Annotated in this window: 104 protein-coding genes and 1 riboswitch (2 of these 105 cut by a window edge); of the genes, 64 read left to right on the top strand and 40 right to left on the bottom strand. The window is 63.6% G+C overall.

Annotation, left to right across the window (positions count from 1 at the left end):
* Positions 1–255, bottom strand: partial view of a TRAP transporter substrate-binding protein gene (locus tag ACWGTO_RS17020; RefSeq protein ID WP_454575977.1) — the beginning only. The gene continues 855 nt to the left of window position 1, outside the view; only the first 255 of its 1110 coding nucleotides appear in the window; the start codon lies at positions 253–255; its stop codon lies beyond the left edge, outside the window.
* 292 nt (positions 256–547) lie between these two features.
* Between ACWGTO_RS17020 and ACWGTO_RS17015 the strand changes: the two genes are divergently transcribed.
* The gene (locus ACWGTO_RS17015; RefSeq protein WP_454575976.1) at positions 548–1321 is read left to right on the top strand and encodes a gamma-glutamyl-gamma-aminobutyrate hydrolase family protein; all 774 of its coding nucleotides are present in this window, start codon (positions 548–550) and stop codon (positions 1319–1321) included.
* A gap of 10 nt (positions 1322–1331) precedes the next feature.
* On the opposite strand, the gene ACWGTO_RS17010 is transcribed toward ACWGTO_RS17015, so the two are convergent.
* From ACWGTO_RS17010 to ACWGTO_RS16990, 5 genes are all read right to left on the bottom strand, one after another.
* A complete protein-coding gene (locus ACWGTO_RS17010; RefSeq protein WP_454575975.1) occupies positions 1332–1742 on the bottom strand; it encodes a hypothetical protein in 411 nt (136 codons plus the stop codon).
* Positions 1743–1832: 90 nt separating this feature from the next.
* A complete protein-coding gene (locus ACWGTO_RS17005) occupies positions 1833–2816 on the bottom strand; it encodes a 2-hydroxyacid dehydrogenase (protein ID WP_454575974.1) in 984 nt (327 codons plus the stop codon).
* Complete coding sequence (locus ACWGTO_RS17000; protein ID WP_454576025.1) at positions 2813–3835, bottom strand: LacI family DNA-binding transcriptional regulator; 1023 nt, start codon at positions 3833–3835, stop codon at positions 2813–2815. Before ACWGTO_RS17000 ends, ACWGTO_RS17005 begins: the two co-directional genes overlap by 4 nt.
* Positions 3836–3900: 65 nt before the next feature.
* On the bottom strand, positions 3901–4785 hold the full coding sequence (locus tag ACWGTO_RS16995) for a DMT family transporter (RefSeq protein WP_454575973.1): 885 nt from the start codon (positions 4783–4785) through the stop codon (positions 3901–3903).
* A gap of 330 nt (positions 4786–5115) precedes the next feature.
* A complete protein-coding gene (locus ACWGTO_RS16990) occupies positions 5116–5523 on the bottom strand; it encodes a DUF2000 family protein (RefSeq protein WP_454575972.1) in 408 nt (135 codons plus the stop codon).
* Between the two features lie 47 nt (positions 5524–5570).
* Here ACWGTO_RS16990 and ACWGTO_RS16985 point away from each other — a divergent pair, with 47 nt between their 5' ends.
* Complete coding sequence (locus ACWGTO_RS16985; RefSeq protein ID WP_454575971.1) at positions 5571–6431, top strand: AraC family transcriptional regulator; 861 nt, start codon at positions 5571–5573, stop codon at positions 6429–6431.
* A gap of 10 nt (positions 6432–6441) precedes the next feature.
* On the opposite strand, the gene ACWGTO_RS16980 is transcribed toward ACWGTO_RS16985, so the two are convergent.
* Positions 6442–6912 carry a MarR family winged helix-turn-helix transcriptional regulator gene (locus tag ACWGTO_RS16980; RefSeq protein ID WP_454575970.1) on the bottom strand — a complete coding sequence of 157 codons (471 nt, stop codon included), beginning with the start codon at positions 6910–6912 and terminating at the stop codon, positions 6442–6444.
* Positions 6913–7333: 421 nt separating this feature from the next.
* Here ACWGTO_RS16980 and ACWGTO_RS16975 point away from each other — a divergent pair, with 421 nt between their 5' ends.
* Positions 7334–8398, top strand: a complete 1065-nt coding sequence (locus ACWGTO_RS16975) for a CobW family GTP-binding protein (RefSeq protein ID WP_454575969.1) — start codon at positions 7334–7336, stop codon at positions 8396–8398.
* Between the two features lie 251 nt (positions 8399–8649).
* Positions 8650–9624 carry a WD40 repeat domain-containing protein gene (locus tag ACWGTO_RS16970; protein WP_454575968.1) on the top strand — a complete coding sequence of 325 codons (975 nt, stop codon included), beginning with the start codon at positions 8650–8652 and terminating at the stop codon, positions 9622–9624.
* A 3-nt stretch (positions 9625–9627) separates the two neighbouring features.
* On the opposite strand, the gene ACWGTO_RS16965 is transcribed toward ACWGTO_RS16970, so the two are convergent.
* Entirely contained in the window at positions 9628–10080 is a 453-nt protein-coding gene (locus ACWGTO_RS16965; protein ID WP_454575967.1) for a hypothetical protein, read from the bottom strand.
* Positions 10081–10236: 156 nt separating this feature from the next.
* On the opposite strand from ACWGTO_RS16965, the gene ACWGTO_RS16960 reads away from it, so the two are divergent.
* From ACWGTO_RS16960 to ACWGTO_RS16945, 4 genes are all read left to right on the top strand, one after another.
* Positions 10237–11619 carry an aspartate aminotransferase family protein gene (locus ACWGTO_RS16960; RefSeq protein ID WP_454575966.1) on the top strand — a complete coding sequence of 461 codons (1383 nt, stop codon included), beginning with the start codon at positions 10237–10239 and terminating at the stop codon, positions 11617–11619.
* 77 nt (positions 11620–11696) lie between these two features.
* Complete coding sequence (locus ACWGTO_RS16955; protein WP_454575965.1) at positions 11697–13082, top strand: glutamine synthetase family protein; 1386 nt, start codon at positions 11697–11699, stop codon at positions 13080–13082.
* A gap of 165 nt (positions 13083–13247) precedes the next feature.
* Positions 13248–13940 (top strand): molybdate ABC transporter substrate-binding protein, encoded by a 693-nt coding sequence (locus tag ACWGTO_RS16950; RefSeq protein WP_454575964.1) that lies wholly within the window; start codon positions 13248–13250, stop codon positions 13938–13940.
* 110 nt (positions 13941–14050) lie between these two features.
* Positions 14051–14722, top strand: a complete 672-nt coding sequence (locus ACWGTO_RS16945; RefSeq protein WP_454575963.1) for a UdgX family uracil-DNA binding protein — start codon at positions 14051–14053, stop codon at positions 14720–14722.
* Between the two features lie 9 nt (positions 14723–14731).
* On the opposite strand, the gene ACWGTO_RS16940 is transcribed toward ACWGTO_RS16945, so the two are convergent.
* From ACWGTO_RS16940 to ACWGTO_RS16925, 4 genes are read right to left on the bottom strand one after another with little or no spacing between them, the layout of a single operon-like run.
* Positions 14732–16006 carry a glycerate kinase type-2 family protein gene (locus ACWGTO_RS16940; RefSeq protein WP_454575962.1) on the bottom strand — a complete coding sequence of 425 codons (1275 nt, stop codon included), beginning with the start codon at positions 16004–16006 and terminating at the stop codon, positions 14732–14734.
* Positions 16003–16506 (bottom strand): heme-degrading domain-containing protein, encoded by a 504-nt coding sequence (locus ACWGTO_RS16935; RefSeq protein ID WP_454575961.1) that lies wholly within the window; start codon positions 16504–16506, stop codon positions 16003–16005. The genes ACWGTO_RS16940 and ACWGTO_RS16935 overlap by 4 nt, the downstream gene beginning before the upstream one ends.
* Positions 16507–16558: 52 nt before the next feature.
* Positions 16559–17878 carry a guanine deaminase gene (gene guaD / locus ACWGTO_RS16930; protein WP_454575960.1) on the bottom strand — a complete coding sequence of 440 codons (1320 nt, stop codon included), beginning with the start codon at positions 17876–17878 and terminating at the stop codon, positions 16559–16561.
* Positions 17879–17880: 2 nt separating this feature from the next.
* Positions 17881–19098 carry a urate hydroxylase PuuD gene (locus tag ACWGTO_RS16925; RefSeq protein ID WP_454575959.1) on the bottom strand — a complete coding sequence of 406 codons (1218 nt, stop codon included), beginning with the start codon at positions 19096–19098 and terminating at the stop codon, positions 17881–17883.
* Between the two features lie 139 nt (positions 19099–19237).
* Between ACWGTO_RS16925 and ACWGTO_RS16920 the strand changes: the two genes are divergently transcribed.
* The 3 genes from ACWGTO_RS16920 to ACWGTO_RS16910 all read left to right on the top strand — a co-directional run bounded on the left by ACWGTO_RS16920 (position 19238) and on the right by ACWGTO_RS16910 (position 22461).
* Positions 19238–20158 (top strand): LysR substrate-binding domain-containing protein, encoded by a 921-nt coding sequence (locus ACWGTO_RS16920; protein ID WP_454575958.1) that lies wholly within the window; start codon positions 19238–19240, stop codon positions 20156–20158.
* Between the two features lie 117 nt (positions 20159–20275).
* Positions 20276–21214 (top strand): LLM class flavin-dependent oxidoreductase, encoded by a 939-nt coding sequence (locus ACWGTO_RS16915; RefSeq protein WP_454575957.1) that lies wholly within the window; start codon positions 20276–20278, stop codon positions 21212–21214.
* The gene (locus ACWGTO_RS16910) at positions 21211–22461 is read left to right on the top strand and encodes an LLM class flavin-dependent oxidoreductase (RefSeq protein ID WP_454575956.1); all 1251 of its coding nucleotides are present in this window, start codon (positions 21211–21213) and stop codon (positions 22459–22461) included. The genes ACWGTO_RS16915 and ACWGTO_RS16910 overlap by 4 nt, the downstream gene beginning before the upstream one ends.
* A 13-nt stretch (positions 22462–22474) precedes the next feature.
* Here ACWGTO_RS16910 and xdhC read toward each other — a convergent pair whose 3' ends face one another.
* The 4 genes from xdhC to uraH form a co-directional block, all read right to left on the bottom strand.
* Complete coding sequence (gene xdhC, locus ACWGTO_RS16905) at positions 22475–23485, bottom strand: xanthine dehydrogenase accessory protein XdhC (protein WP_454575955.1); 1011 nt, start codon at positions 23483–23485, stop codon at positions 22475–22477.
* 62 nt (positions 23486–23547) lie between these two features.
* Positions 23548–25893 carry a xanthine dehydrogenase molybdopterin binding subunit gene (gene xdhB, locus ACWGTO_RS16900; protein WP_454575954.1) on the bottom strand — a complete coding sequence of 782 codons (2346 nt, stop codon included), beginning with the start codon at positions 25891–25893 and terminating at the stop codon, positions 23548–23550.
* The gene (gene xdhA / locus ACWGTO_RS16895) at positions 25893–27374 is read right to left on the bottom strand and encodes a xanthine dehydrogenase small subunit (protein WP_454575953.1); all 1482 of its coding nucleotides are present in this window, start codon (positions 27372–27374) and stop codon (positions 25893–25895) included. Before xdhA ends, xdhB begins: the two co-directional genes overlap by 1 nt.
* 3 nt (positions 27375–27377) lie before the next feature.
* A complete protein-coding gene (gene uraH, locus ACWGTO_RS16890) occupies positions 27378–27752 on the bottom strand; it encodes a hydroxyisourate hydrolase (protein ID WP_454575952.1) in 375 nt (124 codons plus the stop codon).
* Positions 27753–27935: 183 nt separating this feature from the next.
* Here uraH and puuE point away from each other — a divergent pair, with 183 nt between their 5' ends.
* From puuE to ACWGTO_RS16810, 16 genes are all read left to right on the top strand, one after another.
* Positions 27936–29354, top strand: coding sequence for an allantoinase PuuE (puuE, locus tag ACWGTO_RS16885; protein WP_454575951.1), 1419 nt, complete (start codon positions 27936–27938; stop codon positions 29352–29354).
* Between the two features lie 11 nt (positions 29355–29365).
* Entirely contained in the window at positions 29366–30229 is an 864-nt protein-coding gene (locus ACWGTO_RS16880) for a bifunctional allantoicase/(S)-ureidoglycine aminohydrolase (RefSeq protein ID WP_454575950.1), read from the top strand.
* On the top strand, positions 30226–30726 hold the full coding sequence (locus ACWGTO_RS16875) for an ureidoglycolate lyase (protein ID WP_454575949.1): 501 nt from the start codon (positions 30226–30228) through the stop codon (positions 30724–30726). The genes ACWGTO_RS16880 and ACWGTO_RS16875 overlap by 4 nt, the downstream gene beginning before the upstream one ends.
* A 4-nt stretch (positions 30727–30730) precedes the next feature.
* Positions 30731–31324, top strand: coding sequence for a nucleoside deaminase (locus ACWGTO_RS16870; protein ID WP_454575948.1), 594 nt, complete (start codon positions 30731–30733; stop codon positions 31322–31324).
* Positions 31325–31382: 58 nt separating this feature from the next.
* Positions 31383–31688 (top strand): type II toxin-antitoxin system MqsR family toxin, encoded by a 306-nt coding sequence (locus tag ACWGTO_RS16865; RefSeq protein WP_454575947.1) that lies wholly within the window; start codon positions 31383–31385, stop codon positions 31686–31688.
* A 1-nt stretch (position 31689) separates the two neighbouring features.
* Complete coding sequence (locus ACWGTO_RS16860; RefSeq protein WP_454575946.1) at positions 31690–32103, top strand: type II toxin-antitoxin system MqsA family antitoxin; 414 nt, start codon at positions 31690–31692, stop codon at positions 32101–32103.
* A gap of 79 nt (positions 32104–32182) precedes the next feature.
* Positions 32183–34168 (top strand): CocE/NonD family hydrolase, encoded by a 1986-nt coding sequence (locus tag ACWGTO_RS16855; RefSeq protein ID WP_454575945.1) that lies wholly within the window; start codon positions 32183–32185, stop codon positions 34166–34168.
* A 155-nt stretch (positions 34169–34323) separates the two neighbouring features.
* Positions 34324–35910 (top strand): ABC transporter substrate-binding protein, encoded by a 1587-nt coding sequence (locus ACWGTO_RS16850; RefSeq protein ID WP_454575944.1) that lies wholly within the window; start codon positions 34324–34326, stop codon positions 35908–35910.
* Between the two features lie 16 nt (positions 35911–35926).
* The gene (locus ACWGTO_RS16845; RefSeq protein WP_454575943.1) at positions 35927–36886 is read left to right on the top strand and encodes an ABC transporter permease; all 960 of its coding nucleotides are present in this window, start codon (positions 35927–35929) and stop codon (positions 36884–36886) included.
* 10 nt (positions 36887–36896) lie between these two features.
* Positions 36897–37724, top strand: coding sequence for an ABC transporter permease (locus tag ACWGTO_RS16840; protein ID WP_454575942.1), 828 nt, complete (start codon positions 36897–36899; stop codon positions 37722–37724).
* On the top strand, positions 37724–39379 hold the full coding sequence (locus ACWGTO_RS16835; RefSeq protein ID WP_454575941.1) for an ABC transporter ATP-binding protein: 1656 nt from the start codon (positions 37724–37726) through the stop codon (positions 39377–39379). Before ACWGTO_RS16840 ends, ACWGTO_RS16835 begins: the two co-directional genes overlap by 1 nt.
* 117 nt (positions 39380–39496) lie before the next feature.
* The gene (locus tag ACWGTO_RS16830; protein WP_454575940.1) at positions 39497–40336 is read left to right on the top strand and encodes an alkaline phosphatase family protein; all 840 of its coding nucleotides are present in this window, start codon (positions 39497–39499) and stop codon (positions 40334–40336) included.
* A 146-nt stretch (positions 40337–40482) separates the two neighbouring features.
* Positions 40483–41049, top strand: a complete 567-nt coding sequence (locus tag ACWGTO_RS16825) for a sigma-70 family RNA polymerase sigma factor (RefSeq protein ID WP_352555779.1) — start codon at positions 40483–40485, stop codon at positions 41047–41049.
* A gap of 14 nt (positions 41050–41063) precedes the next feature.
* The gene (locus tag ACWGTO_RS16820; RefSeq protein WP_454576024.1) at positions 41064–41732 is read left to right on the top strand and encodes an anti-sigma factor; all 669 of its coding nucleotides are present in this window, start codon (positions 41064–41066) and stop codon (positions 41730–41732) included.
* A gap of 139 nt (positions 41733–41871) precedes the next feature.
* On the top strand, positions 41872–43254 hold the full coding sequence (locus ACWGTO_RS16815) for a S8 family serine peptidase (RefSeq protein WP_454575939.1): 1383 nt from the start codon (positions 41872–41874) through the stop codon (positions 43252–43254).
* 150 nt (positions 43255–43404) lie between these two features.
* Positions 43405–43668, top strand: a complete 264-nt coding sequence (locus ACWGTO_RS16810; RefSeq protein ID WP_454575938.1) for a VOC family protein — start codon at positions 43405–43407, stop codon at positions 43666–43668.
* A gap of 45 nt (positions 43669–43713) precedes the next feature.
* On the opposite strand, the gene ACWGTO_RS16805 is transcribed toward ACWGTO_RS16810, so the two are convergent.
* Positions 43714–45060 (bottom strand): NAD(P)/FAD-dependent oxidoreductase, encoded by a 1347-nt coding sequence (locus ACWGTO_RS16805; protein WP_454575937.1) that lies wholly within the window; start codon positions 45058–45060, stop codon positions 43714–43716.
* A 624-nt stretch (positions 45061–45684) separates the two neighbouring features.
* On the opposite strand from ACWGTO_RS16805, the gene ACWGTO_RS16800 reads away from it, so the two are divergent.
* On the top strand, positions 45685–46542 hold the full coding sequence (locus ACWGTO_RS16800; RefSeq protein WP_454575936.1) for a hypothetical protein: 858 nt from the start codon (positions 45685–45687) through the stop codon (positions 46540–46542).
* Positions 46543–47427: 885 nt separating this feature from the next.
* Here the strand turns inward: ACWGTO_RS16800 and ACWGTO_RS16795 are convergent.
* Positions 47428–48450, bottom strand: a complete 1023-nt coding sequence (locus ACWGTO_RS16795; protein ID WP_454575935.1) for a substrate-binding domain-containing protein — start codon at positions 48448–48450, stop codon at positions 47428–47430.
* Between the two features lie 364 nt (positions 48451–48814).
* On the opposite strand from ACWGTO_RS16795, the gene ACWGTO_RS16790 reads away from it, so the two are divergent.
* The 5 genes from ACWGTO_RS16790 (at position 48815) to ACWGTO_RS16770 (ending at position 55392) form a co-directional block, all read left to right on the top strand.
* Positions 48815–50170: an ABC transporter substrate-binding protein gene (locus tag ACWGTO_RS16790; protein ID WP_454575934.1), complete on the top strand. Its 1356-nt coding sequence runs from the start codon at positions 48815–48817 to the stop codon at positions 50168–50170.
* A gap of 204 nt (positions 50171–50374) precedes the next feature.
* Positions 50375–51388, top strand: coding sequence for a carbohydrate ABC transporter permease (locus ACWGTO_RS16785; protein ID WP_454575933.1), 1014 nt, complete (start codon positions 50375–50377; stop codon positions 51386–51388).
* A gap of 1 nt (position 51389) precedes the next feature.
* Positions 51390–52544: a carbohydrate ABC transporter permease gene (locus ACWGTO_RS16780; protein ID WP_352555766.1), complete on the top strand. Its 1155-nt coding sequence runs from the start codon at positions 51390–51392 to the stop codon at positions 52542–52544.
* A gap of 5 nt (positions 52545–52549) precedes the next feature.
* Positions 52550–54214, top strand: a complete 1665-nt coding sequence (bglA, locus tag ACWGTO_RS16775) for a beta-galactosidase BglA (protein ID WP_454575932.1) — start codon at positions 52550–52552, stop codon at positions 54212–54214.
* A 65-nt stretch (positions 54215–54279) separates the two neighbouring features.
* A complete protein-coding gene (locus tag ACWGTO_RS16770) occupies positions 54280–55392 on the top strand; it encodes an ABC transporter ATP-binding protein (protein ID WP_454575931.1) in 1113 nt (370 codons plus the stop codon).
* A gap of 75 nt (positions 55393–55467) precedes the next feature.
* On the opposite strand, the gene ACWGTO_RS16765 is transcribed toward ACWGTO_RS16770, so the two are convergent.
* The 3 genes from ACWGTO_RS16765 to ACWGTO_RS16755 all read right to left on the bottom strand — a co-directional run bounded on the left by ACWGTO_RS16765 (position 55468) and on the right by ACWGTO_RS16755 (position 56313).
* Entirely contained in the window at positions 55468–55707 is a 240-nt protein-coding gene (locus tag ACWGTO_RS16765; protein WP_112565555.1) for a DUF680 domain-containing protein, read from the bottom strand.
* Between the two features lie 117 nt (positions 55708–55824).
* On the bottom strand, positions 55825–56028 hold the full coding sequence (locus ACWGTO_RS16760; RefSeq protein WP_454575930.1) for a DUF680 domain-containing protein: 204 nt from the start codon (positions 56026–56028) through the stop codon (positions 55825–55827).
* Positions 56029–56109: 81 nt separating this feature from the next.
* Positions 56110–56313: a DUF680 domain-containing protein gene (locus ACWGTO_RS16755; RefSeq protein WP_454575929.1), complete on the bottom strand. Its 204-nt coding sequence runs from the start codon at positions 56311–56313 to the stop codon at positions 56110–56112.
* 500 nt (positions 56314–56813) lie between these two features.
* Positions 56814–57016: riboswitch (cobalamin riboswitch) on the top strand.
* Between the two features lie 117 nt (positions 57017–57133).
* Here ACWGTO_RS16755 and ACWGTO_RS16750 point away from each other — a divergent pair.
* From ACWGTO_RS16750 to ACWGTO_RS16720, 7 genes are all read left to right on the top strand, one after another.
* A complete protein-coding gene (locus tag ACWGTO_RS16750; protein WP_454575928.1) occupies positions 57134–58381 on the top strand; it encodes an aromatic ring-hydroxylating oxygenase subunit alpha in 1248 nt (415 codons plus the stop codon).
* Positions 58382–58440: 59 nt separating this feature from the next.
* Positions 58441–59505, top strand: a complete 1065-nt coding sequence (locus tag ACWGTO_RS16745; RefSeq protein ID WP_454575927.1) for a 2Fe-2S iron-sulfur cluster-binding protein — start codon at positions 58441–58443, stop codon at positions 59503–59505.
* A gap of 141 nt (positions 59506–59646) precedes the next feature.
* Positions 59647–60072, top strand: a complete 426-nt coding sequence (locus ACWGTO_RS16740) for a PqqD family protein (RefSeq protein ID WP_454575926.1) — start codon at positions 59647–59649, stop codon at positions 60070–60072.
* Between the two features lie 50 nt (positions 60073–60122).
* Positions 60123–61169: a serine kinase gene (locus ACWGTO_RS16735; protein ID WP_454575925.1), complete on the top strand. Its 1047-nt coding sequence runs from the start codon at positions 60123–60125 to the stop codon at positions 61167–61169.
* Positions 61166–61918, top strand: coding sequence for a glycosyltransferase family 2 protein (locus ACWGTO_RS16730; RefSeq protein ID WP_454575924.1), 753 nt, complete (start codon positions 61166–61168; stop codon positions 61916–61918). The genes ACWGTO_RS16735 and ACWGTO_RS16730 overlap by 4 nt, the downstream gene beginning before the upstream one ends.
* Positions 61918–62592 carry a glycosyltransferase family 2 protein gene (locus tag ACWGTO_RS16725; RefSeq protein WP_454575923.1) on the top strand — a complete coding sequence of 225 codons (675 nt, stop codon included), beginning with the start codon at positions 61918–61920 and terminating at the stop codon, positions 62590–62592. The genes ACWGTO_RS16730 and ACWGTO_RS16725 overlap by 1 nt, the downstream gene beginning before the upstream one ends.
* A complete protein-coding gene (locus ACWGTO_RS16720) occupies positions 62589–64100 on the top strand; it encodes a nucleotidyltransferase family protein (RefSeq protein ID WP_454575922.1) in 1512 nt (503 codons plus the stop codon). The genes ACWGTO_RS16725 and ACWGTO_RS16720 overlap by 4 nt, the downstream gene beginning before the upstream one ends.
* Here the strand turns inward: ACWGTO_RS16720 and ACWGTO_RS16715 are convergent.
* The 6 genes from ACWGTO_RS16715 to ACWGTO_RS16690 form a co-directional block, all read right to left on the bottom strand.
* Positions 64072–64812, bottom strand: a complete 741-nt coding sequence (locus ACWGTO_RS16715; protein WP_454575921.1) for an FAD-binding oxidoreductase — start codon at positions 64810–64812, stop codon at positions 64072–64074. The genes ACWGTO_RS16720 and ACWGTO_RS16715 overlap by 29 nt on opposite strands.
* Positions 64809–65420, bottom strand: a complete 612-nt coding sequence (locus ACWGTO_RS16710; protein ID WP_454575920.1) for a molybdopterin-dependent oxidoreductase — start codon at positions 65418–65420, stop codon at positions 64809–64811. The genes ACWGTO_RS16715 and ACWGTO_RS16710 overlap by 4 nt, the downstream gene beginning before the upstream one ends.
* 137 nt (positions 65421–65557) lie before the next feature.
* The gene (locus tag ACWGTO_RS16705) at positions 65558–67081 is read right to left on the bottom strand and encodes a DegQ family serine endoprotease (protein WP_454575919.1); all 1524 of its coding nucleotides are present in this window, start codon (positions 67079–67081) and stop codon (positions 65558–65560) included.
* Positions 67082–67310: 229 nt separating this feature from the next.
* Positions 67311–68045 (bottom strand): MBL fold metallo-hydrolase, encoded by a 735-nt coding sequence (locus ACWGTO_RS16700; protein ID WP_454575918.1) that lies wholly within the window; start codon positions 68043–68045, stop codon positions 67311–67313.
* 29 nt (positions 68046–68074) lie between these two features.
* Positions 68075–69241, bottom strand: a complete 1167-nt coding sequence (locus ACWGTO_RS16695; RefSeq protein WP_454575917.1) for a diphosphate--fructose-6-phosphate 1-phosphotransferase — start codon at positions 69239–69241, stop codon at positions 68075–68077.
* A gap of 100 nt (positions 69242–69341) precedes the next feature.
* Complete coding sequence (locus ACWGTO_RS16690; RefSeq protein ID WP_454575916.1) at positions 69342–70106, bottom strand: L,D-transpeptidase; 765 nt, start codon at positions 70104–70106, stop codon at positions 69342–69344.
* Between the two features lie 227 nt (positions 70107–70333).
* Here ACWGTO_RS16690 and ACWGTO_RS16685 point away from each other — a divergent pair, with 227 nt between their 5' ends.
* The 3 genes from ACWGTO_RS16685 (at position 70334) to xylB (ending at position 73821) form a co-directional block, all read left to right on the top strand.
* A complete protein-coding gene (locus ACWGTO_RS16685; protein ID WP_454575915.1) occupies positions 70334–70957 on the top strand; it encodes a LysE family translocator in 624 nt (207 codons plus the stop codon).
* A gap of 4 nt (positions 70958–70961) precedes the next feature.
* Complete coding sequence (locus tag ACWGTO_RS16680) at positions 70962–72284, top strand: tetratricopeptide repeat protein (RefSeq protein WP_454575914.1); 1323 nt, start codon at positions 70962–70964, stop codon at positions 72282–72284.
* An 82-nt stretch (positions 72285–72366) separates the two neighbouring features.
* Positions 72367–73821, top strand: a complete 1455-nt coding sequence (xylB, locus tag ACWGTO_RS16675; RefSeq protein ID WP_454575913.1) for a xylulokinase — start codon at positions 72367–72369, stop codon at positions 73819–73821.
* Positions 73822–73853: 32 nt separating this feature from the next.
* On the opposite strand, the gene ACWGTO_RS16670 is transcribed toward xylB, so the two are convergent.
* Positions 73854–74216, bottom strand: coding sequence for a nuclear transport factor 2 family protein (locus ACWGTO_RS16670; RefSeq protein WP_454575912.1), 363 nt, complete (start codon positions 74214–74216; stop codon positions 73854–73856).
* Positions 74217–74329: 113 nt separating this feature from the next.
* On the opposite strand from ACWGTO_RS16670, the gene xylA reads away from it, so the two are divergent.
* Positions 74330–75655 (top strand): xylose isomerase, encoded by a 1326-nt coding sequence (gene xylA / locus ACWGTO_RS16665; protein WP_454575911.1) that lies wholly within the window; start codon positions 74330–74332, stop codon positions 75653–75655.
* A 207-nt stretch (positions 75656–75862) separates the two neighbouring features.
* A complete protein-coding gene (locus ACWGTO_RS16660; protein ID WP_454575910.1) occupies positions 75863–76066 on the top strand; it encodes a hypothetical protein in 204 nt (67 codons plus the stop codon).
* Positions 76067–76127: 61 nt separating this feature from the next.
* On the opposite strand, the gene ACWGTO_RS16655 is transcribed toward ACWGTO_RS16660, so the two are convergent.
* Positions 76128–77108: a GlxA family transcriptional regulator gene (locus tag ACWGTO_RS16655; protein ID WP_454575909.1), complete on the bottom strand. Its 981-nt coding sequence runs from the start codon at positions 77106–77108 to the stop codon at positions 76128–76130.
* Positions 77109–77187: 79 nt separating this feature from the next.
* On the opposite strand from ACWGTO_RS16655, the gene ACWGTO_RS16650 reads away from it, so the two are divergent.
* The 9 genes from ACWGTO_RS16650 (at position 77188) to ACWGTO_RS16610 (ending at position 91377) form a co-directional block, all read left to right on the top strand.
* Complete coding sequence (locus ACWGTO_RS16650) at positions 77188–78105, top strand: 3-keto-5-aminohexanoate cleavage protein (RefSeq protein ID WP_454575908.1); 918 nt, start codon at positions 77188–77190, stop codon at positions 78103–78105.
* A 16-nt stretch (positions 78106–78121) separates the two neighbouring features.
* A complete protein-coding gene (locus ACWGTO_RS16645; RefSeq protein ID WP_454575907.1) occupies positions 78122–78745 on the top strand; it encodes an HD domain-containing protein in 624 nt (207 codons plus the stop codon).
* 3 nt (positions 78746–78748) lie between these two features.
* Positions 78749–79843: a carnitine 3-dehydrogenase gene (locus ACWGTO_RS16640; protein ID WP_454575906.1), complete on the top strand. Its 1095-nt coding sequence runs from the start codon at positions 78749–78751 to the stop codon at positions 79841–79843.
* A 5-nt stretch (positions 79844–79848) separates the two neighbouring features.
* Positions 79849–81012, top strand: a complete 1164-nt coding sequence (locus ACWGTO_RS16635; RefSeq protein WP_454575905.1) for an acyl-CoA dehydrogenase family protein — start codon at positions 79849–79851, stop codon at positions 81010–81012.
* 65 nt (positions 81013–81077) lie between these two features.
* Entirely contained in the window at positions 81078–83156 is a 2079-nt protein-coding gene (locus ACWGTO_RS16630) for an acetate--CoA ligase family protein (RefSeq protein WP_454575904.1), read from the top strand.
* Complete coding sequence (locus ACWGTO_RS16625) at positions 83149–83931, top strand: carnitinyl-CoA dehydratase (protein ID WP_454575903.1); 783 nt, start codon at positions 83149–83151, stop codon at positions 83929–83931. The genes ACWGTO_RS16630 and ACWGTO_RS16625 overlap by 8 nt, the downstream gene beginning before the upstream one ends.
* A gap of 217 nt (positions 83932–84148) precedes the next feature.
* Positions 84149–85084, top strand: a complete 936-nt coding sequence (locus ACWGTO_RS16620; RefSeq protein ID WP_454575902.1) for an alpha/beta hydrolase — start codon at positions 84149–84151, stop codon at positions 85082–85084.
* A gap of 187 nt (positions 85085–85271) precedes the next feature.
* Complete coding sequence (locus tag ACWGTO_RS16615) at positions 85272–87506, top strand: hypothetical protein (RefSeq protein WP_454575901.1); 2235 nt, start codon at positions 85272–85274, stop codon at positions 87504–87506.
* A 10-nt stretch (positions 87507–87516) separates the two neighbouring features.
* Positions 87517–91377: a DUF7929 domain-containing protein gene (locus ACWGTO_RS16610; protein ID WP_454575900.1), complete on the top strand. Its 3861-nt coding sequence runs from the start codon at positions 87517–87519 to the stop codon at positions 91375–91377.
* Positions 91378–91479: 102 nt separating this feature from the next.
* On the opposite strand, the gene ACWGTO_RS16605 is transcribed toward ACWGTO_RS16610, so the two are convergent.
* Complete coding sequence (locus tag ACWGTO_RS16605) at positions 91480–92034, bottom strand: dihydrofolate reductase family protein (RefSeq protein ID WP_454575899.1); 555 nt, start codon at positions 92032–92034, stop codon at positions 91480–91482.
* Positions 92035–92230: 196 nt separating this feature from the next.
* On the opposite strand from ACWGTO_RS16605, the gene ACWGTO_RS16600 reads away from it, so the two are divergent.
* The 4 genes from ACWGTO_RS16600 to ACWGTO_RS16585 all read left to right on the top strand — a co-directional run bounded on the left by ACWGTO_RS16600 (position 92231) and on the right by ACWGTO_RS16585 (position 97829).
* Positions 92231–94189 (top strand): hypothetical protein, encoded by a 1959-nt coding sequence (locus ACWGTO_RS16600; RefSeq protein WP_454575898.1) that lies wholly within the window; start codon positions 92231–92233, stop codon positions 94187–94189.
* Positions 94190–94330: 141 nt separating this feature from the next.
* Positions 94331–95008, top strand: a complete 678-nt coding sequence (rpe, locus tag ACWGTO_RS16595) for a ribulose-phosphate 3-epimerase (RefSeq protein ID WP_454575897.1) — start codon at positions 94331–94333, stop codon at positions 95006–95008.
* Between the two features lie 487 nt (positions 95009–95495).
* Positions 95496–96227 carry a GntR family transcriptional regulator gene (locus tag ACWGTO_RS16590; RefSeq protein WP_454575896.1) on the top strand — a complete coding sequence of 244 codons (732 nt, stop codon included), beginning with the start codon at positions 95496–95498 and terminating at the stop codon, positions 96225–96227.
* A 90-nt stretch (positions 96228–96317) separates the two neighbouring features.
* Positions 96318–97829 carry a malonate--CoA ligase gene (locus ACWGTO_RS16585; RefSeq protein WP_454575895.1) on the top strand — a complete coding sequence of 504 codons (1512 nt, stop codon included), beginning with the start codon at positions 96318–96320 and terminating at the stop codon, positions 97827–97829.
* A 50-nt stretch (positions 97830–97879) separates the two neighbouring features.
* On the opposite strand, the gene ACWGTO_RS16580 is transcribed toward ACWGTO_RS16585, so the two are convergent.
* Genes ACWGTO_RS16580 through ACWGTO_RS16555 form a run of 6 tightly spaced genes read right to left on the bottom strand, consistent with a single transcriptional unit; the run spans position 97880 to position 104977 of the window.
* On the bottom strand, positions 97880–99937 hold the full coding sequence (locus ACWGTO_RS16580; RefSeq protein WP_454575894.1) for an ATP-binding cassette domain-containing protein: 2058 nt from the start codon (positions 99935–99937) through the stop codon (positions 97880–97882).
* A 60-nt stretch (positions 99938–99997) separates the two neighbouring features.
* Complete coding sequence (locus ACWGTO_RS16575; RefSeq protein ID WP_454575893.1) at positions 99998–101110, bottom strand: NAD(P)/FAD-dependent oxidoreductase; 1113 nt, start codon at positions 101108–101110, stop codon at positions 99998–100000.
* Between the two features lie 9 nt (positions 101111–101119).
* Positions 101120–102295 carry an N-acetylglucosamine-6-phosphate deacetylase gene (gene nagA / locus ACWGTO_RS16570; RefSeq protein ID WP_454575892.1) on the bottom strand — a complete coding sequence of 392 codons (1176 nt, stop codon included), beginning with the start codon at positions 102293–102295 and terminating at the stop codon, positions 101120–101122.
* Entirely contained in the window at positions 102292–103323 is a 1032-nt protein-coding gene (locus tag ACWGTO_RS16565) for an SIS domain-containing protein (RefSeq protein WP_454575891.1), read from the bottom strand. The genes nagA and ACWGTO_RS16565 overlap by 4 nt, the downstream gene beginning before the upstream one ends.
* Complete coding sequence (locus tag ACWGTO_RS16560; protein WP_454575890.1) at positions 103320–104102, bottom strand: GntR family transcriptional regulator; 783 nt, start codon at positions 104100–104102, stop codon at positions 103320–103322. Before ACWGTO_RS16560 ends, ACWGTO_RS16565 begins: the two co-directional genes overlap by 4 nt.
* A complete protein-coding gene (locus tag ACWGTO_RS16555; RefSeq protein WP_454575889.1) occupies positions 104099–104977 on the bottom strand; it encodes a BadF/BadG/BcrA/BcrD ATPase family protein in 879 nt (292 codons plus the stop codon). Before ACWGTO_RS16555 ends, ACWGTO_RS16560 begins: the two co-directional genes overlap by 4 nt.
* Positions 104978–105175: 198 nt before the next feature.
* Between ACWGTO_RS16555 and ACWGTO_RS16550 the strand changes: the two genes are divergently transcribed.
* From ACWGTO_RS16550 to ACWGTO_RS16525, 6 genes are all read left to right on the top strand, one after another.
* A complete protein-coding gene (locus tag ACWGTO_RS16550) occupies positions 105176–106132 on the top strand; it encodes an N-acetylmuramic acid 6-phosphate etherase (protein ID WP_454575888.1) in 957 nt (318 codons plus the stop codon).
* A 1-nt stretch (position 106133) separates the two neighbouring features.
* Positions 106134–107393: an ABC transporter substrate-binding protein gene (locus tag ACWGTO_RS16545; RefSeq protein ID WP_454575887.1), complete on the top strand. Its 1260-nt coding sequence runs from the start codon at positions 106134–106136 to the stop codon at positions 107391–107393.
* A 229-nt stretch (positions 107394–107622) separates the two neighbouring features.
* Positions 107623–108552, top strand: a complete 930-nt coding sequence (locus tag ACWGTO_RS16540; protein WP_454575886.1) for a carbohydrate ABC transporter permease — start codon at positions 107623–107625, stop codon at positions 108550–108552.
* A gap of 10 nt (positions 108553–108562) precedes the next feature.
* A complete protein-coding gene (locus ACWGTO_RS16535) occupies positions 108563–109402 on the top strand; it encodes a carbohydrate ABC transporter permease (protein ID WP_454575885.1) in 840 nt (279 codons plus the stop codon).
* Complete coding sequence (locus tag ACWGTO_RS16530) at positions 109399–110460, top strand: Gfo/Idh/MocA family protein (protein WP_454575884.1); 1062 nt, start codon at positions 109399–109401, stop codon at positions 110458–110460. Before ACWGTO_RS16535 ends, ACWGTO_RS16530 begins: the two co-directional genes overlap by 4 nt.
* A 15-nt stretch (positions 110461–110475) precedes the next feature.
* Positions 110476–111474, top strand: coding sequence for an ABC transporter ATP-binding protein (locus tag ACWGTO_RS16525; RefSeq protein WP_454575883.1), 999 nt, complete (start codon positions 110476–110478; stop codon positions 111472–111474).
* A 23-nt stretch (positions 111475–111497) separates the two neighbouring features.
* Here ACWGTO_RS16525 and ACWGTO_RS16520 read toward each other — a convergent pair whose 3' ends face one another.
* The 4 genes in view from ACWGTO_RS16520 to ACWGTO_RS16505 are tightly spaced (each overlapping or abutting the next) and all read right to left on the bottom strand, a layout consistent with a single transcriptional unit that may run on beyond the window.
* Positions 111498–112391: an ROK family protein gene (locus tag ACWGTO_RS16520; protein WP_454575882.1), complete on the bottom strand. Its 894-nt coding sequence runs from the start codon at positions 112389–112391 to the stop codon at positions 111498–111500.
* On the bottom strand, positions 112388–113188 hold the full coding sequence (locus ACWGTO_RS16515; protein ID WP_454575881.1) for an alpha/beta fold hydrolase: 801 nt from the start codon (positions 113186–113188) through the stop codon (positions 112388–112390). Before ACWGTO_RS16515 ends, ACWGTO_RS16520 begins: the two co-directional genes overlap by 4 nt.
* A complete protein-coding gene (locus ACWGTO_RS16510) occupies positions 113185–114021 on the bottom strand; it encodes a sugar phosphate isomerase/epimerase family protein (protein WP_454575880.1) in 837 nt (278 codons plus the stop codon). The genes ACWGTO_RS16515 and ACWGTO_RS16510 overlap by 4 nt, the downstream gene beginning before the upstream one ends.
* Positions 114021–114477: the end of a Gfo/Idh/MocA family protein gene (locus ACWGTO_RS16505; protein WP_454575879.1), read on the bottom strand. 623 nt of this gene lie beyond the right edge of the window; the window shows 457 of its 1080 coding nt (coding positions 624–1080); the start codon falls outside the window, past its right edge — the gene reads right to left on this strand; the stop codon is at positions 114021–114023. Before ACWGTO_RS16505 ends, ACWGTO_RS16510 begins: the two co-directional genes overlap by 1 nt.

Genomic DNA, 114477 nt, shown 5'->3' with positions numbered 1-114477 from the left:
CTGCAGGCCGGGCACGAGCTCACCGGAGGCGAAGACCTGGACCTGGAAATTGCCGTCGGTCGCTTCCGACAGCATCTTGGAGAAGACTTCCGCGCCGCCATAGATCGTATCGAGCGACTTGGGGAAGGATGACGCCAACCGCCATGTCACCTTCGGATTGGACTGGGCGATTGCCGGCGCGGCAAGCGTGGCGGCAGCTGCCACGGCGCCCACGCCGGTGACCCCGGCCTTGCGGATGAATGAACGACGATCCATGCAGTTCCTCCCTATTGGACCAACAAACCGATATCGGGGACATCTGTCACCCGGTATCGGTTTGCCCGAAACAATACACGGGCAAGGGGTCGAGTCCAGCATGGCGGGGAGATTTGAAGGCGGCACTGGCGACAAATCCGTGAGGCGGGCGCCCGGCCTGCAACTATAGTCTAACGTTTATTGCGTGGCCCATGCGAGACAACGAAACTTGCCATGGAAAAGCGCCTTCGGATCGCCTATTTTGCAGGCACAACAGCTATTCGCTTCGCCTCAAAGGGAATCCGGACCCAAAATGCACCAGCCGCTCGTCGCCATATCGACCGACGTCCGTCAGTTCGACAACTACACCTGGCATGCCGCCCCGCAGCAATATATCGAGGCGGCACTTTCCGGCGCCGGCGTGTTCCCGCTCTTGGTGCCGTCCTTCGGCGACCGGCTCGATTTCGACGAATTGCTGTCGTCGGTCGACGGCGTCATGGTCACCGGCTCGAAGTCCAACGTGCATCCCTCGCTCTACGGCGGCGACGCCAGCGAGGCCAACGGCCCCTACGATCCAGCCCGCGATTCCACCACGCTGCCGCTGATCCGCAAGGCGATCGAGCGCGGCGTGCCGCTGCTTGCCATCTGCCGCGGCATCCAGGAATTGAATGTGGCGCTGGGCGGTACGCTTGGCACCGAGATCCAGGAGCGCGAGGGCTCGCTCGACCACCGCGCGCCGGTGAGCGACAACCAGGACGAGCGTTTTGCCATTCACCAGACGATTTCGATCAAGGCCGGCAGTTGCCTGGCCGGTGTGTTCGGCGCCGGCGAGATGAAGGTCAACTCACTGCACCGCCAGGCGATCGACCGGCTCGGCTCAAAGCTGCAGATCGAAGCCGTCGCCGATGACGGCACGGTCGAGGCGGTTTCGGTGAAGGACGCCCGCGCCTTCGCCGTCGGTGTGCAGTGGCACCCCGAATACTGGGTCAAGTCGGACAGCAACTCGGCCAGGATTTTCCGCGCTTTCGGCGATGCGGTGCGCCTGCATGCTGCGGCGAAAGCCGGCGCGCGGGCAGCGGCCGAGTAAATCCCGACGATCAATTGCCGGCGGATTGATCCCGGTCATCGGTTGTCGCCAGCGAAAGCAGCGGCGTGGCAGGCGCGTAGGATTCGTAGCCATCGCCATCGGCAACCGAGAAAGTGACGATCGGGTCGATGCCGTCGGCGCTGAAGGCGACCGTGCCGTCCTGCTCCTCGCGCCAGAATTTCGCCCGCTCGATGCCGGGCAGCAGCCGGCGGCAATTCGGCGCCACCGCCAACAGCGACAGGCCATCATTGATCGCGGCGCCGCGGGTAACCGCGCAGTCACCTTCGTCGCCATTGGCGACCAGCCTGAAACTGGTGGATGGCGTGATCTCGTCGGCAGCGCTTTGGCCACCGCTACCGTGAAACAGCTGAACGCCGCCGAACAAAACAGCGGCAGCAATCAATGCGGAAAGTCTCTTCATTCTGGTATTCATCCACGCATACGCACTGGATGAATAATCATTTCGAAGGGTTAAGCCGACGTTAACAAATGTGGCCGGCGCGCCCCGGCGTTAACCGGTCGCCTTCACATTCACCGTCTCGGGCACCGGGGTCAGCGGCCGGCGTTCGCTGAACCAGGACACCAGATTGTCGACGCACAGATCCGCCATGGCGCGGCGCGTGTGGTGCGAGGCCGAACCGACATGCGGCAGCAGCGAGGTGTTGGGCGCTTCGAGCAAGGCCTTGGGCACATTCGGTTCGTCGGCAAAGACATCGAGCCCGGCGGCGGCGATCGTGCCGTTGGCAAGGGCTGCAGCGAGTGCCGGCTCATCGACCGTGCTGCCGCGGCCGATGTTGACGAAGACGCCATTGGCGCCGAGCGCTGCCAGGATTTCGGCATTGACCGCCTTTTCGGTCGAAGCGCCGCCCGGCACCACCGAAATCAGCGTATCGACCGCTTCGGCAAGGCCCTTCAGCGTCGGGTGGTATTGGTAGGCGAGATCTTCAATCTTGCGCCGGTTGTGGTAGGCGACCGGCAGCCCGAAGGCTTCCAGCCGGCGTGCAATGGCCAAGCCGATGCGGCCCATGCCGAAAATGCCGACATGGCGGCCGCGCAAGGTCAGCCGGCTCAGCGGATAGTTGCCCTTCTTCACCCAGCTGCCGTCGCGCAGCCATTTCTCGGCCGTGTACAACTCACGCACGGTGTTGAGCAAAAGGCCTATCGTGGTGTCGGCGACCTCTTCCGTCAAAACATCCGGGGTGTTGGTGACCATGATGTTTTTCTTGGCCGCATGGACGGCATCGACGGAATCATAGCCGACGCCGAAGGAGGCGATGAGTTCGAGATTGGGCAATGCATCCATCATCGCCGCATCGACGCCGGCGAAGGAAGCAATGGCGCGCACCGTCCGGCGCATTTCGTCGGTGACCAGCGCCGCATCGGCGCGTTCGATCCTGACGCGATTGAAGGTCCGGTCGATACGATCGACCGCATGGTCGTTGAAACGCCCCGGCACCAGAACGGCGACCGAGTGCAGCTGCTCAGGCCTGGTCATGCACGCTCCACCGGCTTGCCGGTCGACTGGCGCACATGCAGTTCCGGCTTGATCAGTTCCTGTGACGGCCGTACCGCCTGTCCGTTCAACTTGTCGAGCAACGCGCTGGCGGCGCGGCGGCCCACCTCGCGCTGGCCATTCCAGACTGTGGTGAGCGCCGGTGTCGCGATGGCCGCCTCCTCGAGATCGTCATAGCCGGTGACCGAGATGTCGGCGCCCGGCACCAGGCCGGCGCGGGCAATGCCGTTCATCAGCCCGATGGCAACCAGATCATTCCAGCAGCAGGCGGCGGTTGGCTTGTCTTTCAGCGCCAAAAACTGTCCAGCCGCCTCGAATCCGCCCTGCTTTGTGCGCGGACCGGGAATGCGCCAGGACGGCCTGACTTCCAGTCCGGCGGCTTCCATGGCGTTGAGATAGCCCTGGTAGCGGTCGCGCCCGGTCGAAGTCTGGTCGGTGCCGCCGATCATGGCGATGCGCTTGTGGCCGAGCGAGATCAAATGATTGGTGGCAAGTCCTGTGCCATAGGCATCGTCGCCGCGGAACACCGGCACGTCGGCGCCTTCGACGGTGCGCGCGATCAGCACCGCCGGCAGGCCGTTCTCCTCGGCCATGACGATGTCGGAAGCCGGTGTGCCGATGGCGGGCGACATGATGACGCCGTCGGCGCCGAGCTGCAGCAGCGTGTCGATGAAGGTGCGTTGCTTTTCCAGCTGGTCGTAATGGTTGGACAGGATGAAGGTCTGCCGGCTGCGGTCGAGCTCGCTCTCGATCGAGCGCAATATCTCGGCAAAGAACGGGTTCATGATGTCGTGGACGACGACCCCGACAATGCCCGAGCGCGAGGTGCGCAGCGAGGCGGCACGGCGATTGTAGATATAGCCGATGGCGCGGGCGTGTTCCTTGATGCGGTCGCGCGTGCTGCCTGCGACCAGCGGGCTGTCGCGCAAGGCGAGGGAGACCGTGGCCGTGGACACGCCAAGCGCATCCGCGATCGTCGAAAGCTTGATCTTCTGTGCCAGCCCTTCGCTCCCCGAGTTTTTTAAATTTTTTAAATGCGGCGTTATGCCATCGGATTCGGAGCAAATCAAAGTTTTTTCGCCAGCGCCTCCGCCTCAACGTCGACAGTAGTCCTGTTATGCAGCCGCAGACGATGCTCGCGATGGATGATGTAGAGGCCGCTGGCGACGATGATGGCAGCCCCCACCAGCGTCCAGCGGTCGGGGAATTGGTGGAAGATGATCCAGCCGGACAGTATCATCCAGACCATCTGCGAATAGGGGTATGGCGCCAGCGCCGTGGTGGTCGCCAGGCGGTAGGCCTGCACCAGAAGCCAGTGGCCGCCGGCGCCGAACACGCCCAGCATCATCAGGATGAACCAGTGCCAGCCATCCTGCGGCAGCTGATGTGAGAACGGCAGCATGGGCAGAAGCAGCACGGCCGGCGCGAGTGCTGAAAACAGGATCAGGCTCTCCGAGCTTTCGCTGGCCGACATGCGCCGCGTCATGATGACGTAAAAGGAGTTCGACAGCATCGAGCCGAGCGCAAAGAGATGGCCGACGCCGAAAACGCCGACGCCCGGCCTTGTGATGACCAGCACGCCGACAAAGCCCGACAGGATCGCCAGCCAGCGCCGCCAGCCGGCCCATTCGCCAAGCAGCGGGCCGGCAAGGGCGGTTATCACCATCGGGCCGAAGAAGTAGATCGAGGTGGTCTCGGCCAGCTGCAGGGTTTTGAGCGCCATGACGTTGCACATGGTCGAGCCGAACAGCAGACCGCCGCGCAGGATATGGGCGGGCAGGTTGTTGGCGCGGAAACGCGACGGCTCGCGCCAGCCGCGCAGAAAGATGCCGACGAGCAGGACATGGACGGTGAAGCGGGCCCAGGCGACGATCAGCGCCGAGATGCCGGCCAGCACCAGATATTTGCTCGAGGTGTCGAGAAAGGTGAAAAACACATAGGTCGAAAGCATGAACAGCATCGCCGCAGGCGGCGTTGCGCTTTCGTCTGATTTTGCGGAAACGTTCAATGTCAGGCCGGGCAGGGAGGATGGCCGCCTACCTTTGCGGCAATCGCCTGTGCCCGGCAAGTCAAAAGCGACTGGCACAACAGGCGCAGGGTACAGGCTCAGAACATCAGACCCAATTTGCCCACGCATCAGGGTGTGTTGAGATTCAGGTCAGGCTGAGCCGAAAATAGTGGGTTTCGAGAACCGGAACGGAGCGTACTTTTCGTACGCGAGTACTGGAAGCGCAGATATCAGCCATTTGCAGGCCAGCCTCACCTGAACATCGACACACCCCTAGGCATGCATGCGGGCGCCCTTGGTGATCTTGTCGACCAGCTTTTTGTCGGCGCGCAGCGCAATACCGACGATCCTGGCGTCTTCAGGCGAAAACTCGGCGAAGACGGCGCGGTTGGCCGCATCGAAGCCGGTGGCAAACATCTCCTCGACATAGGCTGACGTCGCCACGCTGCGCTCCAGCGCCCGCCGGTGGATGGCATTGAGCGTTGGCCCATCGGCCGAAAGCACGATGACAGGCTGGATCGACAGCGGATTATAGAGATTGCCGGCGCGGTCGCGGTAGGGCTCGCCGATGATGTCGGGGAATTGCGCGACGATGCCGCTGGTCAGGAATGCGGTGACGTTGAGCTTCTGCCAGACGGCGAGATCGTCGCGCAGCACGATTGCAAATTTTGTATCGAACACCAAAATCAAGACTCCGGGAGCAAGCCCATGAAGGGCAGGGACAGGCGATGGCGCAGGGTATAGACGGTGAGGCGGCACAGGGTCTTGAACGTTCGTGCGCGGACGATCGCATCGTCTCGGCGCCCGGCAGCACCGGCATTGAGCGCATAGAAGCGCATTTCCACGGCAACGCCTTCGACCTCCATCGCCATGATACGCTTGCCGTTGGCGTGACGCTTTCCGGTGTGCAGCGCTTCCACTATCGGGGCGCCGTCAACCACAGCCTGCCCGGACAGGTAATCGTGCTGCATCCTGACGAAGTGCACGATGGCGGCGCCGGCACCGAGGACGGCTTGCGCTACCGGATCCTCTATCTGGAGCCGTCGCTGCTGCTCGACTGCCTCGACGGCGCGCCGCTGCCTTTTGTCAGGGATGCGGTGGTGAGCGACCCTGCCTTGCGTGGCACGCTGCTTTCGGCGCTGTCGCCCCTCGACGAGGGACTGGACGAGTTGTTCGTTACGGATTTCGTTGCCGAACTGGCGCAGCATCTGGGGCGCCATGGCGGACAGAAGGCAAAGACGATGGGAAAGACGGCTTGGCGCGCCGCGGCGCTGGCACGCGGCTATCTCGAGGAGAATGCCGAGCGGCCCGTCCGTTCCGATGAGCTGGAAGCCATCACCGGGCTCGACCGTTATGCGCTGTCACGGCATTTCCGCGCGACCTATTCCACCAGCCCGCATCGTTTCCTGTTGATGCGCCGGCTCCAAAAGGCAAGGCGGATGATCGAGATCGGCGAGCCGCTGGCCGAGATCGCGGTTGGCGCCGGCTTCAGCGACCAGAGCCATTTCAACAGACATTTCAAGAAAGCATTCGGCCTGACGCCCGGGCGCTGGTCGGCGCTGGTGCGCGGACCTTCGGTGGCGGCCTAGGTCAGGATGATCAATCGTCGATGTCGGTCTCGTCGTCGACGAGCACCAGTTCTTCGTTCGACAGATTGGCCTCGATGCGGGCGAGCAGCTTGAACAGCGCCTTCTGCTCTTTCTTGTCGAGGCCCTTCAAGGCCTGCTTTTCCGTCTTCTTCACCGATTTCTCGATGGCGTGGATGATTTCGCGGCCGGTATCGGTGAGGAAAATATGCGCCTGGCGGGCATCCGCCGAGGAGGCGCGCTTTTCCAGGAAACCCTGCGCCTGAAGCCGGTTGATGGTCTTGGTGATGGTCGGCGGGCGCACGCCGAGGCGGCCGGCGAGATTGCCGGGCGTCTGGCCGTCCTCGCGGTCGAGCGTCAACATGATCTGGTCCTGGCCGGCATAGAAGCCGTGCGCCAGAAGCCGCGCCGCCAGCGCGGTCCTTGCCAGCCTTGCCGCCGAATGCAGCCGGCTCATCGTTGCAGTCTTGTCCGCCTTGGCCATGGTGATCCCTCTTCGGCCGTACCGGTGCGTGCAGCATAGACGCAGCCGGCCGGTTGGCAATCGACGATCAAAAAGATTCCGGCTTTCGAAACAGCTTTGCCGGCAAGCATTTGTGGTGCCCACCGTGGTGATGCCAGATGTTTATTTCAGTTAGATGACAAACAAGTTTCCGCCAAGGCGATTGCAACGGTTTGGCGCGGCGCGGCTCCGAACAGGTCGACGACGAGGTGTTTCAGGCGACGCCTTGGACGGTCCGCATCCCTCGCACGGGTGATATTTCGGTCCACCCATTCGCTTGTCACCCCTGGGTCAAACGCCCAGGCGGTTTGCCCCGTGCAAAAGGCCGGCGCACATCCTATATCAGGCCGACAATCCCTTCTTGCGGCCGGAATTTCACGGCCCAGCCATTTCGAGGCAAGACATGAGCGATGCACAGACGACGCAAATCCCCGTGACCGTTCTCACCGGTTACCTCGGCGCAGGCAAGACGACGCTGCTCAACCGCATCCTGTCGGAGAACCACGGCAAGCGTTATGCCGTCATCGTCAATGAATTCGGCGAGATCGGCATCGACAACGAGCTGATCGTGGAATCCGACGAGGAAATCTACGAAATGAACAATGGTTGCGTCTGCTGCACGGTGCGCGGCGACCTGATCCGCGTCGTCGAAGGCCTGATGCGCCGCCCCGGCCGTTTCGACGCCATCGTCGTCGAGACCACGGGTCTGGCCGACCCCGTGCCGGTGGCGCAGACCTTCTTCATGGACGACGACGTGCGCTCCAAGACCAAGCTCGACGCGGTGGTTGCGCTGGTCGACGCCAAGCATCTGCCGCTTCGGCTCAAGGATTCCAGGGAGGCCGAGGACCAGATCGCCTTCGCCGATGTCGTCGTGCTCAACAAGAGCGATCTGGTGACGCCGGAAGAACTTGCCAAGGTCGAAGCGACCATCCGCGCCATCAACCCGGCGGCCAGGATCCACCGCACCACGCGCGCTGGTGTGGCGCTGTCCGAAGTGCTCGACCGCGGCGCCTTCGATCTGACCCGCGCGCTGGAGAACGACCCGCATTTCCTCGAAGCGCACGATCATGACCACGACCACCATGATCACGACCACGATCACCACCACCACGATCATGACGGCCACGATCATCACCACCATGATCACGCGCACCCCTCCGACATCCATGACGTGACGGTCCAGTCGGTGTCGCTGCGGGGCGGCGAGATGGACCCGAAGAAATTCTTCCCGTGGATCGAGAAGATCACCCAGATGGAAGGCCCCAACATCCTGCGGCTGAAAGGCATCATCGCACTCAAGGGCGACGACGAGCGTTATGTCATCCAGGGCGTGCACATGATCATTGAAGGCGACCATCAGCGCGCCTGGAAGGACGGCGAGAAGCATGAGAGCCGGCTGGTCTTCATCGGCCGAGAGCTCGATGCCGAGCGGCTGAAGAAGAGTTTTGACGCCTGCCAGGCGGCTTGATTTCCAAGCCTTATAGAGCTAGCGCTGCCGCTTCTTTCCTTCTCCCCTTGTGGGAGAAGGTGGCCTCGCGAAGCGAAGTCGGATGAGGGGTGCTCCAGCTTGGCACCGACGGCGATCCTTCGCCCACCCCTCAACCGTCTCGGCGCTGCGCGCCGATCCACCTTCTCCCACAAGGGGAGAAGGTTGGCGCCACACCTGGCCGCGCTGGCCGCCTTCAGGGGGTGGCGACAAACTTCATTGGAACGGTTCTGATGCCCACTGTTGCCCCTCTCGACCTCGATGGCCATTGCGTTGCCGCCGTCTTTCTCGACAACGTGCCGCATTTTGCGCTGGCCGATGGCGCCATTCATCGGCTCGACAATGGCCACAAGACTGTGCAGGCCAATGATGGATTGCTGGCAGCCTTCCACGATGTGGCAAACGATCGGCTGATCACCGGCGGCGAGGACGGCAAGATTTTTACCGTTACCGCAGGTGGCAATGTCAGCGAACTGGCGAGCGCCGGCAAGAAATGGATCACCAGCGTCGCCGCCGGTCCGCAAGGCGCCATCGCCTATGCCACGGGCAAGACCGCCTTCGTGCGCTTCGCCGACGGCAGGACCAAAGAGTTTGTCCATCCGCGTTCGGTCGAGGGGCTGGCCTTTTCGCCCAAGGGCATGCGCTTTGGCGTCGCCCGCTACAATGGCGCGACGCTGCATTTTCCGGCCGCCGAGGGCAAGCCGGTAGAGCTCGAATGGGCCGGCGCCCACACCGGCATCACCTTTTCGCCGGATGGCGCCTTCCTCGTCACCACCATGCAGGAAAACGCGCTGCATGGCTGGAAGCTGGCCGACGGCAAGCACATGCGCATGACCGGCTACCCCGGCAAGGTCAAAAGTCTGTCATGGAGCGTCAAAGGCAAATGGCTGGCGAGTTCCGGCGCGCCGGCGGCGATCGTCTGGCCGTTTTCCGGCAAGGACGGGCCGATGGGCAAGGCACCCCTGGAACTCGGCACCCGCGGCAATGCGATGGTCACCTGCGTTGCCTGTCACCCGAGCCAGGATGTGGCGGCGATAGGCTATGACGACGGCATGGTGATGGCGGTGCGCTTTGCCGATGCCAGGGAAGTGCTGCTGCGCCGGCAAGGCAAGGGCGCCATCACATCGATGATGTGGGACAAGGAAGAGCGCCGCATCGCCTTCGGCAGCGCCGCGGGCGATTGCGGCGTCATCGACATCTCTGCTTAAGCCTTATTCGGCCCCGCACGACACCTTGCCGGTCAAGGTCTTGGGCTTGCCGTCCTTTTCTGTATCGGCCGCGGCATCATATATGGCGAGCGTGTAGCGGCCGAAATATTCGCCTTCGTCGCGAGCCTTGGTGAGGATCGTCAGTTCCACCGAGTTGATGGCGTCTTTCACCTCCGTCTCGTGGTAGATGTTCAGCCGCAATTCCTTGTCGTCGAGCCAGTACTGCGTCAGGTTGGAATCCTCGAACGATGTCTTGTGAAGGCTGTCGCCTTCCGGCCTGCCGACAATTTCGAGATCGCCGCGAAAATTGAAGGTCGGTCCACCCATGCCGGTGGTGACGCCGGCGCCGACCTCGAATTTTACCGCCTTGCCGTCAACGGAACACCATACGCCACCCGATGCGAAGGCCGTACCAGCCGATAGCAGAAGCATTGCCGTTGAAACGATTGCCCGCATTTTCTCCCTCCAGAACCACAAGCCAACCGCATTGGCACCGGGCTTTGCGTCAAGGTCAAGGCCGGCCTGGTGCCGCTGACCCAATGCAGGGCGACCCGGCGGCCAATTGCGGTTTGAGACGCCGATTGGCTAGAGTGCCCGGCGAGAGGGATCTTCATGCAGTCAACCGACCATTCCAGCCCATCGACCGGCGGCATCAGCGCTGCCCGCATCGCCGCATTGCGGACGAGCGAGGCGGAAGCCTTCCGCAAGGCGCGGCCGAAATCCGCGGCCAAGGTTGGCAATGGCCTGCCGGGCTTCTTCGGCGGCGTGCCGATGCACTGGATGAACGACTGGCCGACGCCGTTCCCGATCCTGGTCGACAAAGCCAAGGGCGCCACCATCACCGACATTGACGGTATTAGGCTCGACGATTTCTGCCTCGGCGACACGGGCTCGATGTTCGGCCATTCGCCGCCGCCGGTGGCGCGTGCCATCCGCCGCCAGGCAGGGCGCGGGCTGACATATATGCTGCCTTCGGAAGATGCGCTGGCCATCGGGCCGCTGCTCATGCAGCGCTTCGGCCTGCCGTTCTGGCAGATCGCCACCACCGCCACCGACGCCAACCGCTTCGCGCTGCGGGTTGCCCGCGCCGTCACCGGCCGAGAAAAGATACTGGTGTTCAATGGCTGCTATCACGGCTCGGTCGACGAGACGATGGTGCGGCTGGTCGACGGCAGGCCGGTCAACCGGCCGGGACTGGCGGGCGAATTTCGCGACCTGACCAGGACGGCGAAGGTCATCGAATTCAACGATGTCGCAGCGCTGGAAGCGGCGCTCAAGGACAAGGATGTCGCCTGCGTCATCGCCGAGCCGGTGCTGACCAATTCCTGCATGGTGCTGCCGGATCGCGGTTTTCACGATGCGTTGCGCAAGCTGACACGGGCGGCCGGCACGCTGCTTTTGATCGACGAGACCCACACCATCTCCACTGGCCCCGGCGGGTACACCGGAAAGTTCGGGCTGGAGCCCGACCTGTTCGTGCTAGGCAAGCCGATCGCCGGCGGCGTGCCGGCGAGCGTGTGGGGGATGAGCGATGAGGTCGCGAGCCGCTACGCCGACTACAACAGAAGCAAGGAACGGGGTTATTCCGGCATGGGCACGACACTGTCGGCCAATCCGCTGCAGTTCGCGGCCATGCGCGCCACGCTGGAACACGTGATGACCAGTGAGAACTATGACCGGATGGACCGTTTGGCGCTGCGCCTCGACGCCGGGCTGACCGGGGTCATCGACCGCTACAATCTGCCCTGGCACGTCGCCCGTGTAGGCGCTCGAGTCGAGTTCATCTGCTCGCCCGGCCCGCTGCGCAATGGGGCCGAAGCCGAAACTGCGCACGCGCCGGAACTCGAAGCGGCGGTCCATGTCGCGCTGGTCAACCAGGGCGTGCTGATCGCGCCTTTCCACAACATGATGCTTATCTCGCCGGCCACCACCGGCGCCCAAGTCAACCGGCTGATCACCGCCTTTGCCACAGTTGCGGCAAGGCTGACGGCATGAGACAAGCGACTGAATGGACGGCGACTGAACGGGCGGCTACCGAACGGACCGCCAAGGAAACCTTGAGTACAGTAATCATGACTTCACCTTCGGGCTCGACGCCCGCCGAGGCGCAAACCTTTCTTGACGCCCATCCTGAAATCGAAGCTTTCGACATCGTGCTGACCGACGCCAATGGCGTCGGCCGCGGCAAGATCGTGCGCCGGCATGAGCTGAAAAGCATTTTCGAGGGCGGCCGCCATATGCCGATCTCGATCCTCGGCCTCGACATCACCGGCGAGGATGTGCACGAGACCGGGCTGATCTGGACCACCGGCGACGGCGACCTCAGGGCATGGCCAATCCCCGGTACGCTGGTGCCGCTCTACGGCACCAGCCCACCGCGCGGCCAGCTGCTGATGGCGATGTACCATCTCGACGGACAACCAATGTCTTCGGACCCGCGGCTGGCGCTGGCCAGGCAGGTCGACATATTGGCAGCCAAGGGCCTCTATCCCGCCGGCGCCTTCGAGCTCGAATTCTTCCTGCTCGCCAATGAGCGTGATGCCGACGGCAAGGTAAAGCCGGCGGACGCCGTGCTCGACGGCCGCCGCTCGGCCAAGACCGAGGTCTATTCGGTCGACCATCTTCACGGCATGGAGCCGCTGTTTTCCGACATCTATGCCGCGGCCAAGGCGCAAGGCATTCCGGCCGAGACGGTGATTTCCGAATATGCGCCCGGCCAGTACGAATTGACGCTGAACTACCGCAAGGACGTGATGCGGGCGGCCGACGATCTGGTGATGCTGAAGCGGCTGGTGCGGGCGCAGGCGCGCCGCCACGGTGTAACCGCCTGCTTCATGGCCAAGCCAATCGAAAAATACGCCGGCTCCGGCATGCATTTCCATGTCTCGCTGCAGGACAAGAACGGCCGAAACGTCTTTGCCGAGGCCGGCGGGGAAAGCTGGTCGCTGCCGCTGCTGCAAGGGCTCGGCGGTCTGATCCAGACCATGGCCGAATCGATGCTGGTGTTTGCGCCGCATGCCAATTCCTGGCGGCGCTTCGTCTCGCAATCCTATGCGCCGGTGGCGCCGACATGGGGCGTCAACAACCGTTCGGTGGCGCTGCGCGTGCCGGCGGGTGACGCGAAGAACCGGCGCATCGAACATCGGCCGTCGGGCGTCGATGCTAACCCGTATCTGATCGCGGCGACGGTGCTGGCCGGCATCGTCAAGGGACTTAATGAAGGTCTCGACCCCGGTCCGGAGACGACTGGTAATGGCTATGAAGCAGCCGTCACGCGCACGACCATGCCGGTCGACTGGCGCGCCGCGATCGAGGCGGCCCGGGCGTCGAGCTTCCTGAAAGAGGCGCTGGGCGAGGATCTGCACCGCACCTTCGTGGCGATCAAGCAGTCTGAATATCTGCGCGTCGCCCGCACTGTCAGCGAGCTCGACTACCACCTCTATCTGCACGAAGTGTGAGAGCGTGCATTCCCGACGAGGACTCTGGCGTGATGCATCGGGTGTCGACTTTGTTCGGAAGCCGGCACGATGGGACGCTGGCCATGGAATGAACAGCCAGCCGTGGAAGCAGGCTTAGATACGCATTATAGGGGGAGGTCGTTCCGACCGATTTCAGGTTAGGCCATGAATCAGGAAATTCGGCTTTTCGGGGCCATTGCGGTCCGACCCGCAGTCCTTGCCCTCATATCCCAGTTCGAAACGGCTGCAGGATTCACAGTTGCGACCGAATGGGACCTCAATCCGATAGTAAAAAAGCGGATTGAGGCCGGGGAGCGTTTTGACCTCGTTATCATCAATCCGAACCTGGTTCTGGATCTCATCGCCTTGGGAAAGGTCAAGGCGGGGAGTCAGGTAGCATTTGGCCGGATCGCAATGGGGGTAGCGGCCAGGGCAGACAGTCGACCGCTCAACATTCGGTCCGTGGAAGCATTCGAACACGCACTGAAGAGCGCCAGATCAATCGCCTACGCCAGTGAAGGAACCAGCGGTGGTTATTTCTCCGGTTTGCTGGAACGCTTGGGAATAGCGGATGAGGTTAAGCCCAAGCTGGTGGCCATAGCAGGAGGGCAGACGGCGCTGGCCGTGGGCCGTGGGGAAGCCGAGTTGGGCGTCGTTCCGGTGACTTCGATTCTCGCCGCCGCACCCGAGGTCACGCTCGTCGGTCAGTTTCCGGCAGAACTCCAAAGTTACATTGACTTCGCCATTGGCATCAGCGCCGATCCAATTGACACAGAAGCCGCCAGGCAGCTGTCGGAATTTCTGATATCGACAGCCGTTGATGACGTCTTGGCGGCAAAGGGCGTCGAGCGTCGCTAAAAGTGTGCTTGATAAGCGGTGATCGGCTCACGGAATCGCTTCTCGAACACGCTCTGAAAGGAACCATAGTCCGCCCGCTCCATTTCATAATCGAATGGACGAGGCAAAGGATGGTCACCTTCAACCTTCAACATCGGGCAAAGCCGCCGGTTGGGCGCGGTTTCGATGACATCGGACCGATGTCGCACCAGGACACTTCGATCGCGGAGTTGCGCGAGGCGGCAATAGGCTGCCGCCGCTGCCCGCTCTGGCGCGACGCGACACAGACCGTGTTCGGCGAGGGGCCTGACAATGCCAGGGTGGTCTTCGTCGGCGAACAGCCGGGCGACCAGGAGGACCTCGCCGGCAAACCTTTCGTCGGGCCGGCGGGCAAGGTGTTCGATGCGATTCTGGACGACGCCGGTGTCGACCGGCATAAAGTCTACGTCACAAATGCCGTAAAGCATTTCAAATTCGAACCGCGCGGCAAGCGCCGCATCCACTCCAAGCCGAATGCCGGTGAGGTGCAGGCCTGCCGCTGGTGGATGGACAGGGAGTTGGACCTGATCAAGCCGGACCTTGCGGTGGCACTTGGCGCAACGGCGGCGCTGTCGCTGCTGGGCAAGGCGATCCCGGTGACGAAAATGCGCGGTGAGGTGATCGAACGCGAGGATGGTTTGCGCGTGTTCATCACCATCCATCCATCCTTCATACTGCGCATCCACGAGCCGGCAGACAAGGAAGCCGAGCGCGAACGGTTCTTGCAGGATATGAAGCAGGTGAAGCGGCTGATGGCGGCTTGAGCGGTTCGCCTATCTGATCAGGATTGCTCTGAGATCATTCACATTCGTGCCCGTAGGTCCGGGCACAAATAGATCTCCGACGGCATTGAACGCCGTCCAGGCATTGTTTCCCGCAAGCATCGCCTTGGCGTCGACGGCGGCTGAAAGCATGCGCGACACCGTCGAACCATCGGCGAAGGCGCCGGCATTGTCTTCCGAGCCGTCAATGCCGTCGGTGTCGGCGGCCAGGGCATGGATATTGTCCGCACCGCTGATGCCAATGGCGAAAGCCAGCAGGAATTCCGAGTTGCGGCCGCCCTTGCCCCTTTTCCCGTCAATGGGGGCGCGCAAAGTGACCGTTGTCTCGCCGCCCGACAGGATCAGCACTGGCTTCTGGAATGGCCGGTTGCGCGTCGCCACCTCGCGCGCAATGGCGGCATGCACGCCACCCACCTCGCGTGCTTCGCCCTCGATGGAATCGGAGAGGATGACGGCTTCGATGCCTTGGCGTTTTGCCTCCGCCGCTGCTGCTTCCAGCGACACGCCGGCAGAAGCGATCAGATGCACTTCATTGCGTGAAAAGCGCTCATCCCCAGGACTTGGCGCATCGGCGGTCGGCGAATTGATATGCGCCATGACGGCTTCGGGCAGTTTCATGCCGTAGGCCGCAATCGAGGCCAGCGCATCTGCGCGACTGCCGGTGTCCGGCACAGTCGGACCGGAGGCGACCAAAGCTGGATTATCGCCGGGAATGTCGGAGACCACCAGCGACACCACTTTGGCCGGCCAGGCGGCCGCGGCCAGCCGGCCGCCCTTGATGGTCGAGACATGCTTGCGAATGGTGTTCATCGCGGCAATCGGCGCGCCGGAAGCAAGCAGCGCCTCGTTGACGGCGATCTCGTCCGCCAGCGTCAGGCCGGCTGCAGGCGATGGCAACAGAGCCGAGCCGCCACCCGATATCAGCGCCACGACCAGATCGTCAGCCGTCAGCCCCTGCACCTTCTCAAGCAGTCGCCGCGAGGCCTCAAGCCCGGCCGCGTCCGGCACCGGATGCGCCGCTTCGACGATCTCGATGCGCTCGCATTTGGCGCCATAGCCATAGCGGGTGACGACCAGCCCTTCGATCGGCCCATCCCACACCTTTTCAAAGGCTGCCGCCATCTGTGCCGAGCCTTTGCCGGCGCCGATAACGATCGTGCGGCCCTTGGGCTTCGCCGGCAGATGATCCTGGATCGTCCGCTCCGGGTCGGCGGCGGCGACGGCGGCATTGAAGATCGAGATGAGGAAAGGCTTGGGATCGGTCATTTTGTTTCCGGCGGCAAAGCCAGTTTACGCGGGTCGACGCCCAGATGGGCGCAGATCGCCTCGACGACGACACCATGGTCCTCGCGTTCGGGCAGACCGGAGACCGTAATCGCACCGATGACGCCGGCCCCCTTCACACTTATCGGAAAGCCCCCGCCGGCCAGCACATAGTCGGCGATGTCCAGACCTTCGCCGATCTTGAAGGTGCGGTCCGGCCGCTGCTGTTCCAACACCAGACGGTAGGTGCTTTTGAGGTAACGCTTGACCACGTTGATCTTGCGCCGCGCCCAGTCGGGGTTGGAGGCGTTCGAACCCGGCATCGCGGCATAAAACAGAGGGCGATCCCACAGCCTGATGTCGACGATGATGGGCATGACCTCAGCCAGCGCCCGCTCACGGATCGCCGCGCCTATCTTAAAGGCGACGGCCTCGTCGAAGGTCGCGAAGACCAGCGTCTCTTCCTGTTTCTGGATCAGCGCGATGTCGTCCGCAGCGGCCATGGTGTTCCCTGTCAAATGTCGCCGCACGGTTTGACCGATGGCTGCCGTCGGGTCAAGCCTGACTGGTCATGTCGCTCTTGGCCGGCCGCCCCGCGACATAGACTTCGCGCACAGCGCGGTCATCGCCCAGCGTCTGCAGCAGGAACAATTCCTCGGCCAGCGTCTGCACAGTCTCCATCCGAAGCCGCATCGCCGGCGTCGCCCGGGCATCGAGCACGGTGATGTCGGCATCGGTGCCTTGATCCAGCGTGCCGACCTTGTCCGCCACCGACAGCGCCTCGGCATTGCCGCGCGTTATCTGCCAGAAGGACTGGAACGGGTTCAGCTTCTCGCCATTCAGCGCGATCACCTTGTAGCCTTCGTCCATGGTGCGCAGCATCGAGTAATTGGTGCCGCCGCCGACATCGGTGGCCGCCGCGATGCGCAGCGCCTTGTCGCGGCGGCGGAAGCGCTGGTAGTCGAACAGGCCGGAGCCGAGGAACAGGTTCGAGGTCGGGCAGAACACCGCCACCGAGCCTGAGTCCGACAGTGCATCCGCTTCGCGCTCCGACAGATGGATGCAGTGGCCGAACAGGCTCTTTGGTCCCAACAACCCGTACTGCTCGTAGACGTCGGTATAATCGCGCGCCTGCGGATAGAGCTTTTGCGTGAAAGCGATCTCGGCGTGGTTTTCCGACAGATGCGTCTGCATGTGCAAATCGGGATGTTCACGACACAGCGCACCGGACATCTCGAGCTGTTCGGGCGAGGAGGTGATGGCGAAGCGCGGCGTGATCGCATAATGCTGCCGGCCTTTGCCATGCCATTCCGCGATCAGCGCCTTGGTGTCGTCGTAACCCGATTGCGGCGTGTCGAGCACGCCTGCCGGCGCGTTGCGGTCCATCATCACCTTGCCGGCGATGTTGAGCATGTTGCGGTCGTGCGATTCGGCAAAGAAAGCCTCGGCGGAGGCCTTGTGCACCGAACAATAGGCGGCGACCGTCGTCGTGCCATGGCGCACCATCTCGTCCAGGAACAGCCGCGCTATGCGGCGGCCATGCTGGGCGTTGGCGAACTTTGTCTCTTCTGGAAACGTATAGGTGTTCAGCCAGTCGAGCAGCTCGGCGCCATAAGAGGCGATGACCTGCATCTGCGGGAAATGCACATGCGCGTCGATGAAGCCCGGCAACAGCAGATGCGGCCGGTGGTCGATCTTCCTTACGCCCTCGCCGGCCTCCCTTTCGACATCGGCGTAGGCGCCGGCGGCAACGATTCGGCCATCGCGGATCAGCAGGCCGCCATCCTCCTCATAGCGCCAGGCGGCATGGTCGTCTGTGGTTTCGGGCCAGCGCAAAAAGCTCAGCGTGCGGCCGCGCAGAAGTGTGGAAGTCATGCTTATTTCCCTGCGCCTTCGAACCAGACGACCAGCAGCGCCCGCTCCTTGTCGCTGATCTGGGTGACGTTGGCCGGCGGCATGGCATGGCTGCGCCCAGCCTGCAGGTAGATCTCGCGGGCATGCTCGGCAATGCCGGCGTCGGTGTCGAGAATCACGCCCTTCGGCGCTTGGTAGATGCCTTCATAAACCGGCTCGGACGCATGACACATCGAGCAGCGGCCAAGCACGGTGTCGCGCACGGCCGGGAAATGCGAAGAGGCGATGTAGACCTCGGCCGCAGCGGACGCCTTGGGTTCGCCGGTCAGTATTTTCGGCGCTGTCGATAGCCAGATGATGATCATGAACAGCACGGCGGCCGCCATCCAGGTCCAGTGCGGGTTGCCGGCACGCTTATGCACGGTGTTGAAATAGTGCCGGATCAAGACGCCGATGATGAACACCAGCGAGGCGATGACCCAGTTGAACTCCGTCGCAAACGCCAGCGGATAGTGGTTCGACAGCATCAGGAACAGCACCGGCAGCGTCAGGTAATTGTTGTGCAACGAGCGCTGCTTGGCGATCTTGCCGTATTTCGGATCGGGCTTGCGGCCGGCAATAAGGTCGGCAACGACGATCTTCTGGTTGGGGATAATCACCATGAAGACGTTAGCCGACATGATCGTGGCGGTGATGGCGCCGAGATGCAGGAAGGCGGCGCGGCCGGTGAACAGGTGCGTCAGCCCCCAGGCGATGAACACCAGCACGCCATAGAGCACCAGCATCAGGCCGGTGTCGCTTTTGCCGAGCGGCGAACGGCAGAGCAGATCGTAGACCACCCAGCCAACGCCGATCGTGGCCATCGACAGCAGGATGCCGACCGGCACCGACATCGGCAGCACGTTGGGATCGATCAGGAACAGGTCGGCGCCGGCATAGTAGACCACGCACAGCATGGCGAAGCCGGACAGCCAGGTGGCGTAGGATTCCCATTTGAACCAGGTCAGATGCTCGGGCATTTCGGCCGGCGCCACCAGATATTTCTGGATGTGGTAGAAGCCGCCGCCATGCACCTGCCATTCCTCACCGAAGGCGCCCACCGGCATGCCGGGGCGCTGGCGCAGGCCGAGATCGAGGGCGACGAAATAGAAGGACGAGCCGATCCAGGCGATGCCGGTGACGACGTGCAGCCAGCGCACGGCAAAGCTCAGCCAGTCCCAGAAAATCGCGAAATCCATCATGTGAAATCGTCCCTGCCGATTGGCTGACTTTACGGTGTGGTACGCAAACGAAAAGAGGCGAGGTGTACGATGACTTTCAAAAAAAAATGGAAAATAGTAGGTTGATCCCACGCAGCCGTTTGAGAGCCACGAAAATCTTATGGCCTATCTCGACAACATCGCCGTCTTCGTTCGCGTCGTCGAGCTTGGCAATCTGTCGGCGGCGGGCCGCGACATGCGCATTTCGCCGGCGGTCGCGTCGAACCGCATCAAGGAACTGGAAAAACACCTTGGTGTGCGGCTGTTCAACCGCACGACCAGGCAGTTGATGCCGACCGAGCACGGCAACGTATTTTATTCCGGCGCCAAGCAGGTGCTGGAAGCGATCACCGAGGCGGAAGCCGCAGTCTCGGCGCTCTCCGGCCAGCCGCGCGGAACCATCCGGGTGACGGCGCCGCTCGGCCTCGGCCGGCGGCTGGTGGCGTCAGGCATTCCGGATTTTCACGACAAATACCCCGATATCGAGGTGCGGCTGAGGCTCTCGGATCATAACATCGATATCATGAAGGAAGGCATCGACGTCGCCTTCAAGCTCGGCATCATCGAGGATTCCAGCCTGAGGATGCGCGGCATCATGGAATGCGAGCGTGTGCTGGTCGCGGCGCCGAAATATCTGGAAGCGCGCGGCGAACCGGTGGAGCCACAGGAACTGATCGGCAAGAAGCACGACTGCCTGATGCTGCGCTACTCCGGGGCGCGCGAATATGTCTGGACGCTGCAAACGCCGTCCGGCCCGCAGAAATACGAGGTGCATGGCCCCTACGACACCGACGACGGCGACGTGCTGACCGGCTGGGCGCTGTCCGGGCGCGGCATCATCAACAAGCCGCGCTTCGAGGTCGAACCGTTCATCCGCGACCGGCGGCTGCAGGTCATCCTGGCCAGCACGCCGCCGACCCCGGTGCAGTTCGCCGCCGTCTATCCGCACAAGAAGCTGCAGGATCCCAAGGTGCGGCTGCTGCTCGACTTCATGGCCGAGCGCTGCCAGCGGCTGATCAGGGATATTCTGGCCGGCAAATAGGCTGGCCGGCACGTGATGGACTGTTGGCCCAGTCGCAAGGGTTGCCTTGCACGGCGGCGACTTTAGGTTTGCATACTCCGCCTAGATGGCTCCGCGCCGACTGACGAGCAAACCACAATGCACCTCGCCATTTCGCTCAACATTGCTTCCGGGCCACCGCTCACCTTCAGCGACCTGGCCGGCTTTGCCCGGCAGGCGGAAGCGGCCGGGCTGGACATGATTGTCCTCGATGATTCCGTGCTGGACAGCGCCGGGTCGAGCCCCTTCGAGGCCACGACCTTGCTGGCGGCGCTGGCGACGGTGACGAGCAGGATCGGTCTTGTCGCCACCGCCTCGACCGTGGCCCACCAGCCCTACAATCTGGCGCGCCGTTTTGCCTCGCTCGACATTATCAGCCACGGCCGCGCCGGCTGGCGCGCGACCATGGCGCAGGCGCCACGCGAGGCCGCCAATTTCAGCCGGCCGGAAGGATTCTCGCAGGACGATTTCCGCCGTCGTACCGAAGAATATATCGGCATCGTCCAAGGCTTGTGGCAGGGCTGGGATGCGGATGCGCTGCTGTTCGACAAGGCCGGCGGCCGTTTTCATGATCCCGAAAAGATGCACCTGCTCGACCACGAGGGTGAATTTTTCTCCGTGCGCGGCCCGCTCAACGTCGCGCGCTCGCCGCAGGACACGCCGGTGCTGGTGATGTCCGGCCTGTCGGTCTCAGACCTGGACATCGCCGCGCGCACCGCCGATGTCGTGCTGCTAGACGAGGTTCAGGACGCCAAGCCGCCCCATGACGATCTGAAGCGGCGCGTTGCAGCGTGCGGACGCGATCCGGATGCAGTCAAGCTGCTGCTGACTGTCGATGTCGATGTCGCTGCCGACACTCTCGAGGCATCGTTCCGCTCGCAAAGCTGGGACGGATTCAACATCGCGATGTTGCCCTCGGCCCTTGATGGCTTCTTCGGCCGCGTGCTGCCGGAGTTGCAGCGGCGCGGACTTGCCCGGCCGGGTTATCCCGGAACGACATTGCGCTCGCATCTCGGACTTGCCGGAGGGGCCCGATGACCCCCCAGATGAAGCTCGGCGTCTTCCTGTGGGCGGCGGGCCACCACATCGCCGCCTGGCGCCACCCGAAGGCGCATGTCACCGCCGGCATCGACATCGACCACTACATCCATCTGGCGCGCACGGCGGAGGCGGCGAAGTTCGACATGGTGTTCTGCGAGGACGCCGCCGGCCTGCGCGAAGCCAATGTCGGCATTGCCAGCCAGACCTCACGCTCGATCGGCTTCGAGCCGATCAGCCTGCTGTCGGCGCTCGCCGTCCAGACCAGCCGCATCGGCCTCGTCTCGACGGCCTCGACCAGCTACAACGAGCCTTACGGCCTGGCGCGCACCTTTCTGTCGCTTGATCACTTAAGCTGCGGCCGCGCCGGCTGGAACCTTGTGACGTCAGCCAGCCCCATCGAAGCCGCCAATTTCGGCGCCACGGGCCTCAAGCCCCATGCCGATCGCTATGAGCGGGCGCGCGAATTCGCCGAGGTGGTGTCAGGACTTTGGCAAGGCGGCAACTTTCGCGGCCATGACGGCCAGAGCTTTTCGGTGCGAGATCCGCTCGACCTGCCGCGATCGCCGCAGGGCGCACCTGTAATGGTCCAGGCCGGCGCCTCGGATGTCGGGCGCGACCTTGCCGCCCGCACCGCCGATGTGGTGTTCACGGCGGCGCAGACCTTCGAGGAAGCGAAAGCCTTCTATGACGATCTCAAGGGGCGCATGGCCGCCTATGGGCGCGAGCCCGACGACATCAAGATCATGCCCGGCGTGTCGCCCGTAGTGGCCGAAACCGAGGCCGAAGCCCGCGAGAGACATGAAGAACTGCAGGCGCTGATCCCCGACGATGTCGGCGTGGCGCTGCTGTCCAGCTATCTCAGCATTTCCGACCTCTGGCGCTATCCGATCGACGGGCCGATGCCGGAACTGCCGGAGACCGAGGGGATGAAGAGCCGCCAGGCGCTGGTTGTCGAACAATCGCGCCGCGACGGGCTTTCCATCCGCCAGCTTGCCCGCCACTTCGCCGGCGCGCGCGGCCATTGGCGCATCGTCGGCACGCCGGCGCAGGTCGCCGACGAATTGCAGGCGCGGTTCGAAGGCGGCGCGGCCGACGGCTTCAATGTCATGCCGTCTTACTTTCCCGGCGAGCTCGATGCCTTTTGCGAACTGGTGGTGCCGGAACTGCAGCGCCGTGGGCTATTCCGCAAGGAATACGAAGGAAGCACCTTGCGCGAGCATCTGGGGTTGAAGCGGCCCGCCTAATTGCGGCGAAAACTTAGCCGGCTGTTTCTTTGTCTGGTCTAACCTGATGGTCGACATTTGGCGCCGCGTTGTGAACGACCAGCGCCGTCATGATCTCGGCGGCCGTCAATGCAGCGATCACCGGTGGGCGCTTGTCCTTGACGGCGTCTCCGCCGATCGGCGAGACGAGACGGGCGAATTCCGCTTCGGTGCCCTCCGCCGATTTCAGGAACCAGTGCTTGAATGTCGCTTTCTTGGTCTTTGAGCCGATCATGCCGACATAGGCTGCGTCGCCGCGCTTCAGCGCCTCGGCGACGATCAGGAAATCGAGCGCATGGTCGTGGGTGAGGATGGCGAAAGCCGTGCCGGCGGGCGCTTTGCGTATCTCGGCCTCGGGCATCGGCGTCAGTCGCGTCTCGACCGTCTCAGGCATGCCCTCCAGCGCCTCGGCGCGCGTCTCGATGACGACGGCATGGACGGGAAGGAGTGCGATGGTCGAGGCCAGCGCCTGGCCGACATGGCCGCCGCCGAAGATATAGACATGCGGCAGCTGCGCCTCTTCGGCTTCAGCCGTTGCGATCAGGTCTCCGGCAATCGCGGCATCGACCAGCCGGATCAGCACTTCGACGCGCCCGCCGCAGCACTGGCCGATCTCGGGGCCAAGCGGTATGTCGAGCGTGGCGCAGACTTCGTCGACTTCGATGCGGGTTCCCCTCCCCCTCGAGGGGAGGGTGGCGGCGAAGCCGCCGGGTGGGGTCGTTGCGGCCGTGCGCGACGCCCTAGCAGTGCCTTCTGAGAGGACCCCCTCTGGCCGCTTCGCGGCCATCTCCCCCTCGAGGGGGGAGAAAAGCATCTGCCGGGCCTTGTCGATCGCCATGTATTCGAGCTGGCCGCCGCCGATCGTGCCGAAAATCGCTGCCTGCGAGACGAGCATGAACGCGCCCTTCTCGCGCGGCGTCGAGCCCTTGGTGCCGGCCACGTCGACCAAGGCAAGCCGCCCGGCGCTGCCGAGAAACGCTTTCAGGCTTTGCACTTTCGAGTTCATTGTCTGCATTCCCACCTTGGAAACATAGCGTTTCCGGGCTGAATTTGCACGTTTTGGCTCGATCAGGCCGGCTTTGCGCCTCTCAGCCCCTCGATCGCCATCAGCACACGCTCCGGCGTTGCGGGCGCATCGAGTCGCGGACAGACCGTGTGGTCGGCAACGCTTGCCACCGCGTCCGACAGCGCATGCAGCACCGACATGCCGAGCGGGAAGGGCGGTTCGCCGACCGCCTTGGAGCGGTGCACCGTCGGCTCGTTGGCTTCCGGCCAGTCGGCCAGCGTGACGTTGAAGATCTTCGGCCGGTCGGACGCCAGCGGGATCTTGTAGGTCGACGGCGCGTGGGTGCGCAGCCGGCCCTTGTCGTCCCACCACAATTCTTCCGTGGTCAGCCAGCCCATGCCCTGGATGAAGCCGCCCTCGATCTGGCCGAGGTCGATGGCACGGTTCAGCGAACGGCCGGTGTCATGCAAGATGTCGGTGCGCTCGACTACATATTCGCCGGTCAGCGTGTCGACCGAGACTTCCGAGCACGAGGCGCCATAGGCGAAATAGTAGAAGGGGCGGCCTTCGCCTTTGTCGCGGTTCCAGTGGATTTTCGGCGTTTTGTAAAAGCCTGTCGCCGACAGCTGGATGCGGGCCATATAGGCCTGCTTGATCAGGTCGGCGAAGGCGATTTCCTGATTGCCGATGCGCACCCGGTTGGGCAGGAACAGCACCTGGTCGCGCGGTACCTGGTATTTTTCGGCGGCGAAATCGGTCAGCCGGTCCTTGATCTGGCGGGCGCCGTTCTGCGCCGCCATGCCGTTGAGGTCGGTGCCGGACGAGGCCGCGGTGGCCGAAGTGTTCGGCACCTTGCCGGTCGTGGTTGCGGTGATCTTGACCTGGTCGAGGTCGATCTGGAACTCCTCCGCCACCACCTGCGCCACTTTGACGTATAGGCCTTGCCCCATCTCTGTGCCGCCATGGTTCAGGTGCACCGAACCGTCGGTATAGACATGCACCAGTGCGCCGGCCTGATTGTAGTGGGTGGCGGTGAACGAGATGCCGAACTTGACCGGCGTCAGCGCCAGGCCGCGCTTGATGAAGCGGCTGTTGGCGTTGAAAGCCTCGATTATACGGCGGCGGCTTGCATAGTCTGAGCTCGCCTCCAGTTCGGCGACGATGCGGTGGATGATGTTGTCCTCGACCGTCTGGTGATAGGGCGTGACGTTGCGATTCGAGGTGCCGTAGAAATTCAGCTTGCGGATTTCGAGCGGGTCCTTGCCGACGGCAAAGGCAACCTCGTCGATGACGCGTTCGGCGCCGACCATGCCTTGCGGGCCGCCGAAGCCGCGAAACGCCGTGTTCGACACCGTGTTGGTGTAGAGCGGCGCCGACTGCGCATGCACCGCCGGCCAGAAATAGGTGTTGTCGCAGTGGAACAGTGCGCGGTCCGTGACCGGGCCGGACAAGTCCGACGAGAAGCCGCAGCGCGCCGCGAACATGAAATCGACGCCCAGAATGTTGCCGTCGTCGTCGAAACCCACTTCGTAGTCGACGAGGAAATCATGGCGCTTGCCGGTGGCGGTCATGTCGTCGTCGCGGTCGGGGCGGATCTTGACGGCGCGATGGTGTTTCTTCGCCGCGATCGCCGCCAATGCGGCAAATTGGTTGCCTTGCGTCTCCTTGCCGCCGAAGCCGCCGCCCATGCGGCGGATTTCCACCGTGATGGCGTTGCTCGGCACGCCAAGCGCATGGCTGACCATATGCTGCACTTCGCTCGGATGCTGGGTCGAGGAATAGATGGTGACGTCCTGGTCCTCGCCCGGAATGGCAACGGCGATATGGCCTTCGAGATAGAAATGCTCCTGGCCGCCGATGCGCATCTTGCCCTTCAGCTGGCGCGGCGCCGCCTTGATCGCGGCAGCGGCATCGCCGCGCTTCAAGGTGAGCGGCGGCGTCACCAGTCTGTCCTTGCGCGGATCGAGGTCGCCAATGTCGGTGACGAAGGGCAATGGACTGTATTCGACCTTGGCAAGCCGCGTGGCGCGCCGCGCCTCCTCGCGCGTTTTGGCAATAACGCAGAAGATCGGTTGGCCGTAGAACTGCACCTTGTCGTCGGCCAGCACCGGCTCGTCGTGACGGCCGGTCGGCGAGATGTCGTTTTCGCCGGGCACGTCGCTCGCGGTCAGCACGTCGACGACGCCCGGCGCTGCACGCACCGCCGACAGATCCATTTTGGTGATGGCCGCATGCGTGGCCGTCGACAGACCGAGGCAGCCATGCAGCATGCCCGCCGGTTCCGGCAGATCGTCGATGTAAACGGCGGTGCCGCTGACATGCTTGTGCGCGGAATCATGGCGCTGGTCAGTGGCGACGCCGCCGGAAATCTTCTGCGCCTTGAGGTTGGGGGAAGCGTGCTTGTTCATCAGGCTGCCTCGTTGCGTGACACCTGGAACGGCGCCTTCGATCCCGTCGTCTCGGCAAAGAAGCGCAGCAACAGGTTCTTGGCCGCAAGCGCCCGGTATTCCGCCGAAGCCCGCATGTCGGTCAGCGGGGTGAAATCGCCGGCATATTCGGCCATAGCGGCCTCCACCGTCGCTTCCGTCCAAGGCTTGCCGATCAGCGCCTTTTCGACGCCGAAGGCGCGCTTCGGGGTTGCCGCCATGCCGCCATAGGTAATGCATATGTCGGCCACCGTGCCATCCTCGGCCAGGTCGAGGAAAAAGGCGCCGAGGGCCGCGGTGATGTCCTCGTCGCGGCGCTTGGTGATCTTGTAGACGGCAAACTTTGTGCCCTTGGCCGGCACGGGGACATGCACGGCCTCGACGAATTCGCCCGGCTGCCGGTCCTGCTTGCCATAAGCGATGAAGAAATCCTCGAGCGCGATGGTGCGCCGCTTTTTGCCACGGCGCAGGGTCAGCTGCGCGCCGAGCGCGATCAAGGGCGGTGGTGTATCGCCGATCGGCGAGCCGTTGGCGATGTTGCCCCCGATCGTTCCCATATTGCGCACCTGCTCGCCGCCAATGCGGTCGAACAATGGCCCCAGAGCCGGGATGCGCTTGGCCAGTGTCGCGAAGGCGTCGGTGTAGGTGACGCCGGCACCGATGGTGATGACGTCGTTTTCTTCGGAGATCGCGCACAACCCGTCGAGATTGCCGATAAAGACCACCGGTGAAATGTCGCGCATATGCTTGGTGACCCAGAGCCCGACATCGGTCGAGCCGGCGACGACAGTCGCATTCGGCTCTTTGTCCAGCACGGCGGCGAAATCGTCGGCGTTGGCCGGCACGATCAGCCGCTGCTTGCCGGTGCCGATCTCCACGCGGGCGCCATCACGCACCGCTTCGAGCCTTGCCGTGATCGCCTTGCGTTCGGCCGCCAGCGGATCCTTCGCCGCCTTGCCGTAGCTGGAGATGGCGCGAGCCGCGCGCATGATTGCCTCGTAACCGGTGCAGCGGCAGAGATTGCCCTGCAGCGCCTTTTCGATCTCCGCATTCGACGGATCGGGCGATTTCATCCACAGGCTGTAGAGCGACATGACGAAGCCTGGCGTGCAGAAGCCGCATTGCGAGCCGTGGAAATCCACCATTGCCTGCTGCACCGGATGCAACCGGCCAGGCGCGCCGCGCAGATGCTCCACCGTCACGACATGGGTGGCGTCGAGCGAACCCAAGAAGCGGATGCAGGCGTTGACGCTTTCATAGACCAGCTTGCCGGCTAAGAGCTTGCCGACCAGCACCGTACAGGCGCCGCAATCGCCTTCGGCGCAGCCTTCCTTGGTGCCGCGCAGGGAACGATCGAGCCGCAGCCAGTCGAGCAAGGTCGCGTCTGGTGCCACCGACGACAGCGCGACATCCCGGCCATTGAGGATGAAGCGGATCTCGTTGCGTATGGTGATCTTGGCCATGCTTCAGCTCCCCCTATAGGTCGAATAGCCATAGGGAGAGATAAGCAATGGCACATGATAATGCACTGTTGCAGCCATGCCGAAGCGGATCGGCACGCTGTCGAGGAAGGCCGGTTCCGGCAATTTTGTTCCCTGGCCGCGCAGATAGTCGCCGGCAGCGAAGATCAGTTCGTATTCGCCAAGGCGGAACTCCGCACCTGCCAGCAGCGGCGCATCGCAACGGCCGTCGGCATTGGTGACAACGGTCTTCAGATGTGTCCGCGCGTCGCCCTCGAGGTGATAAAGCGCGATCGACAGGCCCGCCGCCGGCTTGCCGGTCGCGGTGTCGAGGACATGCGTCGTCAGACGTCCGCCATCGGCTTTCGACGTTTCTGCCACAGGCGCCTCCCATTTCGGTACGGTCGAACAAAGCAATGAATTGTGCGCCAATTAAAGGCGATGCATAAGTCCCGGTCGAGCGGAGCGGCACAAAAACACTTTCAAAAATTTCGGGGGAATGCGCAGGCAGCCCTTTCGACTATCCTGATCACAACTTCCGGCAGCGTCCGGCAGGGAGGGGCAATGCGTTACTTGAGAGACATGCGCGGCTACGGAGCCAATCCGCCGGATCCGAAATGGCCGGGTGGTGCGCATATAGCCGTGCAGTTCGTCGTCAATTACGAGGAAGGCGGCGAGAACTGCGTGCTGCACGGCGACAAGGCGTCGGAAGCCTTCCTGTCGGAAATCGTCGGCGCCGCGCCCTGGGTCGGCCAGCGCCACTGGAACATGGAATCGATCTACGAATATGGCGCGCGGGCCGGCTTCTGGCGGCTGTTGCGCCTGTTCAGCGAGGCTGATGTGCCGGTGACCTGTTACGGGGTCGCCACCGCCCTTGCCCGCTCGCCCGACCAGGTCACGGCCATGCAGGAAGCCGGCTGGGAAATGGCCTCGCACGGGCTGAAATGGATCGACTATCGCGACCACAGCGCCGAGGATGAGCGCCGCGACCTCGAAGCGGCGATCAAGCTGCATTACGAGGTGACCGGACAGCGGCCAACCGGCTGGTACACCGGCCGCACCTCGATCAACACTGTGCGGCTGGTCGCCGAAGAAGGCCGCTTCGACTATGTGTCGGACACCTATGACGACGAACTGCCCTACTGGTTCGAGCATGAGGGCGGCGCGCAGCTCGTCATCCCCTACACGCTCGACGCCAACGACATGCGTTTTGCGACGCCGCAGGGCTTCAATTCGGGCGACCAGTTCTTTGCCTACCTCAAGGACAGTTTCGACACGCTCTACGCCGAAGGCAAAGCCGGCCGGCCGCGCATGATGAACATCGGCCTGCATTGCCGCCTTGTCGGGCGACCCGGCCGGGTAGCCGCGCTGAGGCGCTTCGTCGACTATGTCAAATCGCAAGACAAGGTCTGGCTGGCACGCCGCATCGATATCGCCAGGCACTGGCACGAGCATCATCCTTACCAGCCGGCGGCGCTGAAACCCTCGAAGATGGAATTCGAGACCTTCGTCCACACATTCGGCGGCGTGTTCGAACATTCGCCGTGGATTGCCGAACGCGCCTATGAACTGGAGCTTGGGCCCGCGCATGACACCGCCGGCGGCCTGCACAATGCGCTTTGTCGCGTCTTCCGCGCCGCCAGCGAGACCGAACGGCTCGGCGTGCTCAACGCCCATCCCGATCTTGCCGGCAGGCTCGCCAAAGCCAGGCGGCTGACCGCGGAATCGACGCGGGAACAGGCTTCCGCCGGCCTCGACGCGCTGACCGACAAGGAGCGCGAGCTGTTTTCCAAACTCAACGCTGCCTACGTCACCACCTTCGGCTTCCCCTTCATCATCGCGGTGCGGGGCAAGACCAAGGAGGAAATCCTCGCCGAGTTTGAGGCGCGCATCGGCAACAGCCGTGGCGTCGAACTCGATACCGCCTGCAAACAGGTCGAGCGCATCGCGCTGCTCCGCCTGAAAGACATGCTCCCGCAATAGGGTTCAGGACTATGGATATGATCAAGACAACCGAGCGAACCTATTATGCGCCGCATGGCGGCCATCCCGGCCAGAACGAGCTTTTGACCGGGCGCGCGGTCTTCACAGAGGCCTATGCGGTCATCCCCAAAGGGGTGATGCAGGACATCGTCACCAGCCCGCTGCCGTTCTGGGACAAGACCAGGGCCTGGATCATCGCAAGGCCGCTGTCGGGCTTTGCCGAGACATTTTCGCAGTACATCGTCGAGGTTTTGCCTGGCGGCGGCAGCGACCGGCCGGAATTGGACGCCGGCGCTGAGGGCGTGCTGTTCGTGGTGGAGGGTGAGTTGACCGTTTCGCTGGCCGGCAAGACCCACGTGCTTCAAGCCGGTGGCTTTGCCTTCCTGCCGCCAGCCTGTGGCTGGACGGTGCGCAACGAAGGCCGAGAGGCCGTGCGTTTCCATTGGATCAGGAAGGCCTATGAGGTCGTCGACGGCATCGACGCGCCGGAAGCTTTCTTCAGCAGCGACCAGCAAGTGGCGCCGACGCCGATGGCCGGCACCGAGGGCCGCTGGGCGACGACGCGCTTCGTCGATCCGGCCGACATGCGCCATGACATGCATGTCACCATCGTCACGCTCGAGCCCGGCGCCGTCATCCCGTTCGCCGAGACGCATGTGATGGAACACGGGCTTTATGTACTGGAGGGCAAGGCGGTCTACCGTCTCAACCAGGACTGGGTCGAGGTCGAGGCCGGCGACTTCATGTGGCTGCGCGCTTTCTGCCCGCAGGCCTGTTATGCCGGTGGTCCCGGAAAATTCCGTTATCTGCTCTACAAGGACGTCAACCGGCACGCCAAGCTCGGCGGCGCGGGCTTCGGCGGTCGCGCGCGGTGACCCGCATCGCAGCGCGGCCACTGACCCGCGAAAGCTTTGCCGGCTTCGGCGACGTCATCGATATGGGCGGCGACAACCACTACCCGATCAATGCTGGCCGCGCTGAGCGCCACCACGACCTGGCCACGGCTGAGGCGGCGGGCCCGAATGCGCGTGTGCTGATTTCGATGGTGCGCGGAACGCCTTACGAACTGCCGCTGAAACTGACCATGGTCGAGCGGCATCCCTTTGGCAGCCAGGCTTTCATCCCGCTGTCGCCGCGCCCGTTCCTGGTCGTCGTCTGCCATGACGGCAAGGATGGTCCGGGCGAACCGCACGCCTTCATCACGGCGCCGGGACAAGGCATCAACTATCCCCGCAATCTCTGGCACGGCGTGCTGACGCCGCTCGGCGAGGCCCAGGATTTCGTCATCGTCGACCGCGGCGGCGACGGCTCCAACCTCGAAGAGTTCCACTTCTCGCATCCCTACGAGATCCATCTTCCAGACGAGACCTGAGTAAATGACCGACATTTCGCTGATCGACCGCCTGCTCGACGTCATCGAGCACGACATCGTGCCGAAGACGGCTGACGGCGTGGCCCACGGCAACAAGCTGTTCGGCGCCGCGATCCTGAGGAAGGGCGACCGCTCGCTGGTGCTGGCCGAAACCAACAACGAGATGGAAAACCCGCTCTGGCATGGCGAGGTGCACTGCCTGAAGCGCTTTTATGAAATGCCGAAGGCGGAGCGTGTCGACACCAAGGACGCCATCTTCATCGCCACGCATGAGCCTTGTTCGCTGTGCCTGTCGGCGATCACCTGGACCGGCTTCGACAATTTCTACTATTTGTTCAGCCACGAGGATTCGCGCGACTCGTTTGCCATCCCACACGATCTGAAGATTCTGAAAGAGGTCTTCACCCTCGATCCCGGCGGCTACAATGCCGAGAATGCTTATTGGAAGAGTTTTTCCATTCGCAGACTGGTGCGGGCACTGCCGCAGGCCGAGCGCGAAAGGCTGGAGGGGCGGATCGGCAGGATTTCGGCGCGCTACGACGAGTTGTCCGGCGTCTATCAGGACAGCAAGGCCGAGAACGAGATCCCGCTGAACTGACCTCGGGCTGTTGATCCTAGCGTCTTGAATTGCCACCTTTATGGTGGCATATTTAGGTATGGAGAAACGCAGGCCCACCTACGATCTTGATGCGATCAAGACGACGTTCGGGTCTGTGGACACGCTGGCGATCACAACATCGGCGCTGCGCGACGCTCTCGGCCTCGGCTTCGATCGTGCCGGCATTGTCGAAGTGATCGGCGGCATGACACGCAAGATGTTCGTGAAGTCGATGACGACTTTCGCCGATCATCGGGTCTGGCAGGACGTCTATTACGTGCCGGCACGCGACGTCGTTCTCTATGTGAAATTCCAGGCGGATGTCGTGACTGAATTCACGGTCATGGCGTTCAAGGAGAAATGACATGGCGGCAAGACAAACCAGCGAAACCATGATCTCACCCGAAACGGGTGAAACCCTGACGCGCGGTGTTCGTCCTTTCACCGTGACCTACAAGGGTCAGAGCATGACCGTCGACCTGCCGGGTTACTACCCGGCTTCGGAGGGCGAAGGCGTGCATGTGGGAGACGACATGATTGCCACCGATGCGGCTCTCCGAATTCTGAAGGAGAAAGTCGACGGTGTACCGGCGCCGGAAACCATCCGGCGCATGCGAACGAAGCTCAAACTGTCGCAGCGCGAGGCAGGATCGCTTTTCAAGGTCGGTGAGAACGCCTTCGACAAATATGAAAGGGGCCTGATCGAGCCGAGCGGTCCGACCATTCAGCTGATGACCCTGCTGGAGAAACATCCCGAACTGCTGGACGAATTGCGTTAGCGACCAGGTCGCAATTTTCGCTGCTCCAGTCGCGAATGACGATTGAAAGTGTTGGGCAGGCGGGGCGTTATGCCAACCCATGAAAACCGTCACTGAATTTCCCCGAGAGGTCGTCGAATTCCCTGATATGGGCATCGTCATGCCGGACGGCTGCCGGCTGTCGGCGCGGGTGTGGATGCCGGCGGATGCCAGCGACGATCCGGTGCCGGCGATCCTCGAACACCTGCCCTACCGCAAGCGTGACGGCACCATCTTTCGCGATCAGCTGACGCATCCCTATTTCGCCGGCCACGGCTATGCCTCGATCCGCGTCGACATGCGCGGCAATGGCGATTCCGAAGGGCTGATGGACGACGAGTATTCCGAGCAGGAATTGCAGGACGCCTGCGATGTCATCGCCTGGGCGGCGGCACAGCCCTGGTGCAATGGCAGCGTCGGCATGATGGGCATCTCCTGGGGCGGCTTCAACTGTCTGCAGGTGGCGGCCAGGCAGCCACCGGCGCTGAAGGCGGTGATCAGCCTGTGCTCGACCGTTGACCGTTATGCCGACGACATCCATTACAAGGGCGGCTGCCTGCTGACGGAAAATTTCGGCTGGGCCTCGACGATGCTGTCCTACTCGTCGCGGCCGCCGGACCCGCTGATTGCCGGCGACAACCGCTGGCGCGATCTGTGGCTGACGCGGCTGGAAAACCAGGCTTTCCTCTTGCCGCTCTGGCTCAGACATCAGCACCGCGATGCCTATTGGAAGCGCGGTTCGATCTGCGAGGATTTCTCCGCCGTCAAGTCCGCGGTGCTGTCCATCGGCGGCTGGCACGACGGCTACCGCAACACGATTTCGCACCTGGTCACCAACATCCAGGCGCCGGTGAAGGGCATTGTCGGGCCATGGATCCACAAATACCCGCATTATGCCGGGCCAAAACCCGCCATCGGCTTCCTGCAGGTGGCGCTACGCTGGTGGGACCGCTGGCTGAAAGGCGTCGACACCGGCGTCGAGACCGACCCGGACTACCGCGCCTATGTCATGGACTCAGTGCGCCCATCGCGCTGGCACCCGGAGCGGCCGGGCCGTTGGGTGGCCGAACAGGAATGGCCGTCACCCAACATCAAGGTCGAGGCGATCGAACTCATTGCTGCCGGCGCCACGCCGGCGATCGTGGCGACGCTGCAAAGCTGCGGTCTAGCCGGCGGCGAGTATTTTCCCTTCACCTTCGGGCCGGAACTGCCTGGCGACCAGCGCCCGGACGATGCGCTGTCCGTCTGCTTCGATCAGCCTGTGCTTGCCGAGGCGCTCGACATCGTCGGCGCGCCGGAGGTCGAGATGCGCCTTTCCTCTGACCGCCGGCAAGCCAACATCGCGGTGCGTCTTTGCGACGTCCATCCCGACGGCGCTTCGGAGCTGATCTCCTACGGTGTGCTCAATCTCACCCACCGCAACTCGCACGAATTCCCGCAAGCACTGGTGCCCGGCGAGACCGTGTCGGCGTGCGTTATCCTCGACCAGTGCGCCTACCGCATTCCGGCTGGACACCGCCTGCGCATCGCCGTTTCCAATGCCTACTGGCCGATGATCTGGCCCTCGCCAGAGCCGGCGCAGCTCGACCTGTCAGCGGCGACGCTAACGCTGCCGCTGCGCCCGTTGGCAAAAGGCGACGACGTCTCATTCCCAACCCCCGAAGGCGCAACCGCCTGGGCGACCGAGACTGTCCGGCCTGCCACTTCCGAGCGCCATGTCGATCGCGACGAGAAGACCGGCATCGTGACGCTGTCGATCACGGATGATTTCGGTGAAGTGCGCGACCTCGCGCATGGGCTGGCCAATGGCAGCATTGCCCGCGAGAGCTGGTCGATCCATCCCGACGACCCGTTGTCGGCCTCGGGCCGGACGCACTGGACGCAGACCTTGTCGCGAAATGGATGGTCGGTACGCACCGAGACATCGGCCGAGATGCGCTCCGATGCGCAAAACTTCATCGTCAGTGCCAGAATCGAAGCCTATGAGGGCGAACGACTGGTTTTCGAACGCGATTTCGAAGAGACGATCCCGCGCGACCTGCTCTGAGCGCCAATCCGACTGGTCCAGTTGCGACGTGCGATTTACGCCACGGCATGTCGCATTCGGTCTTGCTTAGCGCTTGGCCTTGCGGTCAATATCCCTTTGGTAACAACAAACAAAAAAACGACCACAAGGTCGAACCAACAGAGTGAGGAACTCAAATGTCTAACGAACTCGAATATCTGAGCCGGCGCGTTGCGTCCGGCAAGCTGAGCCGTCGTGACTTTCTCGGCCGCGCCGCCGCGCTCGGCGTCACCGCACCCTTCGCTAACATGCTGCTTTCCAGCGCGGCTCGCGCGGAAGGCCCGGTCAAGGGCGGTACGCTGAAGGCCGGCCTGGTCGGTGGTGAATCCACCAACAGCCTCGACCCCGCGCTGATGATGACGCAGGTACCGTTTGCCTTCGGCAAGTGCTGGGGCGAAATGATCGTCGAGCTGTCGCCGGAAGGCAAGCTCGAGAACCGCATCGCCGAAGAGATCGGCTCGTCGGACGATGCCAAGGTGTGGACGCTGAAGATACGCGACGGCGTCGAGTTCCACAACGGCAAGACCGTGACCGCCGAGGACGTCGCCGCGACGCTCGAGCGCCATTCCGATGAGAAGTCGAAGTCCGGTGCGCTCGGCTACATGAAGGGCATCGAGAGCATCAAGGCCAGCGGCAAGGAAGTGGTGCTGACGCTGAAGGAGGCCAATGCCGACCTTCCCTACCTGCTCAGCGACTACCACCTGATCGTGCAGCCCAACGGCGGCAAGGACAAGCCCGACGGCGGCGTCTCGGCCGGCCCGTACAAAATCGTCACCAACGAGCCCGGCGTGCGCCACGTCGGCGAGCGCTTCGCCAATTACTGGCAGGCCGACAAGATGGGCCATGCCGACCAGATCGAAGTTGTCGTCATCAACGACGCTACGGCGCGCACGGCGGCCCTGCAGGGCGGCCAGGTCAACATGATCAACCGCGTCGAGCCGAAGATTGTCGACCTGATCAAGCGCGTGCCGGGCGTCACCATCCGCAACCATGCCGGCCCCGGCCACTACGTCTTCATCATGCATTGCAACACGGCGCCGTTCGACAACAACGACCTCAGGATGGCGCTGAAGCTGGCGATCGACCGCGAGGAGATGCTGAACAAGGTGCTGCGCGGCTACGGCTCGCTCGGCAACGACTTCCCGATCAACGCCTCCTATCCGCTTTTCACCGAAATCGAGCAGCGCAAGTACGATCCGGACAAGGCCAAGTTCCACTACAAGAAGTCGGGCCATGATGGTTCCGTGCTGCTGAGGACCTCGGATGTCGCCTTCCCGGGCGCCGTCGACGCAGCCCAGCTCTACCAGCAGAGCGCCGCCAAGGCCGGCATCAAGCTCGAGATCAAGCGCGAGCCCGGCGACGGTTACTGGAACGAGGTGTGGAACAAGCAGCCCTTCTGCGCCTCCTACTGGGGTGGCCGCTCCACCCAGGACCAGATGTACTCCACCGCCTACCTGTCGACCGCCGACTGGAACGACACGCGTTTCAAGCGCCCGGACTTCGACAAGATGGTGCTTGCGGCGCGCGCCGAGCTCGACGAGGCCAAGCGCAAGGCGATGTACCACGACATGGCCGTCATGGTGCGCGACGAGGGCGGCCTGATCCTGCCGATGTTCAATCAGTTCATCGACGCAACCGGCGCCAAGGTCGGCGGCTGGGTCGACGATCCGCATCAGGAGCTGATGAACGGCTACGCCCTGGCAAAGTGCTGGCTCGAAGCCTGAGCCCGGCCTTGCGGAGATGTCCTCACCCATCGTGAAACTGGTGGCCCAGCGCATTGCGCTGGGCATCGTCCTCCTGTTGGCCGTTTCGGTCCTGATCTTCGCCGGCACGCAAATCCTGCCCGGCGACGTTGCACAAGCCATTCTCGGACAGTCGGCGACGCCGGAGTCGCTCGCCAATCTGCGCGAGCAGCTCGGACTGAACCAGCCCGCCTACATCAGGTATTTCCACTGGCTGGGCGGTGCGCTCACCGGCGATCTCGGCACCGCAATGTCGAGCGGCCAGGATATCGCGACCTCGATCAAGGGCCGGCTGTGGAACACGCTGTTCCTCGCCTTCTGGGCAGCGATCGTGGCCGTGCCGCTGGCCATCATCCTCGGCCTGATCGCGGTGCGCTACCGCAATGGCTGGGTCGACAAGCTGATCTCCGGCCTGGCGCTCGCTTCTACGTCCTTCCCGGAGTTCTTCATCGGCTACGTGCTGGTCTTTTTCTTTGCCGTCAAATATCAATGGTTTCCGGCAATTTCCACGGTCTATGACGGCATGCCGTTCGGCGAGCGCATGCAGGCGATCGCGCTGCCGGCCGCCGCGCTGACGCTGGTGGTGCTGGCGCACATGATGCGCATGACGCGCGCGGCCATCCTCAATGTCATGCAGTCGGCCTATGTCGAGACAGCGGAACTGAAAGGCCTGTCGGCCTTCAACGTCATCCGCAAGCACGCCTTCCCCAATGCGATCGCGCCGATCATCAATGTCGTCATGCTCAACCTCGCCTACCTCATCGTCGGCGTCGTCGTGGTCGAGGTGATCTTCGTCTATCCCGGCATGGGGCAATACCTGGTCGACCACGTCACCAAGCGCGACGTGCCGGTGGTGCAGGCGGTCGGCCTGATCTTTGCGGCCGTCTATATCAGCCTGAACATCATCGCGGACATCGGGGCGATCGTCGCCAATCCGCGCCTCAGACATCCGAAATAGGGGGCGGGGCATGCTCGATATCAAACGCATCCCCATCCCGGCGCTGATCGGCATAGTGCTGACTGCGATGTTCGTCGTGGCTGCTGTCTTCGCGCCATGGATCGCACCACATGGCAATGCCGAGATTGTCAGCGACGTTCCTTGGGAACCAATGTCCGCGGCGCATTGGCTGGGTACGGACAATCTCGGCCGCGATTTGCTGTCGCGCATGATCTATGGCGCCCGCGTCACCTTGTTCATCGCGGTGCTGGCCACCGCGCTGTCGTTCTCGCTCGGCGCCATACTCGGCTTCTCGGCGGCGGTGTTCGGCGGCTGGTTCGACACGCTTCTGTCGCGCCTAGTCGACCTCCTGATGTCGATCCCGACCCTGATCATGGCGCTCGTTGTGCTCTCGGTGCTGCCGACCAATCTGGTGACGCTGATCCTGGTGATGGGCGTTCTCGACTCGACCCGCGTCTATCGGCTGTCGCGCGCAGTCGCCGTCGACATCAACGTCATGGATTATGTCGAAGCCGCCAAATTGCGCGGCGAAGGCAGCGGCTGGATCATCTTTCGCGAGATTCTGCCCAATGCGCTGTCGCCGCTCGTTTCTGAACTCGGCCTGCGCTTCATCTATGCCGTGCTATTCTTGTCGACGCTGTCCTTCCTCGGCCTTGGCGTACAGCCGCCGGATGCCGACTGGGGCGGCATGGTCAAGGAAAACAAGGACGGCATCGTGTTCGGCATTGGGGCCGCGCTCTTCCCCGCCGCCGCGATCGCGGCGCTGGCGATTTCGGTCAACCTTGTTGCCGACTGGATCCTCAACCGCACGACAAGCCTGAAGGGAGGACGCGGGTGATGGCCGACACAAAAGCAAAGCCCGGCCTGCTGCTCGATATCCGCAACCTGCGCATCGAAGCGACAGTGTTCCCACCCGGCGAGGCGCCGAAGAACATCGTGCTGGTGCACGACGTCTCGCTGACGCTGGAAAAGGGCAAGGTGCTCGGCCTGATCGGCGAGTCCGGCGCCGGCAAGTCGACCATCGGCCTGTCGTCGATGGGCTATGGCCGCGGCGGCGTGCGCATCACCGGCGGCGAGGTGCTGCTCAACGGCCGTGACATCCTCAAGGGCGGCAAGGAAGGTTTCCGCAAATTGCGCGGCCGCGAGGTCTGCTATGTCGCGCAATCGGCGGCTGCCGCCTTTAACCCGGCGCACAAGCTGATGGACCAGGTGGTGGAAGCCACGCTGCTGCACGGCACAGCGACACGGGCCGAGGCGGAGAAGCGCGCTATTGCGCTGTTCAAGAAGCTCAGCCTGCCAAACCCCGAAACCATCGGCGAACGCTTCCCGCACCAGGTCTCTGGCGGCCAGTTGCAGCGCGTGATGACGGCGATGGCGCTGTGCTCGGAGCCGGACCTGATCGTCTTTGACGAGCCGACCACCGCGCTCGACGTGACGACGCAGATCGACGTTCTGGCGGCGATCAAGGACGCCATCCGCGACACCCATGTCGCGGCGCTTTACATCACCCACGATCTTGCCGTCGTCGCCCAGGTCTCGGACGAGATCATGGTGCTGCGCCATGGCAGGCTCGTCGAATGGGGCGGCACCCGCCAGATCATCAAGGAGCCGCGCCAGGAATATACCAATGCGCTGGTCTCCGTGCATGAGATCGAGCACGCCGAACAGAAGCCAGGTACTGCGCCGTTCCTCTCGGTCAAGAACGTCACCGCCGCTTATGGCGGCGGCAACGTCAAGGTGCTTAAGAACGTCTCGGTCGACATCTATCCGGGCCAGACGCTGGCCGTCGTCGGCGAATCCGGCTCCGGCAAGTCGACTCTGGCGCGCGCCATCACCGGGCTTCTGCCGCCCGAGGAAGGCACCGTCACCTTCGATGGCAGGCCGCTCGCCAACCGGCTCGCCGACCGGCCGAAGGAGGACCTGCGGCAATTGCAGATGATCTACCAGATGGCCGACGTGGCGATGAACCCGCGCCAGACCGTGGGCACCATCATCGGCCGGCCGCTCGAGTTCTATTTCGGCATTCGCGGCCGCGAACGCGACAAGCGTGTGGCCGAACTGCTCGACGAGATCGAGATGGGCAAGGGTTTCCTCGATCGCTATCCGGCCGAATTGTCCGGCGGCCAGAAGCAGCGCGTCTGCATCGCCCGCTCGCTTGCCGCCAAGCCGAAGCTGATCATTTGCGACGAGGTGACATCGGCGCTCGACCCGCTGGTGGCCAACGGCATTCTCAAGCTTCTGTTGAACCTGCAGCAGCACGAGAAGGTCGCCTACCTCTTCATCACCCACGATCTGGCGACGGTGAAGTCGATCGCCGATTCGATCGCGGTGATGTATCGCGGCGAGGTGGTGCGCTATGGCGCCAAGAGCAAGGTGCTGACGCCGCCCTTCGACGCCTACACCGACCTGCTCCTGTCCTCTGTCCCCGAGATGGAGATCGGCTGGCTGGAAAAGGCGATCAAGGGACGGCGCATGGCAAGCGCGGGCAACTGACGCAAGCGCAGCGCGAGCATCTACACGCACTGGCCGAACGTCTGGCCCCATGACAGAAGAGGGCCTGCCGCCGAAAGGCAACAGGCCCTTGTTTCCGCCCAATCGCACGGAGCCGTCATGGCGCTCGAGACCAAGCTTCTCCTCATCGTCCTCGATGGCGTGCCCTACCGGAACTGGCGCCGGCTGATGGGCAATCTCGAGGGCTGGGTGCAGTCGGGCGAGGCGCGGATGTGGAAGATGCGCTCGGTGCTGCCGTCGACCTCGGCCTGCTGCTATGCCTCGATCCACACCGGGGTTTCGCCGCAGGAACACGGCATCCTGTCCAACGAGAACCGTTTTCTCGTCAACCAGCCGGACATTTTCTCCGAGGTCAGCAAGGCTGGCGGCAAGACCGGTGCGGTGACGCACTCCTACTGGTCCGAATTCTTCCGCTCCTATCCGTTCGACCTGGTCGAGGACATGGAGTTCGACGAGCCGGATGGGCCGATCACGCATGGCCGCTTCCACACCATGACTGGCTACAATTTGCGCAACCAGATGACGCCGAGCGATGTCGACCTGTTTGCGACGCTGACCATGCTGACCCGGCGCCACGGTATCGATTACGGCATCCTGCACACCTGTACGCTGGATTCGATGGGCCACCGCTTCGGCCACGATTGCCACGAGATGGATCATGCCGTCTACGCGATGGACGGCATGCTGGCTGCCTTCCTGCCAGGCTGGCGGCAGGCCGGCTATGAGGTGATCGTCACCGCCGACCACGGCCAGACCGACCGCGGCCATCATGGCGGCCATGACGACGAAATGCAGGATTTCGCGCTGTATTATTTCGGGCAAGGCCAAGGGCCGCAGGCCGATACGCTGCTCGACCAGCTGCAGCTGGCCCCAACGGTGCTGAAGCGGCTGGGTGTGGCAGTGCCGGCGACGATGAAGGCGAAGGCTTTTCTGGATTGAGCTGGGCGCTCTTCCCTTCCCCCACAGCCCCACTGGCAACACACATCTTCTTCGGTTAGCTTCCGCAAAATTCCTTTGGCGGAAGGATGAACCTTTTTGGCACGATCGGCGACAGAGCTAACAGGAGCCAGGCGGCTCGACCGGCCATGACGGCAGCGACCGAGACTGATCGCGCGCTTGTCGACCGGGTCGCGAAGGGCGACCGTGCCGCTGTTCGGCTGCTGTTCATGCGTCATCACGCGCGGGTCTACCGCTTCGTGGCGCGCCAGACGGGATCGGAAATGATGGCCGACGATATCGCAAACGAGGTCTTTCTTGAGCTGTGGCGCCAGGCGCCCGGCTTCGAAGGACGCTCGGAAGTCTCGACATGGCTGCTCGGCATCGCCCGCTTCAAGGCGCTTTCGATGCTGCGCAAGAAGAAGGAAGACTGGATCGACGACGACGATGCGGCGCAGGTCCCCGACAGCGCCGACACGCCCGAAGTCGCCACCATGAAGGAAGACAAGGGCGCCGCCTTGCGGCGCTTCGTCGATGCCTTGCCGGAAGAACACCGCTCGGTGATCGACCTTGCCTATTACCACGGACAGTCGGTGACGGAGATCGGCGAGGTGCTCAACATCCCCGTCGCCACCGTCAAGACCCGAATGTTCTACGCCCGCAAGAAACTCGGCGAAGCCCTGAAGGCCGCCGGTTACGACAGGGGGTGGCCATGAGCAATCCTGAAGATATGAGCGCCGCTGAAAAGATGTCGCGCCGCGACGAAATGGAAACGCTGCTGCCGTTCTACCTGAACGGCTCGCTGGAAGGTTCCGACCTCGAAGCCGTCGAGGAATGGCTGGCGTCCGATCCGGCCGCGATGGCGGCGCTTGGCGAGGCCGAGGCCGAGTTCTCCGGCACCACTGCCGCCAATGAAGCGATCCGGCCGCCGGCCGATGCGCTCAGCCGCTTTGCCAAGGCGCTCGACGCCGAGGCCGGGCCGGCGCGCGCCCCGGCGGGCCGTTCCTGGTTGGCGCAGGCGCTCGACCGTTTCATGGCGGTGCCGGTCAGCGTCGCCTGGGCGGCAGCCGCGGTCTTGCTGGCGTTGGTGGTGGTGCAGTCCTACGTGCACACCGGCGGCAAGGGCAATGATTTCGAGATTGCCGGGGCCGAGGATGAGCTGGCGAAACTGCCCTTCGCGCTGGTCAAGTTCAAGCCGGAGGCCAGGATGTCCGACATCGCCGTCTTCCTCGATCAGAACGGGCTGAAGATCGCCGGCGGGCCGACCGCCTCGGGCGTCTTCCGCATCGCCATCCCGGCCAAGACCGGAGCAGACTACGCCAAGCTCGTCGGCCTTATTGCCGCCCAGCCTTTCGTCGAGACTGTGATCGAGGGAAGGAAACCGGTTGATGACAGCTAAGGCGGTCATTCGATTTGCAGAACTCCTGGAGCGATTCACCGTTTCACGGAAACGCCGGGCCGCTCTATCTCATTGTTTTGACGCAATTCCGGACAGAAAACCGCTACGCACTTTTCTTGGAATTGCTCTGGCGGCGGCGATGACAATCGCCGCCGTGCCTGCGTCGGCGCAGACCAAAGATCCCAATGCCGGCCGCACAAAGACCGACTGCACCGACCCGGCTGGTGCAGCCGCGGCCGACTGCCCCAAGGACGACAATGGTGCAAATGGCGGAGCGGGCGGCGGCCAGGGCACTGTTGTCCTTCCGGCCCTGATAGTCGACCTGTTTCCCAATCCACCCGCTTCCGCAGCGCCGGTGCCGACGCCTCGGCCGTCAGCGCCGCCTGCCGACTCGCAGGCCGGACCGCCGGCCGGCCGAGCGATCGTTTCGCCGACCGATCTTGTCGCGACTGCACCGCGCCGCGCCGTGGTCGGCGAATTCGTGCCCGACGAGGTGCTGGTGACCATCGATGGCGACGCAGGCGCCGTCCAGCAGATCGCAGCCTCTTTCGGCCTTGAAGTGCGATCGCAGCGCCAGTCGCGTCTGCTCGGCACTACTTTGGTGCGCTTCGGCATCCCCGATGGCCGCCCGGTTGGCACCGTGCTGGCGCAGCTGGCCGCCGACGGCCGCACCCAGCGGCGCGAGCCCAACCATGTCTATTCGCTGCAGCAGGCGGCCGGCATCGTCAACTATGCCTTCGAGCGCATCCAGCTCGACAACAAGAAGGCCAGCGGCGAAAACGTGCGCGTCGCCGTCATCGACACCGGCATTGACGACACCAATCCGGCGCTGGCCGGCGTCATTGCCGACCAGTTCGACGCCATGCCCGACGTGCCGATCGAAAAGCGTGACCACGGAACCTCGGTTGACGGGCTGATTGCCGGCGTCGGCGCGCTCGAAGGCATGGCGCCCGGGGCTCGAATCTATCACGCCCGCGCCTTCGAAGACGGCAAGTCGACCATGGATGTCATCCTGTCGGCGCTCGACTGGGCGGCGGACCAGAATGTCTCGATCATCAATATGAGCTTCGTCGGCCCCAAGAACGACCTGCTCGCCACCGCTTGCCGCAATGCCCGTGGGCTCGGCATCATTCTCGTCGCCGCCGCAGGAAACAACGGTCCGAAGGCGCCCTATGGTTACCCAGCCGCCTATGACGGCGTCATCGCGGTGACAGCCACGGACGCCAAGGACGGGCTGATGCAGCAGGCCAATCGCGGCGCCTACGTCTTCATCTCCGCGCCCGGCGTCGAAATGGTTGCGCCGAGCGGCGCCGGCTCGGACGTCGTCACCGGCACCTCGTTTGCCGCCGCTATCGTCTCCGGTGCGATCGCCAACCTGATCCACGCCGCACCCGAGCGCTCGGCTGACGATATCGAAAAGGCGCTGGCCACCACCGCGAGGGATCTCGGCCCGAAGGGGCGGGACAATGATTTCGGCTACGGGTTGCTGGACACCAAGGCGGCTGAAGCTGCCAAGGAGTGAGGAGGCCGACAGCGAAGGCTGGAGACGGAACCAAATCGCCTGAGGCTGAGTTTTTCTCCCAAATCAGGAGACCAAAATGCAGATCCAAGGCAGCCCTTACACCAAGGGATATGAAGAGGGCTGAGCGGTTTTATTCGATCCTCTTCGGGCGTGAGCCAGACGATCGACCTATGGGATAATCTCATTCAGTGGCGCGATGTCGCCGGGGCCAACATTCAACTCTTTCGCGACGAGACCAGCGCTGGCCACGGCCGTTGCACGATCGTCGTCCCGCAAATGTCCGTTGCGCGGCAGGAACTCGCCCTTGCTGGCCTCTCGATCCGGGACGAGAAAGCCGGCGAATTCGGAAGGATTGCGCAGCTGAATGATCCGGATGGCAATTTGATCACCTTGGCGGAACCACCCTCAAAGTAAGTTCCGCTGATCGTCGAAGGGACTTCAGAGCGTCGCGAGGCCATTTCACAGGGCCGGACCTAGCCGGACAGGGCTTCCGTCAGAAAAGCGCGACAGCCGGAAGCGCCTGAGATCATGCCCGGGATCGGTTCCCTGGATCAGGTCGGAAACGACGCGCCCGATTCCAGGCCCGATGCCGAACCCGTGACCACTCATCCCCGTCGCGACGAAAAGGCCGGCGATTGTCTCTACCCTATCCACGACGGGGACGACGTCAGGCATGGCGTCGATCATGCCGCCCCAGCCGGCTTTTAGGCGAACTGTCTCGAATTGCGGAAAAAGACGTTTGAACCTGCGTTCTATAGAACGCAGACGGGCCGGTTCAGGAGCTGGGCTGAGCACTCGCATTCTCTCAAAAGGGCTCCGCGAATCCGGCGCCCAGTCGCGCGGCGTCGACCAGGCATCGGGGTAGCCCGATGGAGCGAACGGAAAGTAGCGTGTTCCCAGTGGATTGTCCCTGAGGGCAGGAAGATATTTGATGGCGTGCCGGAAGGCGTCAGGTCCGAGGTAATGCAGATGGCTGCCGCCTGCCGCGAGCGTGTAGCCGCCATCCTGCCGGCGCCTGAAAGCGATGCGTTCGTCCGTCGCCGCACCTGCATAGATTTCAGGCAGGGGTTCCGTTGCGGCTACAGTTACCCTGACGCTGAGTTGGGGGATGGAGACGCCGTGTCTGCGCAAGAACAGGGATGACCACGCGCCACCCGCGACCAATACGCTGGAGGTCCCTATATATCCCGCTTCTGTCCACACGCCCTTGATTTTGCCACCTGAGATTTCGAGGGTTCGCGCGGCGCAATTCTCGACGATCTTGACGCCTTTTCGCACGGCAAGCCGGGCAAGCGCAGGCACCGCCAGCCAAGGCTCCGCACGCATGTCGGACGGCGTCGTCATCGCGCCCGCGAATTTGCGCGACATCCCTTTGATGAGCTTTGCCGTTTTGTCACTGTCCAGGAGGCGGGTGTCGAGATCATGGATCGCGGCGATCCTCATGAACGCCTCGAAGCCGGCCATGTCCTTGTCGGTCTCAGCCAGATAGGTCACGCCTGTCTGGGCCAGCCCAATGTCTTCGCCGCATTCCTTGGCCAGTTGCCGCCACAGGCGAATAGCCTCGATGACGATGGGCAACTCGTCGGCGTCTCGTCCCTGCTTTCTGATCCAGCCCCAGTTTCGGGAGGACTGTTCGGCCGCGACGCGTCCTTTCTCCAGCAGCGTCACCGGAATGTTGCGCTGCGCCAGGAAAAGCGCCGTCGTTACGCCGATAACACCGCCGCCAACGATCACCACCTCCGAACTCTTCGGCGGTAGCCCAGAATGTTGGATTGGATCCGTTTCGGAGAACGGGAATGTGGGCAAGTGGCGCACCCCTGAGGGCTGGTCGATGGGCTCTGGCTTACTGGTTGCCACCCTGTAGAAGCTAAATCAAGGATAGATCCAGGCATACCAGTCCCACGACAGCAAAGCTCTGAACTTTTGCAGGCCTCCTATGCCGAGCTATGCGATGATCTAGTCGTACATGATGGCAATCTCCTTCGATGGGAGTCACGTCTTCGACCATCACACAGGAATACCGGCCAAGGGAGTGCGCGCGCGACGGTCGCGCGGCACGTTGAGCTTCAGCAACCACCAGCCGGTCACCTACGCCTTTTGGACACCTAAGCCTTATTAGTTAGTTGGCACAAGCATTGGGAACAATCTCAATTAGTGCAAGTTTCCCTTCGGCCAAAACCGGTTCATACGAGGAGAACCGGCATGCTGAAATTGCTCACTGCAAGCACGACCGCAATGGCGTTGTCCTGGTGAGAATAACTAGCAGCGAGGTTCGCGCCATTGACGTTCAGAGGTGGATCAGCTTCAGAGCTCGAGGGCAACACGCGTCCTGCCTGGATTCATTTTGGCATGCGCCACTGGAGGTGGAGCGCCATTCCCTTATGCATATTGCTGCTGTGGCTGATATCTCCGGCAGACGATGGCGCCGCAATGCAGCAGAAGCTCGTTGCAGCGCAGAGCGAATTGGCGGCGGCAAAAGCGCAACTGGACTTGATGCAGCGCGCCGAACGCGACGCCGGTGAGCAGGCACGCGTAGCTGCCGACACTGCGGCCAAGCAAGGGCAAGCCTTGAAAGAGGCGGGTCAAAGAGACGAAGCCCTCACACTCGATCTGGAAGCGGCCCGTCGCGTCATTAAAGGCTTACAAGCAAAAAACCTTCTCTCGGATGAAGCGCGCCACTCCATGGCAGATTCCCTGGCCCAGGCGAACCGAGCGCTCGATGAGGAGCGGAACACGGTTGAGCTCTCCGAGCACGAGCTCACCTTGGCCCGCCAGGCCAGCGACGCCAACAAAACAAGCGCAGATCTGGCTGCAGCCAAACGGGCCAATGCCGAAAAGGGCCGACAGGTGGCCGAGGCCGCTTTGAAGCAGGCTGGCGACGCATTGAAGCAGGCTGGCGACGCATTGAAACTGGAACGCGCACGGACGGATTCAGCCGCGCGTGATCTCGACGCTGCCCGCCAGGAACGCGATGCGGCAAAGCAGGCTTCCGAAGAGTTGAGCGCTGCTTTGGAGCAAGCGCGCGAAAAGGTCGTCCGCATGGCCATCAACCTCAGCGCTGCGCGCAAGGCGATCGAGCTCGTCAAAGCCCAAAGTGTGCGTCGCATCGCGCGTATCAAGCAAGGAACCGAAGCTCGGGTCGCGGCAGGTCCACTTGCAAGCCAGCCGGCCCGTCAACCGGGGTTGCAGGAAAAAAACAAGAAGGTTCAGAAATCGTCAAAACGGGTTCTGGTGGCGACGACCATTACCCTTCCCGACGCACTGCTCCCGACCCCGCAGGGGCCTTGATGGTGAAAGCCAAGAGTGCAGCTGGGGCGAGCCCAGACCTGTGCCGCAGGAGGAATCCCGCAATGTACAAATACGTGGCAGTCGCAATAATGATCGGAGCAACCACTGGACCTGCGTCGGCCGTTGACGTGGGGGGTGGCGGCAAGGTCGGCGGTCTCGGGGTCGGGGCTGGAGTGAGCGCCGGTCAGCAGGGCGTCTCTGTGGGGGTGGGTGCGAGCGTCGACGGTGTTGGCGGAACAACTGTTGGGGCATCGGTCGGCACGAGCAACGGGTCGCTTGGCGTCGGTGTCGATGCTGGCGGCAATTTGGGCAACGCAAGCACAAGCGTATCGACAGGTACCAAGAACCCGTCTGCCGCTGCGGCGGCTACAAGCGGCAGCCCGTCTGCTGCGGCGGCTAGTAGCGTTAGCCCGGTCCCAGACAACACTACCGTTGTTTCGGCCAATAGAGCCACACCCAGCATCGCGCTGCCATCCACCCTCATGCCCTTCAATGCCGGCCACGGCGAGGTCGGGCGGATTGTGACGGGCTATCCCTTCACTCCCTTGGCATCCCTGAAAGCGAAACCCGGGACGCCGCCCGCGGTCGTGAGCGCCTGCCGCGCGGCGATCGTGTCCGCTGCGAAGCCGCTCGGCGCCGTGCGTGTATCCGCGGTGAGTGCCGGTCCAATGCGCCGACGTCAAGCTGCGCTGATGGCGCCGATCGAGGTGCGAATACAGTACGCACGCCAAGGCGATATCCAAGTGCGACAAGCGAAAGTCACATGTCGCCTCGATGCGGCGGGAAGGGTCACCGCGGTAACATAGTGAGTGCCTGTCGGCTGGACGACAGACGGCGGCTCTGTGTCGACTATGGTCGTCGCTGCCAGCGATTGAGAGTTCTGGTCTAACCCGGTGCGCCCGCCACCGAGCCCCTGACCACCAGGTCGACCGGCCAGACCTCGCCGCGCGCGCCCTCTTCCAGACCGGAAATGCGCGCCGCCAGCCGCTCGGCGACGCGGGCGCCGGCAAGGCGGATCGACGAGCGCGTCGTCGACAGCGGAACGGAGAAATTCTCGGGCTTCAGCCACGGAAAAACGTCGTCATGGGCGATCAGCGACAGGTCGCCGGGAATGGTCAGGCCAAGGTCGCGCACCGCGCGCACGACGCCGAGCGACATGATCAGGCTGGAGCAGGCGATCGCTGTCGGCGGTTCGCTCTGTTCGAGCAGGCGCCGGGCGGCGCGATAGCCGTTCTCCTCTGTCATCGTCACCGAGCAGACATGGCGCTCGCCGAGCGTCAGGCCGCTGGCGGCCAGCGCGCGGCGCATGCCGCGTTCACGATGGATGGCGAAGGTTTCGCGGTCGTCGCCATTGATCAGGGCCAACTGGCGGTGACCGAGCTGGACCAGCAGCCGGGCCGCCTCGTGGAAGGCGCCCTCATTGTCGATGTCGGTGAACGGGTAGTCGAAGTCGAAGCCGTCGCTTCGGCCATGGACGATGAAGGGAATGCCCAGCGTGTTGACCAGCGCCACCCGCCGGTCGGCCGGCCGCGGCGAGGAGATGTAGACGGCGTCGACCTGTCGGTTAGCGACGATGCGGCGATAGGTGGTCTCCTGGTCGTCGGCATCTGCCGGCGACAGAACGAGGTCGAGTTCGTGCGAGCGGGCATAGTCGCCCAGGCCGGAAAGGAATTCGACGAAATGCGGATCGATGTCGACCGAGGCGCCGGTCGGCAGGACATAACCGATCATGCCGGTCTTGCCGGTCGCCAGCCGGCGCGCGCTCGGGTTGGGCCGGTAGCCGTGGCGCTTGGCGGCATCCACCACGCGCCGGCGGGTTTCCTCGTTGACCTCCGGATAGCCGTTCAGCGCGCGGCTGACCGTTGTCTGCGACAGAGCCAGCATATGGGAGAGCTGCTTCAGGTTCACCTGGGAGGCCTCCAAGCCTCAAAGCGCTTTTAATTTTGAATCCACGCGGGCGCCGTGATGGGCGCAGCCGAGCTTGGCGACCATACGCACTGGTCCGGCCAGATTGAAGCATAATTTGCTATTGCGCTGCCAAAAAACTATGCTGCAGTGCACTTTATCAAGTGTTGCGACCCGAAATTAAATCGATTAGGCTTCTAGCCTCTTGACTTCCATTGGATTCAATGGCGAGATCAGAAAGACCAAAGCGCTTTGGAAGACTCTTTCGAAAGGTTGCGGTTCCTTTCCGAGTGAGTCACAGTCCTGCGGCGTCGGCGGACGGAATGGAGGTTCCGTCCTGATATATGTGACCACTGGGAGGAATGCGATGAAGAAGATGCTTCTGCTTGGCGCCGCGTTTGCAACGCTCGCCCTGACCCTGCCGGCGCAAGCCGAACTGAAGTTCAAGCCGGGTGAAGACAAGCGCTTCAACTGGGCCAACTACGAAGAGCTGAAAAAGGTCGATCTCAAGGGCGAGACGCTGACCATCTTCGGGCCATGGCGCGGCGAGGACGAAGGCCTCATCCGCACGGTTCTCGAATATTTCCAGGAAGCCACCGGCGCCGAGATCAAATACTCCTCGTCGGAGAATTACGAACAGCAGATCGTCATCGACACCCAGGCCGGCAGCCCGCCCAACATCGCCGTGCTGCCGCAGCCGGGCCTGATCCAGGACCTGGCCTCCAAGGGCCTGCTGACGCCGCTGGGCGACGACACCGCCAAATGGGTGAAGGACAATTACGGCGCCGGCCAGTCATGGGTCGACCTCGGCACCTTCAAGGACAAGGACGGCAAGCCGGGCTTCTTCGCCTTCCCCTACAAGGCCGACGTGAAATCGCTGGTCTGGTACTCGCCGGACAATTTCGAGGAAGCCGGCTACAAGGTTCCCAAGACCCAGGAAGAGCTCACCGATCTCGAGAAGAAGATCATCGCCGACGGCGGCACGCCGTGGTGCATCGGTCTCGGCTCGGGCGGCGCCACCGGCTGGCCGGCGACCGACTGGGTCGAAGACATCATGCTGCGCACGCAGACGCCTGACGTCTACGACAAGTGGGTGAAGAACGAGATTCCGTTCAACGATCCGGCGGTGGTCAACGCCATCGACATTTTCGGCAAGATCGCCACCGACGACAAGATGGTCGATGGCGGCGCCAAGGCGGTTGCCGCGACCGACTTCCGCGACAGCCCGAAGGGCCTCTTCTCGGTGCCGCCGAAATGCTACCTGCACCATCAGGCTTCGTTCATCCCGACCTTCTTCCCGGAAGGCACCAAGGTGGGGCAGGATGCCGACTTCTTCTACTTCCCGCCCTATGCGTCCAAGCCTGAACTCGGCACGCCCGTTCTCGGCGCCGGTACGCTCGCCATGATCACCAAAGACAGCAAGGGTGCCCGCGCGTTCATCGAATTCCTGAAGATGCCGCTGGCGCATGAAATCTGGATGGCCCAGGGCGGCTTCGTGACGCCGCTCAAATCGGTCAACAAGGATGCCTATGCCAGCGACGCGCTGAAGAAGCAGGGAGAAATCCTCGCCAATGCCTCGACCTTCCGCTTCGACGGTTCGGACCTGATGCCGGGCAAGATCGGTGCCGGCGCCTTCTGGACCGGCATGATCGACCTGGTCGGCGGCAAGTCGGCCCAGGATGTCGCCACCGACATCCAGAAGAGCTGGGACGCGATCAAGTAATCAGCGGCAAATCGGCAGCCGCTCAGGCTGCAGCTTTCAGGACGTCCTCCACAGACTGGATCCGGGCCCCGTTGGCCCGGATCCGACCGGCGCCGTTCGCCGGACCGATTTGCGTTCGTTCGTTCCGAATAACTTAAATCGGCGCATCGCCACATTGCCAGGGCAGTCCACAGCCCGACCGATCATGCGCAGGGAGAGGGACCCATGGCGGCTCAGATTCTATCGGCCATTTTTGTCATCATCATCGGCGTCGGCGGCTGCGTCGCTTATTTCTGGGGCGCCAACAAGCTGGTCGACCTGATTTTCCCGTCGCGCGGCGTCGCCGGGGCTGCGGCCATCGACAATCTGCGCCGGCAAGGGCTGGTTCGTCCCTGGCTGTTCGTCGGCCCGGCGATGATCATCCTCACCGTCTATCTGATCTACCCGGTGGTGGCGACGCTCTGGCTGTCCTTCCTCGATCGCGGCGGCCAGCACTTCGTCGGCCTCGCCAACTATGAATGGGCGTTCGGCGACCGCGAGTTCCGCAACTCGATCCTCAACAACATCATCTGGCTGGCGGTGGTGCCGGCGGCGTGCACCTTCCTCGGGCTGATCATCGCCGTGCTCACCGACAAGATCTGGTGGGGCACGATCGCCAAGAGCCTGATCTTCCTGCCGCTGGCGATCTCCTTCGTCGGCGCCAGCGTGATCTGGAAATTCATCTACGAATATCGCGGCGAGGGCCAGACGCAGATCGGCCTGCTCAACGCCATCATCCAGTATTTCGGCGGCCAGCCGCAAGTCTGGATATCGCTGCCGTTCTGGAACAATTTCTTCCTGATGATCATCCTGATCTGGATCCAGACCGGCTTTGCCATGGTCATCCTGTCTTCGGCACTGCGCGGCATCCCCGAGGAGACCCTCGAAGCCGCGGTCATCGACGGCGCCAATCCGTTCCAGATCTTCTGGAAGATCATGGTGCCGCAGATCTGGGGCACCATTGCCGTAGTCTGGACGACCATCACCATTCTGGTGCTGAAAGTGTTCGATATCGTGCTGACCATGACCAACGGCCAATGGAACAGCCAGGTGCTAGCCAATCTGATGTTCGACTGGATGTTCCGAGGCGGCGGCGATTTCGGCCGCGGCGCCACCATCGCCATCATCATCATGATCGCGGTCATCCCGATCATGGTCTGGAACATCCGCCAGGCGAACAAAGAGACGGGAGGGCATTGAGATGGCCGTTGCGACCGGAAAATCCTTTGCCAGCCGTTTCGGCGTCCACATCGCCGTGCTCATCTTCGTTGCCATCTGGACCGTGCCGACGCTCGGCATCCTGGTCTCCTCGCTGCGCGACAAGGACCAGATCATCGCCTCGGGCTGGTGGAACTCGTTCTCCAGCTCCACCCAGACCGAAGCCGGCCGGTTGCCGCCGGCCTCGGCGCAGGTCGAGAAGGATGGCAAATTCGTGCTTGCCGGCAACATCTTCGGCGATGCTGCCGCCCGCAACATCAGCGCCTTCGGCGTCAAGTCGGCTGCGCCGACGCAATATCCGGCCGGCACGGCCGCCGATCTCGGCGATGGCGTGACCTTGCAGCTCAATGCCGACGGGACGTTCGTCATGAGCTCGCCCAAGGCTTTCGAAGGCGATCGCGGCCAGCGCGTCTACTATGCCTCGTCGGCGCCGCCGAAATTCACCACCGACAACTACAACACGGTGCTGTTTTCCGAAGGCATCGGCCGCTCCTTCATGAACTCGCTGACCGTCACCATTCCGGCGACGGTCATCCCGATCCTGATCGCCGCCTTTGCCGCCTATGCGCTGGCCTGGATGCGCTTTCCCGGCCGCGCGCTGCTGATCGCCGTCATCATCGGCCTGCTCGTCGTACCGCTGCAGATGTCGCTGATCCCGTTGCTCAAACTCTACAACGGCGTCGGCACTTTCTTCGGCGTGCCGTCGAAAACCTATCTCGGCATCTGGCTGGCGCATACCGGCTTCGGCCTGCCCTTCGCCATCTATCTCCTGCGCAGCTACATTGCCGGCCTGCCGCGCGAGATCATGGAATCGGCGCGCATCGACGGCGCCAGCGATTTCGAGATCTTCGTCAAGATCGTGCTGCCGCTGTCGTTCCCGGTGCTGGCCTCCTTCGCCATCTTCCAGTTCCTGTGGGTGTGGAACGATTTGTTGGTGGCGATGGTTTTCCTCGGTACCGAGGGCGATCAGATCGTGCTGACCGCCAAGCTCAATGCGCTGCTCGGTTCGCGCGGCGGCGACTGGGAGATCCTGACGACATCGGCCTTCGTCACCATCATCGTGCCGCTGATCGTGTTCTTCTCGCTGCAGCGCTATTTCGTCCGCGGGCTTCTGGCCGGCTCGGTCAAAGGAGGTTGAGAGTAATGCAATCCGCGTTGAAGGCGACCTCGAAGCCAGATCTCGCAGTCGATCGCGACTGGTGGCGAGGCGCGGTGATCTACCAGATCTATCCGCGCAGCTACCAGGACTCGAACGGCGACGGGATTGGCGACCTCCAGGGCATCATCCGCAGGCTGCCCTACATCGCCTCGCTGGGCGTCGATGCCATCTGGATTTCGCCCTTCTTCAAGTCGCCGATGAAGGATTTCGGCTACGATGTCTCGGACTATTGCGACGTCGACCCGATGTTCGGAACGCTTGCCGATTTCGACGCGCTGGTCGCGGAAGCCCATCACCTCGGCCTCAAGGTGATGATCGACGAGGTGCTGTCGCACACCGCCGACATCCATCCATGGTTCAAGGAGAGCCGCGCCAACCGCAGCAACCCGAAAGCCGACTGGTATGTCTGGGCGGATGCCAGACCGGATGGCACGCCGCCCAACAACTGGCTGTCGATCTTCGGCGGCTCGGCCTGGCAGTGGGACACCAGCCGCCAACAATATTATCTGCATAATTTCCTGTCCGAACAGCCGGACCTCAACTTCCACAATTCGGAAGTCCAGGACGCGCTGCTCGACGTCACCCGCTTCTGGCTGGAGCGCGGCGTCGACGGCTTCCGCCTCGACACCATCAATTTCTACTTCCACAGCCAGGGGCTGGAGAACAACCCGCCGCTGCCGCCGGAAGAACGTAACGACCAGACCGCACCTGCGGTCAATCCTTACAACTATCAGGACCATATCTACGACAAGAGCCGGCCGGAGAACCTTGCCTTCCTCGAACGGTTCCGGGCGCTGCTCGACGAATATCCGGCGACTGCCGCCGTCGGCGAAGTCGGCGACTCGCAGCGCGGGCTGGAAGTAGTCGCCGCCTACACGGCCGGCGGAAAGCGCGTCCACATGTGCTATTCCTTCGATTTCCTGGCGCCGGAAAAGATCAGCGCCGCCAAGGTGCGCCAGGTGCTGGAGGCCTTCGGCAAGGTCGCCAGCGACGGCTGGTCATGCTGGGCCTTCTCCAATCATGACGTGATGCGTCCGGCCTCACGCTGGGCCGCCGACGAGGCCGATCCGGCCGCCTATCTCAAGGTGATCTCGGCGCTGCTGATGTCGCTGCGCGGTTCGGTCTGCCTCTATCAGGGCGAGGAGCTTGGGCTGGGCGAAGCCGAGCTCAGGTTCGAGGATCTGCAGGACCCCTACGGCATCCGCTTCTGGCCCGAATTCAAGGGCCGCGACGGCTGCCGCACGCCGATGGTGTGGGATGCAGCCGCCAGCAATGCCGGCTTTTCGACGGCCAAGCCCTGGCTGCCGGTACCGGGCAAGCATTTGTCGCAAGCGGTCAACGTGCAGCAGGGCGACGCCGCCTCGCTGCTCGAGCACTACCGGCGCTTTCTCGGCTTCCGCCGCCAGCATCCGGCGCTGGCCAAAGGCGACATCGAGTTCATCGAAAGCGAGGGCGACACCGTCGCCTTCACCCGCCGCGAGGGTAATGAGCAGATCGTCTGCGTCTTCAATCTGGGCAGCAGGCCGGCCGAGGTCGATCTCGGCGGCCAGGCGCTGCAGCCCTTGGCCGGACACGGTTTTTCGGGACAATCCGGCACAGGCTCCATCCGCCTCGGCGGCTACGGCGCCTGGTTCGGGCGTATCGACTGAGTTTTGACGAAACGGAATTTCTTGAGGAAATCTGGGTTCTCTAGGGAAATCACTGGGAGGAAATCATGGCCGATGTCACGCTGAGACAAGTGAAGAAATCATACGGCAATCTGCACATTCTCCATGGCATCGACCTCGACATAAAGTCGGGCGAGTTCATCGTCTTTGTCGGCCCTTCGGGCTGCGGCAAGTCGACCTTGCTGAGGTCCATCGCGGGGCTTGAGGAGATCACCTCCGGCGAGCTGAAGATCGCCGGCGAGGTGGTGAACGATGTGCCGCCGTCCAAGCGCGGCATCGCCATGGTGTTCCAGTCCTATGCGCTCTATCCGCACATGACCGTCTACGACAACATGGCGTTTTCGATGAAGATCGGCAAGGAAAGCAAGGCCGAGATCGACAAGCGCGTGCGGCAGGCCGCCGAGATCCTGCAGCTGACCAAATATCTCGACCGTCTGCCCAAGGCGATGTCGGGCGGCCAGCGCCAGCGCGTCGCCATCGGCCGCGCCATCGTGCGCAATCCGAAGGTGTTCCTGTTCGACGAGCCGCTGTCGAACCTCGACGCCGCGCTCCGCGTCGCCACCCGCATCGAAATCGCCAAGCTCAAGGAATCGATGCCCAACACGACCATGATCTACGTCACCCATGACCAGGTCGAAGCCATGACGCTGGCCGACCGCATCGTGGTGCTGAAGGACGGCCATATCGAGCAGGTCGGCACGCCGATGGACCTCTACAAGAAGCCCGGCAATCTGTTCGTTGCCCAGTTCATCGGCTCGCCGGCCATGAACATCCTGCCGGCGACCATCGACAAGACGGGCGACCCGACCGTCGTCAGCCATGTCGGCGGCCGCAAGGCGACAGTGCCGATCGCGACGCCGGCGTCCGCCAAGGGTGCGGCGGTCAGCTTCGGCGTGCGGCCGGAGGATCTGTCGGTCGCCACCGGCACGGAATATCTTTTCGAAGGCGTGGTGGACTATGTCGAGCAACTCGGCGAGGTCCAGCTGGTCTATATCGACATCGGCCGCGCCGACCTGCCGCTGGTGACCAAGCTGCCCGGCAATGTCGAGGTCAAGCGCGGTGCAAAGCTGCGGCTGACGGCGGATGCCGGCGACCTGCACATCTTCGACGCCGACGGACACTCCTTCTCGCTCAAGCCGGTGGAAGTGAGGGCTGCCTGAGAGTCGGCTCGTCGTATCGGCATGAAAAAAAGCGGCAGGCCAGGCCCGCCGCTCTTTTTTTGGAAACTTCGGCTGTTAGCGGTTGCCGAAGAGGTTCCGGTCGCTGCCTTGCGGGGCAGATTTCTGTACGTCGCCCGACGAGTTCAACAGCTTGTACACCGGCGAACCGGTGTTCGGAACCGACGACGTCCGTGTGTTGTCGACGTTGACGGTCGCCTGGTTGTCGACGGCGCTGGAGCCGACATTATCGTTGCGGGCGTAAGCACTGCCAGCGGCAACCAAAAGCGCAGCGGCAGCAAGAGCAATCTTCTTCATTTCAGGTCTCCTGAGTTTCATCATGCGGCAAAGCGGCTATCCCGCCGCTCTGCGTTTTGTTCGATGTTCGACTGGGATCGTTGTTGGAAAACCCTGAGGTCGGATCCCGATCGGCCGTTAGCGGCCGAAGAGGTTGCGGTCGGCGCCCTGTGCAGGGGCCTGAGCAGCCGAATCTGACTTCGCAACCGAAGCCGTGTGGCCGCTGTCGGTCGACGCAACCGCAGGCTGGTTGGCACCGTTCGAACCATAGTTGTCACTGGCGGCGAAAGCGCTGCCGGAAATGGCCACAACGGCGGCGGCAGCGAGGATAATCTTTTTCATTTCAAATGCTCCTGAATTTCTTCGAAATCCCAATAGCGACGGACGGGCCGCCACTCTTTTTGTTTGGATCGGGATCGGCTGTTAATGGCCGAAGAGGTTGCGGTCGCTGCCCTGAACGAGGGGCTGCTTGTCAACGGGCGCCGACTTCTGAATGGAAGCCGTATACGAGCCGTCAGCCGCCGCGGTGGGCTGGTTCGCTCCATTGGAACCGTAATTGTCGCTACCAGCGAAGGCACTGCCGGTGATGGCCAAAACGGCCGCGGCAGTGAGGATGATCTTTTTCATTTTTAGCACTCCAGTTTGTCTGTCCGTCTAGCGGCGTGTGGTGGGAGAATTCGCGTCGTTCGGACAGCCCCCGATGTGGGAAAGCCAGAGGCTGGTTTCCAATCACGAAGTTGTTCCGGCTGGGCCATGACTTCGCCTCTTGTAATTTTCGTAAGCATGCCTACTATCTAATTTTATGCCAATAATACAAAGCCTTACGTAACAGTGCCATCCGGCTCACCGAGTGTGTCAGGGCGTCAGCGTTCACACCGTCCTGCACGCATTGTCAACAGAAACGAACCGTTCGGTTCGATTTTAGAAACTGCTAATAGTCACTTTTCGATACTGTTGGTCTTTTTTGACCCGGCCAAGAGCCGGACAAGAGGCGATTCGAAACAGCAAAGATCGCTCGCCAAATCAGGATTTCGGCCCCGCAGTCGCCAGCCGATGCGCATGCGATGCGTGTCGCGCCGCATGGAGACGATGTCGCTTTCATGCCGATGTCGCGACCGCTGCCGTGATTAGATGATTCCATCTCAGGTGCCGCTTCGTGACGACGGAGCGGAGAATTGGGAAGCCGGTCTAAATCCGGCGCTGCCCCCGCAACGGTGGTGGAGTTCAAGTCGCAACGGGAGACCACTGGGCGAGAAGCCTGGGAAGGTGTCGCGATGGTCCGCAAGGACAACTCCAGAGCCCGGAAACCAGCCCGAGATGCTTGAACTCGACTGATCGCGGTGGGCGGTCAAGAGGTGGATAGTGCATGTCCGGCGTCGCGCCGGCCTGCAGCCGATCCTTCCTCCATCACCACCAAGTTCAGTCCTTGAACCATGAGGACAGAACTATGGATGCGCGCAACGACATGCAGAGGCTCTTGAACGGCCGCAAGCAAGGTTATTCGCTCGAGCAGCCCTTCTACACTGACCCGGACTACTTCAAGCTCGACATGGAGCTGATCTGGTATCGCGACTGGCTGTTCATCGGCCATGATTGCGAGCTGCCGAAGCCCGGCAGCTATATCACCGTGCAGATCGGCGACTATCCGGTGGTGCTTGTCCGCGACCAGAAGGGCAACATCAACGCCTTTCACAATTCCTGCCGTCATCGCGGCAGCCGCGTCTGCAACACCGAGAAAGGCACGGCGGCAAAGCTGGTCTGCCCCTATCACCAGTGGACCTACGAGCTCGATGGCCGATTGCTGTTTGCCCGCCAGATGGCCGAGGGTTTCGACAAGAGCCAGTTCGGCCTGAAGCCGGTCGCCTGCGAAAGTGTGGCCGGTTACGTCTTCATCTGCCTGGCGAAAGAACCCGCAGACTTCGCGCCGATGCGGGCCATGATCGAACCGTACCTCAAGCCGCACCGGCTGAATGAAGCCAAGATCGCCTTCGAGACCACGATCATCGAGAAGGGCAACTGGAAGCTGGTCTGGGAAAACAACCGCGAGTGTTATCACTGCGCCGGCAACCATCCCGAACTGTGCAAGACATTTCCGGAAGCGCCGACGGTGACCGGTGTGCAGGGCGCAGACAGCGACCCGGAGATGCTGGCGCACTGGGCAAAATGTGAGGCGGCGGGCCTGCCGAGCAAGTTCCGCATCGATCCGGCCGGACAATATCGCGCCACCCGCGCGCCGCTGCTGCGCGATGCCGTCAGCTATACGATGACGGGAAAGCGCGCGGTGACGAAGAACCTTTCCGACACCGTTGCCGCCGATCGTATCGGCACCTTGATGCATTACCACTATCCGACGACCTGGAACCACATCCTGATCGACCATGCCGTGACCTTCCGCGTGCTGCCGATCAGCGCCACCGAAACCGCGGTGACGACCAAGTGGCTGGTACACAAGGATGCGGTCGAGGGCGTCGATTACAGCCTTGAAGAGCTCACGCATGTCTGGACCGAGACCAACGACCAGGACCGCCGCATCGTCGAGGAAAATGCATTCGGCATCCTGTCGCCGGCCTATGAGCCAGGCCCCTATTCGGAGCTGCACGAGGGTGGGGTGATCCAATTCGTCGAATGGTACGCGGCCTTCATCGGTCCCCGTCTTGCCGAAGGCGGCCGGCCGGCGCTGCGCAGCGTGGCGTGAGCTCATGTCGCCCAAAAGTGTTTCGCGGTTTTGGGATCATGACATGAGCAGAGCACCAGATGGCGCCGTGGAACGACAGGCTGCAGGTGCTGGAAGTGATCGGCGTCAGCGACGAGGCGCCTGACGTCAAGACCTTCACCTTCCGGTCCGATAACCAGACCTGGTTCCGCTACAAGCCGGGCCAGTTCGTGACGCTGGAGCTGCCGACACCGGACGGACCGCTGATGCGCACCTACACGCTGTCATCCTCGCCGTCGCGGCCGTTTTCGATCGCGGTGACGGTGAAGGCACAGGCCGGCAGCATCGGCACACGCTGGATGTTCGACCATCTGGTGCCCGGCTCGCACGTCAAGGCCTATGGGCCGGCCGGCGATTTTTCGCTGCACAGCCACCCGGCGGCCAAATATCTGTTCATTTCTGCCGGCTCCGGCGTGACGCCGATGATGTCGATGCTGCGCTGGCTGAACGATTGCGCGCCATGGACGGATGTCGGCTTCGTCAACTGCGCGCGGCGTGCCGAAGAGATCATCTTCCGCAAGGAACTCGAACTGCTCGGCGGCCATATGCCCGGCCTGTCGCTCGGCTTCATGATCGAGGAACGCTCAAGCCGTGAAGGCTGGTACGGCCATATGGGCCGCATCGACGCGATCCGGCTGCCGCTGCTGGCGCCCGATTTCCGCGAACGCGAGATCTTTTGCTGCGGCCCCGATCCGTTCATGCGCGCCGTGCGCGGAATGCTGGAGGCCGCCGGCTTCGACATGACGAAGTACCATCAGGAGAGCTTTGCCGCGCCCGCGGTGGAGGAAATCCCGGCGCCGTTTGCCTCACCAGCTGAAGACGGCGCTGCTGTCCCTGTCGAAGCCGTGACGCCGATCCGCTTCTCGCTTTCGGAGGTCGACGCCGGCTGCGTCGCCGGCCAGACCGTGCTGCAGACAGCGCGCAGCTCGGGCGTGCGGATACCAGCCGCCTGCGAGTTCGGCCTGTGCGGCACCTGCAAGGTGAAAAAGGTCTCCGGCGCTGTCGAGATGAGCCACAATGGCGGCATCCTCGACCACGAGATCGATGACGGGTTCATCCTTGCCTGCTGCTCGAAACCGCTGTCGGCGCTCGAAATCGAGGCCTGACCGACCGACATCGCTGCAACCTGTCATGAGGCGCCGACCAAGGAGTTCGCGGCTCTTTGTCTTGCCAAGGAAGGGCCAACTGATTTAGACGCACTCGGGAGGGCTTTGCCAGACCGTGGCGTCTGGGACGGGGAAGAAGCAATGCAGCAACGGGTCTACGCGGTAGCCAGCAAGGACATCGTTTTCGAATCGTTCGATGGCGAGGCCGTCGTTCTCGACCTTTCGAACGGCAAGTATTTCGGCTTTTCCGATTCCGGCAGCCGGGTATGGCAGGCACTGTCGTCAGGCGTCGCCGCCCAGTCGCTGGTAGAGGCGAGCGCCGGCGGCGCAGCGACGATCGGAATGGCTGATCTCGATGGCTTCATTGCGCGACTGGTCGACTTCGGGCTGCTCGTGCCTGCCGAAACGCCGGAGCAACCGCTTTCGAGTGACCTCGCGGCCGAACTCGCCGCCACCCGCGAGCCGCTCAAGGTCGACGTTCATGACGACCTTGCCGATCTCATCATCGTCGATCCCATCCATGAGGTCGAGGAACCGCTCGGCTGGCCTGCGGTGAAGCAGGCATAGATACTTCCCGGGCGACCCGGCGCGATACCGGACGCTGGAACAATCAGGCCATGCCCTCGATCACGCTGCAAACCCTGCCGGACTATGCCCGCCAAGTGCTGGCGGCGGCAGAAGACGCCGCTGCCTGCTATCCCGTCACCACCAAGGTTCGGTTGCCCGGGCTGGATCTGACCGTCCATCTCGATCATGGCGCGCTGGCGGATGCCATGGGCCGCGCCTTCGTACCGGCTCCGGACGATTCATCCGCATCCGGCGACTGCCGCATTTTTGTCGCCCATCCGGGCATAGCCGGCGTTGCCGCCCCGGCGAGCTGGGGCGGCGAGTACAACCATCATGCCTTTGCCAACCGGCTGGCCGAGGCCGGATTGCGCGGCAGCTACTATCACGACCTCGACTTCTGGCAGTTCCATGATCCGCAACGCCATGTCGGGGCGCAACTGATGATGTCGGCCGACGCCTTCCCGCCATGGGAACAAGGGGCGCCGCTGCGGGCCTTCCTGCATTGGGAATATGCGGCGCGCGGCATGCGGCTCACCCATGCCGGCACCCTCGGTATCGGCGGCAAGGGTGTGCTGCTGGCCGGCTCCGGTGGTGCCGGCAAATCGGGAACTGTCGTCGCCGGCCTTATCAACGGGCTCGACAGCGTCGGCGACGACTATGTGCTGATAGACAGGACCGAAGACGTGACGGCGTATCCGCTGTTTGCCACGCTCAAGCAGGACCCGGAAGGGTTCAGGCGGCTGCAGCTGGACCGCACGCTGAAATCGTACCAACCCCTGAACTGGCAAGGCAAGCACGCCTTTCACATTGACGAGATTGCATCCCGGCGAATTCCTGCAAGTCTGGACATTATTGCGTTGATGGTGCCCCATATCAGTGGAGGTACGAAAAGCTCGATCATGCCCATAGCGCGCAAGGACGCCATGATTGCGCTGGCGCCGTCCGGCATCGTGCAAATGCCGGGCGAGCGGGAGGCGGGCTTTCGCTTTTTCAGCGAACTCACCCGCGATCTGCCGTGCTACCGGCTGTCGCTGGGGACCGAGCCGCGCGAGATCGCCGACGCGATCGCCGATTTCCTGGTTCGGGGCCTGTCGTGAAGCTGAGCGTGATCATGCCGGTCCACAACCGCGAACGCCATGTAGGCTCTGCGCTGCGCTCGCTGCTCAGACAGCGAGATGCCGCCGACCTCGACATCATCGTCATCGATGACGGGTCGACCGATGGCTCGGCGGGGGTAGTGCGCTCCCTGATCGCAGAGGCACCCTGCATTCGCCTTTTCCAGCAGGAAAACGCAGGGGTGACGCGGGCGCGCAACGCCGGTCTCAGGCAATTGCTGCCGCAGACCGCACTGGTGTCGTTCCTCGATTCGGACGACATTTCCCCGCCGGGCCGCTTCAAGGCGGATCTTGCCTGTTTCGAGAACGATCCCGGCCTTGAACTGACCTATTCCCTGATGATGCTGGTCGACGGCATAGACGATGATACGCTGGAGCCCGAAGCCGGCAGCCATAGCATCACGGTTCGCGGCATTCATTTGTCGGCCGGCCTTTTCGCGCGCCGGCTTGTCGACCGGATCGGCGGCTTCGATACGGATTTCAAGCAGGCCGAGGACACCGACTACCTGCTGCGCATCTTCGAAAGCGGCCCCAGATATGTCATGCCCGATACGGTAGCGCTTTACTACCGACGCCATCCCGGCAACATGACAAGGGAAGCCGAAGTCCAAGCCCGCGAATTCATGCGCGCCGTCTTCAAATCGATGAAGCGCCGCGAGGCCGACCCATCGCTGCCGCCGATCGAAGGCATCTTCGATCTGAGGCCTCTCGCTGATTGGCGGTTCTCGTAATGGCCAGCTACGGCGTCGTCATGCCTGCGTTCAACGCGACCAGCACCATCGCCGAGACACTGCGCTCGGTCGCCGACCAGACTGTCAAGCCAGATGCCATAATCGTCGTCGACGACGGCTCGAGCGACGATCTTGCCGCTGTGATCGGCACGCTGAATATGCCGGTGACGCTGCTACGCCAGGACAATGCCGGCCCCGGCAGCGCCACCACCAAGGGCATATCGGCGCTGTCGACACCGCTGGTGGCGACGGTAGATGCCGACGATCTGTGGCTGCCGGCCAAGATCGAAAAACAGCTTGCGCATTTCGAGCGATTTCCGGCGACGGCGGGTGTCTTTACCCATATGCGCAGTTTCCGCGATAACCGGCCCGATGTGGCTGAGGCTGCCGCTGTACCGGGCTGGTCGCGCACGACGATGATGATCCGCCGGGAGGTGGCCGAGGCGGTCGGTCCGATCATCGATCCGCCGGGCGGACGCGGCGAGATGATCGACTGGATCGCCCGGACGCGCGAAGCGGGCTTTGTGCTCGATATGCTGGACGACGTGCTGGCCTTGCGCCGCATCAGGCCCGGCAGCCTGTCCTATGGCCGCGATTCGCGCGACCGCGGCTATCTCGAAGTCGTCCGGCTGGCAATGCAGCGCCGGGCGCGAAACAAGGCGGTTGAGAATTGACTGCCACGACGATCCGCCGCATCGGCCGCCGGTTTCCGGACTATGGCTGGTCGTGGCCGACCGGCGGCCTCGACCAGTTGTTGAAGGCTGCCTTGCTGCCCGACGAGGAGGCCGCCGGCCGCCATGCCGCGCGCTGGCTGGACGAGAACGACATCGACCGCGTGGCGTTTCGCGAACACCGGCTGCTGGCGGCGATTTCCCACAGGTTCGGCCGCAAGCTCGCCGCCCATCCGGCGCACCCCCGTCTGGTCGGTCTGCAAAAGATGCTGTGGACCAAATCGCGGCTGGCCATGCGCGAGGCCGAGCCGGCTTTCCAGGCGATGATCGATGCCGGCTGCGCCGTCATGCTGATCAAGGGCGCCAGCCGCATCGCCGTCGACGCGTCCGCGCAGCGCGGCCGGGTGGCGCACGACATCGACATATTGGTGCGCCCGCAAGACATGGTTGCAGCCTTCGACGTCCTCAGCGAGCGCGACTGGCAGATCGCCACCGGCGTCAGCCTGCAATATCTGCGCACCAGGCTGGCGTCGCTGCGCTCGATGAACTTCTTCAAGGGCAGTTTCGGCGACATCGACCTGCATCAGTTCGCTTATGACGGGTCGCAGCAAAGCACCGAGGACGATCTGGCGATCTGGCAGCGCGCGCTTGCAGCCGAATTCAATGGTGTGAACCTGCTCGTGCCCTCGCCTGCTGACCGCATGGCGCTCGCCATCGCGCATGGCGGCCTCGATGCCCATACCCACAGCGACTGGCTGGTCGACTGTGCGGTCGCCATTCAGGGCGGCGAAGTCGACTGGGAGGTATTCGCCGATATCGTCGCCAGGCGCCGCTTGGCCGTCGCCGCTGCGGTGGCGCTCTCATACCTCAGCCTGGAGATCGGCATCGCGGTTCCGCCGGCCGAACTCGCCAGAACCGTGGCGATGGCCGATCGCGCCGGCCTGTCGCGTTGGTCTTCGGTATTGCAGGCCAAGCCGCGCACCGATTTCGGCAGCCTGGTCTGGCTTTCCCGCGGCTTCGCCAAGCAGTTGCGCCTGAAACGCAGGAAAGGCCGCCTGCAGGCGGCACCCGAACTTGTCTGGCGTGGCAGGTCGATGCCGTACAAGGCAAGGCCGGTGCCGCCGCCATTTGCGCTTTCGCAGGCTCTCCCGCATGCCGACAGGGCTGGAGAGATGATGCTGGACATCACCGTCCGGATCGTCGTTCCGCCGGTTCGCCGACGCATCGAGATGGAGATCAATGCCGGCGACCGGCATATCGCGCGCTTGCGCTCGATGGCGATCAGCCGCACCGGCGGCGAAAAATTGTTGCGGTTTCGCGGCCGGGTGAAGCTGGAGGACGCCGGCCAGGCGCTGGTTCTCGAAGCCCGGCCGTCGCGCCAGTTCCGAAACTGGGACAATGAGGCTGACGTCGCCGCCTATGGCGCGCTGCCGTTCCAATTGCTGTCGGCGCGGTTTTTGCCCGCCAGACGACCGGACCTACTCAGACGCCATAGCGCTCGGTGCGGATGATTTCTGCCGGCATGCCGGCGTCGATCAACGCCTGGGCAGCGGCCGAGACGAAGGCGTTCGAGCCACAGACAAAGGCCAGCGCCGGAGGTTGCGGCAGCCGCGTGAGGGCCTGCATCACCATGGCCGTGTCGATGCGCCTTGAATAGTCGGACGGCCGCTGGGCGGCCTCGCGCGTCAGCGTCAGCACCAGGTCGAAACCCTCGCGGCGGTCGTCGAGACCGATCAGTTCGTCGCGAAAGATCACCTCGTCCCAGACCCGCACCGAAAACATCAGCGCGACCGGCACGACGGATTTGCGCAAGGTCCGGTGACGCACCATCGCCATCAGCGGCACCACGCCGGAGCCGCCGCCGACCAGAAGCAGCGGCCCGCCATCCCCATCGGACCAGACGAAATGCCCGCCAAGCGGCCCGCGCAGCTCGATCTCGTCGCCGACGGCCGCCACCTCGTGGAAGAAGGGCGAGACCTCGCCGTCCTCGAGTTTTTCGATCGCCAGTTCGATCGTGGCGCCGCTCTCCGGCGCCGAGGCGATGGAATAGGAGCGGCGCGCCTGATAGCCGTCAGGCGCCGTCAGCCTGATATCGACATGTTGCCCGGCGCGATAGGCAAAAGGCCGCGCCGGCGCGAAGAAGAAACTGGTGACGCGCGGCGTGCGCTTTTCGATCCGGGTGATTTTCGCCGTCTGCCAGGGAGATTGCGGCGCTTCGCTCATGGATCGCCGCTATAGCGCTGCTCGCGCCATGGGTCGCCATAGATGTGATAGCCGCGCAATTCCCAGAAGCCCGGCTCGTCGCGTTCGGTGAATTGCAGCCCGTTCAGCCATTTGGCCGATTTCCAGAAATAGAGATGCGGCACCAGGAGCCGCGCCGGGCCGCCATGGTCGGCCGTGATCGGCTTGCCTTCATAGAGCAGCGCCACCATCGCCTTGCCGGTGGTAAGATCCTTGGCCGGCACGTTGGCGGTGTAGCCATCATACCCATGCGCCAGCAGGAAGCCGGTCGGCGCTTCGATGCCGGCATCGGAGAGAATGTCGTCGACCAGCACGCCTTGCCAGGCAGTGTCGAACTTGGTCCAGGCGGTGACGCAATGGATATCGCGCGTCATCTTGGTCAAGGGCAGCGCATTGAACTCGGCCCAGTTCCACTTCTTGATCGGGCGTGGTCCATGCTTGAGCGTGAACGACCAGTCCTCGGTGCGCACGCGCGGCGTCGGCCCCGCCGAGAGCACCGGAAAACCCTGTTCGAGATATTGCCCGGGCGGAATGCGCGCGTCGGTCTCGGTTGGAGGCTTTCGACCGGAGGAAAAACCGCGAGTGACCATCGGGAGGTGTCCATTTCAGCAGGCCGTTGCTGGCGTGCCGCAGTGTTCTCGAAGACGGTCCGGCGGGCAACAGGAATTTTGGCGACGCGGTGCGGCCGGCCTGCCGGGACCCCGGCAAGCCTGCCGCATCATATGCCTCAGCCGGCGGCGAAGGGCACGGCGACGAAGATCTGCGCATCGCCACGGTCGACCAAGAGCAGCACCGACTTGCGGCCCGACTTGCCCGCCTCGGCGATCGCCTGATTGGCTTGCCTTGCGTTGCGCACCGGCAACTGGTCGACGGCGACGATGACATCGCCCGGCTGCAGGCCGGCATTCGAGGCTGCCTTGTCCGGATTGACGCGCTCGACCACGGCGCCACGCTGGCTGGACGCCAGGTTCAGCTCCTCGCGGATATCGGGCGTGAGGTCGGTCAGGCCAAGGCCGAGCGAGGGTACGCGTAGCGCCTGGCCGGCCGAGGGTTGATTGTCGTCCTCGGTGGAGGCCGTCTTCACATCGTCGCTGTTGCGGCCGACATTGGCGGAGATCTGCACCGTCTTGCCACCGCGCCAGAGATCGAGCGTTTCCTTCGCGCCGGGCGCGACATCGGCGACGGCGCGCGACAGGTCCTTGGGATCCTTGATCGGCTCTCCGGCAAAGCTGGTGATGACGTCGCCGGTCTTGATTCCCGCCTTTGCCGCCGGCGATCCCTGACTGACCTCGGAAACCAGCGCGCCGCCGGGATGGTCGAGGCCGACCGCGCCGGCCACATCCGGCGTCACGGGCTGGATTTGCACGCCGAGATAACCGTACTGGATGTTGCCGCCCTTCATCAGCTTGGCGACGACCTTCTGCGCCTGGTCCGACGGAATGGCGAAGCCGACGCCGACGCTGCCGCCATTGGGCGAATAGATCGCCGTGTTGATGCCGACGACATTGCCCGCGACATCAACCAGCGGACCGCCGGAATTGCCGTGATTGATCGGTGCGTCGATCTGGATGAAATCGTCGAACGGCCCGCTGTTGAGGTCGCGGCCCCGCGCCGACACGATGCCAGCGGTGACCGTCGTGCCGATGCCGAACGGATTGCCGATGGCGAGCACCTGGTCGCCCGGCATGAGCTTGTCGGAATCGCCCCATTTGACGGTCGGCAGTGGCTTGTCCGCCTTGATCTTGAGCACGGCGAGGTCGTTCTTGGCGTCGTGGCCGACCAGCTTCGCGGGCAGCTCGGTGCCGTCGTCCAGCGTCACCTTGATCGATGTGGCGCCGTCGACGACGTGGTTGTTGGTGACGATGGTGCCGTCCGCGTCGACGATGAAGCCCGAGCCCAGCGCTTCGGCGCGCTGCGCCTGCTGTGGTGGCGTCTTTGGCATCGGAATGCCCTGATCGCCGAAGAACTGGCGGAAATAGTCGTCGAAGGGCGAATTGCCGCCGAAGGATTGCTCCTCGCTCATATCTTGCGGCTGCCCCTTCATGACAGTGGTGACTGTCACCACCGCCGGCTTGTCGACGGCCACGATCGGCGCGAAGGAGCCGTTGGGCGCGGTTATTCCGGCGACAGGGGTCTGGGTTGTCGCGACGGCGGTGCCTGCGCTTTGCGCGAAAGACGCAATGAAGGGGCTGGCGATCAGCGCAGCGCCCAGCAAGGCCGCGACGCGATGTCTGCGAATTATGTCTGACATGGTCGTTTGTCCGGGCGAGAGATGATCCGGCGCCGTGGCCCGTTCCCCAAGGCGGAATCGGTCATCGGCGTGTCGACGGTCGCGGTTGCCCGTCTCGCCTGGCATGGCAGCCGGCCGGATCGACAGCCTGCATCTAGGGCGTCGATCGGCCCGATTTAGGGTTTTTGCGCCATCTTACGAAGATTTAATATCCGATCACATTTTCGTTAGACGGTGGCGGGACCAACCTTCAACGGCCCTCGGCGCGCCTGAGATAGGCGGTGGCGATCTCGCGCATCCGATTGCCGTCGAAGCTCGGCCCATGGCCGCCATGGCCGAGGCGTACGGGCAGGTCGAGCAGCCGCTGCATGGTTGTGACATAGTCGGGCCGCGAAGAGTCCGGCAGGTCGTCGATCAGCATCGAATCGTAGATGGCGTCGCCGGCAAAGAACAGGCCGTCGCCCTCGTCGAACAACGCGATCGAATCGGGAGAATGGCCGGGCAGATGCATCGCGCGGAACTGCCTGTCGCCGAGATCGACGATGTCGCCCTCGTCCAGCGTGCGCGTCAGCGGCGCCGGCGGGATCTTGTAATCGGCCGCCGTCCAGCCCGGCGCCGGCAATTTCGAGACCGCGCAGTCGAGATTGGTGAACATGTAGGCGTAGGTAACCGCTTCATCCATCGTCTCGAAGCTGGCCGCGCTCATCGTCGGCCCCAACCTTACCGGGAACTCATGCAGCGAGCCGACATGGTCGAGATGGATGTGGGTGGCCACAACGATGAGCGGCTTGCCCTCGGGCACGTCGATCTGAGGCGCCAGCGGGCAGATGCCCATGCCGGTGTCGACCAAGAGGTCGGCGTCGCGTCCCCGGAAATGCCAGATGTTGGCGCGCACAAAATCATGGACGAACGGCTCAGTCAGCATCGTTGTGCTGGCATCGATGACGGTCTTGCCGAACCAGTCGCCGACCACGCGCTCGCCCATGAAATTCCCGCCCACGGGATCGGGGCCAATCAGACGAAAGGCTTCCCGACCTTGTATTTTTCCGGCACCAGCCGCTTCAGATAGGCCATGCCGGCTTCCGACAGCTGGTTGACGTCGGGCTTCATGAAATCGTCGGGCATATGGCGCGTCTTGCCGGCGACGTTCTTCAGCGGCACCTTCTTCAGCACGGTTTTCGAGCCATCATATTGCAGCGCCACCGAGCCGCCGCCTTCCTCGGCAACGGCAACTGCGAAGGCGCCGGCATCGAAAGCCTCCTTGGCGTCGACGGCGCTGATCGCGCCGATATAGCCGCGCGGCATGTAGCCCAATGCGTCGACCCGCGCGCGCTTGCCCGGCAGGCCTTCGGCGAGCGCCCGCTCCAGGGCGGCCGGCAGGTCTGAGCCCGACAGTTTAACGTTGCCATGGGCGTCGCGTTCCAGCTTGTCCGGCGGCACCAGGCTTTCGACCAGCGCCTTGCCGTCGGCGGTGCTGACGCCTTCGGAAACGGCGACGATGCAGCGCTTGTGGCGGTCGAGCGAAGCGCGCACGTCGTCGATGAAGCCGGCGGCCGAGAACGGCCGTTCCGGCACGTAGACCAGATGCGGGCCGCTGTCGGGATCGAGCTGCCAGGCGGCTGCGGCGGCTGTGAGGAAGCCGGCGTGGCGGCCCATGACGATGCCGACATAGATGCCGGGCAAAGCACGAAAATCGAGATCGACGGACAGAAAGGCGCCGGCAACGAACTCGGCCGCCGAGATGAAGCCAGGCGTGTGATCGTTTTCCTCGAGATCGTTGTCGATGGTTTTTGGCGCATGCACGAAAGCAATGCTGCCGCCGGCCGCATCGGTCAGGATCTGCTGCGTGCCCGACGTGTCGTTGCCGCCGATATAGATGAAGGCGTCGGCGCCGGCCTTCTTCAAGCCGTTGAGGATGACCTCGCAATAGGCGGCGTCCGGCTTGTCGCGGGTCGAGCCAAGGGCGGCACTCGGTGTGCCGGCGATGAGCCGCAGCCGGTCTTCGGGGATGGCGGAGAGGTCGATATAATTGCCGTCACGAATGCCGCGCACACCGTGGATCGAGCCCAGCACCTTGGCGCCGGGATGGCGCTTGCGGATTTCCAGCGTGGCGCCGACGACCGTCTGGTTGATGACGGCGGTCGGGCCGCCGCCCTGTGCGATGACAAACGTTCCAGCCATGCTTGATGTCTCCCGGCGTGATGGTTTTCAAGGCACCTTGGCCTGTCTTGCCGCATCGCGCAACGGGAGTTTCGAGGGGCGCCAAACCGCCGCAGAAGGATCAGACCACGACGACCGGGTTCTTCTTGGAAACGCGGCTGTAGAGGTCGATGATGTCCTGGTTGATCAGGTGCACGCAACCCGACGACATCGCCTGGCCGATGCTCGCCCATTCCGGCGAACCGTGGATGCGATAGCCGGTGTCCTTGCCGTCCTGGTAGATGTAAAGCGCGCGTGCGCCGAGCGGATTTGTGAGGCCGCCGGGTTGTCCATTCTGCCACTTCACCAGCTCCGGCTTGCGCTGGATCATTTCCGGCGGCGGCGTCCAGGTGGGCCACTCTTTGCCGTACTGGATGTTGGCGCGGCCCGACCAGCGGAAGCCGTCCTTGCCGATGCCGACGCCGTAGCGAATGGCGTCGCCGCCCTCCTGCACGAGATAGAGCTTTCGCTCCTGGAGATGGACGACAATGGTGCCGGGCGCCTCGCCGGTCTCGTTGACGACAATCTGCCGGCGGAACTCCGGCTTGACCTTCTGATAGGGCACGGCCGGCACTTCGAAACCGCCATCGGTCAGCGCGGCGTACATGACGTCGGGGCCGGTGATGTTCTTGTCGACGCTGATCGCCGGGCGGATCGGCCGCACCGAACCGGTGACCGTGTCGTCCAGCTGCAACTGCGGCAATTCGAGCGTCGCGGTGCTGCAGCCGGCCATGCCAAGCAGCGCCATGGCGCCGGCCCCTGTCAGGATCGAGCGGCGGGAATAGAGATGTTCGGCTTCGATTGCGTCGCCCATAGGCGGCGTCAGATTCTGCGGCAACTCACGCATGCACCAAACCCTACGCTGTCGGCGGGAAACACGGTCCGGCCGGATACCGGGCAGTTTCGCCAAACATGGTTGAAAAAGGGTGAAGGGATGCCTGTGCGCCTTAACCCTGTGCCTTATTTGAATGCGCCGGCGGGACGAAGCGGTTCGCCGCGAATTTTTTAGGATGGCTCTTTACATTCCGGCGCACGCAAGGATTTATCCTTTTCTTTGCGCTCAAGGAGACAAAGATGTCGTTCGAAAATTGGGCTGCCTTCGCTGCCGCCTCCACCGTGCTGCTGATCATTCCCGGCCCGACTATTCTCTTGGTCGTATCCTATGCGCTGGGCCAGGGCTGGCGTACCGCTCTGCCTATGGCTGTCGGCGTGGCGCTGGGCGACTTCACCGCAATGACGCTGTCGATGCTGGGCATCGGCGCGCTCTTGGCGGCGTCGGCTACCGTGTTCACCATCCTGAAGCTGATCGGCGCCTGTTATCTGATCTATCTCGGCATTAAGCTGTTTCGTGCCGGCGGCGCGCTGAAAGCCGAACCGCGCACCGACGCCGTGTCGGCCGCCAGGATGATGGCGCATGCCTGGCTGGTCACCGCGCTCAACCCGAAAAGCATCACCTTCTTCGTCGCTTTCCTGCCGCAGTTCCTCAACCGGGAGGCCGAATTCTGGCCGCAGATGCTGATCTTCGAGACGACCTTCCTGGCGCTGGCCTTCGCCAATGCCTTCGGCTACGCGCTGATCGCGGCGCGCGCCCGCAACGTCGTGCGCAACCCCAAGGCAATCCGCATCTTCAACCGCACCGGCGGCACGCTGCTGGTCGGCGCAGGCATCGCCACGGTGGCGATGCGTTCGGGGAACTAGTGACATGACAATCAAGGACGAGTTCGGCCTGACGCTTTCGGGCGCCACACAATCCGGGTTTTCGTCCTACAGCCAGGCCGTCCGCGAATTGCAATGCTTCATCGGCGACCCCGTCGCTTCTGTCGATCGCGCCATTGCGGCCGACCCGGGCTTCGTCATGGCGCACGTATTCAAGGGGTATCTGTTCGGCCTCGCTACCGAGCGTGAGGCAACGGTGGTGGCCACGGCATGCCACGAAGCGGCGCTCCCGCTCGCCGCGACAGCGCGCGAACAGGCGCATGTCGCGGCGCTTGGCCATCTCGCCGCCGGCCGCTGGCACGAGGCCTCGCGCTTGCTCGAAGATATCGCCATCGACTTCCCGCTCGACGCGGTGGCGCTGCAGACCGGGCACCAGGTCGACTTCTTCACCGGCAATGCCCGCATGCTGCGCGACCGCATCGGCCGCGCGCTGCCGTCCTGGCAAAAGGACATGCCTGGATACCACGCCATTCTCGGCATGCAGGCCTTCGGACTGGAGGAGATGGGCGACTATGCGCAGGCCGAGAAGTTTGGTCGTACTGCGGTCGCCATCGAGCCGCGCGACGGCTGGGGCCAACATGCCGTAGCTCACGTCATGGAGATGCAAAGCCGGCAAAAGGATGGCATCGCCTGGATGCGCGCCAATCCTGAGGCGTGGACAAAAGACAGCTTCCTGCAGGTGCACAATTGGTGGCATTTGGCGCTGTTCCACTACGATCTCGGCGAGACCGGCGAGGTACTCGATCTCTATGACGGGCCGATCTACGGCACGCCGTCGACGATGGCGCTCAACATGGTGGACGCCTCGGCAATCCTGTGGCGGCTTCATCTCGGCGGCGTCGACGTTGGGGACCGCTGGATAGCGCTTGCCGCCAACTGGCCCAAGGTCGGTGCCGGCAATTACGCCTTTAACGACGCTCATGCGATGATGGCCTTCGTCGGGGCAGGGCTCGAATCGCCAGCCAAAACCTTGCTCGAGACGCAACGCGAGGCGATGCACGGCAGCGACGACAACGCTGCTTTCACCAGGGATGTCGGCCATCCGTTGACGCTGGCGATCAAGGCCTTTGGCGAGGGCAATTACGCCGAGACGGTGCGCCTGATCCGGCCGATTCGCTCGATCGCCTATCGCTTCGGCGGCAGCCATGCGCAGCGCGATGTCATCGACCTGACGCTTATCGAGGCGGCGCTGCGCACCGGCGGCACGGCACTTGCGAGGGCCTTGGCGGCCGAGCGCCAACTGGCCCGGCCGGACAGCCCGCTGTCGGCGCTGTTTTCGCGACGCGCCGCCGATTTGTCAGAGAATTGACCCGAAACGCATCTTGTTTTAAGAACTGGTCGAGCCAGATTTTTTCGAGACCCGAAAAAATTAATGGCAATGGGAGGAATGCATGTATCTCGGCCTCGATCTGGGCACGTCGGGCGTCAAGGCGCTGTTGCTTGATGCCGGGCAGAAGATCATCGGCTCCGGCCATGCTTCGCTCGATGTGTCGCGGCCGCACCCCGGCTGGTCCGAGCAAAACCCTGCCGACTGGATCCGTGGTTGCGAGACGGCGATTGCCGAGCTGAAATCCGCTCACCCCCAAGATCTCGCCGCTGTCGAAGGCATCGGCCTCTCCGGCCATATGCATGGCGCCACCTTGCTTGATGCCGGCGATCAGGTGCTGCGCCCCTGCATCTTGTGGAACGACACGCGCAGCCACGCCGAAGCGGCTGCGCTCGACGCCGATCCGCGCTTCCGCCAACTGACCGGCAACATCGTTTTCCCCGGCTTCACGGCGCCGAAACTTGCCTGGGTGAAGAATAACGAGCCCGCCGTCTTCGCCAAGGTGGCGAAGGTGCTTTTGCCCAAGGATTTCCTGCGGCTCTGGCTGACCGGCGAGCATATCTCCGAAATGTCCGACTCGGCCGGCACGTCCTGGCTCGATGTCGGCAAGCGGCGCTGGTCTTCCGAACTGCTCGCAGCGACGTCGCTCGATGAGAAGCAGATGCCGTCGCTGGTAGAAGGCACGGAAAAGGCCGGCGCCTTGCGCGCCGAACTCGCCTCGAAATGGGGCATTGCGGCGGGCATTCCCGTTGCCGGCGGCGCCGGTGACAATGCGGCATCGGCCTGCGGCATGGGCACGGTCGGCGCCGGCCATGCATTCGTCTCGCTCGGCACATCCGGCGTGCTGTTTGCCGCCAACGCGTCCTATCTGCCCAATCCAGCAAGTGCCGTGCACACATTCTGCCACGCGCTGCCCAATACCTGGCACCAGATGGGCGTCATTCTGTCGGCAACGGATTCGTTGAACTGGCTATCGGAGATTTCAGGGAAGAAGGCCGGCGAATTGACCGCCGAACTTGGCGACGCTTTGAAGGCTCCGTCGGGCGTGTCGTTCTTGCCCTATCTCTCGGGCGAGCGCACGCCCTACAATGATTCCGCCATTCGCGGCGCCTTCACCGGGCTGGCGCATGAATCGAGCCGCGCCGTGCTGACGCAGGCTGTGCTCGAAGGCGTCGCCTTTGCCTTCCGCGACAGTCTCGAAGCGCTGAAGACGGCGGGCACGAATTTGACCCGGGTGACGGCTATCGGCGGCGGCTCGCGCTCGCGCTACTGGCTGAAGGCGATCGCCACCGCACTGCAGCTGCCGGTCGACATTCCCGCCGACGGCGATTTTGGCGCCGCGTTTGGGGCGGCCCGGCTCGGGCTGATCGCGGCGACAGGGGCGGATCCGCTCAGTGTCTGCACCGCGCCACGGACGGATGCGACGGTAGAGCCGGATGCCAGCTTGAGCGATGCCTATGCGGATGCTTATCAGCGCTATCGGGCGCTGTATCCGGCAATCAAAGGCGCCACGGCGTGAGCGGTTTCTCGCCCACGCCGCAGCTTGGCAACTTACTGCGCCGGCACCTTGTCCAGAAACCCGGTGACGCTCTTCAGGCGGCCGTTCTCAATGATGCCGATATCGGTGCCTTCGATGACCGATGGAATGCCTTCCGGGCCGAGATTCCACGAGAAGCGGATTTTGTCGCCGAACCCGTCCGGTGTGCCCTTCAGCGAGAACCGGAAGCCGGCGAAGCGCTGCTGCACGCCGTCGATAAGCGCGGCCACACCCGCATGGCCGTCGCCCTGCATCAGCGGATCGCGGTAGCTGACGTCTTCGGTGAAGGTTGCCTTGAGCAGTTCGGCGCGGCGATCCGCATCGGCTTCGTTCCAGGCGGTGATGTAGTTTTGAGCGATCGTGTTGAGGTCGGTCATGGTCTGTCTCCATCGTTGAGCGGCTTTGACACCAGCCTTTTCACCCCTTGGCAGAACGAAACCAATTACGCCTGAGGTAATCGGGGCGAACTATTCGAGAGAGGACAGAAATCATGAGCAGCGGATTTTTCGGCGACATCAAAGCAATCAAGTATGAAGGGCCGGATTCGACCAATCCGCTGGCCTACCGGTTCTACAATCCGGATGAGGTCGTCGCCGGCAAGCGGCTGGAAGACCATCTGCGCTTCGCCGTCGCCTACTGGCATTCCTTCGCCTGGCCGGGCGGCGATCCGTTCGGTGGCCAGACCTTCGACCGTCCCTGGTTTCCCAAGGCCGGCGGCGTCGACACGATGGAACTTGCGAAGCTGAAAGCCGACGTCGCCTTCGAGATGTTCTCGCTGCTCGGCGCCCCCTATTTCTGTTTCCACGACGCCGACGTGCGGCCCGAGGGCAAGGATTTCTCCGAAAGTGCAGCGCGGCTCGACGAGATCGCCGACTATTTTGCGGGCAAGATGAAGAAGACCGGCGTCAAGCTGCTCTGGGGCACGGCGAACCTGTTCTCCAACCGCCGCTTCATGTCGGGCGCCGCCACCAATCCCGATCCGGATGTGTTTGCCTACGCGGCGGCGACAGTGAAAAGCTGCATCGACGTCACCAAGCGGCTGAAGGGCGAGAACTACGTGCTGTGGGGCGGGCGCGAAGGCTATGAGACGCTGCTCAACACCGACCTTGCCCGCGAGCAGGAACAGGCCGGGCGCTTCCTCAGCCTCGTCGTCGACTACAAGCACAAGATCGGCTTCAAGGGCACGATCCTGATCGAGCCAAAGCCGCAGGAGCCGACCAAGCACCAGTACGACTACGACGTTGCCACGGTCTACGGTTTCCTCAAGCGCTTCGGTCTGGAAAAGGAAGTGAAGCTCAACATCGAGCAGGGCCACGCGATCCTCGCCGGCCATTCCTTCGAGCACGAGTTGGCGCTAGCCAATGCGCTCGGCGTCTTCGGTTCGATCGACATGAACCGCAACGATTACCAATCGGGCTGGGACACCGACCAGTTCCCCAACAATGTGCCGGAGATGGCGCTGGCCTATTATCAGGTCCTGCAGGCTGGCGGCTTCAAGACCGGCGGTACCAATTTCGACGCCAAGCTGCGCCGCCAGTCGCTCGATCCGCAGGATCTGCTGATCGGCCATATTGGCGGCATGGATTCTTGCGCGCGCGGTTTGAAGGCAGCCGCGAAGATGGTCGAGGACAAGGCGCTGTCGGGCCCGCTGGCCGAGCGCTATGCCGGCTGGAACACAGCCGAGGCCAAGGCGATGCTGTCGGGCAAGCGCACGCTGCAAGACATCGCAGAGCGCGTGGTGAAGAAGAAGATCGAGCCGCAGCCACGCTCCGGCCGCCAGGAACTGCTCGAAAACATCGTCAACCGCTACGTCTGAGACCTGAAGGCCGATTCGTATTGCTTGAGGGCGGCTGGAAAAATACTCCCGCCGCCCTGGAACGGCCTTGCGCCAAAGGGCTCATTTGGCGACAAGGTTTGCCCCTTGTCGCCCCTCAATGACCTCGCTCTTGCCTTCAAACTGCCGTCACGTATCTCGTATAAGAGGTCCGTTGTGGCGGGTGAAAAGGAAGGAGGCGAACCGATAATGCAACACGAACGCGAAATCGACGCCCTACTCTCATCCGGTGAGACCGGATCGATCATCGACCGGCTGATGGCGCTGCCGCGGCCGAGCGACAATGTGAAAAACGAATGGGATCGCGCTGTCAGCAGCCGATTTGAAGTCCGGCTGGCGAGGCAGATGCGCTCGCAGATGGACGCCGGCGGCGATCGCCAGAACGCCGCCTGATCTCTCTTTGTCTGTGCATGTCGTTACCCCAAAACCTCGACACACTTTTGGGCGACATGCATCAACCTCGGCGTAGCCGCACCGGCGCTTCGCCGAACGCTCTTGAAAACGCTCTGGAAAATGCCGCGGCGGACGAGAACCCCGTCCGCCCGGCAATATCCGCCATGGCGATCCGCGTGTCGACCACCAGCCGCCGTGCCGCGCCCAGCCGCAGCCTGAGATAATAGGCGCCTGGCGTTTCGCCGATCGACTTGCAGAAAATGCTCTCCAGCGTCCGCGCCGTCACCCCGGCGCGCTTGGCCACCGCGTCGATGGTCAGCGGCTGGTCGACATGCGATTCCATCAGCCTGATGGCTTGCGCCAGCCGCGGGTCGTAGCCGTCGAGCCGGCCGAGCGAGACCAGCGGCTGTGCGTCGGTCGCGGCGCGCGCCTGGTCGTAGATAAAGACACTGGCGACATCGAGCGCCACGGCCATGCCGAGGCGCGTGCGGATCAGATGCAGCATCAGGTCGAAGGTCGGCGACGCCCCGCCCGAGGTGAAGACAGGCCCGTCGATGACATAGCGGTCGGGGCGTACGTCGACGCCGGGAAAGGCCGAGGAAAAATCCTCCATGTCCTCCCAATGGGTGGTGGCGCTGCGGCCTTCGAGCAGGCCGGCGCGCGCCACCAGCCAGGTGCCGGCCTCGACGCCGCCACAGGCGCGGGCGGCTCGTGCTGCGCGGCGCAAACCCGACAGCAGCGCAGACGTGGCATAGTTCTGCGTTCCGAAGCCGGCGACGACGACAAGCACGTCGGTCGGCTCGGCCGCATCGAAACGGCCGCTGACCGCCACGGGCAGGCCGCAGGTGGTGACCGGAGCCTCACCGGTGACCGAGACCAGCTTGAAATCGAACAGCGCCTCGCCGGAGATGCGGTTGGCGGCGCGCAGTGGGTCGACAGCCGACGCGACGCACATGATGGACGAGCCGGAAAACACCAGGAATGTCACCTTCAACGAAGATCGCTCGGCGCGAAAGATGGTCGGCTTTTCGCTTTTAATCATGCAGCCTTCGTAAAACGCAAAACAGTTTGCCGCAAGTCGGATCATTGTTACGGCTTCTGATGTTTGGGAGGAGAGTTCCATGCCGCTCGCGATGAACCGTGAGGTCTTCATTACCTGTGCCGTCACCGGCTCCGGCGGCTCGCAGGACCGCTCGCCCCATGTGCCGCGTTCGCCCAAGCAGATCGCCGATTCGGCCATCGACGCGGCCAAGGCGGGTGCTGCCATCGTCCACTGCCACGTCCGCGACCCCGAAACCGGCAAGCCGCGCCGCGATGTCCATCTCTACCGTGAGGTGACCGAGCGCATCCGCGACGCCAACGTCGACGTGATCCTGAACCTGACCGCCGGGATGGGCGGCGACATGGTGTTCGGCTCGCCCGAAGCGCCGCTGCCGCTCAATGAGAAGGGCACCGACATGGGCGGCGCCACCAACCGCATGGAACATGTGCGCCAGTGCCTGCCGGAAATCTGCACGCTCGATTGCGGCACCATGAACTTCGCCGAAGCCGACTATGTCATGACCAACACGCCCGGCATGCTGCGCGCCATGGGCGGCATGATGACGGTGCTCGGCGTCAAACCGGAGATCGAGGCATTCGACACCGGCCACCTCTGGTTCGCCAAGCAGCTGGTCGAGGAAAAAGTGCTGAACCCCGATGCGCTGGTGCAGCTCTGCATGGGCGTGCCGTGGGGCGCGCCGGACGACCTCAACACCTTCATGGCGATGGTCAACAATGTGCCGTCGACCTGGAACTGGTCGGCCTTCGCCATCGGCCGCAACCAGATGGCCTATGCGGCAGCGGCGGTGCTGGCCGGCGGCAATGTCCGCGTCGGTCTCGAAGACAATCTCTGGCTCGACAAGGGCGTGCTCGCCACCAACGCGCAGCTGGTCGAGCGCGCCGCCAGCATAGTCACCAATCTCGGCGCTCGAATTCTGGGACCGGAGGAAGTGCGCAAGAAGCTCAACCTGACCAAGCGGGCGCCAATCGCGGTATAGTTTGGAGGGCGTCGATATGACAACCGTCAAATTCACCGCGATGAAGGATGGCGACAGGGACGACTACGAATTCCTGACCGCCCATGAGATCGACTATGCCGCCAAAACCGGCGAGCGGCTGCTCGATGCGCTGGTCCAGCTCGACGAAGGCCTGTCCGGCTACAAGATCACAAGGCTCGGCCATTCGCTGCAGGCGGCGACGCGCGCCTGGTGCGACGGTGCCGATACCGACTGGATCGCCTGCGCGCTGCTGCATGACATCGGCGACATCTACGCGCCCTACAATCACGACGAATATGCCGCTTCGATCCTGAAGCCCTTCGTGCGCGAGCAATGCACCTGGGTGGTGGAGAAGCACGGCGATTTTCAGCGCCTCTATTACGCCCACCATCTCGGCGGCAACCGCCATGCGCGCGACCGCTTCGCCGGACATATGTATTTCGACGATTGCGACCAGTTTTGCGAACGCTGGGATCAGTCGAGCTTCGATCCCGACTACGACATGCTGCCGATCGGGTTCTTCCGGCCCTTCGTGCTCGAGGTTTTCGCCCGCAAGGCCTACGACCCCTCAGTGATTCGCGCCGGCGAGCGCGTGCCTCTCATCGACCCCGAAACAGCCAAGACAAGAACCGGAGCTTGAAGCATGAGCATCATCAACAAGGCGGCTGCCATCGGCGGCGGCGTCATCGGCGCCGGCTGGGTGGCGCGTCTGCTGCTCAACGGCATCGACGTGTCGATCTTCGATCCCGATCCCGAAGCCTCGCGCAAGGTCTCGGAAGTGATGAAGGGCGCGCGCCGCGCCTATAAGCAGATGCTGCCCGGCGGCCTGCCCAAGGAAGGCAGGCTGGCCTTCGCCAAGACGATCGCCGAGGCGGTCGCCGATGCCGACTTCATCCAGGAAAGCGTGCCGGAACGGCTCGACCTCAAGCACCGCGTGCTGGCCGAGATCGACCTCTATGCGCCGGCCAACGCTATTGTCGGCTCGTCGACCTCAGGCATCAAGCCGACCGACATGCAGGTGGCGATGAAGAAGCACCCGGAGCGGCTGGTCGTCGGCCATCCGTTCAACCCGGTCTATCTCCTGCCGCTGGTCGAGATCGTCGGTGGCGAACAGACGTTTCCGGAGGCCATCGAAGTAGCCAAGGAGATCTACGCCTCGATCGGCATGAAGCCTGTCGTCGTCCGCAAGGAGATCGAGGCCTTCGTCGGCGACCGCCTGCTGGAAGCAGCATGGCGCGAGGCGCTGTGGCTGATCAAGGACGGCATCTGCACCGTCGAGGAACTCGACGACATCATGCGCTATGGCTTCGGCCTGCGCTGGGCGCAGATGGGCATGTTCCAGGTCTATCGCGTCGCCGGCGGCGAAGCCGGCATGCGCCATTTCATGGCGCAGTTCGGGCCGTGCCTGAAATGGCCGTGGACCAAGCTGATGGACGTTCCGGAGTTCAACGACGAGCTGGTCGATCTGATCGCCACCCAGTCGGACGACCAGGCGCATGGCCTGTCGATCCGAGAGCTGGAAAAGATCCGCGACGACAATCTGGTCGCCATCATGGATGCTCTGTCGAAGCAGAACAAAGGCAAGGGCTGGGGCGCCGGCGCCTTGCACAAGGACTATACCAAGCAGCTGGCCAAGCTGGCGGCCAAGAAGCCGACCGCTTCCAAGGCAGCCGAGAAGGCCAAGGCATCGAAGCCGGTGAAGAAAGCCGAAAAGCCGAAGAAAAAGAAGAAGGGCTGAAGACCATGGATTTCGGGCTGTCGGAGGAGCAGAAGCTTATCGCCGAGACGACGCGTGCCTTCGTCGAGAATGAGCTTTACCCGCATGAACGCGAGGTCGAGCGCACCGGCGTGCTGCGCCGCGAGCTGATCGAAGAGATCAAGGTCAAGGCGATCGAAGCCGGGCTCTACGCCGCCAACATGCCGGCCGATGTAGGCGGCGCGGGGCTGGATACGGTGACCTGGCTGCTCTACGAAAAAGAGCTCGGCCGCGCCAACTACGCGCTGCACTGGACCTGCGTGGCGCGCCCCTCCAACATCCTGCTCGCCGGCACGCCGGAGCAGCGCGAAAAATACCTGTTCCCCTGTATTCGCGGTGAGAAGTGGGATTGCCTGGCGATGACCGAGCCGGGCGCCGGCTCCGACCTGCGCGGCATGAAGGCGACCGCCGTGCAGGACGGTGACGACTGGGTGCTGAACGGCACCAAGCATTTTATCAGCCACGCTGATCTCGCCGATTTCGCGATCTGCTTCATGGCTTCGGGCGAGGAAGAAACGCCGCGCGGCAAACGCAAGAAGATCACGGCCTTCTTCGTCGACAAGGGCACGAAGGGTTTCACCGTGCGTGACGGCTACCGCAACGTCTCGCATCGCGGCTACACCAACGCCATTCTCGAATTCGACGATTGCCGGTTGCCGGCAAGCCAGGTGCTTGGCGAGGTGCACAAGGGTTTCGACGTCGCCAATTCCTGGCTCGGCGCCACCCGCCTGCAGGTCGGGGCCACCTGCATCGGCCGCGCCGAGCGGGCGCTCGGCCACGCCATCGAATATTCCGCGCAGCGCCAGCAGTTCGGCCAGCAGATCGGCAAGTTCCAGGGTGTGTCGTTCAAGCTGGCCGACATGGCCACCGAATTGAAGGCCGCCGACCTGATGGTGTTCGAAGCCGGCTGGAAGTACGATCAGGGCACCGTGACCGATCAGGACATGGCGATGGCCAAGCTGAAGGCGACCGAAATGCTGGCTTATGTCGCCGACGAAGCCATCCAGATTCATGGCGGCATGGGGCTGATGGACGACCTGCCGCTGGAGCGCATCTGGCGCGACGCCCGCGTCGAGCGCATCTGGGAAGGCACGTCGGAGATTCAGCGACATATTATTTCGCGGGCGCTGCTGCGTCCGTTCGGCGCTTAGAGCATGATGGCCAGAACCGGCATTTCGGTTTTGGAAGATATCGCGCTCAAAACGAAAAGATGACCATGCATAAACTCGAACGTCTCTTGCGCCCAAAATCAATCGCCGTGTTCGGCGGGGCGCAGGCCGCCGCCGTCGTCGCGCAGTCGATCAAGATGGGCTTTGCCGGCGAGATCTGGCCGGTGCACCCGACCAAGGACGAGGTTGCGGGCCGCAAGGCCTATCGCTCCGTCGCCGATTTGCCCGGCGCGCCGGACGCCGCCTTTGTCGGCGTCAACCGACATCTCACCATCGAGGTGGTCACGGCGCTGGCCGAGCGTGGCGCCGGCGGCGCCGTGTGCTTTGCCGCCGGGTTCCTCGAGACCGAGGCCTATGACGACGATGGCGAGCGGCTGCAAGCCGAACTGGTCGCCGCCGCAGGCCAGATGCCGATCATAGGGCCGAATTGCTATGGTCTGATCAATTATGCTGACGGCGCCCTTTTGTGGCCTGACCAGCATGGCGGCATCAGGCTGCCCGAAGGCGCCAAGGGCGTCGGCATCATCACCCAGTCCTCCAACATCGCCATCAACATGACGATGCAGAAGCGCGGCCTGCCGATCGCCTTTCTGATGACCGCAGGCAACCAGGCGCAGACCGGCCTGTCCGAAATGGCGCTTGGCCTGATCGAGGACGACCGCGTCACCTCGCTCGGCCTGCATATCGAAGCCTTCGATTCGGTAGCCGGCTTCGAGCGGCTGGCGGCGCGGGCGCGCGAGCTGAAGAAGCCGATCATCGCCATGAAGGTCGGGCGTTCGGAACAGGCTAGACAGGCGACCGTCTCGCATACCGCCTCGCTCGCCGGCTCGGACGCTGCCTCGGGCGCCTTCCTGCGGCGGCTGGGCATTGCGCGCGTCGATTCCATCCCTGCCTTCATCGAGGCGCTGAAGCTGCTGCATGTCACCGGGCCGCTGCCCGGCTATCGCCTGTCGTCGATGAGTTGTTCGGGTGGCGAGGCCTCCGTCATGGCCGACAGCGCCGAGGGGCGCTGGGTCAATTTTCCGGAGCTCACCAGCAAGCACCGTGCCCATGTCAAATCGACGCTCGGGCCGCTGGTAGCGGTCGCCAACCCGTTGGACTACCACACCTTCATCTGGAACAACGAACCGGCGATGACCGCCACCTTCACCGCCATGGTCTCCGGTGGCTTCGACCTCAACATGCTGGTCCTCGACTTCCCGCGCCCCGACCGCTGCTCGGTGACCGACTGGTGGGCGACGCTGCGCGCCTTCGAATCGGCGCTGAAGACCAACAAGGCGCACGGCGCGATCGTCTCGTCGCTGCCGGAGAACCTGCCGGAGGAATACACCGCCGAACTGATGGCGCGCGGCATGGTGCCGTTGTTCGGCATTTCCGAGGCCATGGACGCCGCAGGCGCAGCGGCCTTCATCGGCTGGGCCTGGGCTGAGCCGCAGGCGCAGCCGATCGACACGACGGCTGCGGGTGCGGCCGGGGGCGACCATGTGACCCCTGACGAGGCTGAAGCCAAGGCGCGGTTGATCAAGGCCGGCCTGCCCGTGCCGAAGGCCGAACGCGCCGCCAATGCGGTCGAAGCGGTAATCTCGTCGATGGCACTCGGCTTCCCGGTGGCGCTGAAGGCGCTGGGCGTGACGCACAAGTCGGAAGTCGGCGCCGTCAGGCTGAACCTCAAGGATGCCGAATCGGTCAGCACAGCGGCACACGACCTCCTGCCGCTCGGCACAGGCCTCTACGTCGAGCGCATGGTGCGTGACGGCGTCGCCGAGCTCATCGTCGGCTTCACCCGCGATCCGATGTTCGGCGCTGTCATGACGCTCGGCACCGGCGGCGTGCTGGTCGAGCTGTTGCGCGACAGCGTGACCCTGATGCTGCCGGCAACCCGCGACGACATCGAGGCGGCCTTGCGCCGCCTGAAGCTGTTCCCGCTGCTCGACGGCTATCGCGGCCGGCCAAAGGCCGATGTCGCGGCGGCCATCGACGCCATCGCCGGCATTGCCGCCTTCGTGCAGCAGAATGCCGGCGAGATCGAGGAACTCGACATCAACCCGCTGATCGTCTGCGCCGAAGGCAAGGGCGCCTGGATCGCCGACGCGCTGCTGGTGCTGGGAGAAAAGAAGAATGTCTGACGTCATTTCCACCCGCCGCGAGGGCACCATCCTCGAGGTCACGCTAGACCGGCCCAAGGCTAACGCAATCGACCTGAAGACGTCGCGGCGGATGGGCGAGACCTTCAAGGCATTCCGCGACGATCCGGAGCTTCGCGTCGCCATCGTCAAGACGGCCGGCGACAAGTTTTTCTGCGCCGGCTGGGATTTGAAGGCCGCGGCCGGCGGCGATGCGGTCGACGGCGACTATGGCGTCGGCGGGTTTGCCGGCCTGCAGGAACTGCGCGACCTCAACAAGCCGGTCATCGCCTGCGTCAACGGCATGGCGGTGGGCGGCGGCTTCGAACTGGCGCTGTCCTGCGACCTCATCTACGCCTCCGACCATTCCTCTTTCGCGCTGCCCGAAATCCGCGCCGGCACGCTGGCCGACGCCGCGACGATCAAGCTGCCGAAGCGCATTCCTTATCACGTCGCCATGGACCTTTTGCTCACCGGCCGCTGGATGGATGTGGCGGAGGCGCATCGCTGGGGGCTGGTCAACGAAGTGCTGCCGAAGGAAAAGCTCGAGGACCGCGTCTGGGAGATCGCCCGCCTGCTCGCCGGCGGTCCGCCGCTGGTGTTCGCGGCGATCAAGGAGACCGCGCGTGTAGCTGAGGCGCTGACCTTCCAGGATGCGATGAACCGCGTGACGCGCCGGCAATTGGCGACCGTAGATGCGCTTTATGGCTCCGAGGATGGTATGGAAGGTTTTCGCGCGTTTGCGGAAAAGCGTGAGCCGGTTTGGAAGGGGAAGTAATCTTCCTGACGATGGCGTTCCTTCACACCGCCCTCTGGCCTGCCGGCCATCTCCCCCGCAAGGGGGGAGATCAGATGTCATCTCTGCTTTCGCCAATCACCAGTGTCGCAAGAAAAGCGCCTAGCCCGACGCTGCCAATCTCCCTCCTTGCGGGGGAGATGGCCGGCAGGCCAGAGGGGGGTGGCTGGGCTCAACCTCTGCAGTCGGCTTGCCCAGCATGACCGACTACAAAACCCTCATCGACGCCGAGACCTGGGCCTTCGTCGAACGCACCAATTCCTGCTACCCGCCTGATACGATCGACTACACCGTCGCCCAGCAACGCGCGATCTATGACCGGATGTGCCGTGAGTTCTTTGCCGGCTATCCCGATGGCGTGACGGCGGAAACGACCATCATTGCCGCTCACGATATCCCGATCCGCATCTATCGCTCCGCCTCGCCCAACAAGGCGGCGATGGTGCTCTACATCCATGGCGGCGGCTTCATCCTCGGCGGGCTCGACAGCCACGACGATGTCTGCGCCGAGCTCTGCGCCCGCACTGGCTACGAGGTGGTCTCGGTCGACTACCGCCTGGCGCCGGAGCATCTGCACCCGGCCGCCTTTGACGATGCGCTGCATGCCTTCGAATGGGCGGCCGGAACCTACGACCGTTCTGTCCTGCTGTGCGGTGACAGCGCCGGCGGCAATCTCTGCGCTGCTGTCGCCCACGCAACGCGCAGCCATGCCAAAAAGCCGATCGGCCAGGTGCTGATCTATCCCAGCCTCGGCGGCGACTGGTCGAAAGACTCCTATGTCGAACATGCCGAAGCGCCAATGCTGACCATGCGCGACCTGGAGTTCTACAAGAATATCCGCAGCGGCGGCGTCGACGGCACCGGCGACATCACCTTGTCCCCGCTCGCCGATACCGATTTCACCAAACTGCCGCCAACCGTGATGATCACCGCACAATGCGATCCGCTGTCGTCCGACGGCGAAACCTATCGCAACCGCATCCTCGCTGCCGGCGGTCGTGCGACATGGTTCGAGGAGCCGGGGCTGGTGCATGGCTATCTCAGGGCCAGACACACGGTCGGCCGGGCGCGCGCCTCCTTCAGCCGCATCGTCGAGGCGGTGTCGGTGTTGGGCAAAGGCGACTGGATCTGGTGAACCTTCGCCGGCAAGCCGCCCGAATCAATCCTTCCCGGTACGCTGTTTTCTGGTCGGCTTCGAGCAAATTGGAACTGTTTGCCGCTTCTGTGAAATGGTGAACAGACCCAGCCGCCGTTTTGCATGAACCTTTCCGCTCCAGCCTGCGACTGACGACCAGGCGCCGCATGGTGCGGGGCCGGAAAGGATGCCCCCAATGACCAGGACCCTAGAGGCTCCACGGTCTCCGGGACCAACGCAAGCCCAGCGCGACCACCGCCTTCGGGACGGGGTCGATGCGCTGGGCTTTCGGCTGATTCCGTTGACCCTGCGCAGGAGCAGGCGTATCGTGCGGACGAGGAAAGCAGACAATTTGATCAGGGACGAACGTGCCGGAACGCCGCGCCTTGCCCTGATTCGCGCGGCCGAACCGGATGTTCCTCCCGAAAACTTCGGGGGGAGTTTTATGTCCTGCAATCGCGGCACGTCCATGTCATCTCCAAGTGGCGGTTTGCGAAGCGGCGGTTTGCGCCGTTCGCTCCATCTGGCCGGCGGTCTGCTTGCCTTGGCGCTGAGCGTCACGCTCTGGCTGGGCTCAGCTGCCCGAGCACAGGAAAGCCAGATCATCTATCCCGGCTCGATGGCCGTGACCGGATTTTCCGGCACCGTCATTCCCAATTTCGAAGAAGGATTGCCGCCCGGAGTCGACCCGGTCGACGAAACCTTCATCGACACGACGCGCGCCGCCCTGCGCGTTTTCGATGTTTCGGCGCTCGGCGGACCCGCCTCGGGCCAGCTCGTCTACACGCCGCCGCCCTTCGAGGTGACGGCGGAGCAGATCGGCCAGGTGTTCGCCGTCACCTATGATGACGGCGTGCGCGACGGCGTCCCGTCCGGCATTCCCAACCTCTATGCCGGCGCCACCTCGCTGCACGGCATCCGCATCGTCACCCCTGATGAAGATTCCGACGGCCGGCCTGAGCGGCAGCGCCGCGGCACGGCGGGCGCCGTCTTCATGGACGGCCAGTTCGGTACCGAAAACGGTGGCGGTCCCGGCACGATCTGGAAGATCGACGGCATCACCGGTGCCGTCTCCAAATTTGCCGACATCGACACCAACAGCGGCCCCGGCATCGGCGACGTCAGCTTCGACAGCAGTCACCGCCAGTTCTTCGCCAGCGACCTCGACACCGGCCTCATCCACCGCATCGACGCCAACGGCACGCTGATCGACACGTTCGACCACGGGGTTGCCGGGCGACCGGCGCATGGGCTTGCGCCCGTCGCCGACGACGGCGCGGTGATGGACATACAGGGTGCCGCCTTCGACTCGGAAGATCCCGACACATGGGGCTATACGCAGGACGAGCGCCGCGTCTGGTCCGTCGCCTATCATGGCGGCCGGGTCTACTATTCGGTCGGCGAGAAGGCCGAGATCTGGTCGGTGGGCATTGCCCGCGACGGCAGCTTCGCCGGTGATCCGCGCTGGGAACTGACGGTCAAGGCCGACAAGGATTACGCCGTCACCGACATCGCCTTCGACGTCAAGGGCTTCATGTACCTGGCGCAGCGCGGCCCGGTGGAAAACCGCTACGATTACAGCCAGTTCGCCGATTCCGGCAAAGGCGAGGTCATCCGTTACTGGCGCGAGAACCCGGACGATCCGGCGACGGAATCGGAGTGGGTGGAAGAACCGCAGGAATATGCGGTCGGCTTCCCGCAAGGCAACCGGCAGTCAGCCGGCGGGCTCGACCTGCAATATGGCTATGACGCCGACGGCAATCTCGACACCGGCGTGTGCACCGACACGCTGGTCAACACCGGCGACAAGCTGCGCGACAACCCCACGCTTGCCGACCAGCTCGCCGCCGGCGGGCCGCTTGCCGTCCATGGCGTTCAGATCACGCCGACGCCGCTGGTCAAGCCGGCAAACGTACCGCCATTCGGCTCGTGGTTCGTCGACTTCGACGGCTATTTCGAAGACCCCGAAGTGGAAGGCCATGTCGGCGACGTCGAGGTCTGGCACCCCTGCGAAGGCCGTGCCGGCTATTATGAAGAGATCCCCGGCGGTTATCTGCCGCCCTTCTATCCGCCGGACTTCCCACCGCCCGGCGACCTGCCTCCGTGCATCGATGTCGAGGATGTGCAGTTCTACTGCACGCCTCGCGGCCTCCAGGCCGACCTCTATCTCCATGACCATGCCGGCTTCGGCGGCGATTCGATCAAGGCCCAGTCCAGGACGCCAGGCGTCGGGGTGACATCACCCCAGTCGCATGCGCCCGGCAAGCCGTACACGATCGACATCACTGGCCACTATCCGGGCGACATAGTCGATGTTGGACTTTGCTTCTACAGGCAGTCCGACAAGGACAAGGGTGGCTACTACCCTTGCTGCAAGATGACCTTGCCGCTCAGAACCCCAGCCGTCAGCTGCGAACGTTGAGGAGGGGAAGATGAAAAATCTCACGCTTTCCCCGACCGCAACGCGCAGTCAATCCACCGGCAAGCAGCCAACAGTCATGGAGACCATCATGAAACCCCTGTCATACGCCAGGCGCGGCGCGCGCTGGCTGATGGCGGCCGGTATCGCGGTCGCCATGTACACCCCTGTGGCAAGTCACGCCGAAGACGCCGTCCCGATCACCCCGGAACTGCGGCTCGACCTCGACAATTCGAAAATCGTCACCCCGAGGCCGGAACGGGTCGTGCCGTTCTTCACCAAGAAAGGCACCCAGCGGAGTTGCGACTACGTCGTCTACTCCCTGAGCTTCGGCCTGCGCGGCGATGCGCAAAGCTTTGCCGACCCGGGCATGATTGCTCTGTTGAAGAAGCTCAAGATCGAGTTCAAGGACCAGCTTCCGCACGGTCTGTCGATCGTCAGCGCGCATGTGTCGGGCGACGGCACGGACGCTGCGGGCGGCCCGCTGCCCGGCGTTTCGATCAGCACTTCGGCCGATCCGAACGATACGGCAACCGTGTCCGATTTCCGGCTCTCTGCCGCCGATCTCGACGGTGCGGGCGCTGCCAACGAACGCGTCATCAACTTCCAGATCACCGCCAAGATCGACCATGCGGCGTTTCCCTCGCCGACGGTCGTCGACAATCAGGGCCTGATCAAGGTGACCAATGGAGTCGGCACCGGGACCATCATCCCGTCTCAGGATCCGGGCAAGCCCGACGACGGCGACTACAAGACCGGCGTGAAGACCTCGATCAAGATCGACCTCACCAACTGTGACAAGCGGCCTCCGCCTCCCGACCGGGAATGCTTCAAGGTGGAGCGCGGCACGGTCGATTGCGTGCCAGGCGGCGGCGCCTTCATCTACCACATGCCTGTCGGCCCGGAGATGGGCGGCAAGTGGGTGCAGGTGTCGACGACCACCCCCGGTATCACCATCATCCCCGACACCCAGTTGGTGCCGGCGGGCGGCGGTGTGCTCAACTGGAAGATCATCGGCGCATCGCCCGGCGACGTCATCCACCTCATCGTCACCGGCATCGAGACCTATGCCGGCCCGAAGGAGGGCTGGGGGCTGTGCTGCACGCAGACCATCGACATCGTCATCCCGCGTGACCTGAGATGTCCGCCCAAGGACAAGGAGCCGGACCTCAAGGTCGAGAAACGCGCCGATGTAACGCGGTGCACGATGGGTGGCGGCTGCGACTTCACCATCAAGGTCACCAATGTCGGCGACGGGCCGTATCACGGCAAGATCGTGCTCGACGAGGTGACGCTGCCGGCCGGCTCGACGCTGGATTCAGGGCCCAATCCGCCCTGGGTCTGCGTACCCGGCGTGACCCCGATGACCTGCACCTATCCGGTGACCACGCTCAATCCGGGTGCCTCCGTCAACCTCAAGCTCGGCTTCAAGCCGGCGGGAGGCTGGCAAGGCAGCGCGCTGCGCAACTGCGCCACCTACAATTACGGCGCCAGCGGCAAGCCGCTGTTCGGCAGCCAGCAGAACGACCGGGGCTGCGCCTCGATCCCGATCTGCCGGCGTGGCGACCGCGACCGCGATTGCCGGCCGCCGATCGACAAGAAAGTCGATCTGATCCTGAAGAAGCGTGCCCGCATTCCGGTCTGCACGCCCGACGGCATCTGCTACTTCGTGATCGACATCATCAACAATGGCAGCGTCCCCTATAATGGGCCGCTGACGGTCATCGACAATTACCCCGGCGGCGCGCCGGCCTCCTCGACCTTCGGCCCGTCTCCGCCCTGGACATGCGGACCGAACGGCCCCGGCCAGTTCCGCTGCGACAATGCCGGCATCGTGCTGATGCCGGGCGCCTCGACGCCGATCGTCGTCAAGGCGGTGATGCCGGCCGGCTATCAGTCGGACTCGGTGGAGAACTGCGCGGCGCTGAAGCCCGTCCCCGGTGAGGTCGACCTCACCAACAACAAGGCCTGCGCCAAGGAACGCTTCCGGCATCCCAATGGCGGCAAGCCGACCCTGCGCATAACCAAGGTGTGCAACGGCTCGCTCGCCGGTGCAGCGGTTGTTTCCTGCCGCATTACCGTCATCAGCCTTGGCACCTCCGCCCCCACCGGTCCGGTGCGGGTCAACGATGCCGCCACGCTGATCTCGGGCGGCGCGCCGGTGCAGATCCAGACCGTCACCCCCGACGGCGCGGAATGGGCTTGTGGCGCGGTTCCGGCCAATGCGCTGTCGTGCCAGATTCCCGGCGCCGTGATGACGCCCGGAACCTCCAGGCACTTCGACGTGACGGTCTCGGCCAATGGCGCATTCGAGAACTGCGCACGCGGCTCGTACGGCCCGGCTCCGGGAGACGACGTCGTCTACCCGATCGGCCAAGCCTGCGCCAAGGGCGGCGGCACGTCCACGATCAGCGTCAAGAAGACCGGCGATGCCGAGTGCCAGCCGGGACAGCCCTGCTCGTTCGAGATCACCATCACCAATGACGGCCAGACCCCATTCTCGGGTCCGGTCCGCATCGGCGATGCGATCGGCGTGGACGGGCTCGGCCGGCTGGAAGGTGTCGAGATCACCTCGATCGAACCGCCCTTCGGCTGCTCGCCGGAGCCGACGACGCTGCCTATGTCCTGCATCGCCAACCTGACGCTCGGCGCCGGGGAAAGCCACGTGCACACTGTCACCGTGATCCTTCCCGACGACGGCCGCCTGGCCAATCTTCAGGGCGACGTCAATGGCCAGAACTGCGTCGGTGTCTTGTCTCCCGACACCCGGGTGCAGGGCGGCGGTGATGTGCTGCCCGGCGATCTGACCAACATCCAGGGCGATCGCGGCAAGGCCTATGCGTGCCATCCCTTCACCATCAAACGCGAGGTGAGGAAAGAGTGCTCGCCGGGCTTCGTCATGAACGACGCCGGCCGGTGCGTGTGTCCGGAAGGCACGACGTTCCGCAACGGCCAGTGCTCACCTGATGGCGGCGTCATCATCGAGCCGAAGCCAAAGCCTTGTGTGCTGCTCAAGGGTCAGATCCGCACCGAGGATGGACGCTGTGTCTGCCCGCGCGGTACCGAGCTTGAGAATGGCGCTTGCGTCAGGATCGACAAGCCTGGCTGCACCATCCCCGGTTCGGTCCCGACGTCGGACGGCAATGGCTGCTACTGCCCGGACGGCACGCATCTCGACCGACAGGCAAATGCCTGCGTACGCGACAAGCAGAAGCCCGAGCAGTGCACCATCCGCGGCCAGGTTCATGACGCCGATGGCGATTGTGTCTGCCCGCGTGGGACCGAGGTGCGCAATGGAGCCTGCCGACCGATCCGTCCGAAGCCTGAACAGTGCTCGATCCGTGGTCAGGTTCATGACGCCGCCGGCGATTGTGTCTGCCCGCGTGGCACCGAGGTGCGCAATGGAGCCTGCCGGCCGGTCCGGCCGAAGCCCGAGCAGTGCACCATCCGCGGCCAGGTTCATGATGCCAATGGCAATTGCGTCTGCCCGCGGGGTACCGAGGTGCGGGACGGTGCCTGCCGGCAGAAGAAGCCGGACGTCGAGCAGTGCACCATCCGCGGCCAGGTGCACAACAAGCGCGGCGACTGCGTCTGCCCGCGCGGCACTCAGGTGATCGACGGCGCATGCCGCAAGCCGCAAGCGGAATGCGCGCCGGGCTCGGTGATGATCAACGGCCAGTGCCAACCGATCAGGCGGCGCTGCCCGGTAGGCACGATTGGACGGTATCCGAACTGCCGGGCCATCCGGCAACAGCCGGGGCTGGATCCGAGCTTGTTGCTCAATCCGGGTGTGCTTCAGCAGTTCATACCGCAGCGCACGCCGCAGACGCAGGTACAGCCGCAAAGGGATCCGGCGTCCAACTTCAAGCCGTAGGATTTGGATACGAGCCAAAATCGGAACCCGCCGGAGCGATCCGGCGGGTTTTTCTTTCAGGCGGCAGTGTTGTCGACCCCTCACACTGTTCCAGGCCGAATCTCAGCTGGCGGGCGCGTAGCGCAGCAACGTCACGCCCTGGGCAAGGCTTTGCGTGCCGAGCGGCTGCAAGGCCAGCGACAGGCCGGACTGGAAGTACGGCTTGCCGCCGCCGAGAACGACCGGCTGCACGTAGAGCCGGTATTCGTCGATCAGGCCCGCTTGCGCGAATTGTGCGGCAAGATCGGCGCCGCTGACGGAGATTTCGCCCTCCGTCTGGGATTTGAGCTGGTTTGCAACGGCTTCGACATCGCTGCCCGCCAACCGGGCATTGGGTCCGACGTCGCGAAGCGTCGTCGAAAACACGACCTTCGGGGTCTCTCGCCAGGCACGGGCAAAATCCCACTCGACCTCTTCCCCGGTCTCGCGCTCCGGACTGTCCCAAAAGCGCATCGCCTCGTACATCCGGCGTCCGCAGAGCGCGATCGCGGTCCGCCGCATCTCTTCGTTGAAATGCCGGTGCAATTCTTCCTCGGGCACCGGCAAGCCGATGTCGCCGGACGGTCCTTCGATGTAGCCGTCCAGCGAGGTCAGCATCGAGTAGACGATCTTTCCCATGTTTACCTCCGTTCGATGCCTGCAGACTATATAGCTGATTGCATTTTGCAATCGGATTTCAAAGAGCCGCCGGAACTGGAGATGGATCACCAGGCAGGCCAACACCCGGACCAGCAATTATGTTCGCTTCTCGGTGAACCTTAGCTCCGGCCGGGATGACCCACTCCTGAAAGGAACACTTTCAGGAGAGAGAAAAATGTCTTCGACCCGTTATATCTTTCGCAACACGGCGACCGCTGTAGCCTTGATCGCAGCCGCGCTCGCCAGCACGTCAGCCCTTGCCGAACAGGCCAACATCAAGTCGATGTCCTTCGACACGCAGAGCGCCAACACCACGCTCCACGTCGTTTCGAGCGACAAGCAGAAATGGGACACGCTGAAGAGCGGCACCGTCCAGTTCTGGGGCCACATGAAGATCGATACACGCTGGCCCGGCTACGTTCAGGATGTCGGTGTCGCACTCGGTGTCTGTGGACCCGACCAATGCGGCCCGTTTCCACCGATCTGGAGCGCGGCGCCTGTCAGCCGTGACTACGACCATCAGGAAAATTTCGCCTTTGATCCGTCCAATATACCCCTGTCATCGGACACCGGCATTGCCGTCGTGCCCTATGGCGACCAGATCATCGCCAGGTGCAACCAGCACCTGCAGGCTGACGGTCCGACGAAATCCTATTCGTTCAGCCACACGTTCCACGCCAGCTTCACGGCGCTCACCGACAAGGCACTCGACATGGGCAATGCCGTCGCCGAAACCCAGCAGGGCAGCTGGCCCTATCCGCTTTTCGACTCGAATTACGCCGCACACGGCACGTTCCAGGTGCAGGTGGTTTGCGACCCGGTGATCAAGCCCAATGTCCAGGACATCACCGCCGATTTCGGCAAGTTCGAGGTCGAGAACGTCAAGCTGTTCTTGACTACCTACCAGTCGAACCAACCGGGTTCGACTCCTGGCACGGTCTGTCCCTCGCTGAAGGTTACCAGCCGGGCGCAGGCCAACCAGGCCGGACCGGTCTCGATGCGCATCTGGCGACAGAAGGACGGTGGGCCGATCACCTCCGAGTTCAAGCAAGCGTGGGCATCGTACGACGCGAGCAAGAATGGCTATTTCGCCAGCTATGAGAAATGGGAGAACGTCGGCGCCACGGCCTATTTCCAGTACAAGACCGAGATTGTCGGCGACGGGCCGTTCGAACCCTTCGACGGCTGGAAGGACATCACCGTTCATTGCACAGGCGCCGGCGGTGGCGGCTTCACCGACACCCCGCAAAACAACCCCGATAACCCGCCGGCGCACTCGGACTGGCATGGCGAGGTCACCGTTTCCGACAGCGCCGGCTCCAGGAAGCTCTGCCCGCGCAAAGGCCAGGTGGCGTTCGAGGTCGAACGCGACGCACCGGGCGCATTCCACTATCGCATCGGTTGCTCGAACGGCGCCTTCTTCACCGGCACGGCGGTCGCCTTCAATCAGGGCGGGACCTTCAAGGCGAGCGCCGCCCATGACCTCAACATCACGAGGACGCGCTCCATTCAGTGCACGCTGCAGGAAATCAAGCAGAACGGCTCCATCGCCAGCGTCGATACCGACAAGGAGGATTTCACCTGCATAAAGCGCACCTCCGAATCGGAGGCCGACGATCTCGTCTCGAGCACACGTCCGGACTTCGGCAAGCCGAGACTACCGCCGGTCATCGTCGATCCCGGCCGCAAATGCCTGCCCAGCCAGACATTGCTGCGCGGCAGATGCATCGACAAGCCGATCGTTGCCGCGTGCAAGAGCACCGAAAAGCTTGTCGACGGCAGGTGCATCGGTGTCAGCATCCACTGTCTGCCAGGCTATCGTCAGGTCGGCTTGAAATGCGTGAGGAACCCTGTGGTCGCCGACCAGTGCAGGCGCGACGAATTGCGCATCAACGGCAAATGCGTGCGCAAGCCTCCCGTCGTCATCGACTGCAAACGCGGCTACCACCTGGTTGGCAAGGCATGCGTGAAGGACGCCATCATCACCACTGGCTGCCGGACAACCGAAAAGCTGGTGCGTGGACATTGCGTGCCGAAGCCGCCCGTCAAGACGTTCAATTTGCAGAGATTGAAGCAAGGCAACGGCAAGCTGTTTGCGCCGGGATTGGCCAAACCGCGGCGTCACGTGAACTGAAATTTGACGCTACAGACCTTGGAGAGGCGGCCCACTGCCGCCTCTCTGCATTATGTGGATCAGCCATTCACACCGGATTCCTGTCGACAAGCAGCGCCGAGGCGATTAGGGCGGAAGCAAGCTCAAGAACGGGAAGCGGACATGGCTGGAAAAACCCTGATCGCGCCATCGGTGCTGGCGTCGGATTTCTCGAAGCTCGGCGACGAGGTCGAAGCCGTGGCCGCAGCCGGCGCCGACTGGATCCATCTCGATGTCATGGACGGGCATTTCGTGCCGAACATCACCTTCGGCCCGCCGGTGATCAAGGCCATCCGCAACCGCACCAAGGCTTTCTTCGACTGCCATCTGATGATTGCGCCGGCCGATCCCTATCTGGCCGCCTTTGCCGATGCCGGCTGCGACGGCATGACCGTGCATGCCGAGGCCGGACCGCATCTCGACCGTTCGTTGCAGACCATCAAGGGTCTCGGCAAGAAGGCTGGCGTGTCGCTCAATCCAGCGACCCCGGAAAGTTCGATCGAATATGTGCTCGACCGGCTCGACCTGATCCTGATCATGACCGTCAATCCGGGCTTTGGCGGCCAGGCCTTCATCCCGGCCATGGTCGACAAGGTCAAGCGGGTCAAGGCGCTGATTGGCAACCGGCCGATCCGCATCGAGATTGACGGCGGCGTCTCGCCGGAGACAGCGCCCTTGGTGACATCAGCCGGCGCCGATGTGTTGGTGGCCGGCGCCGCCGTCTTCAAGGGCGGCAGCGTCGAAGCCTACCGGGCCAATATAGAAGCCATTCGAACCGCGGCCGACCGGGCTGCCGGCTGACATCAGTCAGCAAAAATCCCGACAGCTCTGACCTCTTGGCTTGATCTTTCCAGCCGGCGAGATGTTCCGGAAGGCGGTCAACTGGCGGCAGTCGCCGGGACTGACCGTCGCGGCGAGCGACGAGATCGCAGCATATGGCACTACATCCGGCAGCCAAATCTAGTGGATGAATGCCGAAGGCGTCTTCATTGCGGGGCCAGTTCGGCAATCTGACGTGCGTTAAGAAAAAATTACCCGTGTTCCTGATCTCACAACCATGTCGCGAAGACGCGAGTCGCGCCGTAGAACAAAGTTTCTTCACAAGAACAAGTTTTTCACGATATTCGTTACTTCCCGAAAGCAAGATGCGTACAACCTTCCTCTTTAAGTCGAATATCGGGATCTTTCGCTTGAGGCGTGGATGCCTTACGAGGTACAATAGATTTGTAGGGGAATCGTTTGCTTCGCGAACGGGCTGGCGGAGCGGGGGAGAGCGATAGGAGTCATATTGACCTACGGATCTGCCGATACGAGCGAAGGCGCGGGGGCCAAGAGCACACTCGCCAGCACGGTCTACCAACAGCTTCGCGACGATCTCCTGCGCGGCGTTTTTGAAAGTGAAAGCAAGCTTCGCGTCGAATGGGTGGTTTCCCGCTACGGCGCTGGTGCCTCACCGGTTCGCGAGGCACTGAACCGGCTTGCTTCGGAAGGCCTGCTCGGCCGCCACGACCAGCGCGGTTTCTTCATCATGCCGGTCAGTGCCCCGGAACTCGAGGAATTGACGCGCACCCGCTGCTGGCTGGAAGAGAGGGCACTGCGTGAATCCATTGCCAACCGCACCGGCGAATGGGAAGAGCAGCTGGTTCTGGCCTTGCATCGGCTGGCACGCGCGCAGCGCCGTTTGCCGGAGGATCCGTCCTCGAACAATCCGGAATGGGAAAAGCTGCATCGCGCCTTTCATCGGGCACTGATCGCCGGCTGCCGGTCGCATTGGCTGACCGGTTTTTGCGACCAGCTTTCCGACCAGGCCTCCCGTTATCGGCTGATCTCCCAGGAAGGCAGCGAGCGCGACGATATCGGCGAACATCGCCTGATCGCCGAGCGTACCGTGGAAGGCGATGCCGATGGCGCCGTCGAAGCACTGCTCAGCCACTATCGCCTGACGGCGGCCATGTGCATGGAGCGGTTCAACGAGAGCGGCGATCTCCGGGTCAGCAAGGCGCTGCGCGGCCGCAGATAGCAGCAACTTCCGGCTTCGATCCGAAGTCCGCTTGCCGCGGCTTTCCAAAAGCGATTGTTTTCTTTCGAGGCCATGCGCTAGGGAAGACGCATGAGCAATCACCTGTTCGACGCCTTTCGCGACCGCATGCCCGCGCCCCAGCGCACCCTGATGGAGACCGATGACGGGCGTTCGCTCCGTTATGGCGACATGCTGGTGCGGTCGGCACAATTAGCGCAGGCGCTTAAGCATTTCGGCGTCAGGCCTGGCGACCGCGTCGCGGTACAGGTCGAGAAAAGTCCCGAATGCATTTTCCTTTACCTCGCCTGCCTGCGCGCCGGCGCGGTCTTCCTACCGCTCAACACCGCCTACACATTGACGGAGCTCGGCTATTTCTTCGGTGATGCCGAACCGCGGTTGGTCGTTTGCGACACGGCGCGGGCAGGCGATATCGCGCCGTTGGCGCAGGCGTCGGGCGCCGTCGCCGTCACGCTAGGCAGCAACGGTGAAGGCTCGCTGACCCAACTGGCTGCGCAACAGGCCACGGATTTCGACGATGTGGCGCGCGGGCCGGACGATTTGGCCGCAATCCTCTACACGTCCGGCACCACCGGCCGCTCTAAGGGCGCCATGCTCAGCCACGAAAACCTGGCCTCCAATGCGTGCGTGCTGGTCGAGCAATGGCGCTTCACCGGGGATGACGTGCTGATCCATGCGCTGCCGATCTTCCACACGCATGGCCTGTTCGTCGCCACCAACGTCACCCTGATGGCCGGCGCTTCCATGCTGTTCGAGCAGAAATTCGACGCGAGCCGCATCGTCTCGCTTCTGCCGCGTGCCACGGTGCTGATGGGCGTGCCGACCTTCTATAGCAGGCTGTTGCAGCAGGAGGCACTGGACTCCCACGCTGCGAAAAACATCCGCCTGTTCGTTTCCGGCTCGGCGCCGCTGCTTGCCGAAACGCACAAGGCCTGGCGCGAACTGACCGGCCACGCGATCCTCGAGCGCTATGGCATGACCGAGACCAACATGAACACGTCCAACCCCTATGAGGGCGAGCGCCGCGCCGGCACGGTCGGTTTTCCGTTGCCCGGCATTTCGCTGCGCATAGCCGATCCCGACAGCGGCACTGCCCTTGGCCAGGGTGAAGTCGGCATGATCGAGGTGAAAGGGCCGAATGTCTTTTCCGGCTACTGGCGCATGCCGGAGAAAACCAAAGCGGAATTTCGCGACGACGGCTTCTTCATTACCGGCGATCTCGGCATCATCGACGCTGACGGCTATGTCCATATTGTCGGCCGTGGCAAGGACCTGATCATTTCCGGCGGCTACAACATCTACCCGAAGGAGGTCGAGAGCGAGATCGACGCGCTTGACGGAGTCTCGGAAAGTGCGGTCATCGGCGTTGCCCATCCGGATTTCGGCGAAGGCGTCACCGCTGTCGTGGTGCGGGCGCCGGCCTCGCAAATCACCGGCGCCGAGATCGTTGGCGCCATCGCCTGCCGGCTGGCGAAATACAAGCATCCCAAGCAGGTCATCTTCGTCGACGAGCTGCCGCGCAACACGATGGGCAAGGTGCAGAAGAACCTGTTGCGCGACACCTACAAAGGCCTCTACGGCTGATCGGAAGCCGGCTAAAATAGATCAGCTGTTTGCGGTTCGGCAGTGTCGCCTTACTTGTGAGGCCTCTCGGTACGCGTGCCGGAACCCCACAGAGCGCGATTAAGCAAGCTGCGTTTGCGCTTGCGCGGGATGAGGTCGACATCGCTGACGAGCTTGGCGCCGCCCTCACGCCTTTCCAGGGTGATCTTGCGGCTGTGGAAGGCTTCGAGTTCTGCGCGGTGCGCCACGCTGATGATGGTGACTTCAGGCAGTTCGCGGATCACCGTCACCATCATCGTGTCCTGGCTCTTCTCGTCGAGCGCCGAAGTCGCTTCATCCAGCACCACGATATCGGGGCGATGCAGCAGCAGGCGCGCGAAGGCGAGGCGTTGCTTTTCGCCACCCGACAGCGTCTGGTCCCATGGCGCGTCTTCCCTGATCCTGTCGGTAAGATAGCCAAGCCCCACCTTGTCGAGGGCAGCCTTGATCTGCTTGATCGTCCACTTGTCCGCCGCCGCGGGATAGGCGACCGCGCGTCGAAGCGTGCCGGTGGGGATGTAGGGGCGTTGCGGCAGCATGAACAGGCGCCTGTCGGCGTGGAAATTGACGCTGCCGCCGCCCCATGGCCACAGGCCCGCGACGGCCCGCACCAGCGTCGACTTGCCTGAACCAGATTCGCCGGCAACCAGCACCCGCTCGCCCGGCTCGATCGCGACCTCGGTTTCCTTGACCACGGAGGTGCCGTCGTCGAGTGTCACGGAAAGATTGTCGAGGCTGAGGATGGCGCCGTCTTCGGTTTCGCCCCGGTTGATGCGTCCGAGCGCATCGCTCTGCTCGGCGCGCTCGAGCCCGTCGAGCGACATCATCAGCGAGGCAATGCGCCGCGCGGAGGCGTTCCAGTCGGCGAGACGCGGATAGTTGTCGACCAGCCAGCCGAACGCGCCTTGCACGATGCCAAAGGCAGACGCCGCCTGCATCACCTCGCCAAGCGTCATCGAGCCTTCGAGGAATTTTGGCGCGCACAGCAGGATCGGCACGACCGGCGCAAACAGGCTCGATCCCTGCGACACCGCCGCCGTGCGCATGTGCTGTCCGGTCAGCAGCGCCCATTGCCTCAGCACATGGCCGAAGTTCCTGTCGATGCCGCCGCGCTCCTCCTCCTCGCCGCCCAGCAAGGCGATGCTCTCGCCGTTTTCGCGCACGCGCGTCAGCGTGTAGCGCAGTTCGGCCTCCGCCTGGTTCTTCCGCTCGGAGAGCTGGACGAAATTGCGGCCGATGACCACCATCGAGGTCGAGGTGATGGCGGCATAGATGATCGCGGTGATGACCAGGAAGCCCGGAATGGTGATGCTCTCGGCGCCGATCGGCAGGGTGAGCGCGCCGCCGATGGTCCAAAGCACGACGATAAAGGTCGAGGCCGACAGGAACGCGTTGAGGACGCCGGCGATGAAATCGACCGGCGACTCGGTGGCGATGCGCAGATCCTCGGTCATGCGGGCCTCGGGGTTCTGGTGGTCGCCGCCCACGAGGTTCAGCTGGTAGTAGCGGCCGTTTGCCAGCCAACGCGCGACGACCCCGGTGGTCAGCCAGGAACGCCAGCGGCGCTGGATCGTCATGCGCAGGTAGACCTGCGCGACGACAAGACTGCCGCTGCAGATCACCAGCGGCACGAATACGGCGCTGAGGAAATAGACTGTGCGGGCGCTGCGCTGCTCGAGGGCATCGAACATCGAGCGGTTCCAGACATTGATGCCATACTGGAAGCCGATGTTGATGCAGATCAGCAGCAGCACTCCGATCGTGAATGGCCAGGCGAGCCGGTCGCCGCGCCGGCTCCAGTAGCCGCGCGCGCTGATCCAGAAACGCCGCAGCAGGTACTTCTTGCGCGCCTGCTCAGCCTCTTCGGGCGTCAGCTGCGGATCGGGTTCGATAGCTTCCGGCGGCGGCCCCGCCTGGCCGTCGACCTCCGGCGCTGGGTCGGCGGGCGTTGGTTTCTTTTCGCGCGGCTCCTCCTCGCCCGTTCGTCGGGTGCGCGGCTTTTGTCGTGACGGCTTTTCCCGGCGCGACTTCGGGGCATCGCTCGGTCTGATGCCGTCGGTCGGTTTCGATTTGGGTTTCGCCTCGGACATACGCACCGACAACGGCCTCAAAATCAAAAGGTTTCATGGCTTGAGATGGCACCAGCCTCGTCATTCCAGGCTGAGCAGCTCCACGACATGGTCAGCGATCGCCAGGCTTGCCGTCAGACCGGGGCTTTCAATGCCGAACAGATTGACGATCGGCCCAGAGCCATGGTCGGACGGCCCCTGGATCACGAAGTCGGCAGCCGACTGTCCCGGACCGGACAGTTTTGGCCTGACGCCGGCATAGGCCGGTTGCAGGGCGTCGTCCGCAAGGCTGGGCCAGTAGCGCCGGATCTCGTCATAGAAGGCAGCACTTCGATTGGGATCGACGGTATAGTCGACGCGATCGATCCATTCGACATCCGGGCCGAAGCGGGCGCTGCCACCAAGGTCGAGGGTCAGGTGCACACCAAGGCCGCCATGGACGGGCACCGGATAGATCAGCCGCGAGAAGGGCGAGCGGCCGGACAACGAGAAGTAATTGCCGCGCGCCAGCCATAGCGGCGGAACGAGGTCTTGCGGGAAGCCTTCCATGCGTCTGGCCAATGCCTGGGCATCGAGGCCGGCTGCGTTGATGAAGGCACCGGCCTTGACACGGAACCCCTCACCATTGGCGTCACGCGTGTCGATCCGAATCCCGTCGGCTTCGATGGCCGCGCCGGCGACAGCAGTGAGCAAAGCGACGGAGGCGCCGGCCGCTTCGGCATCACCGCGCAGCGACAGCATCAGTGCCTGGCTGTCGACGACGCCGGTCGACGGCGACAGCAGCGCGCCGGCGCAGGTCAGCGCAGGTTCGAGGCCTTCGGCCTCTGCGCGCGTCAGAAGCGTGAGGTCAGCGACCCCGCTTTGCGTTGCGTTGATCTGGATCGCCCGCAGCCTGTCCAACTGATCAGGTTCGACAGCAACGATCAGCTTGCCGGTGCGCCGATGGGCGACGCCGTGCTCATGGCAATAGACGTAGAGACGCTTGCGGCCCTCGACGCAGAGCCGTGCCTTCAGGCTGCCCGGCGCATAGTGGAGCCCGGCATGGATGACTTCCGAGTTGCGCGAACTTGTGCCCGTGCCGACGGCGTTGGCCTTTTCGACCACCAGCACCTCGCGGCCGGCCAGCGCCAGCGCACGGGCAATGGCGAGGCCGACAACACCGGCGCCCGCGACAACGCAATCGACATCATGCATGGGCAGACTTTAGCGTGAACCGCTGCTGCCTGCAAAAACCCTTTCGCCGCCGATCCACACGCCCTCGACGTCGAGGTTGTCCGACAGGGCGACGATATCGGCCGCCGTGCCGTTGGCGAAGCGGCCGAGCCGGTGCGCCTGGCCGAGCGCCTGCGCCGGATAGAGCGAGGCCATGCGCAATGCCTCCGACAGGTCCAGCCCGACGATCCTGTGCACATACCGAACCGCCGAGATCATATCGAGATCGGCGCCGGCCAGTGTGCCGTCGGTCAGCCGGAGGCTGCCGTCCTTGCGGTAGATGATGCGGCCGTTGAGGGTGAACGAGGTCATGTCGGTTCCGATCGTCGCCATGGCGTCGGTGACCAGCACGACCCTGCCTGGCCCCTGCTTGGCGCGCAACGCGATCGCCATGGTGGCCGGGTCCACATGGATACCGTCGGCGATGATGCCGGCCGACAGGCCGCCTATGTCGATGGCCGCGCCCGCCAGCCCCGGCTCGCGGTTGCCGATCTGGCTCATGGCGTTGAACAGATGGGTAACCACGCTGGCGCCGGCATCGGCAAAGGCTCTGGCCGTGGCATAGCCGGTGTCGGAGTGGCCGAGGCTGACGACGATGCCGGCCTTGGTGAGTGCAGCGACGCGGGCTGGCTCGACGGATTCGGGCGCGATCGTCGTCAGCAGCACCGGCAGGTTTTTGCGCGCGGCGATCAGTGCCGCCTCGTCGGCATCCGTCATCGGTCGGATCAGCGCCGGGTCATGCGCGCCCTTTCGCGCGATGGAGAGATGCGGTCCCTCGAGATGCAGGCCGAGAAACCCCGGCAGTTTTTGCCGTGCCGCCTCGGCGCCGGCGGCAATGGCCGCGGCGGTGATTGCGGGCGTGTCGGTAATCAGCGTCGCCAGCAGCGCCGTGGTGCCGAATGGCGCATGCGCCCGGCAGATGGTTGCGAGCGAGGCGACATCGGGATGGTCGTTGAGCATGACGCCACCGCCGCCATTGACCTGCAGGTCGACGAAGCCCGGCGCAAGCATGCCGCCTCCAGTGTCGATGCGGGCAACCCCGGACGGAATGGCGCCGACAGCATGAATGCCTTCGACCACATCGCCCTGCACGACAAGGGCTGCATTGTCGTGCCAGTCATCGCCGTCGAAGATGCGGGCGCCAGTCAGGGCAAAACGGTCGCTCATACGGTTTCCGTCACCTTGCGCAGATTGCGCGGCACATCCGGATCGAGGCCGCGATGGCGGGCAAAAGCCTCGACAAAGCCGTAGAAGGACACGATCAGCGTCAGCGGGTCGGTCAAGGGATGGCCGGTGGCGACGTGCGGCAGCGGCCGTGCACTCCTCGACTTGTCCGAGGTGACAAAAACGGCGGCGCCCTTGCCGGCAAGGTTGTCGGCGGCTTCGGCCACGGACGGCTCGGAGGCATCGCGGGCGGCCAGCGCCAGCACCGGAAAACCCGGACCGACCAGCGCCAGCGGGCCGTGCATGACTTCGGCGGCACTATAGGCCTCGGCATGCATGCCGCAGGTCTCCTTGAACTTCAGCGCCGCCTCGCTGGCCATCGCCGCGGACGGGCCGCGGCCGAGGATGAACAGCGATTGCGGCGTTTCCAGCGCGCCGGCCAACGCCATCCAGTCGCAGGCGATCGCCTCACTGAAATGCTCGGGCAAGCGGGCAAGGGCGGCCAGCAGCTTGTCGTCGCCGGTGCAATGCGCCATCAGCGCCAGGCCGGCGACCGCCGAATTGACGAAGGTTTTTGTCGCCGCGACACTGCGTTCGGGCCCGGCCAGGATGTCTATGGCAAAATCCGAGGCACGCGCCAGCGGCGAATCGGCGGTGTTGGTGATGGCAACTGTGAGCGATCCGCCCGCCCGCGCCGTTTCGGCCATGGCGACAATGTCGGGGCTCTTGCCCGATTGCGAGATGGCCAGGCAAGCCGAGCCGGCGAGCTTGAGCTTGGCGCCGTAGATCGACGCGATCGACGGGCCGACCGAAGCAACGGCAAGACCGGCGGTCAGTTCGACGGCATATTTCATGAAGGTGGCGGCATGGTCGGACGAGCCGCGCGCGACGGTGACGACAAAGCTCGGATCGCGCTCGCGAATACCGCGCCCGGCCTCGGTCAGCACTGCTGCCGAGCCGTCGAGCAGGCGCGCGACGGCTTCGGGGATTTCGTCGATCTCGCGCCGCATGTGAGTTGTTTTGGGGATCATGGTCGGCCCTCTTCGCTCGGCCCTGTCAGGCGCAGTTCGGCGACGAAATCATAGGCGTCGCCCCGGTAGATGGAGCGGGTGAATTCGATCACCTTGCCGCTCGCGAGATAGGAAATGCGTTCAATATGCAGGCCGGCAATGCCCGCCGGCACTTCGAGCAGGCGCGCGTCTGTGTCGCCGAGATTGGCGGCTGAAATGCGCTGCACCGCCCGCACCGGGCGGTTGCCGGTCAGTTCCAGCGCCGCATAGAGCGAGGAACCGATCCCGGCCGGATCCGGCAGCACGCTGGCCGACAGCGAGGCACGCTCTATGGCCAGCGGCGTGTCGTTGGCGATGCGCAGGCGCGACACCCGCGCCACCAGTTCGTTCGACGACAGGCCGAGCACCATCATCTCGTCGGGCGAGGGCGCGTAGAGGCCGCGGTCGAGCCACGCCGAACGCACGGCCATGCCGCGCCGGGCCATGTCCTCGGTGAAGGAGGTGAGCCTGGACAGCGACTGCTCGACGCGCTCCATGCGCGGCGCCACGAAGGTGCCGGAACCATGGCGTTGGACGAGGATGCCGCCTTTGACCAGGTCCTGCACCGCCTTGCGCACAGTGACGCGCGAAATGTCGGCCTTGGTCGCGATGTCGCGCTCGGAGGGAAGCGCATCGCCCGGCCCGATCAGGCCCCGATTGACAGCGTCCTCGATGCTCTTCCTCAGTTGCAGATAGAGCGGCGCGCCGCTTTGTGACGACTGCTTCAGCGTGGCGAAGATCTGGTCGGCGGCCTCGTTCATCGCGCCGCCTCTGCTTTGGCGAAGATGCGCGCCGCCATCTGCACGGCGCCGCCCAGCGCATCGTCGAGTGGCGGCTTCAGCAGCGCCTGGTAGCGCTGGGAAAGGCGCGACGCATAAAGCGGCGCCAGCCCGCCGAGGAGGCAGAGTGGGGCATCGTGCGAAAGATCGAGTGCGCCGAGCGAGGCCTCGACATCGGCAACCGCCTTGTCGACGATCCAGTTGGCGACGGCGTCGCCCTTCTCGGCGTGCTCGAACACTTTGGGCGCGAAGCCGCCGAAATCGCCGGGCTTGGCGTTGGTGGTGAATTCGACCACGTCTTCGGGATTGTTGCGGAAGGTCGCCATCATGCTGTCGGTCAAGGGCGAGCCCGGGCGGACGCCGTCATGGGCAAGCAGCGTCTGTTCAAGCAGGTCGCGGCCGATGCGGGCGCCGCTTCCCTGGTCGCCGACCTGGAACCCCCAGCCGCCAATGGCGCGCGATATCGAGCCCTTGCGCGCCATATAGGCGGTGCCGGTGCCAAGAATGGCCATGGCGCCGTCACCCGAGCCGACCGCGCCTTCGAGCGCGATCTCGGCATCGGTCTCGACGCGGCTGATGCTGAACGGCAGGATTGCTTCGAGTTGCTGCCGGTAAGTCCCGACATTGGCGCCGGCAAGGCCAAGAATGGCTGGTGTCTGCGGGATCTGGTCCGGGTCCTGCCCTGCGGCGATGAAGGCCTGCCGTGCCGCCTCGACAATATGGGTGCGAGCCCCAGTCAGATCGGTGCGGATGTTGGCCGCGCCACTTTTGGCGCGGCCAATGACAGCGCCATCGCCTGTCGCAAGGGCTGCCCTGCAGCTGGTGCCGCCGCCATCGATACCGAGCACGAAATTCACGCGATTTCTCCTCGGGGCGGATAATACCAATAAAATACCAATAGCCAAGGATTAATTTCCGTTTCAAAAAGATTAAGGCGTATTTTATTGAAAAACCTAGGCATTTTGTCGACTCAGCGATTTCTGACACCCAAATCCGTTAATGCGTGTGGACAAGTGGTATTTTTTTGGTATTGTTCCCTCATCGGAGGTACAGGGATGGCCGAACCGCGCACCGAAGCGCTTCACAGGAATGCCGAGGGACTGGACATCCAGGCCCCGGACGCCATCCTTTCTTCCTTGGTCAACGCACAGATCGAGGCCGCCAAGGCCGTCCGCGACGCCATTCCCGCCATCGCTGCGGCAGCCGAGATCATTGCCGGCCGGCTGAACGGCGGCGGCAAGCTCGCCTACGCGGCCGCCGGCAGCTCCGGCCTGATGGCGCTGGCCGACGCCCTGGAATTGCCCGGCACTTTTGGCATCAAGCGCGAGCGCATCGTCATCCTGGTTGCCGGTGGCGACGAAGCTTTCAAGACCCTGGCCGGCGGACCCGAGGATGACACAGATGAGGCCTCGGCGGCTGTTGCCGGCGCGGGCATCGGCAAGAGCGACTGCCTGATCGCGATTTCGGCCAGCGGCTCGACACCCTACGCGGTTCAGGCGCTGAAGGATGCGCGGAGCCGGGGCGCCGCGACCATCGCCGTCGCCAACAACAAGGATACGCCGCTGCTCAAACTGGCGGATGTCGCCATCCTGCTGGAAACGCCGCCGGAGGTGATTGCCGGCTCGACGCGGATGGGCGCTGGCACAGCGCAGAAGATCGCGCTCAACATGCTGTCGACGCTGACCGCCATTCATCTCGGCCACGTCCATGACGGCTACATGGTCAATCTCACCGCCGACAACATCAAGCTGCGCGACCGCGCGGCCCGCATCGTCGCCGCCATCAGCGGCCACGACCGGCAAGATGCCGCGCGCCTGCTCGAAGAGAGCGGCGGCGTCGTCAAAACAGCCATTCTGCTCGCCGCCGGCGCCGCCAACGCCGATGTGGCCGAGAAGATACTGGAAAGGACCGGCCAGAAGCTCAGGCCAGCCCTTTCCGCGATCGAGGGGAACAAGGGCGCGAAGGCCCCTGTTCTCAAAACCGAACCTGAAAAAGGTCAACAGGGAGACTAGCATGACAACGAAACTACTGACGGCACTGCTTCTCGGCACCAGCATTCTCGGCACCGTCGGGCTGGCTCACGCCGCCGACGTAACGCTCAACATCGAAAGCTGGCGCGGCGACGACCTCACCATCTGGAAGGACAAGCTGATCCCGGCCTTCGAAGCCAAGAACCCCGGCATCAAGGTGGTGTTCGCACCGTCGGCTCCGACCGAGTATGACGCCGCTCTCGGCGCCAAGCTCGCCGCCGGCTCGGCTGGCGACCTGATCACCTGCCGCCCGTTCGACAAGTCGCTCGAACTGTTCAAGAAGGGCAACCTGGCCGACCTGTCGGCGCTGCCCGGCATGGAAAACTTCTCGCCGGTCGCCAAGGCCGCCTGGCAGACCGACGACGGCAAGTCGAGCTTCTGCGTGCCGATGGCCTCGGTCATCCACGGCTTCATCTACAACAAGGACGCCTTCGACAAGCTCGGCATCAAGGTGCCGACGACGCGTGACGAGTTCTTCGCCGCGCTCGACAAGATCAAGGCCGACGGCACTTACATTCCGATGGCGATGGGCACCAAGGATCTGTGGGAAGCCGCGACCATGGGCTATCAGAACATCGGCCCGAACTACTGGAAGGGCGAGGAAGGCCGCGCAGCGCTCATCAAGGGCGAGCAGAAGCTGACCGACGCCGACTGGGTCGCGCCCTATGCCGAACTGGCCAAGTGGAAGCCCTATCTCGGCGACGGCTTCGAAGCCCAGACCTATCCGGACAGCCAGAACCTGTTCACGCTCGGCCGCGCCGCCATCTACCCGGCCGGCTCGTGGGAAATCGGCCTGTTCAACACCCAGGCGCAGTTCAAGATGGGCGCCTTCCCGCCGCCGGTCGAGAAGGCCGGCGACACCTGCTACATCTCGGACCATACCGATATCGGCATGGGCCTGAATGCAGCCTCGAAGAACGCCGATGCAGCCAAGACCTTCCTGTCCTGGGTCGCCTCGCCGGACTTCGCCACCATCTACGCCAACGCACTGCCGGGCTTCTTCAGCCTGAACTCCAGCCCGGTGAAGATGGAAGACCCGCTGGCGCAGGAATTCGTGTCCTGGCGCGACAAGTGCAAGTCGACGATCCGCTCGACCTACCAGATCCTGTCGCGCGGCACGCCGAACCTCGAAAACGAGACGTGGGTTGAATCGGCCAACGTCATCAACGGCACCGATACGCCGGAAGCTGCCGCCAAGAAGCTGCAGGACGGCCTCGACAGCTGGTACAAGCCGGGCAAATAAGAGCTCACAGACAGGTCGGCCGGGCGCGTGCCCGGCTGGCCCTCAATTTACAGATTGCGATTGTCGGCACTGCCTCTCGGCCTTACCCTCTTGTCTTGTGGGGAAGGCTGGCTGACCAGTCGCAGGCCTTCGTCCTGCCCATGCCGGGCAAGGACACCGGGGCCGTGCATCGAGGCAACATCTGGCATCGACACCCTTTTGGAACCGAGAGACCGCGGGGACCGCACTCATGGCCGCAGAAACACGACCGAAACGCCCATTCCGCTGGCATATCGGCATCTTCCTGGCGCCGGCGCTGCTGGTCTATACGGCGATCATGATCCTGCCGCTGGCCGGCACGCTGCAGCTGTCGCTGTTCCGCAACATCGAGCAGCACCAGGTCTTCGTCGGCTTCGATAATTTCCGCACCTTATTCGGCGATCCCAACTGGTCGGTGAATTTCTGGAATGCGCTGAGGAACAATGTCTGGTTCTTCATCATCCACATGCTGGTGCAGAACCCGATCGGCGTCATGCTGGCGGCCTTGCTGTCCAGCCCCAGGCTGAGGTTCGCCGCCTTCTACCGCACGGCGATCTTCGTGCCGACCATCCTGTCCTTTGTCATCGTCGGCTTCGCCTGGAAGCTGATCCTGTCGCCGTTGTGGGGCGTGGCTCCGCATCTGATGGACCTGGTCGGCCTGAAAAGCTTCTTCACGCCATGGCTCGGCAAGGAACAATACGCCCTGACCGCGCTGAGCCTGATCTCGGTGTGGCAGTTCATCGGCATCCCGATGATGCTGATTTATGCCGCGCTGCTGTCGATCCCCGAAGAGGTGATCGAAGCCGCCGAATGCGATGGCATCACCGGCATGTCGCAGTTCTGGAAGATCAAGCTGCCGCTGATCCTGCCGTCGATCGGCATCATCTCGATCCTGACCTTCGTCGGCAATTTCAACGCCTTCGACCTGATATACACCGCGCAAGGCGCGCTCGCCGGGCCGAACTATTCGACCGATATTCTCGGCACCTTCCTCTACCGCGCCTTCTTCGGCTTCCAGCTGCAGGTCGGCGATCCCAATATGGGTGCTGCGATCGCCACGATGATGTTCCTGATCATCCTCGGCGGTGTCTGCGTCTACCTGTTCCTCGTTCAGACGCGCCTGCGTCGCTACCAGTTCTGAGGAGCGAGAGATGAGCACCGCAACCCGTTCGCTGCCCCGCACCATCGGCGCCCACGCGATCTTGCTGACCTACACAGTGATCGCGCTGTTCCCGGTGATCCTGGTCATCATGAATTCGTTTAAATCGCGCGCCGGCATCTTCAGCGAGCCGCTGACGCCGCCGACGCCAAAAACGTTCGACCTGATCGGCTACAACACTGTGATCGGCCAGGGCGACTTCATCCACTATTTCCAGAACAGCCTTGTCGTCACCGTCGCCTCGCTGTTCTTCGTGCTTCTGTTCGGCGCCATGGCGGCGTTCGCACTGTCGGAATATCGCTTTCGCGGCAACACGCTGATGGGGCTTTATCTCGCGCTCGGCATCATGATCCCGATCCGGCTCGGCACCGTCGCCATCCTGCAATTGATGGTGGCAAGCGGGCTGGTCAACACGCTGACGGCGCTGATCCTGGTCTACACCGCGCAAGGCCTGCCGCTGGCCGTCTTCATCCTGTCGGAATTCATGAAGCAGGTGTCCGACGATCTGAAGAATGCCGGCCGCATCGACGGCCTGTCAGAATACACCATCTTCTTCCGGCTGGTGCTGCCGCTGGTGCGGCCATCGATGGCGACAGTCGCCGTCTTCACCATGATCCCGATCTGGAACGATCTGTGGTTCCCGCTGATCTTGGCGCCGTCGGAAGAGACCAAGACGGTGACGCTCGGCGCGCAGCTCTTCCTCGGCCAGTTCGTCACCAACTGGAACGCCATCCTGGCGGCACTCTCGCTGGCGATCATGCCGGTGCTGATCCTCTACGTTATCTTCTCGCGGCAGCTGATCCGCGGCATCACCTCCGGAGCCGTCAAGTGAGTTTAGAAAAACCCCTTCGCGTTGTTGTCGCCGGGCTCGGCAATATGGGCCGCAGCCATGCGCTGGCCTATCACACCAATCCGGGTTTCGAGATCGCGGCGCTGGTCAACCGCTCCGACGTGGCGCTGCCGGGCGGCCTTGCCGGCCACGAAATCCGACGCTCCTTCGACGAGGCGCTGCGTGACGAAAAGCCCGATCTCGCCTGCATCGCCACCTATTCCGACAGCCATGCCGACTATGCGGTGAAGGCATTCGAGGCCGGCTGCCATGTCTTTGTCGAAAAGCCGCTGGCAACGACGGTTGCCGACGCTAAGCGCGTCGTCGCGGCAGCCAAGGCCAACGGCAAGAAGCTGGTGATCGGCTACATCCTGCGCCATCAACCGTCCTGGGTCCGGCTGATCGCCGAGGCACGCAAGCTGGGAGGCCCTTACGTATTCCGCATGAACCTCAACCAGCAGTCCTCAGGTCCGACCTGGCAGACGCACAAGCAGTTGATGCAGACGACGTCGCCGATCGTCGATTGCGGCGTGCACTATCTCGACGTGATGCTGCAGATCACAGATGCCAGGCCGGTCGAGGTGCGCGGCATGGGACTGCGGCTGACCGAAGAGATCGCGCCGACCATGTACAATTACGGCCATCTGCAGGTGCTGTTCGATGACGGTTCGGTCGGCTGGTACGAGGCCGCCTGGGGACCGATGATCTCGGAAACGGCCTTCTTCGTGAAGGACGTGATCTCGCCCAATGGCTGCGTGTCGATCGTCATGAAGGAGGGCGTCAAGTCCGACGACATCGACACCCACACCAAGACCTCGACCATCCGCCTGCACAGTGCGGCGACCGGCGCGGACGGCAGGTTCGCCAGGCCGGACGAGATGCTGTCGATGGAGGGCGAACCTGGCCACCAGGATCTCTGCGACCTCGAACAGGCCTTCGTGCTGAAGGCGATCCGGGAAGACATCGACCTGACCCGCCACATGGACGACGCGGTGAAATCGCTCGCCGTCTGCCTTGCCGCCGACGAGAGCGTGCGCAGCGGCGCCGCAGTCAAACTCTAGAACAAGGACGAAGCCGTGGGCTCGCTGGTAATCGAGAATGTGAAGAAGGCCTTCGGGCCGGTCGAGGTGCTGAAGGGCATCAACCTTGAAGTGAACGATGGCGAATTCGTCGTCTTCGTCGGCCCGTCGGGCTGCGGCAAGTCGACCTTGCTCCGGGTCATTGCCGGGCTGGAGGATTCGACCTCGGGCCGGGTGGTGATCGACGGCGCCGATGTCTCGGCCACGCCGCCGGCGAAGCGCGGCATCGCCATGGTGTTCCAGACCTATGCGCTTTATCCGCATCTGACGGTGAAGGACAATATGGGCCTCGGCCTCAAGCAGGCCGGCACGCCGACGGCCGAGATCGATCGCCGCATCGGCATCGCCTCGTCGATGCTGTCGCTGGAACCCTATCTCGAGCGGCGGCCGGCGGAACTTTCGGGCGGCCAGCGCCAGCGCGTCGCCATCGGTCGCGCCGTGGTGCGCGAACCGAAGCTGTTCCTGTTCGACGAGCCCTTGTCGAACCTCGATGCCGCGCTGCGCGTCAACACCAGGCTGGAGATCGCGCAACTGCACCGCCGGCTGAAGGCGACGATGATCTACGTCACCCACGACCAGGTCGAGGCGATGACGCTGGCCGACAAGATCGTCGTGCTCAATGCGGGAAAGATCGAGCAGATCGGCGGACCGATGGAGCTCTACAATTCGCCGGCAAACGAGTTTGTCGCCGGCTTCATCGGCTCGCCGAAGATGAACTTCATCGACGGCGCGCGGCTGGGCGAGGCGGCCAAGACCATCGGTGTGCGGCCGGAGCATCTGAAGGTCGATGCGAAGTCCGGCGCCTGGAAGGGAACGGTGGTACACGCCGAGCATCTCGGCGCCGACACCAACCTTTATCTCGACTGCGAGAAGGCCGGGCTGATCACCGTGCGCATCTTCGGCGTCTACGACGCGGAGCCGGGCGCGACGCTTTATGCAACGCCCGAGCCGGGCAAGACATACCGGTTTGGGGCGGACGGGAAGACAATCAAGTAATCCACTGCCAAGGCACTCGGCGATCACACCGCGCCGAGCAGCACCGCCCCGTGAATAGCCGCCTGCCAGCCCAAGGCCGCCCAGCGTATGTCCAGCGGCTGGACAACAAGCGAATGCGGCAGGCTGTCGGCGATGCGCTGCTTGAGCGTCTGGCGGGGATAGGCCTTCATGTCGACAATGCCGCCGCCGATCAGGATCGTCTGCGGGGAAAACAGGGCGGCTGCCGTTGCGATGGTCACCGCCTGCTGCCAGACGATCTCGTCGAGCCATTCGCGCAGCGACGGCGGCTGCCCGGTCGCCGAAAACAGCTCGGCCACCGGGATATCGTAGTCATCAGCGAGGTCGACGAGCGTTGCCCCCGAGGCGTAGGTCTCGACCCGATTTGGCGGTTCGCTTTCGTCGGGTCGGTAGATCGGCATATGGCCGATTTCAAGCGCCCAGCCGCCACCCCTGAAAATGCCATCCTTGCCGAGATAGGCCGCACCGATGCCGGTGCCAAGATAGACCGCCAGCACCTCCTTTTGCCGCTCCACCGCGCCGGCAGCGCTTTCGCCCAGCAATTGCAGCACGACATCGCGCTCCAGGCGGACGGGAATACCGAGCCTCGATGCCAGTTCGGTGCCTAACCGGATGCCGTTAAGCTCGGGAATGTTGGCCGTGTGCAGCACCGTGTCGAAATCGCGGTCGATGAAGCCAGGCACGGTCGCGACGACGCGCCGGGGTGTGAGGCCGGCATCGCGGGCGGCCGCGGTGACGGCATCGGCCAATCCCCCCACCGGCGCCCCCTGGCGCAGTTGCGCGGTGGGGTAGGTGCGGGCAAGATCCACCGGGATGCCATGGTCGGCGAAGCCAACCTTGACCGACGTTCCGCCGATCTCGACCACGGCGATCGCGTCATCCGTCGTTTGATCCGTCATGCGAGCGTTTCCAGAAACTCCGACAGGCAGGCGCGGAATTCGCGTCGGTATGCGGCGCGATCCTGCGACTTCGCTGTTATGGTGCAAAGCCGGGCCGACGGAATGAGACCGGCCAGCGCCTGCGCGTCGGCCAGTCGATGGACGAGGTCATGGTCATGGCCGATGACCAGGGTCGGCACAGCGATAGCGCGAATATTGCCCTCGCTCACACCGGGGCCATCGCCCGCGATCGCCACCAGCAGTTGCCCGAACAGAACCGGGTCTGGGCGATTGAAGAAGCCTTGCAGGCTGTTGAGATTGTCCGGCGCCAGCCTGGCCAGTTCGGCGGCCGTGGTGCTTTCGTCAAATAGACGCCTGGCGTCCACGGGCGAATGGCGCATCAAGAGATCGCCGACGATGGCATAGGGCTTCATATTGGTGGGCGCCGCCTCGGATATCCAGGCAGGCCGGGCGAGCACCAGTGCACGGACTCGAGCCGGCCTGTGCACAGCGAGCCGCAACGCCAGCGCAGCTCCCATCGAGATGCCGCCGACGACGGCCGGGCCAATGCCGAGATCGTCGGCCAGCGCCTCGACATCTTCGGCAAACGTCGTGATCGAAAGCTGCTCGGCCGGCCCGTAGCCGGATCCGCCCTGGCCTCGGCATTCGAGCGTCACGCGCCGTGTCTGCGGCAGATCGGGGAACACATCGGCGACCTGCGCCTCGTCGCCGCCCAGCCCATGCTGGAAGATGACGGGAAGGCCGGTGCCGACGTCCCGGTAGGCAAGATCGGCGCCGTCGCGGCTAAAGGTCTTCACGCTCTGTCGCTCGCTTCCAGCACGCTGCGCAGAAAGGCGCCGACACCAGGCGCCTCGGCCTCGGTCAGTCCATGCGTGATCAAGGGGCCCCCAAAGCCGGCGGCTTTCAGGCGGCCGATGAAATGCGGGAAGTCGACGACGCCCATCCCTGCGGCGGCAAAACTGCCATCGGCATGGCGGTCCTTGGCATGAGCCATGCCGATCTCGGCAGCCAGCAGATCGACAGCCTCGTCGATCAGGCGATGACGCTCGGCTGCATCGGCCACTTCGAGCAGATTTGCCGGATCAAGAACGATGCGCAGGCGCTTGCTGTTCATTTCGTCGAGCAGGCGGCGCGCGGCTTGTGCGCTGGAAACGGCATTGGCCAGTTCCGGCTCGATGCCAAGCTCGATGTCGAAGCGTTCGGCGATTGCGACCGCCGCTTCCATCTCCGTGCGAAGATCGCTCCAGGCGGCCTCGCTGACATTGTCGGGATGCCAGCGCCACTGATCCTGCGCATCCCTGGTACCGGTGCAGAGTGTGATCAGACGCGTGCCCATATCGGCGCATGACGCGGCCAGCACTTCGAGCCGGGCAAGACCGAACTCGCGAACCATGGGATCCGGGTGGATCATGTTGTAGGTTCCCGAAACCGCCGCGATCGAAACGCCGGTCTCGCCGCTCGCCATGGCGACCGATCGGGCCGCATCGGGCTCGATGCTGTCCGGCATGGACGGCAGGCCAAGGCACGCCATGTTGAACTGCGCCGTGGCGTAGCCGGCACCTGCGACCGCGCGCAGCACCGGCAGAGCGCCGGTGGCAGCGAAGGTCTTGGCGAAGATACCAAGCTGCATCACACTACCCCATCGACATCGGCGAGGTTGACGGCGCGGCCGCCGGCAGCGGCGGAGCGCGCGATGGCCGCCATGCCCCTGACCGATGCGATGCCGTCGTCTATGCCGGCGCCAACCATGGGCGCGCCATTCAGCACCACATTGGCAAAGCCTTCGAGCTGGCGGCGATAGAAATGGCCGTCGGCGCCAAGTGTGCGATGCCAGCTGCCATCGGCCTCGCGAAAGATGTCGACCTCGCTGCTCTTGTAGTACCAGGGGTTATAGGTCTTCGCGAGAACGCTGCCATTCTGGCCATAGATCTGGAACCCTTCGTGCCAGTCCATGCGCACGGCCACCGTCAGGTCGAGGTGGCCGACCGAACCGTCGGCGAAGATGGTGGTGACGAACCAGCAATAGGCGCCGTAGCGCTCGGTGAGCCGTGCTTCGACCGCCTCGATTGGCCCATGCAGATGGCGC

This window comes from Mesorhizobium sp. PL10 (assembly GCF_053714315.1).
Note: the sequence above shows the minus strand (reverse complement) of the source record. Positions and strands in the feature narration are given on the sequence as shown.

Coding starts and splice junctions, on each gene's coding strand:
- ACWGTO_RS17015 (WP_454575976.1), top strand. CDS start 548: ATGCACCAGCCGCTCGTCGCCATATCGACCGACGTCCGTCAGTTCGAC.
- ACWGTO_RS17010 (WP_454575975.1), bottom strand. CDS start 1,742: ATGAAGAGACTTTCCGCATTGATTGCTGCCGCTGTTTTGTTCGGCGGC.
- ACWGTO_RS17005 (WP_454575974.1), bottom strand. CDS start 2,816: ATGACCAGGCCTGAGCAGCTGCACTCGGTCGCCGTTCTGGTGCCGGGG.
- ACWGTO_RS16995 (WP_454575973.1), bottom strand. CDS start 4,785: ATGCTTTCGACCTATGTGTTTTTCACCTTTCTCGACACCTCGAGCAAA.
- ACWGTO_RS16985 (WP_454575971.1), top strand. CDS start 5,571: ATGGCGCAGGGTATAGACGGTGAGGCGGCACAGGGTCTTGAACGTTCG.
- ACWGTO_RS16980 (WP_454575970.1), bottom strand. CDS start 6,912: ATGGCCAAGGCGGACAAGACTGCAACGATGAGCCGGCTGCATTCGGCG.
- ACWGTO_RS16975 (WP_454575969.1), top strand. CDS start 7,334: ATGAGCGATGCACAGACGACGCAAATCCCCGTGACCGTTCTCACCGGT.
- ACWGTO_RS16970 (WP_454575968.1), top strand. CDS start 8,650: ATGCCCACTGTTGCCCCTCTCGACCTCGATGGCCATTGCGTTGCCGCC.
- ACWGTO_RS16965 (WP_454575967.1), bottom strand. CDS start 10,080: ATGCGGGCAATCGTTTCAACGGCAATGCTTCTGCTATCGGCTGGTACG.
- ACWGTO_RS16960 (WP_454575966.1), top strand. CDS start 10,237: ATGCAGTCAACCGACCATTCCAGCCCATCGACCGGCGGCATCAGCGCT.
- ACWGTO_RS16955 (WP_454575965.1), top strand. CDS start 11,697: ATGACTTCACCTTCGGGCTCGACGCCCGCCGAGGCGCAAACCTTTCTT.
- ACWGTO_RS16950 (WP_454575964.1), top strand. CDS start 13,248: ATGAATCAGGAAATTCGGCTTTTCGGGGCCATTGCGGTCCGACCCGCA.
- ACWGTO_RS16945 (WP_454575963.1), top strand. CDS start 14,051: ATGGTCACCTTCAACCTTCAACATCGGGCAAAGCCGCCGGTTGGGCGC.
- ACWGTO_RS16940 (WP_454575962.1), bottom strand. CDS start 16,006: ATGACCGATCCCAAGCCTTTCCTCATCTCGATCTTCAATGCCGCCGTC.
- ACWGTO_RS16935 (WP_454575961.1), bottom strand. CDS start 16,506: ATGGCCGCTGCGGACGACATCGCGCTGATCCAGAAACAGGAAGAGACG.
- guaD (WP_454575960.1), bottom strand. CDS start 17,878: ATGACTTCCACACTTCTGCGCGGCCGCACGCTGAGCTTTTTGCGCTGG.
- ACWGTO_RS16925 (WP_454575959.1), bottom strand. CDS start 19,098: ATGATGGATTTCGCGATTTTCTGGGACTGGCTGAGCTTTGCCGTGCGC.
- ACWGTO_RS16920 (WP_454575958.1), top strand. CDS start 19,238: ATGGCCTATCTCGACAACATCGCCGTCTTCGTTCGCGTCGTCGAGCTT.
- ACWGTO_RS16915 (WP_454575957.1), top strand. CDS start 20,276: ATGCACCTCGCCATTTCGCTCAACATTGCTTCCGGGCCACCGCTCACC.
- ACWGTO_RS16910 (WP_454575956.1), top strand. CDS start 21,211: ATGACCCCCCAGATGAAGCTCGGCGTCTTCCTGTGGGCGGCGGGCCAC.
- xdhC (WP_454575955.1), bottom strand. CDS start 23,485: ATGAACTCGAAAGTGCAAAGCCTGAAAGCGTTTCTCGGCAGCGCCGGG.
- xdhB (WP_454575954.1), bottom strand. CDS start 25,893: ATGAACAAGCACGCTTCCCCCAACCTCAAGGCGCAGAAGATTTCCGGC.
- xdhA (WP_454575953.1), bottom strand. CDS start 27,374: ATGGCCAAGATCACCATACGCAACGAGATCCGCTTCATCCTCAATGGC.
- puuE (WP_454575951.1), top strand. CDS start 27,936: ATGCGTTACTTGAGAGACATGCGCGGCTACGGAGCCAATCCGCCGGAT.
- ACWGTO_RS16880 (WP_454575950.1), top strand. CDS start 29,366: ATGGATATGATCAAGACAACCGAGCGAACCTATTATGCGCCGCATGGC.
- ACWGTO_RS16870 (WP_454575948.1), top strand. CDS start 30,731: ATGACCGACATTTCGCTGATCGACCGCCTGCTCGACGTCATCGAGCAC.
- ACWGTO_RS16865 (WP_454575947.1), top strand. CDS start 31,383: ATGGAGAAACGCAGGCCCACCTACGATCTTGATGCGATCAAGACGACG.
- ACWGTO_RS16860 (WP_454575946.1), top strand. CDS start 31,690: ATGGCGGCAAGACAAACCAGCGAAACCATGATCTCACCCGAAACGGGT.
- ACWGTO_RS16855 (WP_454575945.1), top strand. CDS start 32,183: ATGAAAACCGTCACTGAATTTCCCCGAGAGGTCGTCGAATTCCCTGAT.
- ACWGTO_RS16850 (WP_454575944.1), top strand. CDS start 34,324: ATGTCTAACGAACTCGAATATCTGAGCCGGCGCGTTGCGTCCGGCAAG.
- ACWGTO_RS16845 (WP_454575943.1), top strand. CDS start 35,927: ATGTCCTCACCCATCGTGAAACTGGTGGCCCAGCGCATTGCGCTGGGC.
- ACWGTO_RS16840 (WP_454575942.1), top strand. CDS start 36,897: ATGCTCGATATCAAACGCATCCCCATCCCGGCGCTGATCGGCATAGTG.
- ACWGTO_RS16835 (WP_454575941.1), top strand. CDS start 37,724: ATGGCCGACACAAAAGCAAAGCCCGGCCTGCTGCTCGATATCCGCAAC.
- ACWGTO_RS16830 (WP_454575940.1), top strand. CDS start 39,497: ATGGCGCTCGAGACCAAGCTTCTCCTCATCGTCCTCGATGGCGTGCCC.
- ACWGTO_RS16825 (WP_352555779.1), top strand. CDS start 40,483: ATGACGGCAGCGACCGAGACTGATCGCGCGCTTGTCGACCGGGTCGCG.
- ACWGTO_RS16820 (WP_454576024.1), top strand. CDS start 41,064: ATGAGCGCCGCTGAAAAGATGTCGCGCCGCGACGAAATGGAAACGCTG.
- ACWGTO_RS16815 (WP_454575939.1), top strand. CDS start 41,872: ATGACAATCGCCGCCGTGCCTGCGTCGGCGCAGACCAAAGATCCCAAT.
- ACWGTO_RS16800 (WP_454575936.1), top strand. CDS start 45,685: ATGCAGCAGAAGCTCGTTGCAGCGCAGAGCGAATTGGCGGCGGCAAAA.
- ACWGTO_RS16790 (WP_454575934.1), top strand. CDS start 48,815: ATGAAGAAGATGCTTCTGCTTGGCGCCGCGTTTGCAACGCTCGCCCTG.
- ACWGTO_RS16785 (WP_454575933.1), top strand. CDS start 50,375: ATGGCGGCTCAGATTCTATCGGCCATTTTTGTCATCATCATCGGCGTC.
- ACWGTO_RS16780 (WP_352555766.1), top strand. CDS start 51,390: ATGGCCGTTGCGACCGGAAAATCCTTTGCCAGCCGTTTCGGCGTCCAC.
- bglA (WP_454575932.1), top strand. CDS start 52,550: ATGCAATCCGCGTTGAAGGCGACCTCGAAGCCAGATCTCGCAGTCGAT.
- ACWGTO_RS16770 (WP_454575931.1), top strand. CDS start 54,280: ATGGCCGATGTCACGCTGAGACAAGTGAAGAAATCATACGGCAATCTG.
- ACWGTO_RS16765 (WP_112565555.1), bottom strand. CDS start 55,707: ATGAAGAAGATTGCTCTTGCTGCCGCTGCGCTTTTGGTTGCCGCTGGC.
- ACWGTO_RS16760 (WP_454575930.1), bottom strand. CDS start 56,028: ATGAAAAAGATTATCCTCGCTGCCGCCGCCGTTGTGGCCATTTCCGGC.
- ACWGTO_RS16755 (WP_454575929.1), bottom strand. CDS start 56,313: ATGAAAAAGATCATCCTCACTGCCGCGGCCGTTTTGGCCATCACCGGC.
- ACWGTO_RS16750 (WP_454575928.1), top strand. CDS start 57,134: ATGGATGCGCGCAACGACATGCAGAGGCTCTTGAACGGCCGCAAGCAA.
- ACWGTO_RS16745 (WP_454575927.1), top strand. CDS start 58,441: ATGGCGCCGTGGAACGACAGGCTGCAGGTGCTGGAAGTGATCGGCGTC.
- ACWGTO_RS16740 (WP_454575926.1), top strand. CDS start 59,647: ATGCAGCAACGGGTCTACGCGGTAGCCAGCAAGGACATCGTTTTCGAA.
- ACWGTO_RS16735 (WP_454575925.1), top strand. CDS start 60,123: ATGCCCTCGATCACGCTGCAAACCCTGCCGGACTATGCCCGCCAAGTG.
- ACWGTO_RS16725 (WP_454575923.1), top strand. CDS start 61,918: ATGGCCAGCTACGGCGTCGTCATGCCTGCGTTCAACGCGACCAGCACC.
- ACWGTO_RS16715 (WP_454575921.1), bottom strand. CDS start 64,812: ATGAGCGAAGCGCCGCAATCTCCCTGGCAGACGGCGAAAATCACCCGG.
- ACWGTO_RS16710 (WP_454575920.1), bottom strand. CDS start 65,420: ATGGTCACTCGCGGTTTTTCCTCCGGTCGAAAGCCTCCAACCGAGACC.
- ACWGTO_RS16705 (WP_454575919.1), bottom strand. CDS start 67,081: ATGTCAGACATAATTCGCAGACATCGCGTCGCGGCCTTGCTGGGCGCT.
- ACWGTO_RS16700 (WP_454575918.1), bottom strand. CDS start 68,045: ATGGGCGAGCGCGTGGTCGGCGACTGGTTCGGCAAGACCGTCATCGAT.
- ACWGTO_RS16695 (WP_454575917.1), bottom strand. CDS start 69,241: ATGGCTGGAACGTTTGTCATCGCACAGGGCGGCGGCCCGACCGCCGTC.
- ACWGTO_RS16690 (WP_454575916.1), bottom strand. CDS start 70,106: ATGCGTGAGTTGCCGCAGAATCTGACGCCGCCTATGGGCGACGCAATC.
- ACWGTO_RS16685 (WP_454575915.1), top strand. CDS start 70,334: ATGTCGTTCGAAAATTGGGCTGCCTTCGCTGCCGCCTCCACCGTGCTG.
- ACWGTO_RS16680 (WP_454575914.1), top strand. CDS start 70,962: ATGACAATCAAGGACGAGTTCGGCCTGACGCTTTCGGGCGCCACACAA.
- xylB (WP_454575913.1), top strand. CDS start 72,367: ATGTATCTCGGCCTCGATCTGGGCACGTCGGGCGTCAAGGCGCTGTTG.
- ACWGTO_RS16670 (WP_454575912.1), bottom strand. CDS start 74,216: ATGACCGACCTCAACACGATCGCTCAAAACTACATCACCGCCTGGAAC.
- xylA (WP_454575911.1), top strand. CDS start 74,330: ATGAGCAGCGGATTTTTCGGCGACATCAAAGCAATCAAGTATGAAGGG.
- ACWGTO_RS16660 (WP_454575910.1), top strand. CDS start 75,863: ATGCAACACGAACGCGAAATCGACGCCCTACTCTCATCCGGTGAGACC.
- ACWGTO_RS16655 (WP_454575909.1), bottom strand. CDS start 77,108: ATGATTAAAAGCGAAAAGCCGACCATCTTTCGCGCCGAGCGATCTTCG.
- ACWGTO_RS16650 (WP_454575908.1), top strand. CDS start 77,188: ATGCCGCTCGCGATGAACCGTGAGGTCTTCATTACCTGTGCCGTCACC.
- ACWGTO_RS16645 (WP_454575907.1), top strand. CDS start 78,122: ATGACAACCGTCAAATTCACCGCGATGAAGGATGGCGACAGGGACGAC.
- ACWGTO_RS16640 (WP_454575906.1), top strand. CDS start 78,749: ATGAGCATCATCAACAAGGCGGCTGCCATCGGCGGCGGCGTCATCGGC.
- ACWGTO_RS16635 (WP_454575905.1), top strand. CDS start 79,849: ATGGATTTCGGGCTGTCGGAGGAGCAGAAGCTTATCGCCGAGACGACG.
- ACWGTO_RS16630 (WP_454575904.1), top strand. CDS start 81,078: ATGCATAAACTCGAACGTCTCTTGCGCCCAAAATCAATCGCCGTGTTC.
- ACWGTO_RS16625 (WP_454575903.1), top strand. CDS start 83,149: ATGTCTGACGTCATTTCCACCCGCCGCGAGGGCACCATCCTCGAGGTC.
- ACWGTO_RS16620 (WP_454575902.1), top strand. CDS start 84,149: ATGACCGACTACAAAACCCTCATCGACGCCGAGACCTGGGCCTTCGTC.
- ACWGTO_RS16615 (WP_454575901.1), top strand. CDS start 85,272: ATGCCCCCAATGACCAGGACCCTAGAGGCTCCACGGTCTCCGGGACCA.
- ACWGTO_RS16610 (WP_454575900.1), top strand. CDS start 87,517: ATGAAAAATCTCACGCTTTCCCCGACCGCAACGCGCAGTCAATCCACC.
- ACWGTO_RS16605 (WP_454575899.1), bottom strand. CDS start 92,034: ATGGGAAAGATCGTCTACTCGATGCTGACCTCGCTGGACGGCTACATC.
- ACWGTO_RS16600 (WP_454575898.1), top strand. CDS start 92,231: ATGTCTTCGACCCGTTATATCTTTCGCAACACGGCGACCGCTGTAGCC.
- rpe (WP_454575897.1), top strand. CDS start 94,331: ATGGCTGGAAAAACCCTGATCGCGCCATCGGTGCTGGCGTCGGATTTC.
- ACWGTO_RS16585 (WP_454575895.1), top strand. CDS start 96,318: ATGAGCAATCACCTGTTCGACGCCTTTCGCGACCGCATGCCCGCGCCC.
- ACWGTO_RS16580 (WP_454575894.1), bottom strand. CDS start 99,937: ATGTCCGAGGCGAAACCCAAATCGAAACCGACCGACGGCATCAGACCG.
- ACWGTO_RS16575 (WP_454575893.1), bottom strand. CDS start 101,110: ATGCATGATGTCGATTGCGTTGTCGCGGGCGCCGGTGTTGTCGGCCTC.
- nagA (WP_454575892.1), bottom strand. CDS start 102,295: ATGAGCGACCGTTTTGCCCTGACTGGCGCCCGCATCTTCGACGGCGAT.
- ACWGTO_RS16565 (WP_454575891.1), bottom strand. CDS start 103,323: ATGATCCCCAAAACAACTCACATGCGGCGCGAGATCGACGAAATCCCC.
- ACWGTO_RS16560 (WP_454575890.1), bottom strand. CDS start 104,102: ATGAACGAGGCCGCCGACCAGATCTTCGCCACGCTGAAGCAGTCGTCA.
- ACWGTO_RS16550 (WP_454575888.1), top strand. CDS start 105,176: ATGGCCGAACCGCGCACCGAAGCGCTTCACAGGAATGCCGAGGGACTG.
- ACWGTO_RS16545 (WP_454575887.1), top strand. CDS start 106,134: ATGACAACGAAACTACTGACGGCACTGCTTCTCGGCACCAGCATTCTC.
- ACWGTO_RS16540 (WP_454575886.1), top strand. CDS start 107,623: ATGGCCGCAGAAACACGACCGAAACGCCCATTCCGCTGGCATATCGGC.
- ACWGTO_RS16535 (WP_454575885.1), top strand. CDS start 108,563: ATGAGCACCGCAACCCGTTCGCTGCCCCGCACCATCGGCGCCCACGCG.
- ACWGTO_RS16520 (WP_454575882.1), bottom strand. CDS start 112,391: ATGACGGATCAAACGACGGATGACGCGATCGCCGTGGTCGAGATCGGC.
- ACWGTO_RS16510 (WP_454575880.1), bottom strand. CDS start 114,021: ATGCAGCTTGGTATCTTCGCCAAGACCTTCGCTGCCACCGGCGCTCTG.